Origin of the sequence: Shewanella colwelliana, assembly GCF_001735525.1 — a bacterium.
GTDB lineage: Bacteria > Pseudomonadota > Gammaproteobacteria > Enterobacterales > Shewanellaceae > Shewanella > Shewanella colwelliana.
The window spans coordinates 291,336-403,107 of the sequence record NZ_MCBT01000048.1 but is presented as its reverse complement, the minus strand read 5'-3'; the positions used below and the strand labels follow the sequence as shown (position 1 = coordinate 403,107).

Here is a 111,772-nt window from a genome sequence, read left to right as displayed (position 1 = left end):
CAATATAACGGCGGACTGACGCCCAATGAATCGGAACGATTGTTCTGGTTAAACTCTAAGATCGTGGCCAATATTAGTTGACCACTACATTATGGAAAAGGACTCTTCGTTAAATGTTAGAAACCCTGTTAAGTAAACTGTCTCTAATCGACTATAAATATGAAAAAATTCGTGAAGCCACTGAATGTGATTTCAACATTTTTTCACTTTTGCGCAGTGAATCTGACGAAGTCGCTTTGCACTCTCGCTTCATCGGCGAGCTACTCAATCCTAAAGGGTCACATAATAAAGGGGCCCTCTTTCAAGAGCTGCTCTTGAAGCAATTAGCTCTCAACAGCGAGATGTTTCTTGGAGAGTTTACACTAGAAGTTGAACGCTCCATGGGTAAGTATGGAAGGATTGATTTACTGCTTGTTGGTGAACACGACGTTATCGTAATCGAAAATAAGATATACGCACAAGACCAGCCGAAACAAATGGAGCGATATAGCCAAGCGATTGGTGAGAACTACGGCTCGAAAGCACATCACCTTTACTATTTGACACTGTCTGGAGAGCTCCCTTCAGTTGAAAGTCTAGGCAATTTAGAAGCTGGGAGCGTTCAATGTATCTCATATTCTATAGTAATTAAGGAGTGGATTGATTCCTGTGCCCGAACAGTTTATGACTCACCGCTACTTAGGGAAACCATAATCCAATATAAAAAACTAATTGAGAAGCTGACAGGCCAAACTCTTACAGAGACACATAAAATGGAAATAACTGACTTGCTTTTAGAAGGTAAAAATTTTAAGTACGCGCTTCAAATTGAAGAGGTAGTAAAAGATGTTAAAGCTGAGTTACAGAAAACAGTTTGGATAGGGCTGAGAGACTCACTTAGTAAGCATGGTTATTACTTCAATTTTGTAAATCACCTATTTGACGAAGTTGGCATGGATGTGTGCAAAGGCTTTTATCAAGCGAACAATCGCAGTCGCTATCACGGATTGGAGCAACGTGTTTTGACCTTTGGTGAGTATGGTGTTCACCTGTACTTAGAAGTAGAAGACCGATTCTACTATGGGTTTACAGTAAGTAAGAATAACCAACGAGGGCTATACAAGGATGAACTACTTAGTGCTGTCCCGAAACTCGATAATCATCTAAAAAAGTTAATCGGAAACAACGCTGAATCTAAGTGGTGGTTAGGGTGGAAATATAGTGACGACAAAATTAACTTTAGGAACTTCAATGAAGAGAATTCAGCTAAGCTTGCTGACGCTGTATACAGGCAAAACTGGATTGATAGCGTGACTAAAGACATCGTTAACTTAATAAAACAATGCAACGCTGACTGTAACGCACTAGCTCGGTGAGCTTGCATCTTGCAAAGCCTTGCATTCAGTACGAAGTGAAATCCACGTGGATGTAAAATTAATGAGAGTTGAAAATGAATAACTGTGAAAGTCTAGTCTTGGAGTATCTGCGTGCAGATAGAGCCATGTTCGTAAATACACAGTGTTGTATACAACTTATCGATGCTCTAAATCCAGATACCAGCGGACCCCATTGGTATTGTGATTTGTTGGCTGTGAATTTTAAAGAGAAGCAGGTCTATTTGTGCGAAGTAACTCATGCAAAGAACTTATCTAGCCTCATTAACAGGTTAAAAGACTGGGAGCTACACTGGTCAGAATTGAAAACCGCGTTGGTTAGGGATAGCAGCATACCGAATGATTGGGAAGTGAGGCCATGGGTGTTTATTCCAAGTGATTTATCTGGGGCATTTGACCTAAAAATAGCAAACCTTGGGCTAAAAAATATGCCAAAGCCTGAAGTGACTGCTTTGGAGGACGTAATGCCCTGGAAATATCGTTCGTGGAATCGGTTAGTATGAGCAAGTTACAAATAAAGAAGTGTTCGGGATGAAACTAAATTGAAGGGTTACCATAGCAACAAGGGAGATTGGAGTGGCATAGGAATTTGCTAACCTGATCGCAGTCGTTGAAGTTAATGGTATGCCTCGCTTAATGGTTCTGGAGTTCAAGCCAGAAACTGAGAGAAATAGAGTACAGACGAGTGTAGATATGATATTTGATGATTGGGATACCCCTTTTAATGAAGGAACTATATTTCTGGTTAGTGCGGCATGGGGAGGAGGTGAGTGGAGTGTCAGTTACCCCAATGGTAAAAGTTATCACCTCCAGATACCAACGGGCACCAAGGCAATATTAACCCTTACACTATTTCATCTTGAAACTGAATCAGTGTATGAGTTGAGATTCCCATCGGCATCAGCATTTAGAGTGTTAGATGAAGGAGGCTTACTTAATATCTGGAATGAAATACAGACAAATCATAACTGTTTTAAAGTGAAGGGGCATGCCTGGAGTGAAGAGAGTCCAGTGACTTTTGCAATGGGCAGTGATGATGGCTTCTCATTTCTTATCACCACTAGTGATGATTGTGTCGAAGTGGTGTGCCAACATCCTCCCGAGATTATTTTCATACAAAAACTTCAGCCAAACACCGGCTAATTAGCTGTTTCTAGTGCGAGCCTAATAAAGTATATAGAAAATTGATTGCCTTGTGATAAGCCTCTTGGACATAAGACTCGGGGCAGTCCACAATGAATTATTTTTCAGGTGCATTTCGATTTTCAAAGAATTAGACCTGTATGTATCATTCAACATGAATAAATCATTGAACAGCGATTGTTTTGATGTAGTCACTTGGTGTTAGTCCAAATTTGCCTTTAAAGCGTTGGCTAAATCGTCCTTCGGATTGATAGCCACATGAAAGGGCCAGCATTGCGACGTTATTGTGACCTTTTTGCATTAAATTTAACGCATGATTTAATCGGACTTCAGCTAGCACTTCTCTATACTGCATGTTTTCTTTCTTAAGTTTTCTAATCATTGTTGAACGGCTTATAGCAAAGTGCTGCGCAACGGTATCTAAAGAGTGTTCTTCACTTGGTTTTTTCGCCAGATAGCGGCTTAATTTCTGACTAAATCTAGTATTGTTATCAGTAAACAGACAATGTAATACGCCACGTTCTGCCAACTGTTGATAAAGCCCCTGTACCCAATGATATTGTGTCTCTTGACTCATACTTAGTTGGTTGAAAGAGAAAAGTGCGTTAAGGGTAACTTGTAACTCGTCACTAGCTTCTAGTATGGGAGTCTGTTCTGTACCACCGTTACTTTTACTTAGTTCAATTATTGAGCCATTCGGTAAGCCATAGAAACTGAACACTCTGGAACGAAAATTTCCCTTTTGTGGTAGGTTTTCAAAACTCAATGACTCGGAAGCCTCGCATAACAACAATTCAGAATGGGAAACATCTATGGTAGATTCCCTCCAAAATAGACGTTTACTGCCAGTCATAATTTGAATAATGCTTGGGGAATGAAGCCGTACGTTCCTGAGCTTCTGAAGTTGCTCTGCTCGGAATATCGTAACTTGATATTGTTGGTTCATCATTCCCCTCATTGTTATCTTGGTTTAACGAGTATAAGTAGCAGTTAACTTGGATTTGTCTAAAGCGATACTGTTCAACGTAAAGCCGACCACAGCTGCTGGAGTATTTTCGTTAAGTTCTAGTTTTTCTGTAGGCAATGCCCACACAGTAAATTGGTAACGGTGCATACCATTCCCTTTAGGAGGGCAAGCTCCACCAAAGCCAGCGGTACCATAATCTATACGAGACTCGATACCACCTAGACGTTTAATTTTTACACCTCGCGGTAGTTCGTTGACTGATGCTGGAATATTGAATGCAACCCAATGCCAAAATCCGCTGCCTGTGGGTGCATCGGGATCATAAACTGTGACTGCAAAGCTCTTAGTACCTGATGGCGCGTCTTTCCAGGTTAGCTGAGGTGACTGGTTATCACCACTACAACCCCAGCTATTATATTCAAAGGTCTTAGCCATAGGATAACCTTCTTGAATATCACTACTATTTAATTCAAAGGCTTGCACTGAGCCCAAAGTTGCCAAACTTAGTGCCAATAAAGACGTACTGATTACTTTCATTAAAGTGTTCCTTTTCTTGAGTTCGGGGCTAATTATATGCCTCTTATCAAGTTTCGACTGCTCAATAAGTATCATAAGTGGCTTTGGATGATGATTTATTGACACTTATAGTTTCCAGTAAACAGCCTATGCGAATGGTTGTTTGATTGATATCGCAGCATTACACAGCACAAGAGTGTCCTAAGACGTTGTTGTCCCAAAATAATTCAGAGTAAACACCCATACACTTCCTGTTAATCTGCGTTTGCCATACAAAAATCTAATTCGAACAAACTGAGTATTCATCATGCTGTACTAAACGGAGCAAGCCTCAAAGCCATCGTGGCGCCAAGAATCTATTAAAAAGTCCAGGAAGCATTGCGATGGAAATGGAGTCTTAGTAGTGGGGGGTGAACATATCCCTGAATAGAGCATTGAGTAACTCATCAGGCATATGATTGGGCATGCTGGTTGGTGAATTCGCATGCGAAATTTAGTGTTTCACTGCAAAGATCTGTTCGGTGTTAATTAACGCACATTTTTAGACATTTTCTTGTGTCGTGTGAATTTTGTTATGCAGTTGACAGAACATTTGTTGTATCTTCCGTGTTCACTAACCTTTTTATCAATATGAAACTTATGATAATAGAAGATGCCGAAGGATATTTTGATCATGGCAATAACCTTTTCGACAAACGTAATTACTCTGAAGCTATAGAGTCATTTCAAGAAGCCGCTAGCCAGAATCATGCAGGAGCACAGTACAGCATTGCCATGATCTACAAACATGGAATGAGCGTACAGCAGGACGAAGAATTAGCTGCAACTTGGTGCTTCAAATCAGCCGAACAAGGCCATGTGAATGCACAGTATGAGCTTTCTTCAATGTTCAGTTTTGGTCAGGGTGTACAACAAGATGATGAACTAGCCTTTTCCTGGGCACGAAAAGCAGCCGAACAAGGGCATGTAAAGGCTCAAGTCAGTATTGCTATGAGATACGAGAGCGGAGTGGGCGCGAGTCAAGATTTTCAACTAGCTTTTTTCTGGTATCAAAAAGCCGCCAAAAAAGGCAATGCCAGCGCACAACTGAATCTTGCCTTAATGTATATGTTGAGGCTGGACGTGCCATTAGACGGAAAACAGGCTTATGCCTGGTTATCTGTTTCCGCTGCAGCAGGCAATAAAACGGCCCGTAGACAACTAGAGTCAGCAGAACTCAAATTAGATGGAGAAGCCCTTGCTAAAGCTAAAATTTTAGCGTCTGAGTATATTGAGCTTTATAGTAAATAATTCAGATTTTTAAGATTAACAGGCCGCACCTCATCCCTATAAGTACTTAAATTAGCGGCCTTTTCATATCACCAAAGCTTTAACTACCGAAGCGTGTTCGGCTCAAGTCTTGAGCTTTGCTTGTAATGGCCATTGTGTGAACACGGACCGTTTTTATACAGATGTTCAGTTTGACCTGATTAAGGAAACAAAGGCACCCGCTACCTGTAGACTAGCATCTGGTCTAAATTCTAAGTTCCTCACACATTAAAGCTTTGAATAAGACGTATCTCTTTCAACGTAATAATATGCCCCCACTCATTGATGAACGTTGTAGGAAGCCCTTTGCCTTTAGTAAGCCAAGGTTTCCTTTTACTTTGAAAAATTTATGTCTGATACTCGAACACTGCGCCACATGGCGATACTGCGTTATATTCCTCAAGAGCCTCAATATACGACGACGCGAGAGCTAAGTGATAAGCTGAGTAATGATGGCTTTGATATTAATATGCGGATGCTACAGAGAGACATTGAAATATTATGTTGTCAGCACCCTTTGAGCTGCGATGATACTGTCAGGCCGCATCGTTGGTTTCGTATTCAAGGGGTTAGCGATGCATCGTTAGAAATGACGCCCAGCACGGCACTCGCTATTAATATGCTGAGTGAACAATCTCATTATTTGTTGCCTCGACAAGTACATGACAATCTAAAAGGCTTCTTCTTACAAGCAACTCAAAAGTTTGCTGTCGCACCAGAAAACCCGCTATACCATTGGCCATCACGTATCGCTAACCTGTCTCCTGGTTTTCAGCTTTGTAAGCCGATAATTGACGACAAAGTGATGCAAGTTGTTGAACGATCTTTGATCCAACAAACGCCATTAGAGATTGATTATCGGCCGCGGCCACCAAGGTATAGTAAGAAGTATCAAATAAACCCATTAGGTCTGGTTACTCGTGGGCCTGTTTATTATCTTATTGCGACATTACGTGAAAGTGGCGACTATCGACATTTTGTATTACATCGAATTCAAGATGCCGAATTGATGACCGTAGCACAACACCAGGTACAAGATTTCGACTTATCGACCTACATTAAAAACGGCAACCTGAGTTTCCCTAAAGACAACAAGATAACACTAGAGCTGAAAGTGTCTTATATCGAAGGTTACCACCTGCTTGAAACCCCAATCCATCCAGATCAGCAGGTCAGCTACCCAGATCCTCATCACTTCGTTTTAAAAGCAAAAGTTAACCATACCGAAGAACTTAAGTGGTGGTTAATGTCGCTTTCTGACATTAGTGAAGTCATAGGACCTAATTTTTTAAGAAGGGAACTCGCAGAAAGCTTAGAAAAAGCGGTACGCCAATATCAGTCAAACTAAGGCGTTATTCAAAACGCCTTTGTGTTGAAGGTTGAGGTCGTTATTCAATTTGTTCTGATTTGATCCAACCAATCTCGCTTTTTGGCGGCTCTTCATCGCGGATACGCTTATAAGCATCGCTCACATGGTAGGCCCATACTCGGCGTTTGGTTCGGCGACCGTTGAGAGTGAATGTGATCAGATATTCTTTCATTGCATAGTTCTCTTGATTGATAGTGTTGACGCCATTTTCCATATCATGGCGTCACTATTTGACTTGAGTTAAAACGACACTCCATGACGCGTTATCGTTTTACACTAAAGACCTTGAAATTAATAAGGACGATGAGTCATGCTACTTTGGATTACCGATACTCCAGAACAACAATACGAAAGCGATGAATTGATTATTCGTTCTCCAAGTCAAATAAGAGCGATCAGCCCGAATGGACCCGCTTTTGTCGTCATTGATATTCGAGTCCCTACTCCTGAAGTGATGGATTGGGCTTCAAAACGCCACCAAGCTACGTTGTGGTGGAAACCCACAACTGAAGTACCTAAGGCGCATTGTTATGTGGATATTGCCGAATGTTGTGCGACTGAGTTTATTCCATTAATCAGTGATATATACCATCGAAATGGTGTAATTAACGTATCACTTACAGAGTTAGAATCCATGGTTAAGTCTTATGATACGGCTCAGGTTTTTCACGCCCCAAGTGACACTGGCCCTTTACTCCATCATCAATGCTGGTCTTTTGGCTATCTGATACATCGAGATTGCAGTGCAAGTATTGATGACTTCCAACGTGTGACTGAACTGGGGCGAAGCCGCTTTAACATTGAAGAGATGATCAATCTTATCATTCCAGATGATGGACTCAATTTACTCCTTACGTTTTCGAAAGCGTGAAGCTAATTATTATGTGTAGAAAAGGTTAACCGACAGCAGTATGGCAACAGAAATAGAAAAGTTTATTCACCAGAATACGAAAACCAGCCACAAACGATGGGAGTCTATTGTTATGTATGCTCTTCATTTTTCCTTAAGGGATGTACAGCTGTGTTCACAATATAAAATTGGTCCGTACTTGGTGGATGGTTATTTCCCCGACCTAAATTTAGTGGTTGAGATTGATGAAGAGCATCATGACTCTCAAGTTGAAGATGATCGGATTCGCGAAGCTTACATTCAGAAAGAGTTAGGGTGTGAGTTTTATCGGATAGATGTGAAAGAACCTGTGTATGAGCAAGTCGATCAATTGATAGCAAAGGTAAGAAGTGGTTCGACAGCAGAGTGAGTGATTGAAGCGAAAGTAAGAAATGAGGGCGAATACTCTAAGCAAAAAAGAGAATATCTGGAAGAAGTTGGTGCATTCGATTTTCTTAATGGTTTACAAGAAGACCTTGAGCAATTGGATATAAAGATTGATCACAACCATATCGGCACCCCATTGACACCGCCTAATGGGGAAGTAGGGTTTATGGTGAACTTCGATGGTTTAACCCTATGCATGATCGTCACCAAGAGTTTAAAGCCTAAGCTTCTCGTGGCCGATTGCGCTGAAAATATACTGGTTTTTTAGCACTTGAGTTGTCAGATTGGAAAAATACAACCGGGAATAAATACAAAGTCATTGAAAATTTCAAAGGACAAAAGTCTCGTGATGACGTTTTTGAGTATTTGAAAATTACGTTTAATCAGCTTCTTAAACGCTAATGACCCGTGAGTGTAAAGCATTACTAAATGCTGACGGCTAAACGACCACAACCCATGACATATTGATTGAACAAGGCTCAAAATGACTCCATCATTTTTAAACAATAACCTTAAAAGCATTCAGAAAACTGAGCAACCGAGTTTTAAAATTGCTAATAATTACTTTAATTACCGTCATCATGAGGTTATCGATGACATTTTATCTGATTGTACCGATGGTTATATCGGTCGAGAGCAAGTGACAGCGTATTTTAAAAATCGCCATTATTATAAGGGTTTCTTTGCTGCAATGATTTGGGGAGGGGTTTCGACTGGAGGTGTGACTGGGGACAATCTAACCAAGTTACTAAATGTGACGCCAGAGCGGTTAGAAGCTATCGTATTGGTTATTAATCGTTTATTGGCGCAACAGGCATTCTCTCAAGCGTACAACTACATGGAAGGAGAGGGTAAGTTAAATGGCTTAGGAGATGCGTATTTTACCAAGCTATTTTTCTTCGTTGCTGCAGCGGATACCTTGACGATTATCCCACCTATTTTTGATAAATGGACCAAGCTTGCATACTGCGCATTGCTAATTGATGAAGGGAATGGGCAATTGGCCAAGCAGTATATTTCTCGAGTGGAAGGCGTTGATGTTATATTAAGAACGGCGTCGCGCAGTGCAGCTTTCAACGATTTTGTGCTACGAATGAATCGATGGGCGAATGCGTGCGGGGTAGAGGTGAATCAACTAGAAAGCTATATTTTTGGGACTCATCGATCTAAAGATAAAACCAGTCATAACCCACGTTTCTATTTTGAGTCGTTTGTTGCTGCTCAGCACGCAGAGGTATTCGATACTCAGGCCACAATACGCAGAAGTAAGTCAAGAGAAAAAGTGTCGCATTCATTAATAAACTTAAACAAGAATAAAACAATAATGTCACGTATTGTAGCGATATATCTGTCCCCAACGAATAAAACAGCCTATACCTCAACTAATATCGAATTACTAGATATTAGCAAGCCATACGGTAAGGATCCGCTAACACTTGTTAAAGGCGGACTAGGTGCTCAAGGATACCGTGTGTTTTCAGGTGAAGGTGGTGCAACTGTGACGGCTAACCATAAGGCAATGCGTAATGATCCAACCTTACAAGTGGTGTACTTAAATGGTGACGATTTGGTGAGTAGAAAGTCACAGGCTGAACAATTCACGGATAGTGAGTCATTAAAGGCCGCTAAAAAATTTGCGCAAGAACTAGCGAAGGGGCAAGGGTTTAAGCAGATAGGTCGGTAGGAACGAATGCTGGATACTCCGTTAAGCGACTTTTCCCATACCTAAGATAATTCAGTGGCATTGCTAAATCAGCAATATCGCTGACACAGTTTTGTCCATTTTCGAGTCAGCGAGTCTGCGCTGACTCACTTATGCCCCTTTGCGAGTTACAGGCGATAAGCTGCACAGATAAGTAACAAGCCAGTTGACCTACTTTTACTAATCGATAAATGACAGTTACTGATTACCTTCGATAAGACATCAATATCAATGCTCACTTTACAACTTTCTGTGCTCGTTTATTCAACATCACTCTGGTAGAGTGCTTATTAATCAATAGCTTTACTTTAGTAAGGCTTAAATAATAAGTTTATTGCATGTGCACTTACCAAATATGTGGTAACACACAAATACTAAGATATTGTGTGCACTTTACTGAGGAAACCGAATGAAGATTCGATATATTTTCATGATTTTACTAAGTGCTGTTGGTGTCGCTGCATGTCAAACAACGCCAACTGATAAGGAATTATCAAAAATATCATATGCTAATTTATCGCCTCAAGTTGTCAAGCTTTCTGAAAGTACAACTAAATGTGCTTTAGCTATGCTTGTACTGAATACTGAAAGCTATAGTTCGATAGATGAAGTTTACTTTAACAACGGTGATACATACGGTGAACTTATGTCTGCTTTGGATGACGAGGCAAAGCAGAAGTTGATACAGAGTGTTGGGCTAAGTGCAAATAAGTATGCGGCGTTACACTATGAAGGAGCTATTTTCCCTGTAATGCTTGAATATGTATTCGAGGGAGGTTGTAATCATTTGTACTTTTCAGATGGTTTCAGGTCTAAATATTCAGGCGTAATTGAATCCTTAGAAAATTTGTAGCAATGTTCTATAAATTTTCGCAAACAAAGCAAACTGAACCCAAGCGAGTCGAAACGATTGCTTTACACTTGCCTTGGCCAAGTAGGAGCATTGCCCACTTGCTGACTGGTGATATGGCGCTTAGAAAGCAGCCACTATTTTCAAAGGCACAATTTGGTTAGTAAGCCAACTGGTGGTTCACCAACAAATCAACACAGAGCAAGCCCGATCTGCCTACAGGCAAATGTAAGCTAATGGCAGACGTTTACCTTGGGCTAAGGCACAACAAGCTTTAGAAGATCTAGAACAAGCAAATAACTAAATTTATGATCTGCGCCTATTCGATCAGAACAAACAAGAATGACAAGTACCGAGTAACGCAAGGCCTATAACATCTAATTTGTAAAATCGCTAATGATGTGCGCGGCTCAGTCGATGTATAGTGGGCAGGTTTAAGGGAGTGAAATAGGCATGGATTTATCGAAAAAAGTATTAAATAGCAGCGCAATAGCATCTTGGAGTGGCTTTATATACCAGGGAAAAGTCGCCCTCTATCATTGCATTCAATTACTTATTGATGGTGAGCATAAGGCTCACCATTTGAAAGTTGAGACACTAGATGATTTTGTCATCTATGATTCAGAAGGTAAGGCGCTAAGTCTTCATCAAGTAAAGGCCAAGGCTGACAGTAACCGTAGTGGATACAATAAAGCAATCGTGCAGGCATCTGAGGTTTCGGCCAGTTATATTGATAGTAATACTAAGCGATGGTTTCACGTTGCTCGTGATTTAGGTGATTTTTCTCCATATACCGCGATGAACTTACAGCATTCTAGAGTCGAATTTTATAGTTACCGCAACGGGCGACAATACCTTCAGTTAAGTGATGTTGATACTGAACTTGAACAAGCTGTCTCTGACTATTTAACCGAAGCTGAACTAAGCTGCTCTTCTCTACAGATCCAATATAAGCTAGGGCTTCTATATACGTTACTTGATTCAAAAGTCATATCAGCTCATGCCAAAATCCACAATGGAGGCGAGCTAAAGTTCCATGCCGCAAACAAAACACCAATCACGTTAACTGAGATCCTGGAGTGCTTAACAGCCGAGGTGTTGGATGAAAACGATGAACGTATAGTCTTAAATCGCTTCAGGCGTAATTTGCTAGAAAGGACTGACAAGTTGATTGAAGCAAATGAGTCTACGCCAGATTTATCAATAGTCGACATACTTTCCTGTCGTGACGCTATTGCAAAGATGAACAGGCCTACGCTAAAGCGACTCTACTTTTCTAAAAAGCCAAACCTTGATGCCATCACTCTAGAAGGCTTTAGTCATGATAGTGTTGAAAGTTATATGGAAATCATTGCATTGATTGATAAGTTAATTGTCCATCAGGATCTCCCTCATTATCATCAGGCTCAATTTGGTACATATCTTCCAACTGCAATTCATTTAAAAAAAACTAATGAAAAGCTCTCCCTCACAGAGATACAAAATAATGTTGAGGCATTGCGTGAAAATGCTACCGTGCAGGATGTTTTGTATGAATACAACAACCTGATTGTTGATATGAAACACTCTCCTTTTCCGCTTAGTGAAGCGTCAAAATTGACTGGCAAGTTTATGGATATTTCTGAAGTTGATTTGGATAAAAGTCGTCTCACTAAAATTCATAATGTGAGGTTTATTTCAGCAGAAGATGCTCAGGAGGAACTAAGTGATTAAACAGATTATTCAGCAAGTAGCGGAGAACTCACCTTGTCAGTTCCGGAAATTTGAGATGCCATCGGACGAGATTAGATTCTATTACTCAGGCAATCCAGACTATCAACGCTTTCTTGTTGTATTAGATGTAGGGCAGCTAAGCTCACCCAGTGAACTAAATAACAAGGTGCAGGAAAGAACTCCACCGGAGCTTCTAAAGATTCCGTCTTTTTCAAAAAACACCGATTTAGTTGTCTTGTACAGATTAGACAGTCTAGCGGAACTTCATCAATATGAGCACAGCATCTTTGATATTGAAGAAAATGCTTATAGTCTTAAAAAGCATGTTCTCTATTACACAACTGCGGAGACTGAGCAGCTAGGGCAATATCTAGCGCTAGGTGAGGAAATTGAAACACTCGTAGTCGATTCTGAGCACTTTAATCGATATAAGACAAAACCCGCAGAAGAAACAGCCTTTAGCCTTGCTTGCCGCCTTTATGTAAAACTCCCGTTTTTAGCCGTGCCTGCAAAGGAGGCTACATTAACAAGTGCCAACCAACTAGCAAACCAATTATTAGATGGTCAGAATCTGCTTACATTTTTCAATGAAATAGAACAGCAACTAAGTGCCGGACAAACACATGAAATAGTTATGGAGGCATTGATTAATGAACAAATGGCGGATTGATAGGCTAAAAATTAATGGGTTTAAGGTTTTCTCTTCTTTTGAAGACCAATATAAAAATGATCTCATCATTTATGATGGTCCCAATGGATTCGGTAAAACGTCGCTATTTGATGCTAAACAACTACTTTTTCGTGGTCAATTACCGCGTATTGCTGCTCGATTAAAGCCAGTAACACCTAATAAGCACAGTTTTAAAACAAATCTTTACCGCCACAATGATCATCAAGGTGATATTTGTATCGTAGCTGAGTTGATAAAAGGCGATCAGTCGTTATGTATCATGCGTAAAGCTGATGCCGAGGATATGAAAGCAAAAAATAACAAGCCTAGTGACTTCTCTATTTTCAAATTATATCAGCTGTCGGATTTCAACGATTGGTCTACTGCGAAAGAAGTAAAAGATGAAGCGACTTTTTGGCGACAACATCTTGGTGATAACTTCCAAAAGAACTTCGACGTACTGAACTATCTACAACAAGATAGTAAAGCATTGATCATTCCTGACGGTTGCTGTGAAGAAACAACAAGGACCAAGCAAATTGAGCACCTTATTAATCTGGATGAGCTCAATGCAAGGTTGAACAATCTCATAAAAATGAAAGATGCTCAAAAAAAGGCTTGGAAACAAGAATCAGAAGTTCACAGTTCGTTAAAAAGTGAAATTGAAAGGCTTAAACAACAATTATCTGTTCCAGGTAAGGTTATCCAATATAGCCGACTGACAACTAGTGATTCTGTTCCTGTCTGGGATTCGGAAACACCGTTAACAGCACAACGCTTGGCTGACTACCCAAATCATATAGCCTCTGTTAATTTGATCAAAACGTTGGTGAACCAATCCGATGAAATTGCATTGCGTGATCGCAACAGGAAAAAAAGTGCTTTTCTGAATACTGACGAATTTGCTTTGGCTGTGCGTCTTGCCAATCATTTCGAAAAGCTAAAACCATTGAGAGATTTACGAGAGCAAAGGAAGCCGTTATTACAGGCCATTGCTGTAACAAAGAAGAATGCAACAGATCTCAAAGAAGTTGATTTACCACCATTAAAAAAAACGTTATCCAATGACTATGATGATTTTTCTACGCTAGTTAAACAAAAAAGCCAATTTCAAACTTATCAAAACACAATTGGTGATGCTAAGACTAAGATACTGGAGGTGCGGAATAAACTAATAAAATCAATAAGAAATAATGAAAGTAGCTGTTCGCTCTGTGGTTTCGATTATGATGACCATCAGTTGCTAATAGACGCAATAAACGTTCGGACCCAACAAATTGAAACCGAGTTGGATCAAAATGGGAAAAAGCTCTCAGAGCTTGTGCGAAAAATCAATTTAACATTACATGAAATATCGTTAAAACTTCAGCCGCAGCTTGAAAAAGTAGATGCGGAGTTCAACTTAAAGCTACTAGAAGAGCTAGAGACTCATGAACATCAAGCAAACCGATTACTAAAAATTGCAGAACGAGTTCGACAACTTAATATTTTGCTCCCCAAAGAATATGCAGAGACGATTGAGAAGCAAAATGAACAAATCGAATCCGTTCGACAGCAAATACAGCGTTCATTTGAACAAGAAAATGACACAGTGACAGAGAAAGCTTTAGCTTTGTACTATGGTGCCTTTAAAAGCCCTGAAGATTTAAAACTCATTACCTCTGAAACTATTGAGGACAAACTCAGCTATATAGGCAACGAATTTAATAATCTTATCAGTAGAGCTCATCAGAGTAAGCTAAAAGCTTTCAATAAATCTAATGCCAGGCTCCAAGTTATTAGTGAAATAGAAAGTAAGTTAAAAAATACAGAACAAAAACTTAACTTGGCTCGTAATACATACATCAATCAAACACTCGGCGAGATAGAGCTGCTCTTCCACATATACACAGGACGTTTATTGCAAAACATGCAATCTGGATTAGGGATCTTTTTGGTGCGAGCTGACGGGACTCAAAAAGATACTCCTTTGCAATTTAAAACGGCGAGAGGTAATGAGCATGATGCAGCGCTTTCTATGAGTAGCGGTCAAATAAGTGCTCTTGCACTGGCCTTATTTCTTGCATTAAATAAAAAATACGCAAAGACCGCTTTTGTATTTATTGATGATCCAACCCAGTGTATGGATGAAATCAATATTGCATCGCTAAGTGATTTACTTAGGGTAGAGCTCCGGGATCGACAAGTTATCATGTCAACACATGAACAAGACATCGCTAACTACTTAATCTATCGGTATAGCAAAGCAGGGCTTTCAAATCAGAAAATAAATCTTCTGGAGAAGCATAGAGCTAAGTCAATGGGCTAATACAATCTAGATAAGAGAAATGATTTTCTGAGACTGTAAATAATTTTCTTTGCTAACTTATAGGGTGCGGTGCTTCTCTGCACTTTTCAAAATAATCACTTTGATTATAGAACTCTTCAACACCTTTAACTTGTTATTCAAACATCTCCCGGAGACTTCACCGCCGGGAGAGCCTTGCTTTCCAGTAACATACAGCTGTAGCGGTTTGGGTGAAATTGGCTACTACTTTGTAGTCATTTGGTGTGTTCGATGTAGAATAAGTTATCAGAAAGTTTGGCTGCATTTGTTCATCGTAACTCGGAATTGTCCAAAAATGGGTTAGGGGGCTTAGCTCACTAATGCCAAAGTGTACTAGTGTCTATTCTTTGCGACAGGACTATAACTTCGTTTAGATACCAACCTGAACCCATTGGACCAAAAGTTGCGGCCAACTTTACTGTTCTAGATGCTTTCCATACCTTTCATTCTGGAATAATCACATATTTATAGGTAATCAGACCGCTGATATAGAAAACCAGTGCAGAAAAGTACATTCCCGCTGCATTTTTATCACTATCAACAATTCTATCCAAATTGAAATTGACGCATTTTCCAAAGAGGCTGTCATAACGCTGCGCACATTCTACTGGGCAATCGTATGGTATCAATGATTTCATGCACGTAGCGACGCCTAATCTTTAATCAATTCAATTGCCTTTCATCATTTAAACAATCTGGACTAAGGCAGAGAGGCTATTGACTGTCATAGCTTGAATTGCTTCTTGATTCAGATTCTGAAATTAAGTGAAACTTTACAAAATCTTGCAGAATCAATATCCTACATAAACCGTATTTAACATAATATACAGAGTGTGTTACAAAAAAGCGGATCATCAAGAGGCGAGGGCTTCATAAGCTGCTGATATTTCTTTATTTTCTATCTTTGCGGCCATTGTCGCAAAATGAGACTTTATTTTATCTTCACCCGCTAATTCGGCAATTTTAAACAGCACGTCATCTGACGGAAACTTACCAGTTTCACGCCATTTAACCAACTGTCCTAGGTAAGTATCCCTAACACCAATTTTAGCCGCAGCTTGTCTTATGCTGCCACGCTCTGATGCGCGTGCAATTGCACGAGATAAAAGCTCATCGTAATGCATTAATAAAAACCCATGTTTTGTAGTCACCTGCTTAGAATAGCACCTGTCTCAAAATGAGACAAATACGGTCAAAAAACCAACGCAGTGCACACTAAGCTGTGTGTACTGCACACTAAATTGTGTGTATCGTTTGTCTCGCTGATGTTTTGTAGTCACGCACTTAACAGCAGTAATCATCAAACAGGGTTGTCTCGGTGTGATGGGGGGTGTGCATACCCCCCTGAACATTTAGCCGAACAAGCCTAAACAAACGAGACGACAACCATGATTGCTATAAGTACCATTTCTAAGATGAACAAAGGCTTAACGCCTAATCGCTCAACCCGTCACTTTATTGCACTTCAAGTAGAACGATACCAAGAGATCGCCCAATGGCACCTAGAACACGACAAGCTTAATTCCGCTGTTGAAGCCTTTGGTGTTGTCTGCGCGTATCAGCGTCAAGCTGTTAAGCTTGGTGCGTGATCATGCGGTCATGGTCAGAATCCGAACTTTACGAACAAGCTAAGATCATGCTTAAGTTTGCCAGGCAGGACAGGCTAGCGGCTTGCCCACGTTCGGCAACATTCTGTTTGATCTGCGCTGGTGAGTACCGCCAACGTTTAGCCGCAATGAGGTTAAACAAAGCATGACTCAAGCAGCACCAACCAGTAAAACCAGAGCTGATCGCCCGTTTGCGGCGCTCAATCGGGCGCGTTGGTCGCAATACCTCGAAACCCCATCAGAGCAAGCCGCCTTGCTTAGTCAGTGTGGCCGCGCTACGCAAAAGCGCTTCCTTAAGGATATCGCCAAGTTAATGAGCTGTTTGGTCGATAATATGGAGCTACGCACGCGCAAAATCGGCATGACTACAAGTAATGGTTTCTTCCTCTATACGTGGGAAACTATCGCTAAAAAGTGCGATCTACCGCTTTGGAGAGTCAAACAGTGCGCTGCGCGTGTTATCGAAAACGGTTGGCTTGAGTCTACGCAGCCGCGAGGCATGAAGAACGGCCAAGGCGAATATGTATGCCTTGCCTCAATAAAGCGCGTCACAGAGAAATACTTTGATGTGTTTGGGCTGTTAGCCCCCTACGTAGAAGCCGCTAAAGCTACCACTAAAAAGCTCGTTCGTGAGTCGAAGCAGTGGGGCGTAGCAATCAAATACATATTAACCCCTATCACACTGTTAGATAAATTCAGACGCCGCAAACAAGCCCACAGCAAGACCCCACCACCAAACTGACCCTAAACCATCGTGTTAGCCGCTTAAGTGCGGATTTTAGCGATCACCTATCGCATAAATCGCCTATATATTGAGCGATTTTATCAGTTTAAATTAGATTATTCTTATGCTTGACCAGGAGCAATGCGACTTAATACGGTCAAAAATTGCGCTAACTGTGGATAAGTGTGTGCGTAAGCTGTGACTTGGGGCGAAAACTACTCCGTGTAATATGTCCGAACATTTAAACGCCATAGTTACCTAAGTGTTTTATCTAAAGATAAAAGGTAAGGATTGATTAATGCTTTACCCCTCGCAAGCTTGGGGATAAAGCATTAATCGGAGAATGCCTGACCACTTCCTAGCTGCGCTAGGGGTCAGTCGCGAGCGCGGTACCTGGTTTTGTCTACGACCGTCTAAGCGTGTTTGTAAGCAAGGCTTGGTGTCCCTGCGGGGCTGTTGCTGCGCAACTGTCTGGCAAGAAAGATAAGTCAAATTGAAATCAGCTAACAGCATTGCTACACTGCAAGCGAGACAACCCTCTAACAGAGGGTTAACAACGTGACAGTATCAACCGAACAAGCACAACAAACCGCACAAGCAGAGCCAAAATCGTTAAGAGCGCAATTTAGCGCCCTTATTAGCGGTATGGCTGAAATCGAAAAGATTCCCGTTTTTCGTCCAGACCTCAAAGCAGAGCAAGCCCAACAGCTCACTCAAGATGGTGTTAACCTCACAGGTCAACTCATTGTCACCGTTGAACACCAACAAGCCAGAATTGAAGCTATTGAGGCACGACTCGATCACATCGATCAGGTGGCCGATAAGTTGTTAGCCTGGTTAGACGGTCAAGAGGGTTGGAACCATGAAGAAAGCTAATCCTACGGTAGTAGGTAAGCTAGCTTGTGGTGCTTGTAGTGCCGTGATGGAGGTGCGCGAGCGCTCCAACGGCAAAAAGCTCCTGTATACCTATTGCCCCAATTGTAAAATCGATCAACGTAGCAGTGACCAGGTGCAAGCCTTTTGGCGCAACAATATGGTTGCGCCAAATGCGGAGATCACCACGCTACCCACATCTAACAATCTACCCGTAGCCAACAACCAACCAGAACAAGACACAGGCGTCGAATTAGACGAATGGTCACCAGAGAGTGAGCTTTTAGATAAAGACTCGTCACAGAGCGATTCAGGCGATTCTAGCTCTACAGGTTTATTCATCGGCGGGGCCGTTTTCCTCGTTCTACTTGTTTTAGGCATCAATTCAGCGTCAGGGGCGTCACAATGACCACTAAAAAATCAGTAAAAACACCGAAATCAACCGAAATTCAGACCGAAATGACCGAACTCGATACCGTTTTAGGTACCGAATCGATCACCGAAACAACCGAACTTAATACCGAATTAGGTACCGAATCAATAACCGAAACGGTCACCAAAAACACCGAATTAACGGCATTTATTACCGATTCACAGGCAAAGCCACAGGGCGAAGATAGCTCAACCCCAGCCGAAGAAATAGAGAAGATCACCGCCGCAGCTGCCCGTGTGATGGTGGCGAATGGATTAACGGGTTTGTTAGCGGGGTCATCGCAGTTATTAAAGCTTGATATGAACTTAACGCCGCTTGAAGTCGATAGCTTTGCTAAAGATATGGCCCCGTTGATTGTGAAGTACGGTAATCGAATCGAAGATATGCCGCCCTGGTTGAAAGCGTTGCTTAAACATAAAGTTGAGCTAATTGCTGTCAAAGGTGTGGTCATGCTGGGTGTGTCGCTTCACTTCAAGTACAAGCTTGAAAGAGAAAAACTCGAACTGCAAAAGCAGCAGATGGAGGAAGCTAAACGCGCCGCAGCTGCTAACGAAACACCAGCACAAGAGGCGGCGTAATGAGCGAATTCTATCAGGGCTTTTGGTGGTGTTTTCCGCTGTTTATCATCGGCTTTATCTGTGGTCGGCAGATGCGGCCTAAGAAAATAAAGCTATTTGATGAATCTTGGACGATGTCTTGGCTAATGGCTTGGGCGATATTAGGCATGGTTTCGCTATTTTCTGGTTTCCCAGCTTTAGGTGAATATCATGGCCATTAACAAAAATAACCAACTTAAGGCGCTGCATACTTGCTACACAGCAGGAACGGGCGGGGGTAAGTCGGTTGCTGTTCAATATGCGCGGATGATGCCAAAAAGCCCATGTTTGGCGATTTTCGACCCATACGGTGACTATGTTTATCAAACGGGTAGCGAACTCGATACAGGCTTTTCGGGTAAACGGGTATATCACTACCAAACCAGGGGCGAATTTGCCAAGGCGTTTATGAATGCCTGGGACTCGAAAAAACCGTTTCGGGTAGCCTACATGCCAGCTAAACCGAATCGGGCCGAAATGCTTTGGTTCTGTGAGCTAATGTGGTTGGCATCAGATGGTTTGCGCCGACTCGATATGGTTGTAGAGGAGGTCGCTAAATGGTGTGACACTACTGGTAAAGAGCAAAGCTCGCTGGGCGAATGTTTAACGGGGGGCCGTAAGTTTGGCTTGGTGGTGCATTCGGTATTTCAGCGTTCAACCGAAGTACCTAAAACCATTTTAAGCCAATCGCCGTTTAAGATAATCGGTATGCAAGAGACGATCGCCGATGCCGAACGCATGGCTAAGGAGTGCCGATTGACTATCGAAGATATGGCCGCGCTTGAGCCGCTGCGTTACATAAAAAAGCATCCAGGCTTAACGGGCCTTGTTGAGTCGTTAGATCTGCGCAATGTGTTCGATTAATTTTCACGTATAAGCTCATTCAACTCATCGATAAGCTCATTTTGATAAATGTGTATGTTAGCCAAAAAACAAAAAGCCAGCTTAATTGCTGGCTTTTTTATGCCCGTTCATACCGAAAATGACCGAATTTAACCGAATCGGTGACCGAATTGCGCTTGTTTGATAACCGAATCGCTCTATATGGTTTGGGTTCTCACGTTGAGAAACGTCAACCTTCCCTTGAGGATTTTACAGATGAAAAAGTATTTACCCATTTTCCTAATTGCTAGCGGTGTTGCTGCGTCATTTATTTGGGCGTCTAACAATGTGCGCTCTGTTAAAAAAGTCATCGGCTAAGGAGTATTACAAATGGCACGTACATTAAAAACAATCAGCACTATCTCAGCCGTTGTTGCAGGTGCTCTAGTTACCATTACCTTACCGCTTGGCGCAACGTATGATCAGGTATTGCTTGGTTATACAGGTGTCACCCTGGCACAGATTAAAAACATCCGTGTAAAAGTTAACAACGATGTGATCCAAGAGTTTGCAGACGGTCAAGCGTTAGCCGACTTTAACAAGTATTACAAACGCAACTCGGTAGCAGGTTTGCTTGATTTTTACTTCAAGCAGCCAGAAATGAAAACCCTAGCAGAGCAGCGCATGTTTGGCCTTGGTACTGCTAACGGTATGCCTAAAACCCCTGAACAAGTGCCGCTAATGCCAGCTGTGACCTCGGCAACTATCACATTTGAGATTGATGCTGGCGCAGCTGCACCAAATATCACTTGTTCGGCTATTCAGTCAGATCCTGCGCCGCTAGGTAACATCATTAAGTTTAAGCGTTTCCCGCTTTCGCTTAATGCGGGTACCAATGTCATCGACAATATCCCCAAAGGATTTGATGCACGTATCAAAGCGATCCATATCGTTACCGCTGCCACCGTTGAAAAGATTGTCACCAAGGTTGACGGCACTGAGATTGCTGAACTTAAGCAAACCATTGTCGAAAAGATTCAAGTTGATAATGGTCGTGCGCCACAAGCTGACATTTACACAACTGATTACGTGATGGAAGGGGACATGAAGCAGTCTATTTCACTGTTAAACGTTCGCGATCTACGTTTCCATGTTGAATGCGCAGCGGGTACAGGCGCGTCAACCTATGGCGAAGCCGTTGTTGAATACATCGACACGCTCAAGGGCGCGTAAGGGGGCAACATGGTACCAGTTTATAAGATGGACACCACACAGCCCGTTGTCGGTAGTAACTGGCTTGGAACGGTTCAAGATGGTTTAGATTTTGGCCTCAATACCTGGCTCAAGATTGAGCAAATGAACGCCATGAAAGACGCCAGCGGCGCAGGTCGCAAGGCTATGGATGACACGGTGCAAGTTGAGTCGCCTCAAGTTGTTGAAGTCGTGCAGGTTCCGCAGCCTAACCAAGACCTAGTGCAGCAAGCATTAAGCGGCTTAAAAATCGGCACAGGCTCAATGTTAGCTGTGTTTGGTGGTATCGCTTTCCTTTGGTGGCTATCTAAACGTTAGCTAAGGCGGTAATTGATGAAACATTTTATCTCGTCAATTGCCGCTGCTGTAATAGCAGGGCTAATTGTTAGAGCAATAGCAGGAACAAAAACATGACGATGCCATCTATGAGTAATTCATCTGCTGCCAGTTCTGGCACAGGTGATCAAGCTAACAACGCCGCTTTTCAAGGCGGTAATGTGAATTTTGGTGCAGGTAGCACAGCAAAAGGTATTCCAACATGGCCTTTATTAATCTTATGCGTGATAGCACTTGCAGTGCTGATGAAAAAACCCAAAAGATAATACAGGCCTGGACAACCCTTGCGCCCGCCTGTGGTCGCGACTTGCGCACCATTGAAAGCGAAGTCCGAACAGGTGTGGCGCACCTTTTATGCTTTGATAACGAGTTTTTCGCCGTATTAAGGCCCGAATGCGACATAGGCGAGTTAGTCATAGTGGCGGGGGCTGGTAAAAACTGCGTTAAGCACACCGAGACAATCCACCAAAAAGCGAAGTTAGACGGCTTTATAACAGTAAGGCTTCACACGTTAAAGCCCGATGCAATGCTCAGAATGGGCCGCGCATTGGGTTATCAACGCGCTGAAACCATTCTTAGAGCGGAGTTATAAAAATGGGCTCAAATTCTCGGTCTAACTCCAGTCAGACCACCAATAACACAAGCACCACTTTCGGCATCCAGGGCGATAACCTGGGCATTGTTCTCAATGGTGACGGCAACAACATCATAGACGGTGGCGCGTTTGAAATAGTCGGTCGTTTAGTCGATATACTTCCTGGCATATTTACCGATTCATTAGACACGGTAAATAATGGTTTTGGGACAGTTGAAGAACTCGCCATGATTGGCGCAGACCAAAACGAAAACTTTCTTAATGCAGGGTTAGATCTCTTTGGCGGCGTTGCTAACGCACAAAGCGAAATGATGCAACTCGGCATGAGTTCATTAACCGAAACAGGCTCAATCTTGTCTGATGGTTTTCATGAATTTACTGATGCTAGTCAACGCACCAATGCAGCCGCGCTTGATTTTAGTCAAAGCACGACTGAGACAGCTTTTGATTTTGGCCGTGATGCAATAGACGCCAATACGGGCCTCGCTGAATTGGTCGCCGACTCATTAACGGGTACTGCTGAAAACATGGCCGAGCTAGCCAATGATGCCATGATGCAAAATGCCGATTTATCAGCCGTGTCGATTGATGCGATTGAGAACGCGCATTCAACTAACGCGCAATTGGCCGAACGTGCGATCTCTTCTGCTGAAAATGTGACAGGTGACAGCCAAAAGCTACTCACTAGCGGTTTTAACGACATGCTAGGGCTAATGGAGCGCTTTAGCCGCAGTGACGGCGCAAACCTCGCAGACGGCAATAACAAAACCATTCTCATGCTATTTGGTGGCGTCAGCGTCACCGTGATCATCGTGGCCCTAATCGCTACCAGGAGTAAAAAATGATTTACAACACAGTCATTCATAACGGCTTTGCGCGTTTAGCCGCTGTAGGCAAGTTTTTTGGCTTGGTCAGCGCGGGTGGAATTGTTGAAGTAGAGCTGCTTAAGGTTGGCAAGCAGGTATTTAAATCAAAAATGTGGGTAGGGATGGATCTCAACCACCCTATCGACTTTGATGAAATTGTTATCCGTGGTGATAACGGCGCCATTGAAGTGTGGGCCGCTCAAATATCAATGAGTCAAAGCCGCTATTCAAATTCTGGCGCCAAGGCTCTTAGAACGAACAAGATGTTAGTTAATGGGAGTGTTCAATTAACGGGGGCAGATTTAACACGAACAGCCGTAAGAGTTCGCACTAATAAAGATATTTATATTGGTGGTGCTGCGGTGTCTGGGCTTGGGTGGCGTCTAGCTGCTGGCTCTGTTGAAGAGTTTCCCGTTGCGGGTGGCTTGTTCGCATTCAAAGAGCCGCCAGCGTTGAGCATTGCCAGCTCTAGCTATGTAGGCGAATTTAGCGATTTTGTTGTGGCTGGTGCTAAGTCTGAGTTTTTTTATGAGTCAGATGATGGGGCGGTGCGCTTGTCTCATGCTTTCAATACATTCCCAAAAATATCAATTGACGGCGGCGCATGGGAACCTCACCCAGCATTCACAACGCTTGCTTTAACGTCAGGGAACTCAATAAAAAGCCCTATTACTGATTCGTTTTTCTTTGTACGAATGACGGGCAGTAATGGCACGAGTTCATTTTCATATTGCCAATACACGATTTACGAGTCTAGAGATGGTGGCCGCACATTTAGTCAGTATGCGTTTATTGATGCAAATACCAAAGTAAGCCAAGACGTTATTAATAATTCAACAACGTCACTTAAATTAACGTTAATTGGAAATATTCTTAGCATTAGTCAAAGCGGTATTTGCATCGGTTTTAATGTTGTTACGAAAGAATGGGACGCAATCGGCGGCGGCGAGATTGAGGGCAGTGTGGCCAACGGTTCATTATTCAATGGCGCTGCATTCTTATCAGATGATTTTAGCCAAATTATCTATCTTTCTCAGTGGGATGCAAAGTTAAGGAGAAGCGGCGATCGCGGCAATAACTGGCAGGAGTTAGGCGGTCGAACATTCTCAGCTGTGCGGTTTGATTCAAACTTGCATTTTATGGCTATAAAAGACAGCTCAAGCAAAAGAATCATGCTTTCAAATGATGGGGGCTTGTCGTTTGTTGAAAGCACAGAAGCTGCGCCAAACGGCGCAGAAGATTACCCAAGTTACATAGGTGACGGGCTTTATCTTAAGTTCACTGCGCAATATTTAAAATCGCTAAAGCTAAATAGTGTTACGGCTCAAGTTGATATAGAAGTTGCGGCAGATACGCACGCGCCAAGCGAAGCTAGCGTTCAAGACGGCGGTTTCATTACTAATTCAGGTGTTGTTTACCGTTTTATGAATGTGGATGATGCAACATATCGCCGTGTTGATAAGTGGCAACTCGACTTAAAAGGCGATTTAACACCCGCAGTTGTCGAAGTCATGGAGCTTTTAAGCTAATGCGCGCCCTGGCATTCGCCTCAGTAGGAGCCGCCGCGCTAGCCTTGTTAGCGTGGCGCATTTGGCCGCTTAGTACAGGCCGCGCCACTGATGCAACAACTGTCACCCCCAAGCCCGTTAACCCTGTAACGAGCGGCCTAGACTACCTCAATTTTGACTTTAATAAACTACTGTCGGGAGACAGCAATATGACGCAGAAAAAACCAACCACAAAGCCTTATGAACAGGCTGGCGGTAGCCCGATCCCCCGTGGCATTGCCAACAATAACCCGCTTAATATTCGTGAAAATGCGCAAGTTGATTACGATTGGAACGGTGAACACGCACAAGATTTAGACGCAAGTTTTGAAGAGTTCACCACCCCGTTTTGGGGTATTCGTGCAGCTGCGCGGATCATGCGCAACTATGACCGTAAATATGGCTTCAATACTATTGAAACCATTATCAACCGATGGGCCCCCCCAGAAGATGACAATCACACTGAAAACTATATTGCATTTGTGGCGAATAAAGCAGGCGTTCACCCACAATCAACGCTATCTGCTGCCGATTATCCAAAAGTAGTCGCGGCTATGATTCATTTTGAAAACGGATATAACCCTTATGACCAAGCAACTATTGAACAAGCAGTCATTGCAGGGCTTGAGTAATGGCCTGATCGCCATAGCGGTGATCTATGGCGTCTACAAACTCAGCCAAGGGCTAAACCGAATGGACAAAGCCGCAGAGATAGCAACACAGCCGATTGGACAAGCCTGGTCTGATGCTAGTGCCTGGTTAGGAGGTTATCGGCCCGTTGAAGTCACCGACTTAGTTATTCAACCCTGGTACATGATAGGCAACCAAATAAGTGATGATGCGTATGAAGTGCTATTACGTAACTATCCTGATTTATTGCCACAGCTTTTCGATGGTCGGACACTCAAACGCGAGTACCGTCATTTAATCGGTAAACCGATAGGGGGGCTTTAACATGGGATGGTTAAAATCAGTTCTAAGCTTTCTGACTAACCCGATTGCCGACCTTACAGGCGGTTATCGCGAGCGTCAGCGTATTGCAGCCGAAATGACCGCAGATGTAGCCACCGCCGAGAACAACCTTAAGATAGCGAAGTTCAACGCCAAAGCGAAGCGATTAGAGAAACAAGAAGATAACGACTTCAATTATGACCAACAGGTACTTGAGAACGATGCTAACAGCGTGTTTCCTGAAATAGTTAAGCTCTATTTTATTGTGATCTTCTCACTTCACTTTATCCCCCAAATGCAGCCTTACATGGCCAAAGGGTGGGAAGCAGTCAGGGCCGCGCCCTGGTACTTTGAATTTATCATGATCGGGCTAGTTGTTAGCACGTTTGGCCTAATGCGTTTATTCCGCGCATTTTGGCGGCAAAAAGAGGAGAAAAAGCCTCATGAACGATAAAGCAGTAGAACTATTAAAAGCCAGCGGAGCAGGGGGGCTAGGCGTTGTGCTGTTCGTCATGATGCTAAACCTGCAAACAACCATGAATGAGCAATCGAACATGATGTCAGATCAAAAAGAAGCGCTAACCAAGCTAATCACCGACATTGATAAACGAGTCGTAGCGCTAGAAGTCAAAGAAAGAGAAGGGTATCGTTATGTTCGACAATCTTCCAACTAACTTTGCAGTCGATGTAAGAACGCCCGATCCCGTGGTTGTGAAAGTACAACCAAGCTCAGCGTTATTATTTATCCTGGGCGCACTGGTACTTGTTGCAGCTGGTTGGGTAAAGCGGCGTTAGCACGTTAAAACCAAGATAAAAAAGCCGTCCATAAGGGCGGTTTTTTTTCATCTAGCTAAACGCTATCAGTCTCTTTATAATAAAAGTAAGTAATAGAGAGGTAACCCCATGAAAAAACTTACACCAGAAGAAGCGTTAAAGGTAACAAAAGGCATTTCACTACAACGTGAACGGTCAGGGTTTTCTATTGCTGATATGGATAAAACATTTGTATTCGCCAGCAATCAAGAAGCCAATATCGCAGCGAGTAAGGTAAAGAAGAATTTTGATAAAACCATTAAAGAGCTAGCGAACCGGTGAAGTTACTCGATCACAATCAAATCGCCAAGATTCATGATGAAATCATGGATAGCGAACCCGGCTTGGTGTGTGAGTACTCATTAGATAAAATTGATTCTATCGTTGGGCGTATTCAAAACATTATTACCTACGATGAGACATTTAATCCTGATGTATTCAACATAGCGGCCCTGTATGCTGAAGCAATTGCGGTTGGCCATGCTTTTCCTGATGGTAATAAACGGACTGCCTTTGTCGTATCGATGACTATTTTGCAGCTAAACGATATATTTCCAAGCACAATTCAAACTGCATTAGATGCGTTAAAAGAGTCAGAATCTGTTCAGTACCCAACAGAATTGCTAGTACTGTTAGCAGAGAAAAAGATTAACAGAAAGCATTTAGCTAATGTTTACTCAATGCTTGTATTTATAGGGGCCGCAGGCTTTGGCGTATTTACAATAGTCGATATAATTAAAAAACTTATGAAATAGCCGCTAATCAGCGGCTTTTTTTATCACTTCCCAGAATGAAACCGCTTAACAAAATCGGGTTCTCTATCTCGCCAGGGTTTAAAATTGCGGGGCTTATTAATAAGCTTATCAGCAGTAGGCACGCGCTCTAATGTTTCGCACATTACATCAAGTTCCCATGCCTGGACCACATAGCCGCTAGGCGTAACCAGCGAACCACCAAAGATAAAAAAGCCGTCCCAATGGTTGTTACATGGCATAAAACCGCTAGCAGCGATATCCAGCAGCCGCAGCGCAGTGCTATTAGTCGGCTTTCCCTCATTGATCCATCTATAAGCAGTGGCTTTAGTGACACCAAAGTAATCACAAATTAAGCGGGGATCATCGTTAAACAACGTCTTAAACTTTACGGCATGGCTGTATGAGTACAGATAATTGTGCGCGTTCCTGAAATTAAACAGCATTATAACTTCCTTTTTTTATAATAATTTCAAATAACGAATGAAGATTCGTTATCAGGAGGTTATAACGGTGTTCATCAGAAAAACTTGATGTAATGGCTTTAATTTGGGTTTGGTGTGTTGAACGTTGAAAAAGTGTGACTAATGGTTTTAAATGCGCGTGGTGACTAGAGTTTTTGTTCTGCATTTGTAAGTTATTGAATGTCAACAACATAGAGTTACTGTATTTAACATAATATACATTGTGCGCAGTCCTATGTGTGAGGATAAAGAGGTGCCGATACAATGACAATATGGAATCTCGATGATGCCATCATTATGGCATGGCTGCTAATTCCAACGTCATCGTCCGCGTTGCAACTAACATTTTGTATAACACTGCTTTCAGCCGCTTTAGCAATTGCTTCTATCAAGATGCATTACATACCATCTGTCGCACCGAAAGCCCTTTTGTGATCCATTGGCATTGACCTGTAATGATCAACTAACTCTACCTTTTATAGCAACTCATCCAATAACACTAAGTATCCATCTGGTAATAGACTGAATGACGGCAAACTCTATATTTACAAACTCTAGATAGCATTATCTATTTACGCTCTCGAAATATGCTGATGCAAAACGCGATTTCTATCATTGTGGGCGCTTTATGCGCGTCGCTACGCGAAATCTGACAACTAACTACCCGACAACTTAAATTTCGTGAGCGTAGCGACGCCTAATATCTGTTACTTTTCATACTTCACTTAGTATCTTAGACAAATTATTATCCATAGTTATCCAGCTTAGGATGCTTCAGCGTCTTTGGCTTTTTAACATGGTGGTTAGGTAAACATGTTAGCTACCTAGTTGAGGACTTAATTGAGGAGTTTAATTACTCCTTTCTGTACAGAGTTAACGGTCGACCCCTAAATAATGTAACGCGTCTTAAGGTCAAAGCATTCGTCCTGATAGCTAGAAATCTACGTCAAAGCTGGCTTGCATTTATCTAATCGGGCGATGGTAATAGTCACTATGTAACAGTGCAAATGGCATTACAGTACTAAAACGATAACTTGTATGGTGTTATTGTGTCATCTAGATATATGCAAGAGCATTGCACTAATAGATGCTCATTACTTTGTGTTCAAATGCCGATAATGATACTTATCGGCATTTACTCATCATAGAATAAAAAATAGTCGCCCGGTCATCATAACCCGATAAAAGCTAGGTACGTGTAAGGGTTATTGTTAATAATATAGATCTTCAAACATTATGATTCCCTCACTGACTTCATTCGATTCCCGCTAGGTTATCTAATGGTTTGTTGGCTTTACTTTGATGGCGCTCGGCTTGCGTCGTGTGTAGGTATTGAGACGTCGTATCAATACTTTCATGCCCGGCATCGGCTTGAACATGTGATAATGGCCTCCCATGAAGATTGATATCATGGGTAATACCTGTGTGCCTAATACTGTGCGCGCTTAACTGCCTCATTGATATAGCATCTTGAATCATGCCATCTTGTTCAGCACTGTTTGCCGCCAGATCAATGATCTTTTGTACATCGTCGCGTACTTGCCTAATGCCAAGGTTTGCATTGACAAGACCAACTTCCCTTCCGCGACCAGCCGCTCTATGCCTTACAAATAGAGGTGTTTGCTCTTTATATGAAGGTAATTCACTCAAGTTAAGAAAACGTCGGTAATGTTTCAATGCATCAAGTATCGCATTAGATATAGGTATCACCCGACGCTTACCGCCTTTGCTTTTGGGAATATGGAAACTCCAAATTCCCGTTTGGACATTTTGAATAAACTGCCCCATTATTGGCGTGTACCCTGCTCTAGCGCTAACGTCAGAGATCCGCAAATAGCAGCCATACATAAGCTTAATTAAAAAAACACTGCGTTGAAATGATGCAGGTTCTTGCTTTGCTAACTTTTCAACCGTTTCCAAAACATAGGACCATTGCAATTCGGAAAATGCCTGGCTGGCGCTATCGTCTTCAGATACCTGGTACTTATGTTTATGCGCAAAGCGTGAATGATTCAGCCACGCTTGTGAAGGGTTTCGTTCGCAATAGTCCTCCGCCATCAAAAAACCATAAAAAGATGACAAGATAGCCATCTTTGTTTTCAAAGCATTATCACTTAACTGATAAGGCACCCTATCACCAAATTGTTTTTTGCCGACGAACGGTAGCCACTTTGGATTAGGAACTCGTTCGCCAAGCAACTTATCTAACTTAAATTGGGCAACATTATGATCACCGATAAGATTGGCTGGTGGAGATTGGCAATATGCGACAAATTTGTCGATATCTCGTCGAGACACGACTGATGGAGATAATTTTGCTACATCAAAACACCAATGCAAGAAGCAGGTTAACTCGCTTCGATAGCTTTTATAGCTGTTTTCATTATCACGCTGGGAAAATAGCAGATCGTTGGCTAATTCGTAGACTAACCCTGCATCTGTAACACGACTTATACTTATCTGAGTAATGTACTGGTTAACAATAGCATTGCCCTGCTCTACATATTCTCGAGCTTCAAATAACGGCATAACCACTGGTAAGTTTAACTGAACAGATTGAGCACTATTCTTCATCGGAGGCCTTATGTTTCTAACGGCTTTGTTCTGCGGAGGATACGCGTATGGGTCAAATCGGCTCTAGGCTTGGGTCACCGCTTATAAAGACCAAAAGGAAACCATTAATCAGTGTCACCGCACTGCGCGTCACTTTGTTTAGCGATAAACGTCACCATTAATTTAATTGGAATCATTAGCCAATAGTTGCGGCAACTAAATGATTATACCTATAAATGTTGTCATTACGTAATAGTGTTAATCGATGAAATAGACACCAACTAGTCTGTCCAAGTCCTTTTTAAACCCTCCATAACAACAGCCAAATATCCCATCCAGTGATCGATAATGGCAGCAATAGTTCAATGTGTACAAACCAGTTTATAACCCTTACATAAATATGGTCTTTAGGAAAAAGAATTAGATAAATCTGATGAATTTAGCGTTTGGCCAACAAAAATCAGATATTTCATCGACAAACGCCTGTTAAAATTTTTTGGTGTTCTACAATAATTGATAGGGATTTTATTTATTAAACCTGCTTGAGGAAGTCGAATGCTGATAGATATGGCAAAAAAGAGCCCACTTTTCGCTGGCCGTAAAAAAGAGCCAGAAAAAGACTCAGGTCCAGCTTGGCGCATACTGATAGTAGATGATGAACCCGATGTTCATACTGTGACTAAACTAGCGCTATCTCGTTTTCGATTAGACAACCGACCTATAGAATTTATAAACGCCTACAGCGGTGAGGAAGCTAAAACAATATTATCAAAAGAAAATAACGTAGCCATGGCCTTCGTTGATGTAGTAATGGAAAGCGATCATGCCGGCCTAGAGTTAGTGCGTTGGATAAGAGAGGAGAATAAAAACAAATCAATTCGATTGATTCTGCGTACTGGCCAACCAGGCCAAGCTCCAGAGGAAGATGTCATCGTTAATTACGATATCAATGATTACAAAGCAAAAGCCGAACTTGATTCGAGAAAGCTCATCACCAGCGTTTACTCAGCGCTGCGCTCATACCGAGATATTATGGAAATTGAGCAAGCGAAGGTTGCACAAATCAAATATCGCGAAGGACTAGAGCGAGTCGTCAAAGCCACCTCTGGCCTGTTTGAACTCAGAACCCTACATAATTTTGCAGACGGGCTGCTCACCCAGGTCGCAAACCTACTAAACCTTGACAATGAAACACTCATTTTAAGCTGCAATGCGATAGATGCAATGAGTGAGGTGGTTAATACTGATCGGCTACATATTTTAGCTGGTACCGGTCAGTTCGCAGGCCATCAAGATAAACCAATACCCAATGCGATAGAGAGATTGTTAAAACAGGCGTTAAACGAAAAACGTTGCCTCTATGAAGAGGATATTTTCGTGGGTTACTTTCCTGCCAAAAGTGGTTGGATAAACCTCCTCTATATGGATAACATCCACACCATTAGCGACCTTGATAAGAAACTTATCGACATATTTGCGGTGAATGTTGGCGTCGCTTTTGAGAACTTGCTGCTTAATAAGGAGTTAGAAGACACGCAATCAGAGCTGATTTTTCGTTTAGGTGATGTGGTAGAAAGCCGTTCAAAGGAAGCTGCTAACCATGTTAAACGGATGGCAGAATACAGCTACCAACTGGCGCTGCTTGCTGGTCTGGGCGAGCAACAGGCCGATTTAATCAAACACGCCTCTCCAATGCACGACATTGGTAAAATCGCTACACCTGATGCTGTGTTGCTTAAGCCTGGTAAGCTTAACGATGAAGAGTGGGCAATCATGCGTCAGCATCCTGCAATAGGTCATCAAATACTGGGCAATTCTGAACGACCCATTTTAAATGCCGCGGCGACGATATCACTGCAACACCATGAGAAGTTTGACGGTTCAGGTTACCCATCTGGCTTACGTGGTGAGCAGATCCATATCTTTGCTCGGATTGTTGCGATAGCAGATGTATTTGACGCACTTTCTCACGCTCGATGTTACAAACCAGCTTGGCCAATAGAAGATGTTGTTGAGGAGATCCGTCAAAGTTCGGGTAGCCATTTTGACCCAGCATTGGCTCAGCTATTTATCGACAATATCGATATATTCAATAAGGTGCGCGTTGAACTGTCAGACGATAGTTAAGTCGATAATGAGTCATTAACGATAACGCTAATGACTCAAATATTCTGACTAAATGTCATTATCGGCAAGAAAATCAAACATTGCAGTCTGTTCTACCCCCTTGTTTCTATAGGTAACGAACATCCGCCATACCATGTAATTGCTGCTACAAGAACCGTAAATTAGAGTTGCTTTATATTCGGTTTTGGCTGTTTGAGAAAGATTTAGTGGGATAATACCCATAAACATATCTCTCCCCTCTACTCTAGCGCTTATTAATTCGGCGGAATCAGGTAAGTTTACACTGACAGATAGCGGCTTTTCGCTTGGCGTATTAGCGGGGGTAATATTGAGAGTCAACGCATCTTCGCCGACGTTAACTATACAAATTCCTTCATAAAAATCACACAGGCTAACATCCTTAACAAATATTGGTTTAGCCTGTTGATCACCGTCATCGACGGGCGGTTTACAGCCATTCACGCCAATAATGACAGCAATACCGATAATAGCCTTGAATATACTTGATATTTTTTTTACTAGCACAAATTTTAACCTTCTGAATCAATCTGTTTACATTCTATATATCAACTTTGATCTGGATCAATATTACAGGCCGCATAATTCCTATCTTTTTTGATATTGCTCAAGTATCATTGCGTTGCTCAACATTAATTTGCGTTAACGTTGTGTAACACATTGACACGATCAACTTTGTTTCGTAGGGAAACAAGCCTTTGACGTCATTTTACCGGGTAAAGTGTTACTTTGCTCAAACAATAAGTATAAGTAATAAGCAGTGGAAGCAATATGATGAACCATTCCCAGCCTCAAGGCGCTGATTACAATTACACTGTTGTCCGCCAATTTGCATTAACCACAGTTTTGTGGGGAATCATTGGTATGACAGTTGGTGTATTGATCGCGGCCCAGTTAATCTGGCCACAACTAAACTTCGATACTCCATGGTTAACGTACAGTCGTCTTAGACCTCTGCACACTAATGCCGTGATTTTCGCGTTTGGTACTTCAGCACTTTTCGCAACATCCTACTATATCGTCCAGCGTACCTGTCAAACCCGTCTATTTGCACCTAGAATAGCTGCATTTACCTTCTGGGGTTGGCAAGCCATCATTCTTTCAGCAGTATTAACACTTCCACTAGGTATTACCAGTGGTAAAGAGTACGCTGAACTAGAATGGCCAATCGATATCGCCATTACTATCGTTTGGGTAGCCTATGCCGTGGTGTTTTTTGGCACCATAATTAAAAGAACAACGTCACATATCTATGTAGCGAACTGGTTCTTCGGCGCCTTTATTATTACGGTAGCAGTATTACACATCGTTAACTCTATGGCAGTTCCTGTCAGCTTATGGAAGTCTTACTCTCTATATGCTGGTGCAGTCGATGCCATGGTTCAATGGTGGTATGGCCATAATGCAGTAGGTTTCCTACTGACAGCAGGCTTCCTTGGTATGATGTACTACTTTGTACCTAAGCAAGCTGGTCGCCCTGTTTATTCTTACCGTTTGTCAATTGTCCACTTTTGGGCATTGATTGCGCTATACATCTGGGCTGGTCCTCACCATTTGCACTACACTGCACTACCTGATTGGACTCAATCTCTTGGTATGGTGATGTCGCTAATCCTATTCGCTCCTTCATGGGGTGGAATGATCAACGGTATTATGACCTTGTCTGGTGCTTGGCATAAGCTAAGAACCGACCCAGTACTTCGTTTCCTTGTTGTTTCATTGTCTTTCTACGGTATGTCTACCTTCGAAGGCCCAATGATGGCCATCAAAACTGTAAACGCCCTATCTCACTACACTGACTGGACAGTTGGTCACGTTCACTCTGGTGCACTAGGGTGGGTTGCTATGGTCTCTATCGGTTCGCTTTACCACTTGATCCCTGTTCTATACGGACATGGACGTATGTACAGCACTAACCTAGTTAACGTCCATTTCTGGTTGGCGACTATTGGTACAGTTTTGTATATCGTCTCTATGTGGATTTCTGGTGTTATGCAGGGCCTAATGTGGCGTGCAGTTAACTCTGACGGTACTTTGACCTACAGCTTTGTAGAAAGTATTGAAGCCTCATACCCATTCTACTTCGTCCGATTCCTTGGTGGCTGTTTCTTCGTAACTGGTATGCTGATCATGGCATTCAACGTTATCAAGACAGTTAAAGCACCAAAAGAGTCTTTGCCAGCACTTGCTGAAGCATAAGGGGTAGATTAGATGAAATTTAATCATGAGATAGTCGAGAAAAACATCGGTCTTCTAGGGATTTTTACCGTTATTGCCATCAGTTTTGGCGGTTTGGTACAGATCACACCTTTGCTTTTCCAAAAAGACACAACTGAACCAGTTGATGGCTTACGTCCGTATACAGCATTAGAGCTTGAAGGCCGTGACATCTATATCCGCGAAGGCTGCTACAACTGCCACAGCCAGATGATTCGTCCATTACGTGCTGAAACAGAACGTTATGGTCACTACTCTGTTGCTGGCGAGTCGGTTTGGGACCACCCTTTCCAGTGGGGTTCTAAGCGTACCGGCCCAGACCTTGCCCGTGTAGGTGGTCGCTATAGTGATAAGTGGCACGAAGTTCACCTTATTGACCCTCGTGCAGTGGTACCTCAGTCAAACATGCCAGGTTTCCCTTGGTTAGCTGAAAACGTACTTGACGGTAAGTTGACAGCGCAAAAGATTGAAGTATTCCGCGGTTTCGGTGTTCCTTACACTCAAGAAGATGTCGACAACGCTCAAAAAGCCGTTGAAGGCAAAACTGAGATGCAAGCACTGATCGCATACTTGCAGTCACTTGGTCACGCACTTAAGTAAATTGGAGGCATGAATATGGATTACGGCACAATACAAGGGATTATCACCATTGTTGTTATGTTGACGTTTGTCGGTATTTTTGCATGGGCTTATAGTGCTCGTCGTAAAAATCAATTCGACGAAGCAGCTAACCTTGTTTTCTCTGATGAAGAGTTAAGCAAGGACTCAGGAGAGCATAAGTGATGAGTAGCTTCTGGAGTATATGGATTACCGTACTCACTATTGTGGTAATCGCAGGATGTTTCATCCTACTGAAAATCGTCTCTAAAAACACGACAGGTGTTGAAGAAGGCGAATCAATGGGTCACAGCTTCGATGGTATTGAAGAACTCAATAACCCACTGCCTAAGTGGTGGAGTTACATGTTTTATCTCACTATCGTATTTGGTGTGATTTACCTGGCACTATATCCAGGCCTTGGTAACTTTAAAGGTTTCTTAGGTTGGTCTAGTGCAAACCAAAGCATTGGTACGGAAAACGGTATTAAAGCTGACTCTGAAGCTGCAGTAAGACTTGCAGAAAAAGAGGGCCGCTGGGTTCAGTATGACCAAGAAGTTAAGAAAGCCGATGAAAGATTTGGCCCTATCTTTGCTGCATACCTAGCGACTCCGCTAGAAGAGTTGGTTAAAGACCCTGAAGCGCTAAAAGTCGGCGGTCGTTTATTCCTACAAAACTGCGCTCAATGTCATGGTAGTGATGCGCGTGGCTCTAAAGGCTTCCCTAACCTAGCCGATGGTGCTTGGTTATACGGTGGCGATTTGGCTACGATCAAAACCACTATCATGAACGGTCGTCACGGTATGATGCCGCCTAAAGGTGGTTTACCTATCGAAGATAGCGAGTTGAAAGGGCTGACTGAGTATGTGGTTAAGCTATCAGGCCGAGACCATGACGAAGCGTTAGCTGCTCAAGGTCAAGGTTCGTTCATGAAAGGTTGTTTTGCTTGTCACGGTATGGACGGCACAGGCAACAAGTTTATGGGTGCACCTAACCTTACTGACAATGCGTGGTTATACGGCGGTAGCCGTGGCGTGATCGAACAAAGTATCAAGAACGGCCGTTCTGGTGTAATGCCAGCATGGAAAGACGTACTTGGTGAAGAAAAGGTTCACGTCATCTCTGCTTACGTTTATAGCTTGTCAAACAAGTAGTTACAAACAAGTAACATAAAGGCCTCGATATAATCGAGGCCTTTTTTTTAAGTGCTAAATTGCGCCAATAACGGTAAAATACGCCCAACAAAAATAGCAGGTAGTACCCATGAATACACCACAAGCTTGGTATAAACAGTTTTGGCCTTGGTTTCTGATCATTTTGCCTTTATGCGCAGTCGTTGCCAGCATCAATCTTCTTTTTCTAGCCATTGATAATAAAGACTCTTTAGTATCAGAAGATTATTACAAAGATGGTAAAGCCATTAATATGGATTTACGCAAAATTAAACAAGCCAAACAACTCGGTCTACAGTTTGAGCTTACCGTCGATGATAACGAAGTTACCCTCACCCAGCACGGCGGCGAACCATATCTTGCAGCGTTGAGTGTTGAGTTTTTCCATCCCACTATTGAAAAGCGTGATTTTGGCAAAGTGGCCACCGCTGATGGTAATAATGTCTACCGCATCAAGTTAGATCAACCTATTACTGGCGCTTGGGAAGTCAGGTTAGAAGGGTTTGACCGTACATGGCGTATCCAGCAACGTCTTGAATTAAAAGATGATGCACAGTACTGGTTGAACTAATTTACTAATGGCAAAACTAGACTGTTTTCATTGTGGCGAGCCAGTACTTACTGGTTCGCAGTTCACCACAATCATCAATAACAAAACACAACTCATGTGTTGTCCTGGTTGCCAAGCCGTATCGCAGGCAATTATTGACGCAGGTCTCACTAACTATTACAAGTATAGAACCGAGCCGGGCAGCAAACAAACCGCATTAGTTCCCGAAGAACTCGGTCACTTTTCTGCTTTCGATCTCAAAGAAGTGCAACAAGACTTTGTTCATAACGATGGGGCTTTCAATAGTATATCCTTAACCATCGATGGTATAACCTGTGCTGCTTGTGCATGGCTAATTGAACACAAATTAAAACATATTGAGGGCATTGAGCGGGTTGCCGTCAATACCACTACCGAACGCGCGTTGATCGTTTGGAATGATTCGCTCATTCAGCTCAGTGAGATCTTAACCCATATTAGCCGCATCGGTTATCAAGCAGCCCCTTATCAGGTTGATGATGTAGAGATACAAAGTAAAAAGAATAGTCGTAAATTCCTTCTTCGATTGGGTCTTGCTGGTTTTGCGACCATGCAGGTGATGATGTTTGCCCTCGCCCTTTATTCAGATTACTTTACCGATTTAGACGTAGAATTTCGTGACTACTTCCGTTGGGTCAGCATGATATTTGCGGCACCAGTGGTGTTCTACTCTGCTCAACCTTTCTATTTTAGTGCATTACGGTCCATGGTTTCTGGCCGTTTGAACATGGATGTGTCCGTTTCTATTGCTATTTGCGGTGCCTATATCGCAAGCTGTATTGCGACGATTAACGGCACTGGCGAGGTCTATTTTGAATCTGTCAGTATGTTTACCTTTTTCTTGTTACTTGGCAGATATTTCGAACAAAACGCGCGCCAAAAAGCATCCGTTAGCTCTAATAACTTGCATAAACTGATCCCCTTAACCGCCACTATCATTGAGGCCGATGGCCAACACAGTGAGATCTCAGCCAAACGCTTAACCCTAGGTGACATTATTTTAGTGAAACCTGGCGAAGTGATAGCGGCAGACGGACAGCTAAAGTCGGGGACGACTTCAATCAATGAAGCCATGCTAACGGGTGAACAGATGCCGGTAGCAAAAGTTATTGAGAGCCAAGTCTTTGCTGGCACGATTAACATAGATCACCCTATTGAAGTGACGGTTACCGCAGTAGGCCAAGATCAATTAGTCGCAGAGATAATCCGCCTGCAAGAAAGTGCTGCCAATAACAAGCCTAAAGTAGCGCTATATGTTGACTCGATTTCCAATTATTTTACTTGGACTATTTTAGTCATCGCCGCCCTTACTTACGTCATATGGAAAACCTATTGGCCGGAAGATGCCTTTTGGGTCACCTTATCCGTTTTGGTAGCGACTTGTCCGTGTGCACTAGCACTTGCTACCCCCACTGCCGTCACTTGCGCCACAGGTCTGTTTACCCGTATGGGTGTTGTGGCCTGTAAACCCGGTGTTTTTGAGAAACTGCCCCTCATTGATCATGTGGTGTTTGATAAAACAGGTACCCTCACCTGTGGCAGTTTAACGATAAGCCAAGTCACACTCGAATCAGATGTGAGCCAAGAACAGGTATTGGCGATAGGCGCTGCACTTGAGGCTCATTCATTACACCCCATTGCGAAGGCATTTGAAGGTTACCGGCTAGCACATCTGCAGGCACGGGAGTGCATGAACATCTCAGGTGCTGGCATAACCGGAGTAGTCGGGGACCAAGGCTACTATCTCGGCAGCGCTAAATACATCAAAGACACCTTAAATATTACTGTTAATACCTCTTCAGCCCAGCAGATCTATTTAGCCAATGATACAGCGCTCCTTGCTAGCTTTACCTTGGTGGATGAAATTCGTAGCGATGCAAACAAAACCGCTAAGGCGTTAACTCAGCTTGGTTGTACATTAAGTATTGCCAGTGGTGATAACTCCCCTCACGTTGATGAAGTCGCCCGAAACGTTGGCATTAGCGATGTCCATAAAGGGTTATCGCCCAGTGACAAATTAACGTTAATTCAGCAGTTACAGCAGCATAAACAGGTGGCAATGTTTGGCGATGGCATTAACGATGCACCAGTACTCGCTGGTGCCAATCTTTCCGTTGCTATGGGCAGTGGGGCAGCGATTACCAAAAACAGCGCAGATCTCATCTTACTTGGAGATCAACTATCTAGGATCACCGACGCGATTAACGTTGCTAAGTTGACAGGTACTATTATTCGACAGAATTTATGCTGGGCGCTGGGTTACAACCTGTTTATAATCCCTCTAGCGGTTACTGGACATGTTCTGCCATATATCGCCGCCATTGGAATGTCAGCCAGTTCCCTCATTGTAGTCGCCAACAGTTTACGCTTACTTAAGGTTCGAATATGAGTATTATTTACGTACTAATTCCCATTGCCATGCTATTTGTTCTCATTGCAGTCGGTATCTTTTTTTGGGCGGTTAAATCGGAACAGTTTGACGATCTGGATAGACAAAGCGTGTCCATTTTGTTTGATGATGACGTTAAACCCAATGCAGATGATAGCCAAACAGAGCAGAAACAAGATTGATAACCTTTTCTGTTAGCGGCGCTTTTTTAGTCGGCTTAATGGGCGCAGGTCATTGTATTGGCATGTGTGGCGGACTTGTGGGTGCCTTCTCACAACAGTTGCCGCAAACACGACAGCAAAACATTTTGCTCTCACAACTGCAATTCATTCTTAGTTACAACCTCGGACGCATATTGAGCTATACGCTTGCTGGGGCGTTAGTTGGTGGTTCAGCATCCCTGTTAGGTACGCTATTTAGTATCGATATTTACCTTATCAGTTTGCGTATTATTGCGGGCGCAATGATGATAGCGACCGGGCTTTACATTGCACAAATATGGTCCGGTGTGGTCCAGATAGAGCGTTTAGGTAAATTATTGTGGCGCATGCTCTCCCCGCTCGCCAAACGTTTATTACCCATAAAAAACCTAAGACAGGCTTTTATCGCTGGCACCCTTTGGGGCTGGTTACCCTGTGGACTGGTGTATAGCACGCTTACGTGGGCTGTCGCCGCCAACTCAGCCCAGCAAGGCGCTATGATTATGGCTGCATTTGGGCTCGGAACCCTGCCAGCATTAGTTAGTGTTGGTGTTGCCGCTGAGCTTTTTGCTCGCTTTGTCCAACAAAGAGCGGTGCGTTTAATCAGTGGATTGATACTCGTCAGCTTTGGCATACAGACTTTGTATATAGCATTTTCACAGCTAAACTAGCCCAGTTTACTAAATTGGTTTACCATAAGACTAATTGTTAAATTAGAGAGAGATTATGACAGATAATATTAAAAGTCGTCGTTCGGCAGTACCCGGATGCGCCATTCATTGTCATGACTGCAGCATGGGCACACTTTGTATCCCTTTTACCTTAAATAACAATGAACTCGATCAACTTGATGAGATCATTGAGCGTAAAAAGCCGATACAAAAAGGCGAACAAATTTTTAAGTCTGGTGACACGCTTAAATCTCTCTATGCGATACGTTCTGGTACCATTAAAAGTTATACCATTACCGAACAAGGCGATGAACAAATCACTGGTTTTCATTTGGCTGGCGACGTTATCGGTTTCGATGGCATTCATTCGCAAACTCACCAAAGTTTTGCCCAAGCGCTTGAAACATCTATGGTATGTGAAATCCCCTACGATACTCTCGATGATCTATCTGGCACTATGCCCAAACTACGACAGCAGATCATGCGCCTAATGAGTAATGAGATCCAAAGCGATCAAGAGATGATTTTATTACTCAGTAAGAAAAACGCTGAAGAACGTCTGGCTGCATTTATTAGTAATTTGGCCAATCGTTTTGGTAATCGTGGGTTTTCACCTAAAGAGTTTCGCTTGACGATGACCCGCGGTGATATTGGTAATTACCTAGGGCTAACAGTAGAAACCATTAGTCGTTTACTCGGTCGCTTCCAAAAATCAGCGTTAATAGAAGTAAAAGGGAAATACATTACTATCATTGACTTTGAGTCACTAAACAAACTGGCTGGAAACAATAAGATAGGCCGCTAACTATCCGAAATCACGGGTAAAATTGATCTAAAACAAGGCAATTTACCCGTGATCGACCATTATTAAATTACCGCATCAGATAAAGGAATCATCTATGAAGGACTATAACAAAATCCTCGTTGTAGTGGATCCAACCAACGACAAACAATCTGCACTCGCTAGAGCAATTGAACTTGCTTCTAAAAACCAAGCCGCTGTTACCGTCTTTTTGTCGATTTTTGATTTTTCCTATGAGATGACCTCTATTCTATCTGGTCAAGAGCGTGAAGCAATGCGTCAAGGCGTTATCGCACAACGTAAAGCTTGGCTAGAAGACATTTTAATGCAGTATCAAGATAGTGGTGTCGACATTCAAAGCGAAGTCATTTGGCATAACCGTCCATTTGAAAGCATTATTTTACATGCAATGGAAGGTGAATTTGACCTTATTGTCAAAGGTACCCATCAACACGACAAGCTGAAATCGGTTATTTTCACCCCAACCGACTGGCACTTAATGCGTAAGGCTCCCGTCCCCGTATTATTGGTTAAAGAGCACGATTGGCCAGTTGCGGGGAAAATTCTTTGTGCAATTAACGTTGCTTCTGAAGATGATGACCATCAAACGCTTAATGGTAAAATTATCGAACATGCGCAAGATTTAGCGAAAAAGTTTGATGCTCAGGTGCATTTAGTTAATGGCTATCCAGGGACTCCCGTTAACTTGGCGATTGAGTTGCCTGATTTTGATGCCCATACCTATAGCGAAACCATCCGTATGCAGCATGAGCAACGTGTGAACTACTTAGCAAGTAACTACGGCATATCAACTGACTATTGCCATATTAAAGAGGGATTGCCAGAAGATGTCATCCCAGAGCTTGCAGAGCAGCTTGACGCCGAATTGGTTATTCTTGGCACTGTTGGCCGTACAGGCTTTTCTGCTGCGCTAATCGGTAACACTGCAGAGCATGTTATCGACAGTATTAACTGCGATCTTCTCGCTATTAAGCCAGACGGCTACAAGTCTCCATTAGAAGAGGATTAAGCGATAACAGATCGCTTCTTTCAATCTTTTATTTAAGCTATACTACGCGCCCAGAATTTTACGATACTAGGCGCGTTTTTTATTATGTCTGAAGAAAGCCTCTCTAAAAAACAGATCACTCGATTAAACAAACTTCAAAAGCGCTTACGGCGTGAAGTTGGCAGTGCGATCGCAGATTATAATATGATTGAAGAAGGTGACACCGTGATGTGTTGCCTATCTGGTGGTAAAGACAGCTATGCAATGCTTGATATTCTTATCAACCTGCAGCAGCGCGCGCCGATTAACTTTAACTTGGTTGCAGTAAATCTTGATCAGAAGCAACCTGGCTTTCCTGAAGATATTTTGCCCGCCTATTTAGATACACTAAATGTGCCATACCATATCTTAGAAAAAGATACTTACTCTATTGTTAAAGACAAGATACCAGAAGGAAAAACCACTTGCTCCCTTTGCAGTCGCCTTCGTCGTGGTACCTTATATGGGTTTGCTCAACAAATTGGCGCGACTAAAATAGCATTGGGTCATCACCGCGATGATATTATCGAGACGCTATTTCTTAATATGTTTTTTGCCGGTAAGCAAAAAGCCATGCCACCAAAGTTATTGTCGGATGATGGTGCTAATGTAGTCATTCGTCCACTGGCTTATAGTCGCGAGAAAGACATTGCTGAATATGCTGAGTTAAAAGCGTTTCCAATCATACCTTGCAACTTGTGTGGTTCTCAGGAAAACCTTAAACGGGCAGCGGTAAAGGATATGCTAAAAAGCTGGGATAGAGATTTTCCTGGACGCATTGAGACAATTTTCACCGCAATGCAAAATACCAGCCCTTCTCAAGGGGTGGACAGAGAGCAGTTTGATTTTGTTTCGTTAACCCGTAACCCAAATGCGCCGATGAAAGGCGATGTCGCAGAGTCAAACTTACCCGCATTCGATTTTCTCGACTTAGCCAATAGTGGGCACATAGATCTTGATGAAGCGAAACGAAATACTGATGCGTTAAAAATTGAGGTCGTAAGCACTTATCAGCCCTAACGATAGTGATTCGTGATTAAAAAAGCCCTCAACTGAGGGCTTTTTTATGTGCGTAACCATTTAAATACTAGGGTTAATACTAGGGTTAATACTAATCACCATAAGCATTACTGACCGTTGGTCCAAGGACTAACAACATCAGGAGCACGACTAAAAGAGAGTTCTGTTATCTGTTCTAGCGCATGGCGAGACAATCTAAATACTCCCTCTACAGGTTGCGCATTACCATCGATAACAACGGATGCTGGGCGTTCAAACTCAAAGTTAACGCCAGTGATCTCATCGCTAAAGTACCGCATGGGAAAGCCCTGCATGGCGCTTAACAAAGCGTTCATTTGGTTTTGTATATCGACAATCTCTGCTTGCTGATATTGTTGCTTTGTTTGCTTAGCGCGGATCTGCATTGCAATCCCACATTGGCTAGCGTCACCCACCATGTCCAAATTAATCACCGCTCTATCAGACTTAAGACGGTCATCAAAGGGTAAGAATATACGTTGTTTATCGGTAATAGTGAGTGGAAATGATTCCTTTTCAGTAGTCAAACTACCCGATTTAACCACACAACCATTAGCTTTTGGAACGGAGAAAGCTACCTCAATCAAAGGGTAATGTCCTTTGTTGACCTGCTTTAATCTTTGATAAAACCCTTGATACTCCAGTGATATAGGAGCTGCTTGCACAACGGCTGAAGCAGTAATTAGGCAACTAAACAGCAGGCCTTTGTTCATTATTTTCCACCAAATATTGATTATTATGACGTAACATTTCAAGTAACTCATCGATGTAAGCTTCTTGTCGTTCAGAATAGTGCATTAAGCCGTAAACTAGATCTTCTGCTTTGACGGGTTTGCCTTGGGCACGCAGATCGGCACGTATGGAACGTAGCAAGCCATAGGCCGCATTAGAGTTGAGATTACGCATGTAAGCGCCAACTGAATCATCTACACTTTTAAATACGGCAACTTCATGGCTCAACCCCTTAGTGCGAGACTGTGGCACTAATCCACACCCTTTTTTAAAACACCATTGGCCGAAAAAATTCATTCCCTCTCTTGCAAAGCGGCTACTGCCCCACCCTGTTTCATTAGCGGCTTGAATGAGTACCATGTTCTCTGGAATCGTATCAACTCTCATTAATAACGTCTCCAGCGTGTCGTTGCTGACGCTTCGAAGCGAATATTGATACTTGCTGGCTATTTGCTGTACCCGAAATGACTCTGCCTCAGAAACCGATAACCCTTCATTAAGATGCGCTTGTGTTGCCAATAGAAATTTTCGCTCATCCTGAATTATCGCATTGTGATGTGTAATAGCAGGCCTTAGATAATCAAAAAATGCCTGTTTTTTTTCACCAATGTCAGGGATCGCCGCAAAGTCTGGTATAGCGCTGTATTGCGCCTTATTCTTCTTTAACTTACCTAAACTGTGTGATTGCTCTTGTTGAGCATCGATAAGAAACAGTTTAACCATTAGTATTAATAGTACGACAATGCCCAAAGACAAAATGACAGTATTTATACGACCTGTTTTCAAATTAATGACTCTTATGACTAAAATTATTCCGATTATATGTCATTAATGAGCTAGAACAAAACCTCGCTAATATTCAATAATATCAGATATAATATCCACGAAGTTGATTTGGGATTCAGGAAGGAAAGCCCTAATGCAAGACTATGCGCTAAATCGTTTTAACAATGTCGTCGCCATTGGTGGAGGCCATGGACTTGGCCGAGTCCTGTCCGCACTCAGCTTTATGGGGCCGCGCCTTACAGGCATCGTCGCGACAACCGACAATGGTGGCTCGACAGGTCGTTTACGAAGAGAGCAAGATTGTATTGCATGGGGAGATTTACGTAATTGCCTATCTCAACTCGCCAGCCGTCCATCAGTCGGCTCTCTGCTGTTTGAATACCGATTTGCTGGCGATAGCGAGCTGACTAATCATAACTTGGGCAATCTCATTCTTTTAGCACTCGATGAGCTATGTGTTCGTCCGCTTGATGCCGTCAACCTCATTCGTAAACTGCTCAATATCGATACAAAAGTTATCCCGATGTCGGAACAGCCCACCCATCTGGTTGCTATTCAATCTTGTGGCAATAAAATTTTTGGTGAAGTAGAAGTAGACGGTATGCATGAGGATCCTATTGCACTGTCACTCGAACCTATGGTTGAAGCCACAGATGAAGCGTGTGTAGCAATTGCCGCAGCAGACTTGATAATACTTGGACCTGGTAGTTTCCTCACCAGTATTATGCCGCCTTTGTTACTTCCGAAATTATCCGAGGCGATAGCCGACTCTAAAGCCAAGATTGTGCTGATCGAAAACCTAACGCAAGAGCCATCCAGTGCCCTAAACTTTTGTTTAGAAAAGCGATTACAGTGGTTAAGTCAAATCCTTGGCAATAAGCAAGTTGATCACGTGCTATGCCATGGCGAAGACTATCACTGCGCCGATAATGTCACCTACTATCCGTTACGTAGTAAACATCATCAAGGAATGCATGATAGAGGAGCGATTGCCGAGGCATTATCGTTAATCGTGTCCAAAGATAAACTTAGCGAATCCGCTTAAACCAAAAGCCCCTTACATTAATGTAAAGGGCTTTTATGATAAACAATAACAACAGTTAGACGACTTTAGCGATCGCCTTACAGATAATTGGCATATTATCCTTTGTCATCCCAGCCACACTAATGCGTCCAGAGCCAACAATATAGATACCAAATTCATCACGAAGACGACCGACTTGCGCTTTATTCAGCCCCGAAAAACTAAACATGCCATTTTGGGTTGAGATAAAACTGAAATCTTGCTCTACTCCTTCAGCCTTAAGCATTTCAACAAACAATACGCGCATTTGAGCAATGCGTTCTCGCATTTGTTGTAATTCGCTTTCCCATAAGGTGCGAAGTGTCCCATCGGCTAATATGGTGGCGACAATAAGTGCGCCATGTGCCGGTGGATTAGAGTAATTGCCTCGAATCGTACTCTTTACTTGGCTAAAGGCTATTTCAGCCGTTTCGCGGCACTTAGCCACAACAGTTACTGCACCGATTCGCTCGTTGTACAAACCAAAGTTTTTAGAAAAAGAGTTAGCCACAATCAGCTCTGGGACAACGTTGGCCACCACGCGTAACCCTTGTGCATCCTCTTCAACGCCGGCTCCAAATCCTTGATAGGCAAAATCAAATAAAGGAACTAATTCCTTTTCAAGGCAAAGCTGCGCTATCACTTCCCACTGAGCTAGGTTTAAATCGATACCTGTAGGGTTATGACAGCAGCCATGCAACAAGACAAGATCGCCAGCGACCGCACCATCTAGGTCAGCTAACATGGCATCGAAATCCATACCATGTGTCGCGGCATCATAGTAACGATACTGCTTAACCGATAACTTCGCAGACTCAAAAATATTATTATGATTTGCCCATGTAGGGTTACTGACCCAAATCGTACGAGAATCTGTGTTTCTGACCACAAACTCCGCAGCAACTCGTAGCGACCCAGTCCCACCTGGTGCTTGAGCCGTAACTGCTCTGCCCGCTTCTATTACGGTATGTTCTGCACCAAACAGTAATGTTTGTACTGCACTGTTATAAGCTTGGACACCATCAATACCCAAATAACTTTTGCTAGTTTCCGTATCAAGTAGTTTCCGCTCTGCTAACTTCACCGACTTTAAAATGGGTGTTTGACCCGACTCATCTTTATAGATGCCAACACCAAGATTTACCTTTTCGGCACGTGGGTCAGCTCTAAATGCATCAGTTAAACCTAAGATCGGATCGGCAGGGGCAAGTTCTACCTGGTTAAAAATCATGGCGGATTTCCTAAAAATATAGATAAAGTGTAGGGTTCGTCGCTAGTTATACCATTGTCGACTGAGCCTTAAAAGCGGATTTTTTGCAAGTTCAACATAAAACTAGAAAGAGAGAGATAACTGCAATATAAATAGTAAACATTGACGATCCTTCATCATAATTAGCTATTTAAAACAGAATGAATAAAATCTCGATGATATCAATATGCCGAGTGTTACCGCTCGATAAAAACAAAAAAGCCCCAACATGTGTTGAGGCTTTTTTGTCATCTTAAGATGGTACCCGTGGCCAGACTTGAACTGGCACGCTTATTCAGCGAGGGATTTTAAATCCCTTGTGTCTACCGATTCCACCACACGGGCAATGTGTGTTTTATCGCTACTGCGTTAAAACTTAAAGTGGAGGCGCGACCCGGAGTCGAACCGAGATCGACGGATTTGCAATCCGCAGCATAGCCATTCTGCCATCGCGCCATACATTGAATGTCTAAGTCCAATAATAATTGGAGCGACATATCGGGTTCGAACCGATGACCTATACCTTGGCAAGGTATCGCTCTACCAACTGAGCTAATGTCGCATATCTTAATACGTTCAATCTCAGCCAAAGGTATCCTGAAGAAGCTTTCCCCTGACTGCGGAATGGCATTCTACCGATTTAACTAAAAGAGTCAACGTGAAAAACAACAATAATTGAGTTTAATTAACTGTTTGCTGCAATAATCGCCTTTATGTTTTTTTGTTCGTCAAAATGGTGATTACATAAACAAAAACGCCTTGGCAATGGCCAAGGCGTTTTGTGAATTAAGCTAATTTACGCAACAGGTAGCGATTGGTAATGCAAACCAAGCATCTTTTGCATCACACCAACAACTTGGCAGCTATAACCAAATTCGTTGTCATACCAAACGTATAAAATCGTTCTATTGCCTTCAGCAATCGTTGCTTGGGAATCAACAACGCCGGCATAACGCGAGCCAACGAGATCCGATGACACTATCTCTGTTGATTCGGTGAAATCTACTTGATTTTGCAACTCAGAGCATAAGGCAACATTACGAAGATACTCATTCATATCTTGTTTGTTGGTTTCGCCATTCAAGTTAAGGCTGATAATCGCCATAGATACATTTGGCGTTGGTACACGAATCGCATTACCTGTTAGCTTACCCTCAAGCACTGGAAGCGCTTTAGATACAGCCTTAGCCGCGCCAGTTTCTGTGATAACCATGTTTAACGGTGCACTGCGGCCACGACGATCGGCACTATGGTAGTTATCAATAAGGTTTTGATCATTCGTATAAGAGTGAATAGTCTCAACATGACCATTTACAATACCGTATTTGTCATTAACCGCTTTTAATACTGGTGTGATGGCATTCGTCGTGCAGCTTGCTGCAGAGACGATAGTATCTTCATCAAGAATGTCATTCTCATTAACGCCGTATACGATATTCTTAATCGCACCTTTTGCCGGTGCAGTTAACAACACTTTTGTGGCACCGTTAGACTTCAAATGCAGCCCTAGACCGGCTTCATCTTTCCAGATACCTGTATTATCGACAACTAACGCATCATTGATACCATACTTGGTGTAGTCAATCTCATCTGGCGAATTCGCGTAGATGACCTGAATGTAAGTACCGTTTGCAATGATTGCATTATTTTCTTCATCAACTTCTACTGAACCATTAAATGGACCATGAACTGAATCACGACGTAATAAGCTGGCACGTTTTTCTAAATCGCCTTTACGACCACCGCGTAACACGATCGCCCGCAAACATAGTTTGTTACTTACGCCCGTTCTTTCAATTAGCAGGCGCGCAAGTAGACGACCAATGCGCCCAAAACCGTATAGTACGACATCACGTGCTTGCTGATTATCATCATGGTCGATAGCTGATGCCAATGCTTGGCTCATGTAGGCTTCAACTTGGCTTGCATCGCTATGTTCACGCCAGTAATTGATCGCCAGCTTACCGATATCAACTTTACATTGTTTTACGGCAAGTTTGCTTAATGCCTCGACAAACGGGAAGCTTTCACGCAATCTTAATTTATCACCAACATGACGACGAACTAAGCGGTGAGACTTAATGATTTCAATTGTTGAAGCATTAAGAAGGGGTTTACCGTATAGAACGACTTCTACACCCTGGTTACGATATAATTTTCCCAATAACGGCTGCATTGCCTCAGCCATTTCGAAACGTTCTTGCCAACTTTGTAGGTGTTTATCAGCGGTCATTTACAGATCCTTTATCTCACTTTAACTACTATATTTGTAGAAATGTTTGAGTAACAAAAAGAAAAGACCAATAATCTATTATTATCGGAATATAATTCCTCGTATTGGTCGGCGACATTGTAAAGAAAAGTCGCCTTTCGATCTAGTAAGATATTTTCTGTAACCGTGTAATAATATTAGAAAAAACCACGAAAGGATGTCCGATTGCGCAATTACTTTGTAATCATTACACCAATAATATCGATTTTAATGATTTCGATGCTATTTGGCTGCGATAATGGTGCTAATACAACCACGATATGTAAAAATAATCCTGAACTTTGTGACGATCTACATAGCGATAGTTGGTGCAGATTTGAAAAAGCGGACCTTATTAAAAAGCGTTTCCTGCTGAAAAATACCCCTAACCCAACAGGTAAACAGATATATCAGCAACTAATCAACCTCGAAAACTATAGCAAGTGCATCGAACTTGCTGCTGGCGTACAACATATTCTCCACCCTGAACGCACCAACGACAGAGTTCGGGCTTTTGGGATCAGTGCCCAAAACCTTGCTCAGCTGCAAGATTCAACTAAAGACAGCACAGATCTCTATCTGTCATTTTACCACTGGATAAGATTTGGCAATCTCAACGCCCAAGCCAGAGTGATCCATGCAGAGGTCAATAATGAGATAACCGACCCACTGATCCTTGCTCACCTAGCGGCCTACTATCAAAAATCCAATATTGAGCGAGCAAAGACGCTCTATTTGACGTTACTTGATTTGGTATCTCCAGAACAGGTCAACCCTGACTGGTTACTTGGTTTAGCCAGTATCTACCAACAGAAAAGTGATCTAGAGAAGACCTACCTGTTTTCTAAAGCCAATGTCTTGATGACTAAAAACACCGCATCAGACGCTAGAATGTCAGCCTTGATTAATGGTGATGTTCAGCTGCAATCATTTTTAGATAAACAAGCCGAAAGCTTAGTTGAACAACTTAAAAATGGTGACTACCCTTCTAGTGAACTTCGCCAGCAGCTTAATCGCCCATCAGAAAAATAGCTTGGGATAGAATGGCTCGTCTGGCCACTGAGCAAAATGTTTGCCACTAGTATTTTTTTTACAAAATAAACACCATTTTTTGTAAAAAACCTGATCTTTGTAAAGAAACCAGCAAAATTGTTAAGCTAATTGGCGCATAACGCGGGATATTACTTGACGATAGCTGTCAATTTGGTAATTTTACTACCAGATTATTTTTATACATTACCTGAGGGATATGAGATGACTATCCGCGTTGCAATTAACGGCTATGGCCGTATCGGAAGAAACGTACTTCGCGCACTTTATGAAAGTGAAAAAGGCTATCCAATTAAGATCGTTGCGATTAACGATCTTGGCGATGCTTCAATCAATGCTCACCTAACCAAGTACGATTCAGTACATGGTCGCTTCAATGCAAAAGTTGAACATGATGAAGAAGCTATCTACGTAAACGAAGACAAGATTAAGACGTTTTCTGAGCGTGATCCAGCTAAGCTTCCTTGGGCAGAGCTAAACGTTGACGTGGTGTTCGAATGTACCGGTATCTTCACTTCAAAAGAAGCTGTTCAACCTCACCTTAATGCAGGCGCTAAAAAAGTTATCATCTCTGCACCAGGTAAGAATGTTGATGCAACCGTTGTTTACGGTGTAAATAACAATGAAATCACTGCAGACATGACCGTTATCTCTAACGCATCATGTACTACAAACTGTTTGGCACCTTTTGCTAAGCCGTTAAATGACGAAATTGGTATTGAATCAGGTTTAATGACCACTATTCATGCATACACCAATGATCAACGTCTATCGGATGTGTACCACACCGATCTACGTCGTGCTCGTGCAGCGGCCATGTCAATGATCCCAACTAAAACAGGTGCAGCGGCTGCTGTCGGTTTGGTTGTACCTGAACTTGCAGGCAAGTTCGATGGTTTAGCGGTTCGTGTACCAACCGTAAACGTTTCACTGGTTGACCTATCATTTATCGCAGCTCGAGACACTACAGTTGAAGAGATCAACGCGATTATTGAAAAAGCGGCAAGCGTTGCGCCAATGAGCGAAGTATTAGCGGTAAACAAAGAGCCGTTAGTCTCTATCGACTTTAACCATAATCCATACTCATCAAACTTTGATGCGACACAAACCCGTGTTAACGGTCGTCTAGTTAAAGTTATGGCTTGGTACGATAACGAGTGGGGTTTCAGTAACCGCATGCTAGATAACGCAGTAGCGTTGATGACAGCTAAATAATTAGCCTCAACATAGAAAAAGGAGCCTTATGGCTCCTTTTTTATGCTAATGCTTTACCTCTACAATCACTTCATCTAATTGATGAATATTCGCATTCATGTAGCTCAATAGAATCTCTTTTTCGACGGGTATCAGCTTTGCAGTCAAGATATAGCGGTAGAGGTCTAAGCTTCGCTTCTTTTGCTGCAGTAACGACTTAATCGGTACTCTTGTATCGGCGAGGTAGTGAGCCAGTAAAAAATCTCTGACTAACATACATTCAGAATTAACCAACATCTTTACTATCTCCGCAGGGCGTCGACTCGCAAAATTCGCTTTCTCTCGCAAACTTAATGAGCCTACATACAACTCTCTCAATGAGTCTATTTGCTGTACTTGGGACATACCTGCTCCAACTGATCGCCTATATTGGTGGTGTCGAGTATTTTAATGGGCAAAAGCTGAACAGAGTCTTAATCGTAAGATGGAGCTAATGAACAAAAGGCTGATATTAGATCTGTATCACACTTATAATGACACCGAGAAAGTTTATATAGTCGCCTGGCACACATTAAGAGCAGCACATTTTTGGTTAGCGTTTAGAAACGATGATTTTTATGGCCTGAAAACAGGTACAAAAAAGGCCCATAATTTGAGCCTTTAAAAATTGGGGAGCAAGTGCAACACTAGTTAAGCACAACATAACCTCGGTTGGCCATACAGTTACGTAAGATGGTTTGTTTTTCATCTTGAAAGGACTTCTCAGCCGCCCTTTTACTGCTATTTCTATTCAAAAAACCACCCGCGACACCAACGCCAGCACCGGTTTTCGCACCACTGGAACCACTACCACCTGAAATGGCACCAACTGCCGCCCCAACAGCAGCCCCCTTAACGGCACCAGAGACCATACCGCCCTCAACTTTATCCTTTTGCGCTTGGTTCGATAGCTCAGTGCATTGATGCAGATCGTAGGTATAGTCTTTTTCATCTACACCTGATTTATCAATAACGACATTTGCACTGGCAGCGCCATGAAATAAAAATAGAGTGGCAATTAGTAGGGCTTTCTTCATCGTGTCACCTTTGTTTTATAAATTTACTGTGCTTCGCTCAGTAGTTCTAAAATAATAGAAAGATATTAACCGACAACAACTGTACAAATGCTTAATAAAGATTCGAGTAATTAAATCAGTAACGCTTTATGCGAACCACTTTCATGATTTCAAAATCAAAGCCTGCTACGGTTTCAGTTTCAGGATAATAGGTCATGTTGACTTTCTGGCCTTGTAAGCTGCGATACTTCTTGGTTCGTTTGAACTTAAACGGGGCGTCACAGCCCTCAATGGTGATGGTATGTTGTACCCATTCTTCAATTTCACGCTGAGTGTGAGACAGGATCTTAACCCCTTCTGAATGTACCAAACTCTGGTGGGTATCAAGCATTTTATCTACAACATGTTTCATAACGAAGCCTTAGAACGTAAGCGTTTCTATACCTAGGTGAATGTGAGAATAAAAAATTATAGAACATTCAGAAATTTTTGCGTTTAACGCTTCATCATAACAAAATTGGCAACTAAAAGTACCGATCCTTTAGCCAGGCATAGTGGTAATACCCTCGCTGGCCTAAACGCCTTAATCCTGCGTAAGGAAATTTAGGTATTTGCGTTTGATATAGCGGTAGATTGGGTACTGTTTCTCCCACTATACTCTGTGCTAACCGATAGGCAGCTTGTGCGCTATACGCGACACCTGAACCACAGTAGCCCAAACTGTATCCAACCCCATTTTTGCTAAACACATGAGGCATATCATCGAGAGCGGCCGCAATCCATCCGGTCCAATTATGTGTGACAGTACAATCAGATAATGCTGGAAAGCAGTCGGACAATGCAGATAATAAACGTTTTTGATAAATGGGGTCTTGAGCGTTTTTACCAGTGATAGCCCCTCGACCACCGAATAAAAGACGATTATCAGGTAAAAGGCGGTAGTAATATTTTAGCAGCCTTGTATCCATGGTAACTTGATGAGTCTTTAAGCCAGATAAGGCCAATTGTCGCTCGCTTAGCGGTGCAGTGACGATGATATTACTTAAAATAGGGAGAAATCGCTTGTCGATAATACCATTGAACTTTTTTGGGGTATAAGCATTACCAGCAGTGATCACCTTATTTGCTCTGACTTCACCATGCTCGGTTAATAGGCGATGTTGACCACCTTCTGTTAACCAATGTGACACGCAACTTGATTCGTAAACAGACACGCCACTAGCAATCACGGCCTCTTTATAGCCTAATACTAACTTGAGAGGATTTACCCCAAAACCATCATTCAGTCGCAGTGCGCCATAGGCCTGATAATTGTTCATGTATTGAGCCTGAAGATCTTCCTTGCTCAAAAACTCGCTACTGTCGCCTAGGTGTTGCTGCATAAACGCCGCAGTAGATTTGAGTTTTTCATAAGCTCGCTGATTATGAGCTACCTTGATATATCCATGTGCCTGCGTATCACAATTGATATTATGGGTAGTAATGAGCGACTCAACACGTTGTACCGCCTCAGAAAACTCTTGATATACGCCCTGGGTCGTCTCCAATCCCCAGCGCTTTGCCATCTGCTGGTAGCCTAAGCGTCCCGAGCCCTTTAAAACAAAACCTGCATTTCTTCCGCTCGCCCCAAAACCGATTTGATTTGCTTCAATAACACAACAGTCAACATTGAACTCACTAGCCAAATAATATGCGGTCAACAACCCTGTAAAGCCTCCTCCAACAATAGCAACGTCGGTTTGGCATATTCCATTTACGGCTGGCTGAACCTGTGGACACTCTACCGTAGATGCCCAATAGGAATCGGGCCAAGGCTGGTGATGTGGGGATCGGGTAATTAACGGATCATACGTCATGGCAATAACCTAAATTTCTAACACTAGGATGAGTTAATAAAGTAGCAACATCTCACAAGCGGTGCAGTGACATGATTCGCCGCACAATACGCAAACATAATCGGGATGATCCGGGTTATTATTCCATCGATTTGGATGCTCTTTTATTAATCGGCCACCAGCACGAGTAAAATATCCGACAGCTGAATTATCCGGGCTTTGTTTCCAGAGATGACTCAAACCTCCGACCGCTCCTTGCTTTTGAGTCGCAGTTATTGACGCCCTTAATAGTGAACCTCCAACACCTTGGCCTCGATATTCCGTCGCGACGGTATTGCATTTAAAATAGCAGAGCTGCTCGGTCGGTACATCCCACGAGGCAGGCGTACACCAACGGTCAATCGTCCACGAACCCGGTGCATAGGTGAGTCTGAAACCAATAAGGCGCTCATTGTCTAAGGCAACGAAGTTAGCGTTAATCCCGTCTTTGCTCCCTTTGCTCGCGATCTGCTGCATCATCTCAGCATCCAAATAACCATCACCATGGACATGGTTTCCCAGTGCGATCACTTGGCTAAAATATGGAGTTGTGAGTGGTATTATTCTAATCGGCATATTATAAAGTAATCATTTGCTGCATTTACTGTCGATTAACACTACAGTAACATATAGGCGATAATCAATCATAAGCACCTATCTAAGACAAAATGACACCGCGAGTAAGGGAATATAGTGCAACCAAATTTTGCCCAGTTAAATATCCAAAAGAGACTCAAATTACTTGCCTCGCACCCCAAATCAACATGGCAATCTATTAAGCTGATTTGGGCTAATTTAACCTTGCCGCAGCGATTCTATTTGATCGCTATCGTATTATTTTTTGCCGATAGCCAATTAGGCACCATTGCCGTTATTACAACCATTGCGTTAATGCTAGAGTTCTGGCCGCTATTTACTCGACTGTGGCACTCACTAGCCGGTAAAGCCATACTGTTGCTGTTTTACGCGATCGTGGCAAATTTTGCTTTAGTCATGACAAGTAGCACTGTTAACGAAATTGTCGGTGTGCCAGCAAGCCATTTTAGTTACACCCATAACTTTGCAATCTTGCTTTTTCTTCCAGCTTGGGTCATTGCCATCAGTGCTATAGCATTACTGATGGCACAGATAATTGTGCCTTTTTATATCATAATTTTGTTGATACTGCGGCCTTTGGGTGTTAAGAACTGGCGTTTGACCGATAATAAGCACTATCGCTTTATCACGATGATCGTACGCTTTATTCTCTCATCAATTGTGCTCTACCATGTGTTTATGTTGGTGGGCAATGTGGAACAGAATGTCGAGGATACCTTTAATAACTTAGCAATCATTGAACAACCTCAATCAAATAATGCCATAGACGAGATGGGCCAAACGATAGCCAGCAAAACTCCAACTGTTGAGGTATGGGCTGAAGAAACTAAGTCCGAAACGAAGCCTAAAGCACTTGAAGAAACAAATAGTATTAAGTCATTAACTGCTGACGAACCACTTCCAGACGAAGCGACCTATGCCCGTATTAGACAAACCTATCAAACTCAAGTTAGGCAGTTAATAGCCCATTTTGCATTCAAATTAGAAAGCGACAAACGTTCACGCTGTTACAAGCAGCCAGGCTCCTCCGTGGTTGAACTCAATGATTATGAGATTCTAGAGATCATTCCCGATAAAACCGTAAAATATCAATATCGTTTTGAAGTGAAAAAATGTATTTCGCCAGCTTTTCCTGAATAATCCTCTTACTTTGAAAAGCTTGCATTAGGGGTAGGTCTTAACTGATATGCTTTAACAGATCATTGAGTGAGTTGAGCCCCTCCAAAGCCTTATTAACTGCGACTTAATAAGATTTTGGAGGACTTATCTCACAATGAATCACATTGAATCGCAATCGAATTATGCTAGTTACGAGTGCTACCAAGGAATGGTTTCACCATTATAATTAAAAAACTGCCCGGTTTGAGCAAGGGTCAACTTAGCGATAGTTTGTGCCATCCCGTGAACCGATTCTTCTACCGTTATCAATGCATTGGGGCCTCCCATCTCTGTTTGCACCCAACCGGGATGCAAGACGACACACAAAGTATTTTGCGGTAGTAGATCGATAGAGAGGCTCTTAACGACAGCGTTAAGGGCCGATTTTGAAGACCGATATAAGTAACTTCCTCCACTCGTGTTATCTGTCATACTCCCCATTTTAGAAGAGAGACAAACCAGCTTAGAATTTTCACACTTTGCCAGCAGCGGCGCTAAGTGCTGCGCGACCAATAATGGTCCCATCGCATTAATAGCAAACACCTTATGCCACTCCGTGATGTCTACTTGACCAAAAGCATAGCCTTTTGGACCGTAATAACCTGCATTATTTATCACTAGGTCTACCTCGGCATCCCCTAATGCAGTGACAAAGTCGCTAATTGATGCCTCACTCTCCACATCAAGAGAATAAACAGAAAGTGTGGTACATTGCTCTGCTAACTCATTCAGTTCATCGGCATGATTCGGTTGGCGGCAGCACGCAGCAACAGTATAGTCCTTGTCTAAATAGTACTTAACAAGTCCTAAGCCAATACCTCGGTTAGCACCAGTGATCACAACATGTTTTGTCATACATTACTTCCTGAATTAGCGCTGAAATAAATCGATAAATACATACTGGCGGACCTACCCTACTTTTTAGCTAAGTAAATATCGATGAGCTCAGTTAAGGTGTCATGGAAATGTTCTTCAAACTCTTCCAATGATTTATCAAACACGGCCAAGTATTGTGCTGCTTGAGGACGGGTGAGCCCTTTTCCTGCAATGGAATATTCAATTTCATCTAAAGATTTGTCATATCTAGGCAGTGGTCGCCATTTAATAAACTCAGCATCAACACGCTTTAATGCCCCATTAGCAAAGCGGCAGAAATTAGCGATGTGGTCGATCCCATCAGGTCCTAAGCAGCCAGGTTCTATTCGGCATAAGAGCACTAACTTTTTGTTATCAGATAACCCTGTCATGAAACCTCCTACTCAACTCTTGCTATTAATTATAACCTCGAAGGCTGGATACGCTCGAAAGCTATTTAATCTAACTCTAACTAGCCTTTAAATCTGACGCTATTTTTGTCACAATCACGTCAATCTTAAATCCAATTATGACTCTCATTTGAATTTAGCAAACTACCTATGCCAAACACTTAATGCAAGTGAAGCCATTAAACTTGGAACATTACAGCGCCTTTGGAGCGGTTACGGTGAAATTGCAAGGTATAAACTACTACATAATGGCAAACCACAACGCTACATCGTTAAACTAATAACACCGCCTAAGAACGCGTTACATCCCTACCAGTGGAATAGCGACATAGGACACCAACGCAAGTTACATTCTTATCAAGTTGAAAGACAGTGGTATCAGCACTGGTCTAAACGTTGTCACAAAGACACTTTAATACCTGTTTATTATCAAAGCCTTGACGATACAACCTCAAACCAGACCATTATCATTCTCAGCGACCTGGATCAAGCTGGTTTCACTAAACGTTACGAAAAACTGGACGGCATACAGGCTCTCGCCGTCATTAAGTGGCTAGCGATTTTCCACGCAAGCTTTATTAAGGTTAATCCAACCCCACAATGGCCCGAAGGTTTATGGACAACAGGAACCTATTGGCACCTTGAAACACGGCAAGAAGAGTACAATGCGATGCCAGATAGCCAACTAAAACGGCTAGCAGCTCACATTGACGCAAAATTAACTCAATGCCCTTTTCAGACCATTGTGCATGGTGATGCCAAAGTGGCGAACTTCTGCTTTTCTGAACAGCCGGCCCCCACTTGTCCCCCTAAGGTGGCAGCCGTGGACTTTCAATACGTAGGCGGTGGCGTTGGCATTAAAGATTTAATCTATTTTTTGGGCAGCGCGTTATCAGAACACCAATTAGAGAATGGCTATGAATCTTTCATTAACGCTTATTTTTCAATACTGTGTGCTGAGCTACAAACCAAACTTTTAACATCTGAAATCGTAAAAATAGAACAATCTTGGCGTGAATTACTGCCCTTTGCGTGGGCAGATTTTCACCGCTTCCTGGTTGGTTGGCAGCCTCAACATCACAAGCTGAATAATTTTAGCCAATCAATGACACAAATCGCATTAGATCAAGACAACTTATGAGGTAGGATGAGACATGCGCTCGGTAGTAAAATAGCGCAAAGCAGCTAAACTGAAAGCAAGAGAGTTGTCGGTATACGTAAACGGGTGCGTACCCACGAACAACATTTTGTTCACTAATTCGGCATCGCAACTCTCTTTCAAACACTAATCACTCCCATCTACGCATGCTGTAACAATTTTCACACACCTATTTACATAATAGACCTTTCACATTCACCTCATTTCGTTAACATCTACACTTTATATCTCTATATCGTCAGATCTGCGTTTGTTAATTACTTCGTGGATTAGAGTAACTTAGCTTCAACAAGAGGAAGTGTTTGTGGCTACCAAAAAGCAAATTATATTACCTATCATCGTTTTAGCCGCGGGTATTGGCGGTTTTTTGGCAATATCATCGATGAAAAAACCACCAGAAGAAAAAGCGATTGTTGATAATACGCCCGTAGTCTCAGTCGATATTATTAAAATGGACCCCATGGTATTTACCGTTAACTCCTACGGTATTGTTAATGCCAAATATGAAACCGAACTCGTCTCTCAAGTTAATGGCGAAATAGTTTATCTGTCAGAAGCTTTTGTTAGAGGCGGTTTTATTAAAAAAGGGGAAGTGCTCGCGAAAATAGATCCGAGTGACTATGAAGCCGCATTGACCGATGCCGAAGCAAGCCTAGCCTCTGCTCGCGCGACCCTAGTGCAAGAAAAAGCCTATGGAAAAGTAGCTGAAGAAGAGTGGAAACGCATTAAAGACGGTGTCCCCACCGAACTAAGCCTACGTAAGCCACAATTAGCACAAGAGTTAGCCAAGCTGAACTCATCAGAAGCGGGGTTAAAGCGTGCTAAGCGTAATTTAGAGCGAACTATTATCAAAGCCCCTTATGATGCACTAATCGAAAACCGTACCATTGGATTGGGCTCGTACGTAAGCATGGGTACGCCGCTTGGTAAGCTCCTTAGTACAGCTCAGGCAGAAATTCGTCTCCCCCTTGCAGATAAAGACATACGTTACCTTGATAATAAAGGACTCGGTGCCTCAGTCACCATTCAGGGGCAATTCGCCGGATTGCAACAACAATGGCAAGGTAAGATTGTACGTAGCGAAGGTGTGATCGATAACCGCAGCCGTATGACCTATCTCGTCGCCCAAATAGACGATCCCTACGGACTGCATGACAACAAAAATCAATTACGGTTTGGCAGTTACGTTACGGCGCATATTGATGGTACTAGAGCGGAGAATGTCACCACCTTAGCTCGCCATCTGATTGTCGCAGACAAAGTCGCCATATTAGATGACGAGAAAAAATTGAAATATCAAACCGTTAATGTTGTCCGCCAACAAGGCGCACTGGCTGTGATCAGTGATGGCCTAGAAGATGGCATGCAGGTGATCACATCAGCATTAGACTACCCCATTGAAGGGATGCAACTAGCTTTACCTGGTGACAAAAAAGCGATCGATGATCCTAGCGCAGAGCCTACGCAATTAGCGATGGAAGAAAAGGAATAATCTGATGGCTGATACAAACAGAGGTATCATCGCTTGGTTTGCGCGAAATAGTGTTGCGGCTAACCTGCTGATGATTATTATTATTTTAGGCGGATTACTGACGGCTAATACAATCCGCAAGCAGTTTTTTCCTCAAGTAGAAATTAACTGGGTTGAATTTAGCGCCTTTTATCCGGGTGCTGCCCCTCAAGAAGTCGAAGAAGGGATCACCATTAAGGTTGAAGAAGCGCTCGAGCGAGTGCAAGGACTGAAACGTGTGATCACCTACTCTAATCGAAATTCAGCATCTGGCTACTTTCGAATAGAAGACTCTTACGATCCGCAAGTGGTACTCGATGAAATAAAGTCTGAAATTGATTCTATATCCAGCTTTCCTGATGGCATGGAGCGCCCAAGAGTCGAGCGAATCAAATTACGGCAAGAGGTGTTTTACATTAGCCTTTATGGTGATGTAGGGCCAAAGCAGTTAAAAGAGCTTGGAGAAAAAATCCACGACGAATTAATGCAACTGCCCTTGGTGAATATTACCGAGTTCTACGGCGGTCTGGGTTATGAAGTCGCCATCGAGGTGAGTAAAGATAAGTTAAGGGAGTTTAACCTGTCCTTTAACGATGTCGCCAAAGCGGTTCGTGGCTATTCACGCAATATGTCAGCTGGACAAATCCGCGCGGAGAATGGCTACATCAACTTAAGGGTTCAAAATCAGGCCTACGTGGGTTATGAGTTTGAAAACCTCCCACTCATTACCTTAGAGGATGGCACTAAGCTACTACTTGGAGACGTCGCGACCGTCATTGACGGTTTTGAAGAAGGCATTCAATACTCTAAGTTTAATGGTAAAAACTCGGTGACCTTTTTTGTTGGCGCGTCCAACGATCAAAGCATGACCGATGTCGCCAAAGTTGTTAATCAATATGTCGCCGATAAACAGGATGTATTGCCCCAGGGGCTAAAATTAGAGACTTGGGTAGATATGACCTACTACCTAGAGGGACGACTTAACCTCATGTTGGACAGCATGAAGAGTGGTGCGGTGTTAGTGTTCTTTATGCTGGCGCTTTTCCTGCGCGTTAGGCTGGCATTTTGGGTCATGATGGGACTGCCAGTTTGTTTCCTAGGTACCCTACTCTTTATGCCAATGGCGATGATTGATGTCACTATTAATGTCATCAGTTTGTTTGCCTTTATTCTGGTACTTGGGATAGTTGTCGACGATGCCATTGTGATGGGTGAAAGCGCCCATACTGAATGTGAAGAACATGGGCAAAATATTGAAAATGTTATTCGAGGTGTCCAAAAGGTCGCGATGCCAGCAACATTTGGGGTGCTAACGACCATAGCAGCGTTTTTACCTATTACACTCGATGAAGGTCCCTCTTCAGCCTTTGGCCAAGCGATTGGTTTTGTGGTGATCCTCTGTTTACTATTTTCGTTGGTAGAATCAAAACTTATTTTACCCGCTCACCTTGCGCGCATGAAGAAAAAAACAGTGATCAAACCTGGCACCAAAAATCCTATCGATTTTCTTCGTATGGGAGTGAATTTCCTTCAAGCGAAAGTCGATAAAGGGTTACAGTTTGTGATAAAGGACTTATATCACCCATCGTTGACCTTAGCCGTAAAATACCGCTATGCGGTGATCACCCTGTTTATCGCCTTTATCATGGTGTGTGCTGGTCTCTATACCGGCGGTATTATCCGTTACGTGGGTCAACCCAAAATCCCTCATGACTTTCCACGGATCAGCGTAGAGATGAATGTCGACGCATCTGAAAATGCTACCCTATCTGCTGCGTTAGCAATTGAAAAAGCGCTATATAATGTAGATAAAAAACTTGAGGCGCAGTATGGTCAGAAGATGATTTCTGACATGCAAGTTGACCTAGAGGGTCGCACTCGTGCACAAATCATGACTAAACTTGTCGACCCAGAGTTACGCCCTATCGATACATTCGCATTGGCTGAACTGTGGCGTCAAGCCATGCCCCTTATCCCAGGAGTTAAATCATTTAAGATCCAAGATAACCTCTTTGGGGGCGGCCGAGATGATGGTGATATTAGTTTCCGTCTTGAAGGTAAAGACGACGCTCAGCTAATTGCCGCAGCTCAAGAGCTTAAAGACAAGCTTAATACCCTTAAGGGGGTTGGTGATGTTAACGACAGTCGACAATCAAGCGCTAAAGAAGTGCAATTTAAACTCAAACCGTTAGCAAACAGCGTTGGGCTGACCCTTGCCGATGTGGCTTCTCAAGTCAGTGCTAGCTTCTATGGTATGGAAGCACAACGTATTTTACGAAACGGTGAAGAGATTAAAGTCATGCTTCGCTACCCTGAAGAGCAGCGCAACTCTATCGCACATGTCACTGAGGTGATGATCCAAACCCAACAAGGTGCTGAGATCCCGCTATCTGAGATTGCTGACATTGAAGTTACTCAAGGTGTTAGTGGAATACGTCGTGAAAATGGCAATAGAACCATTAATGTATGGGGCTCTGTTGATGCCGCGCAAGCTGAGCCGTTTAAGTTAGCTCAAGATATTCGCGACAATTTTATGCCTGAGTTATTAAAGAAGTATCCACGGGTAAAAACCGAGGTGTCAGGAAATATTCAAGAGCAGCTAGATAGTGCCAATACCCAAATGAGAGATTTCATCATCTCTCTATTGGTAATTTATAGTTTGCTTGCTATCCCGTTAAAATCGTATCTACAGCCAGTAATGATCATGTCAGTGATCCCATTTGGAGTGATTGGCTCGGTGCTGGGACACATGATACTTGGTATTGACTTAAGTGCCCTATCGCTATTTGGCATCATTGCTGCGGCGGGTGTAGTCGTCAACGACTCCCTCGTCATGGTTGATTATGTTAACCGTGCAAGGCTTGCCGGTGTGGCAATGAAAGTCGCTGTGATTCAGGCTGGCTGTCGACGATTTAGAGCAATTTTGTTGACGTCTCTTACCACGTTTATTGGTCTGGTACCCATAATGACTGAGACAAGTATGCAGGCTCAAATGGTTATCCCTATGGCTGTGTCACTGGCCTTTGGCGTCCTGTTTGCTACCGTCGTGACACTTGTACTCATCCCTTGTCTCTATGTAATGATCGAGGATATGAAACAGATTGTGAGCCGAATTGGCCACAACTTCTTTGGTAGTAGTACAAACCAAGATGCAGCCCAACAGCACTAACGTATAACGTAGGATAAAAGCCCGCTAAAACTAGCGGGCTTTTTTTGGATCGTCAATGGCACGAACTTTTACCATTTAAGCAAACGAGGTGACGATAACAGGAGAGCATTTTTTTGCTCTAACCTTGAGGTTGCAAACTTTAAACAGTAGGAACACTCTGGTTAAAACTGCCCACTCAAATATCGATGAAACTCATATAGCGAAAGCCCGCTATGTTTTGATCACGGCCAGTTTAAAGCTGTGCAGAGATTACTGGTTTTAACTAACAGGAACCCAAGAGTTCAAATCGTTTTTATGAGCCTTTTAAAAAGGACATTACTTAAACGAAAAAAGGCTACTCTTTCGAGTAGCCTTTTTTCTAATGTGGCGGAGAGATAGGGATTTGAACCCTAGACGGGCTATAAACCCGTGCCGGTTTTCAAGACCGGTGCATTCGACCACTCTGCCATCTCTCCGAACGCCGCGAATCATATAGCGATGTATGGGAGTTGTAAAGTAAAAAATACCCTCTTCCCACCAAGCGCCTAACTATACATCAATCCTCATCTTTGACCTTATGGACCGCAATGCGAGCAGGATCGGGAAACGTCAACTTTTTGCTCATTCCGTCCCAGGTATCCAATTGGCGAACCTTATAGCCCAAGAAGACGCCAACCGCACTGACTAGAATACCAATAGCTATCGCAACTTCGCCAGCCGATGCCCATAACGCAACAATGGATGATGCACCAAAGGCTAAGCTGATTTGTAAAAAGTTTTGTAATCCAGCCGCTTTAGCTGAACACTGCTTAAAGACCTGTAGTGCGCAATTGACGACTATTGGATAGCTAGCACCATTGGCAGCAGCTAACACAGAAAAGATAGTTAACAGTGGCCAAATACTCTTGGCTTGAATAATTAGTACGCTGAATGAAATGGCTGCAACACACGTCCCAAATAACATGAGTAATACCGACAGCGTACGTTCAGCCCCTACCTTTCTTATTAGCACTTTACTTAAGTAGCCACCCACGATAAACATAATAGTTTGTGGAATAAAACTTAATCCTATCTCCGTCGCCTCATAGCCGTGCATCTCCATAACAATCGGCCATAACGTTAAGTAGGAAAAAAAGGCTGCAGAACACGCACCGAATATCAGTACATTCCCTACATATTTGGGCGCTTTTAACATCGTTAAATAGCCAATAGATGATTGACTTGAATCAGCGCTGGTGGCTTTAGTCAGTTCAGGTTTAACCCAAAACCTCGTCGCTATCATTAGCCCAGCTGCTAGCGCCGTTAAAATGAGGAAAATATTACGCCACTCTCCGTGCTCTAATATAAAGGCACCTAGAATCGGCGCTAAAGCAGGCGATAGCGCCACTAAAGGCATAATATTAGTAAACACCTTTTGAGCTTCATCAGCCTCATACTTATCAATCACGATCGCCTGCCAAATGACTGCTGCACTGCATGCTCCAATCGCTTGTATAAAGCGGCAGATATTGAACATCAACATCGACTCGCTAGTGGCAATACCGTAACTGGATAGCCCAAATAGAAACAAACCCACTAACAAGCTATTACGCTTGCCAATACGCTGTACTAATGGCCCATAAAGTAACTGACCAATTGCTAAACCAGCCAGAAAGAACGTTAGTGAACTTGCTACCTGAGATGCGCTAGTACTAAAAGTTGTTTCAATTGCTTTGAAAGCAGGTAAATACATATCAGTTGCAACAAAACCCAGCATACTTAATAACGCTAAGTAAGATAAGAATAGCAAATTAGTGCTTTTATTAATAAATTTCATACAAACATACAGCCGTAAAGAATAAAGAAGCGCAGTCTATTGTCTTGATTATTGGTTGTGAAACGTTTATTTTTGTACATAGCCATCAAAAAATATCACAGCAAAGGAATGAAGGTATGCTTTCAGAACAATCGATGCTTCTTATAGATATGGTCGCTCGCGTAGGTAGCTTTACCGCTGCTGCCAATAAACTTCATAAAGTCCCTTCTGCTGTAAGCTACGCGGTAAAACAGGTAGAAGAAGAGCTCGGGGTAACGCTTTTTGAACGCCACCATCGCAGCGTCAGCTTAACCGCTGCCGGTGAGCATTTTGTCAAACAGATACGTTTAGTGCTCACCAATATAGAATCCTTAAAAGATGATACTAAGCGAGTCGCAAATGGCTGGCAGCCTACTCTATCCATTGCATTAGACAATATCGTCCGCGCCGACAAAATTAGCGTTTTAATTGCGGATTTCTATCGCCACTTTCATAATGTCGAATTGATTATTCGCATTGAAGTGTTCAATGGAGTGTGGGAATCAATAGCAACTGGCAGGAGTGATATCGCTATCGGTGCAACCACCGCTATCCCAGTGGGTGGCGATTACCACTTTAAAGATATGGGTGATATTGAATGGACCTTCTTAGTCAGCAAGCACCACCCGCTGGCAGCGGTTGATAGACCATTAAAAGATGAAGAGTTAAGGGTTTTTCCTGCCATTTGTCTCGAAGATACCTCCAGAGAGATCCCAAAACGCATGACCTGGTTACTCGAGAATCAGCGACGTTTGGTGGTCCCAGATTGGATCCGTGCCATCAACTGTTTCCGAGAGGGATTAGGCATAGGCTATATGCCAAAGCATTTTGCTATGCCTTTTGTTAATAGTGGCTCGTTAGTAGAAAAACAGCTTGAAAGACCTAAATCACCAAGTCCGTGTTGCTTGGCATGGAATGGGGCCAATATGTCGCCAGCTATGGCCTGGGTGTTAGATTACTTAGGTGACAGCGCTCAATTGCAAAAAGATTGGTTCAATTAACCTTAAGTCGTGTTTTTGCTAATAATGCCTTTTACCTATACCGCAGCTCAGGTATGATTTATTAAATTTTTTCGTTCTAATGTTAATCTCTATTCATGAAATGGAACTCATGAGTCAATTAACACTCAAATGAGATAACACTCACTGAGGTCAACGCTAAACTGGTGGCGATCTTATTGAAATAAAGGATCTTTGGAGATAAAGATGACCCAACAAACACTGTACGCTGGACAAGCTTCCACACAGGAAGTGAATAAACTACTAAAAAACACCTATATGTTGCTGTCGATGACATTGGCATTTTCTGCATTATGCGCCGGCATTGCCATGATGATGCAAATAGGTCCAATGATGTCGATTGGCCTGTCATTGGGTGGTTTAGTCTTGCTATTTGTTACCTTACGTAAAGCCGAATCCGCCGCAGGTCTATTGTGGGTATTTGCATTTACGGGGATGGAAGGCGCCTCACTAGGTTATATGCTAAATCATTATGCGGGCATGGCTAATGGCCCACAGCTTATTATGCAAGCACTTGGCTTAACGGCTGTAGTGTTTGTTACCCTATCGGGTTATGCACTAACGACCAAAAAAGACTTCTCGTTTATGCGCGGCTTTCTATTAGCTGGCCTAGTTATTGCCATTGTAGCCGGTATAGCCAATATATTTATTGGTAGCGGCACCGTGTTTATGGCACTCAACGCCGGTATCGCCCTACTGATGACAGGTTTTATCCTGTTTGATACCAGTCGCATCGTCAACGGCGGTGAAACCAACTATATCCGTGCGACTGTTTCACTTTATTTGGACTTCTTAAACCTGTTCATCTCTATCCTACATTTAATGGGAATGGGTAACGACGACTAAACCGTTTACTTTCCCCCATTAATCGCTATTGGATATTTGGGAATAGAACGCTTTTTAAGATAGAATAGCCCCACATTGTAGGGGCTATTTTTTTGCCTCAATTTTTGTTTAGGCAGTCAATGAGTAAAATCTTAATTCAAGTGAATCAGCCCGCATACGGCAAAAGCAGCAGTTATCATGCATTATGCTATGCAAAAGCCGCTGTCACTGAAGGTCACCAAATTGTGCGCGTGTTTTTTTACCAAGACGGCGTGTTATCGACCAATAGCCTCAATAGTCCGGCCTCGGATGAATATCATCTCACTCAGGCGTGGCAAGCATTTGCACAGACTCATCACATTCCACTGATAAACTGTGTATCTGCCGCATTACGCCGCGGTGTGTTGTCACCTGTTGAAGCTAAAGAGAATCGCGTAGCACAATGGAACCTTTTGCCGCCATTTGAGATGGGTGGTTTAGGTGAGTTAGTTACAGGTATTGAGCATGCTGATCGTGTTATCAGCTTTTAGGTGCCGTTAATGAAAAATATTACTATCGTATTTCGTCACCCACCTCATGGCAACGCCAGTAGCCGTGAGGGGCTTGATTTTGCCTTGTTGAGCGCCAGTTTCGAGCAGCAAGTGACACTGATTTTTATCGATGATGGTGTGCTAAACCTATTGCCCCATCAGCAACCTAGCCAGATAGGCTGTCGTGACTATATCTCTACATTCAAGGCCCTGCCTCTCTATGACATTGAAGAGGTATGGGTGGCTAGTGAAGCGATGGACACCTATAATGTTGCACTCACTGACTGCGTGATTGACGTAAAACGGGTGGATAACCCGATGATAACCGAACAACTTAACACCGCTGATGAGGTATTTGTGTACTAATGATTCTCCATCTTATTCAGCAATCACCAAATCAAGACCGCGCGTTAGCGTGTTGCCTTCCATTTGTGCAAAACCACGACACGATTATGTTACTGGGTGACAGCATCAATGCCCTACTGCTGGCCGAATGGCAAAATAGGCTTCAGCCATTAAACGTTCGGATGCTAACCGTTGATGTCCAAGCCAGAGGACTAACACAACGTTTAAGTCATTGTACTCAAATTAGTTATCAAGAATTTGTATCACTTTCACTCAATCATTCTAAGGTTATAAGTTGGTAAACTCTATTCAATATCAATCAAAGCAGATTGAAACTGACCCCCAAGGTTACTTGCTCAATGTGGGCGATTGGAACGAAGAGGTCGCGATGATTATCGCAAGTAAAGAGAATATCGAACTTAGCGATGCACACTGGGAAGTCATTCACTTTGTAAGAAATTTCTATCTTGAATTCAATACTAGCCCAGCGATCAGGGTGTTAGTTAAAGCTATCAGCCAAAGTTTAGGCGCAGAAAAAGGTAACTCTAAGTACCTGTATACACTCTTTCCTACGGGGCCAGCAAAGCAAGCAACAAAAGTTGCAGGTTTACCCAAGCCAGCTAAATGTATATAAACAACAAATGTTAAAATTAAAAAAGCCTAGCATTCGCTAGGCTTTTTTATTACAGATTTTTTAGCACTAACAGAGCAGCTTTACCAAACGTAGATAACATCACACCACCAAAAATAGCGATAATTACTACATAGGTCAGCCACTGAAAATAGCGTCCGCCCTTGTCCATCTAGTACTCTCTATAACGTCAACCGATTTGGGTTAAACCACCCATATAAGGGCGCAACACTTCAGGTATCGTAATCGTGCCATCAGCGTTTTGATAGTTCTCCAACACAGCAACTAAGGTACGTCCTACAGCAAGACCAGAACCATTTAGTGTATGTAATAGTGCGGGCTTTTTAGCCGACTTAGCTTTGTAACGAGCTTGCATACGACGGGCTTGGAAGTCCTGCATGTTACTGCAAGAAGAGATCTCTCTGTAGGTATTTTGAGCGGGTAACCATACTTCAATATCGAAGGTTTTTGCCGCGCCAAAGCCCATATCTCCAGTACAAAGTACTACTGTGCGGTATGGAAGGCCTAATTTCTGCAAAACGGTTTCAGCATGTTGCGTTAAACTTTCGAGCGCTGCCATAGACTCTTCAGGTTTCACAAGTTGAACGAGTTCTACCTTGTCAAACTGGTGCTGGCGGATAAGTCCACGAGTATCACGGCCATAAGATCCTGCTTCACTTCGAAAACAAGCGGTATGGGCAGTCATCTTAACGGGTAACTCTTCTTCATCGATGATCGTATCGCGAGCAAGGTTAGTTAAAGGCACTTCAGCGGTAGGGATTAAGCTAAGCCCTTGGCCCTCTTCCGTTGCAGGCTTAGTATGAAATAGGTCTTCACCAAATTTAGGTAGCTGGCCTGTTCCTAATAAACTGTCTTCATTAACTAATAACGGCACATATGCTTCAGTGTAGCCATGTTCTGTTGTATGAAGATCTAGCATAAATTGTGACAGTGCACGATGCATGCGAGCAATTTGGCCTTTCATTACGATGAATCTAGAGCCAGTGATTTTTACAGCATTTTTAAAATCTAAGCCTTTCAGATTTTCGCCAAGATCAACATGGTCCTTCACGTCAAAATCAAACGTTCTAGGTTCACCCCAACGACGAATTTCAACATTCTCATTTTCATCAGCACCAATTGGCGCCGACTCATCTGGCAAGTTGGGGACGCTCATGGCAATGTTGTTCAGCTCATCAAGCAACACTGCAAGCTCTGCCTTTTTACTATCTAGCTCGGTACCTAAATCACCGACCTGAGCCATAATTGGCGCGACATCTTCGCCTTTTGCTTTAGCCTGACCAATAGATTTGGATATCGCATTTCTCGATGCTTGTAACTCTTCGGTAGCCACTTGAAGTGACTTACGCTTTTCCTCTAACTTACTTAGACGATCAACGTCTAGGATAAATCCGCGAGTAGCTAGGCGCTCAGCAGTCGCCTCTAATTCTGTACGTAAAAATTTGGGATCTAACATGTTTTTAGTTTCTTAATAGTTAAATGCGAGAAAAAACCAACTGCTGTCCTAAATAGACCATGAAAATACATAGACAAAGGTTCAGAGCGATATTCAAAAATGCTTTCAGCCAATCCCCTTCTTGGATTAACAACAAGGTTTCATTTGAGAAGGTTGAAAACGTTGTCAGTGCGCCTAAAAGACCAACACCAACTAAAGCTTTTAATTCTGGGCTAACTTCACTGACTTGACCAAGGGCATAAATAACTCCCATCAGAAAAGAACCAAGGATATTGACGACCAGTGTACCAAAAGGAAATGAAGAGCCAAATACCTGAATCATGAATAATGAGATCAGATAGCGAAAAACCGCACCAATAGAGCCACCTAATGCTACAAACAGTAAATTAGTCATAACGTTTGAACTCACTTTGATGGTCTAGCTCCGCCAAAAGCTCAAGTTTCGATTTAATTCTTTTTTCAAATCCGTGCTCAGTCGGATAATAGAAACGACTATCGGCTAGTTCTGGCGGGAAATAGCACTCGCCACTCGCATAAGCATTGGGTTCGTCATGGGCATAGCGATACCCTTGCCCTAATCCAATATCAGCCATCAATTGTGTTGGCGCATTACGTAAATGGTTAGGCACACTGACTTGCCCCGTTTCTCTAGCCAGCTGACGGGCTGCTTTAAAAGCAGTATAAACAGCATTACTTTTGGGAGCGCAAGCAAGATAGACAATCGCTTGCGCTATCGCTCTTTCACCTTCAGCAGGGCCGACACGGTGGAAGCACTCCCACGCATTCACTGCGACCGTCATTGCCACAGGGTCGGCATTACCAATATCCTCTGAAGCTATCGCCAATAATCGCCTCGCGATATAAAGTGGATCACACCCACCTTCTAGCATTCGGCAAAACCAGTACAATGCCGCATCTGGCGCAGAGCCACGAATTGACTTATGCACGGCCGAAATAAGATCGTAGTACTGATCACCATTCTTATCAAAACCCGCTAACTGCTGACCAGCGACATCTATGAGTAACTGCTCTGTAAACGACTGACCATCTGCCAACATATCACTCATCAGCTCAATCAGATTAAGCGCCTTGCGAGCATCACCTTCACAGACATTAGCCAACTTATTGGCCACGCTATCTGGCATTTGCAATTGACGCTTCCCCAAGCCCCGCTCTTCATCAGTAATGGCCTGCTTAACAATGGCGACGATCTCACTATTCTCAAGTCGTTTAATCACATAAACGCGAGCACGAGATAGCAGTGCATTATTAATTTCAAATGAGGGGTTCTCTGTTGTCGCACCGATAAAGATGACAGTGCCATCTTCAATAAAGGGTAAAAAAGCATCTTGCTGACTTTTGTTAAACCGGTGCACCTCATCGACAAACAGCAAGGTTCTCTGACCCCGACTCTGGGCCACACTTTTTGCATGCTCAATAGCCGCACGTATCTCTTTTACACCCGAAGTGACCGCCGAAATTCGTTCTACATGAGCATTGGTATGTTTTGCTATCAGTTCAGCTAACGTTGTTTTGCCTGTACCTGGCGGGCCCCAAAACATCATCGAATGGGCGCGGCCAGCCTCTAAGGCCTGCCTTAAGGGCTTACCCTCCCCCAGCAAATGTCCCTGTCCCATATATTGTTCTAGGGTTTCAGGACGCATGCGGGCAGCAAGCGGTCTAAAATCTGGAGCGAAATCGAAACTTAAACTAGACACTGTGCACCTAATTAATTGTTTTTAAGCGTTGATCATCAATATCAACCCCTTCAGGTACAACAAACTTAAATAGACTGCTTTGGCTATCAGAGACTGGTCCCTGCTCGGTTAAATTAAACTCACTGATATTGCCTTGCTGATCTTCGAGCGTCATCATGCTAAGACTATTGTCATCGAAACATACAGCCACTTTGGTCACGCCAGCGTCAATATCCTTGGGGACAATTTGGTAACAACGGTTTTCCAGCGTGACACTATATTGTTGCCAGGTCTTCTCGTCTCGATGCACTAAAAGTGCGATAGGTGATGCATCGATGGCCTGATTTAAATCAAGAACGGATACTTCCTCAGCAAAAGGGTTATAGATCCAAACATCATTGCCATCAGCAACAATTAATGATTCATCTGGCGAGGTTAGATGCCAATAGAATTGATTTGGAACTGACAACGCAAATGTACCGCTACCTTGCTGAATAACTTTGCCATTAATATCAGTAACAGTTTGACTAAACTCTGCATGCAGACTGTTTAGCTCTTCCAGTTTCTGCTTTAAAGAAGCCGAATCATCCGCCATCGCATTACTTACAACCATTAGTGGTAAGCTTAATGCGAGCATAGAAATTGGTTTTAACATCTATCTTCCTTAGTGAACATTACTATGACGTTCAAACTTAATAGTCTTTAGGTGGAGGTGGCGCTAACACTTCACGATTGCCGTTATGCCCTTGGGCACTCACGACACCTTGTGCCTCCATCTGTTCGATAATACGTGCTGCTCGGTTGTAGCCTATCTTAAACTTGCGCTGCACACTTGAAATTGAGCCTCGACGGGTTTCCGTCACAAATGCAACCGCTTCATCGTATAACGCATCCGTGTCCTCATCGAGTTCAGGCGTCTCACCGGGTAACAGCACTTGCTCACCCTCAGTGGAGCCTTGCAGAATTTCATCGATATATTGCGGCTTGCCTCTACTATGCCAATCAGCAACGACAGCATGTACCTCATGATCGTCAATAAAAGCCCCATGGACACGAATTGGAACACTGGTTCCCGGTGGCAAATAGAGCATATCCCCCATGCCCAGCAAAGTCTCGGCACCTTGTTGATCCAAAATAGTCCGCGAGTCAATTCTAGAGGAAACTTGGAACGCCATACGAGTGGGAATGTTGGCTTTAATGAGTCCAGTAATCACATCTACCGATGGACGCTGGGTTGCCAAAATCAGGTGAATACCCGCAGCGCGTGCTTTCTGTGCAATACGGGCTATTAACTCTTCCACTTTTTTACCAACAATCATCATCATGTCAGCAAATTCGTCAACGACGACAACGATAGAAGGCAGCTTATCCAACTCTGGCGCTTCTTCTTCCATGCTATCTTGTGAGCGCCAAAGCGGATCGGTGATCACTTCGCCACGCTCTTTGGCGTCTTTTATCTTAACGTTGTAGCCCTTTAGATTACGGACCCCAAGTGCTGACATCAATTTATAGCGACGCTCCATCTCCCCTACACACCAACGTAGTGCATTAGCCGCTTCTTTCATGTCGGTCACCACTTCACATAGAAGATGTGGGATGCCTTCGTAGACAGAAAGCTCTAACATCTTAGGATCAATCATGATAAAGCGCACATCGTCAGGACCGGATTTGTACAGCAAACTGGTGATCATCACATTCACACCCACCGATTTACCCGAACCTGTCGTACCGGCAACCAATAGGTGCGGCATCTTGCCTAAATCGACGACAACAGGTTCACCAGCGATATCTTGGCCTAGCACCATACTCAAATGAGATGGGCTTTTCTCGAATGCTTCACTCCCTAACACATCTCGCATGTAAACCGTTTCACGGAACTTATTGGGTAGCTCGATACCGACGTAAGCTTTACCCGGAATCACCTCAACAACTCGGACACTCTCTGCTAACAAAGATCGCGCTAAATCCTTAGAAAGATTTGTTATTTTTGAAGCTTTCACCCCAGGAGCCAACTCTAACTCAAATCGCGTCACCACAGGACCAGGAAACACTCCTACGACATTAGCTACAATATTAAAATCAGCAAGCTTAACTTCGACTAAACGGGCAACCTGTTCGAGTTCTTCTTCACTTATCGGGTTTGCTTTGCGATTTGGTACATCCAATAATGATATGTCCGGTAGGGGCGTCATGGGTTTGGTTGGCTGCGCAGCCTCGCCTCCAGGTAGTACAACAATGCCATCGACTATTTTAGCTTTTTCTTGTGCGCGCTTGGCGGACGTTATAGCCCCCGTAGAATGTTTAGCATTGAAATCAATCTGGGTGTCGTCTGCAACGGCAAGATTTTCATCAGCAGTCACCGACAAAACGACTGAGTCATCGTCAAGATGGTCCTCATCAATCGCAGCCGCATTGATGCTTGGCATCGCAAATGTTCGTTTTGCTTGCTTTGTGGGAGCATCGATTTCACTCGCATCGTCGTCCAATAAATCGTCTTCATGTTGACGTTGAATACGCTTCTCTTTAAAACGATCAACAACAGACATAAAGCCCTTCGTATCGTCCGTCTCTGGGGCACTGGAAAACTTTTCTGGTAAGGTTTTTAACCATTTAAACAACCACAGAGTTGCATAACCAACAGCATCAACGACCGTTAGCCAACTAATGCCTGTTAACAGCGTAAAACCCGCACCGACAAAGCACAGTAATAACAGGGTTGTTCCAAGTTGATTAAAATAGGGCAACATAGCACCAGCAATAACATCACCCGAGACACCGCCAGCTGAAAACTCATAGATATCCTGAGCGTTCATGCTCGCCAACGCAGCAAGACTAAACATGATCAGCAAAAAGCCAATGAGTCTAAGGCCAACTGAAAAGTAATCAATTTCTAACAGTTTATGAATGCGCTTAAAGAGCAGCCAACCCGTCAGCGCCACAATGATTGGGATAATATAAGCGGTATAACCAAAAAAATAGAACAGCACATCAGCGACCCATGCCCCTACAGCACCAGTAACATTATTTATTTGCCCTTCAAAGTTTGACTGGCTCCACCCCGGATCCGACGAGTGAAAACTACTTAAGGCCAGTAATATAAATGTAGCAACCATACAGCAAAGGATAAGCCCACCTTCAAGCAGACGCTGCAAACCACTAAGTGTTTTGACACTATTTCCCTTAGACAAACGAAAACCCACAATGAAGAAATGACAGGTGAAACTAAGATATCAAAATAATTGAACTGATGCAGCGTTTTCCCTAAGGATACAGATGAATAGCTGTTAATCTAATGTTTGTTGCGCAAATAATATTCAGCATAAAAAAAAGGAGCTATAAAAGCTCCTTTTTACCGACATAAATCGATTTATGACTCAAGCGTTACATTGATAGCAACTCTATTGGTTTGCTTAACTTCTTCCATAACTACGTATGTACGAGTATCAGAAACAGAAGGCAACTTCAGTAAAGTTTCTCCTAACAAGCGACGGTATGCAGACATATCTGATACGCGAGTCTTCAATAAATAGTCGAAATCACCAGACACCAAATGACATTCTTGAATATCATCTAATAACTGTACAGCCCGATTAAATTTATCAAATACTTCCGCGGTATCACGATTGAGCGTGATCTCCACAAACACTAACAAAGACGCCCCTAAATAATGAGGGTTTACTAATGCTGTATATCCATTGATGTAACCTTGCTTTTCGAGTCTTTTAACTCTCTCTAAACAGGGTGTGGGACTCAGCCCAACACGCTTTGAAAGTTCAACATTAGAAATGCGACCATCAATTTGCAACTCGTTAAGTATGTTACGATCGATCCGATCTAAGTCTTTTATAGGACTCTTTTTATTATTAACCATATTTTTAACCTTGCTTTATCACTAAAACAACATTTACAACTGCGTATGTCTAAACTTCAGCAGCATTAACTGCTGAAGTGATACTATACTAGATTTCCCTGAAACAATCACGTTCAGGACATATAAAATAACAATTCAACCCACAAAAAATGGGTTTTTATGCATTTTGAGGCTCGAAGATGATAATTGGTGTACCTAAAGAAATCAAAAACCACGAGTATCGTGTTGGTATGGTTCCGTCAAGTGTCCGCGAATTGACCAGCAAAGGTCATGACGTTTACGTTGAGACAAATGCCGGTTCAGGAATTGGATTTAGCGATCAGGACTATGTAGATGTAGGCGCTTCAATCTTAAGTACTGCTGCCGAAGTATTTGCCACAGCAGAGATGATTGTAAAGGTAAAAGAGCCTCAAGCAGTTGAGCGTGCAATGTTACGTGAAGACCAATTGCTATTTACCTATCTTCACCTTGCTCCAGACTTACCACAAACAGAAGATCTGGTTAAAAGTGGTGCTGTTTGTATTGCCTACGAAACAGTAACCGACAATCGCGGTGGATTACCCCTTCTCGCGCCTATGTCAGAAGTTGCTGGCCGCATGTCTATTCAAGCCGGTGCAATGGCCTTAGAGAAATCTAAAGGTGGTCGCGGTATGTTACTCGGCGGCGTACCCGGTGTTGAGCCTGCCAAAGTCGTTATTATTGGCGGCGGTATGGTTGGTACAAATGCGGCACAAATGGCAGTAGGTCTAGGTGCAGATGTGGTTATTTTAGACCGCAGCATTGATGCACTACGCCGATTGAATGCGCAGTTCGATAATCGCGTTAAAGCGATTTATTCGACAGCTGATGCAATTGAAAAGCATGTCCTTGAAGCTGATCTTGTGATCGGTGGTGTACTGGTACCAGGAGCCGCGGCGCCTAAACTTGTCACTAAAGAACATATCAAGCAGATGAAACCTGGTAGTGCAATCGTTGATGTTGCCATTGACCAAGGCGGTTGTGTTGAAACTTCGCATGCGACAACTCACCAAGATCCGACTTATATCGTCGATGATGTCGTCCATTACTGTGTAGCAAATATGCCAGGAGCGGTTGCCCGCACCTCAACATTTGCGCTAAATAACGCAACACTACCATACATAATGAAGTTAGCTGACCTAGGTTACCGCAAAGCACTGCTTCAAGATCAGCACTTGCTAAACGGTCTAAACGTTATGCACGGCAAGATCACTTGTAAAGAAGTGGCAGAGGCGTTAAACCTTGAGTTTGTTAATCCAAGTGTTTTACTTGGCTAATCGGTTTTAGCGGTAAAACAAGGGAGCCAGATGGCTCCCTTTTTCGATTAGAACAATCTAAAAGATTGGCTTTACCCTAAGGCGTAAATTTCCTACAATCGCTTCAATTCGCTAAAGGCACGGAGAAAAAGATGAGCCAAGCTAGACACTGTAACTTACTAATCCTGGGTTCTGGCCCTGCAGGCTACACGGCAGCAGTATATGCTGCTAGAGCTAACTTAAAGCCTGTGATGATCACAGGGCTGCAGCAAGGTGGTCAATTGACCACAACAACAGAGGTCGAAAACTGGCCAGGTGATGCAGATGATTTAACCGGTCCTGCATTAATGGAACGGATGCAGAAACATGCTGAAAAATTTGATACCGAAATCATTTTCGACCATATCAATGAAGTCAACCTTGAAGTTCGTCCCTTCCAACTAAAAGGCGACAGTGGAGAATATACCTGCGATGCGTTGATCATCTCAACGGGTGCTTCAGCCATGTATTTGGGCTTAGATTCTGAAGAGGCTTTCAAAGGTAAAGGTGTATCAGCCTGTGCAACCTGTGACGGATTTTTCTACCGTAACCAGAAAGTAGCTGTGATTGGTGGTGGTAATACCGCTGTTGAAGAAGCGCTTTATTTAAGCAATATCGCTTCAGAAGTACACCTAGTTCACCGTCGTGATACTTTTCGCTCAGAGAAAATATTAACTAAGCGTCTCATGGATAAGGTCGAAAATGGAAATATTATTCTGCACTTAGACAACACGTTGGACGAGGTTGTTGGTGACAAGATGGGTGTTACAGGCCTCAAAATGAAGAGCACTAAAGATGGCGCTATTAAAGAAATAGATGTCATGGGTGTATTTGTAGCGATAGGTCACAAACCTAATACGGAAATGTTTGCTGGTCAATTAGAAATGAACCACGGTTACATCAAGGTACAAAGTGGTCTGGACGGTAACGCGACACAAACGAGCATTGAAGGTGTATTTGCTGCAGGTGATGTGATGGATCAACACTATCGCCAAGCGATCACCTCAGCTGGCACTGGTTGTATGGCTGCGCTAGATGCTGAGCGCTACCTAGACGCGAAGTAAACAGCTAAATTGTCTATTAAAAAACAGGCTCAGGCCTGTTTTTTTTTGCATTTCTCTCATAAAAAAAGGGACCCTAAGGTCCCTTTTAAAGCAATACATACTAATTACTTAGCTAATGCTTCTTTTGCTTTTTCAACTAAAGTTGCAAATACAACTTTGTCGAATACAGCGATGTCTGCCAAAATCTTACGATCGATTTCAATAGACGCTTTCTTAAGACCGTTGATGAAACGGCTATAAGACAGACCATTTTGACGAGAAGCCGCATTGATACGTGCAATCCATAGTTGACGGAATTGACGTTTCTTTTGGCGACGGTCACGGTAAGCATATTGACCAGCTTTAGTTACTGCTTGCTTAGCAACACGGTATGTACGTGAGCGAGCTCCGTAATAACCTTTAGCTAGTTTAAGTACTTTCTTGTGACGAGCACGAGCGGTTACACCACGCTTAACTCTAGGCATTGTTCTTTACTCCTTTAATTAAGCGTATGGTAGTTGACGTGCGATTGCTGGCACATCAGACTTTGCAACTAAACATTTTGCACGTAAGTGACGTTTACGCTTAGTGCTCTTCTTTGTCAAAATATGACGTAAATGGGCTTGCTTGCGCTTAAAACCGTTAGCGGTTTTCTTAAAACGCTTTTGTACACCCTTGTCTGTTTTCATTTTAGGCATTGCTAAAACTCCGCATTGGGACATTAATAAAACGCAAGGCGAGCAGAGACCTTAACAGACCCCTGCTACTTTTCTGGTTGCCTTACTATTTCTTTTTCGGCGCAAGAACCATCACAGCTTGACGACCTTCCATTTTTGGAAAAGCCTCCACAACTGCGATCTCAGCCAAATCATCTTTAATACGATTCAAAAGATTCATACCAAGACTTTGGTGAGCCATCTCGCGACCACGGAAACGAAGCGTTACTTTCGCTTTGTCGCCGTCATCAAGAAAACGCTTCAGGTTGCGTAGTTTTACCTGATAGTCGTTTTCATCAGTACCGGGACGGAATTTAATTTCCTTCACCTGTACGATTTTCTGCTTCTTCTTTTGTTCTTTTTGAGATTTAGCTTTATCAAAAAGGAACTTTCCGTAGTCCATAATGCGACATACAGGCGGCTCGGCATTTGGGCTAATCTCTACGAGATCAACACCAGCTTCATCAGCAAGCTCTTGCGCTTCTCTGAGGCTAACAATGCCTATTACTTCACCATCTAACCCACTAAGACGTACCTCAGGTACACCAACAATGAGTTCATTAATTCTGTTTGCCGCTGCTTTGCGCGCATCTGTTTTTTTGATCTTTATGACCTATTCCTCCAACATATTTAGACTACGGAGCGAAATCTGTTCTTTAACTTTGGCTGCAAAATCTTCGATTCGCATTTTACCAAGGTCAACACCATCTCTGGTTCGCACCGCTACTTCCCTATTTTCCATTTCTTGATCACCAATGACCAACAAATAGGGAACACGCCTTAGGGTGTGTTCGCGTATTTTAAAGCCTATCTTCTCATTCCTCAAGTCTTTCGAGGCACGAATTCCCTGATCTTTAAATAAATTGACTACTTCGTCAACATATTCTGACTGTTTATCAGTAATATTCATTACTACAGCTTGCACTGGTGCCAACCAAGTTGGGAATTTACCAGCATACTCTTCGATAAGAATACCAAGAAAACGTTCAAGTGAACCCAAAATTGCACGGTGGATCATCACTGGTGTTTGTCTACTGTTATCTTCTGCAACATATGTCGCACCAAGACGACCAGGTAATGCGTAATCCAATTGAACCGTTCCACACTGCCATGCTCTGTCTAAACAGTCATGCAGTGTAAATTCAATTTTAGGCCCATAGAAAGCACCCTCGCCTGGTAAGATCTCGTATTCAATCTCATTAGCAGTTAATGCGTCCATGAGCGCTTGTTCCGCCCTGTCCCACATTTCGTCTTCACCAATCCGCTTTTCTGGACGCGTCGACAGTTTTACCACGATATCTTTAAAACCAAAAGTTTCGTAAGTGTCGTAAACCATCTTAATACAAGCACTGACTTCCTGCTGTACTTGATCTTCGGTACAGAACACATGAGCGTCATCTTGAGTAAAGCCGCGGACGCGCATCAAGCCATGGAGCGATCCTGATGGTTCATTACGATGGCAACAACCAAACTCGGCCATACGTAATGGCAGATCGCGATAAGATTTCAAACCTTGATTAAAGATCTGCACATGACCTGGGCAGTTCATTGGTTTTACTGCGTATTCGCGGTTTTCAGAGTGAGTGGTGAACATGGCTTCTGAATATTTATCCCAGTGACCAGAACGTTCCCACAACACGCGATCCATCATCAACGGACCTTTTACCTCTTGATAGGTATATTGACCAAGCTTTTGGCGAATAAACTTCTCAAGTTCTAGGAATAGGCTCCAACCATCGTTGTGCCAAAACACCATTCCTGGTGCTTCCTCTTGCATATGATAAAGATCAAGCTGCTTACCAATCTTACGATGGTCACGCTTCGCAGCTTCTTCTAGGCGATTTAGGTGAGCCTTAAGCGCTTTTTTATCTGCCCAAGCCGTACCATATACGCGTTGTAGCATCTTATTGTCTGAATTACCCCGCCAGTAGGCACCGGCAACGCTCATCAGCTTAAAGTGGTGGCAGAACTTCATGTTTGGTACATGAGGTCCGCGGCACATATCCACATATTCTTCATGATGATATAACGCTGGCGAGTCATCCTTGCTGATGTTTTCATCAAGAATCGCCATTTTGTATGTTTCACCACGAGCCTCAAATGCATCCCGGGCTTCTTGCCAACTCACCACGTTCTTAACAACGGCATAATCGGTCTTTGCTAGCTTAAGCATGCGCTTCTCTAGCTCGGCTACATCTTCCTCGGTCAACTTGTGATCTAAATCGATGTCGTAATAAAAGCCATTATCGATAACTGGACCAATTGCCATTTTAGTTTCTGGCCACATCTGCTTGATTGCATGTCCAAGCAAGTGAGCACAAGAGTGACGCAAAATTTCTACGCCTTCCGCATCTTTTGCGGTAATGATCGACAGTTCTGCGTCGTTTTCAATTAAATCGCAAGCATCTTTTAGCTCACCATTTACACGACCAGCAATACATGCTTTGGCCAAGCCAGGTCCGATATCGGCTGCGACGTCTAAAGTTGAAACAGCGTGAGCAAACTCGCGTTTACTGCCGTCAGGAAGAGTGATTACAGGCATGAAAATTCCTTATCCAGTGGTGACCCCCACGTAGGGCCACTTGGTCATTTTAATAAAAGAGGTAGGTAGCTTAAGAGCAAAACATTACTGGAGTTTTGGTGGTCTCAGATACCAGGCTGCCATTCTAGGTGTCCTATAGATAAATCGCAAGCGCTTAGCCCTCCAGTTATACAGGAAGCGCAAAGAATATACGCGATCGGTAACAAACCACCACACAATGGTAATTTTGTCATCGTTTTTCCATTGAACTGTCATCAATTTACCATCTATGTTCCCTATTATTCGTCACACCTAGCCACACCAATCGGAACTGGATTAATCCTATGCTTAAACTTTTATTGTTAACGGCTTCACTTTTCTCTGCTGACACTGAGGCAAATGGGAAATTAGAGCAAAATAACTACAGTTTGATAGTCAAGGCGCAGTCAAAAGGTGTTAACCCGCCAAACTTCAACACCCAGGCATTAGCACTAGAGATTGAAAAGTCACTTACTGAGCAATTGCTACAGATAAAAAATGCAGACACCATTGAAACAACCACCTTATCTTGGCAAAGAGAGACAAAAATCACAGCCTCTTTTATTGCAGATTAGTTCAGGCGGAGGCACTCTGGCATAGATCATTACCAAATTATTTAGCCAATATTAAGTGATAATCGTAATCGCACTAAACCATTAATTATTCTGATGGTTAATGCCTAAGGCATAGGGTTCAGCCTTGTCGCCATTAGCCGTCTCCAATGGCTCACCTTAAACTCAATGAATAATTTTCATCAATTAATTGCATAAATAACAATGCATAATCAATATTAAATGAGATACCGCTCCATAAAAATTAAAATTTTTCACTACACTCATTATCCCTTCGCTTCTAATCCTATGGACTATAATCAGACAAAGCATGTGGCAGTGAATGTGCACCCACTTTTCAGGTTAGCGACTTTTTGATTGACGCCTAGCACTATTTCCCGCGCTCAAACCTCAATAACGTCGTGATAAAAAACATGTGATTTGCTATCGGCAATGGAGCATCAAGATGAAAGTCATTCAACAAGTGATCTATTGCCCACATTGTGGGCATCATCAACACATCAGTTTGGACATCAGCGGCGGCGATCAAGACTACTACGATGATTGCCGGGTATGTTGTAACCCTATCCATATGCGGACACATATCGACGCAGCAAGTCACAAAGTAGAACTGTTTATCGACTCTGATGACGAACAGTTCTACTAACTTGGAATCTTAATATCAACCCAGCCTTTGCGCTAACACACGTTCGACCGTATCCACAATAGCTTGAGTTTGACTATCAATCTCAATGTTGATCTCATCACCTTCGGCATAGCTATCTAGATTAGTTAATTTTAACGTCTCAGGGATAAGATGAAGCATAAAGCTATTTTCTGTTACCTTGCCAACCGTCAAACTGCAACCATTTACACCAACAAAACCTTTGTAAAGTATGTATTTCATCCAATCAGGAGCGACGGTTAAACACAGGTCATAATGTTCATCGGTAACACTCACCGACTTCACTTTGGCAACAGTATGGATATGGCCCGAAAGAATATGGCCACCAATCTCACTACCAAAGGTTAATGATCTTTCTATATTAACCTGTGATCCAACGCTCAATTTACAGAGGTTGGTCACATGAAGCGTCTCTTCCATTACATCGAAAAACACCCTATCATCATCGACTCGAGTAACTGTTAAACAAACACCGTTATTTGCGACACTTGCCCCTAACAAAAGTCCCTCGCGCAAATCCGGACCCATTGCGATCGCTAGCGTATTTAAACCCGGCTTTTTATCTATCGCCAACACTTCGCATGTTGCTTGAACTATACCTGTAAACATTTTATCTCTCGCTAGTATTAAGGGCTGTATTCATGAATCATTCTGGCTTTCAGGCCAAACGTTTAATCCAATTAGCATTACCCGTGCTAATTGCTCAAGTTACCCAAACCATGATGGGCTTCATTGATACGGTCATGGCCGGACGAGTCAGTGCCGTTGACATGGCAGCTGTAGCCATAGGCGGAAGCTTATGGCTACCCGCTTTGCTATTTGTGCAAGGGTTATTGCTGGCCTTTACGCCTGTATTCGCTCACCACCACGGCGCGGATGACCAAAAAGCAATCCAACCCATCGCCTTTCAAGCTGCCTATATTGCCATAATTGGCAGCGTCTTAGTGATCTCGTTTCTCTATTTTGCACCAGAGATCTTTAAACTAATGGGATTGGAGACACAGTTAGCAGCATTAAGTGTGCAATATCTATATGGCTTCGCCTGGGGAGTCCCCGCATTTGTGCTTTATCAGGTACTTCGTGGCTGTAGCGAAGGGATCTCATATACCTTACCCACCATGATAATAGGGTTTGTTGGCTTGGCGGTGAATATTCCTGCAAACTACATATTCATCTATGGTCATTTTGGTGTACCTGCAATGGGTGGTGCCGGCTGTGGTATCGCTACTGCTCTAGTTTTTTGGGCGATGTTTATCGCTATGGCGGTTTATATGCAGGCGCATTCGCGGTTCAAAGCCCTCGCTCCCTTCAGTGCATTTCATAAGCCTCAATGGACAACGATTTGGCAAATGACTAAACATGGTATGCCTATCGCTTTAGCACTCTTTTTTGAAGTCAGCTTATTTGCCATCATTGCACTGCTATTGGCCCCGCTTGGCGCAAACGTTGTTGCAGGGCATCAAATAGCCTTAAACTTCTCCTCTATTGTATTTATGTTGCCACTGTCTATTGGGATCGCGGTTTCAATAAGGGTCGGATACTATCTTGGCCAGGAGAAAGAACAAGTGGCTAAGTTAGTGACTAAAGTCGGCCTTACGATCGCTTTCAGTCTGGCACTGGTTACCGCCGTTATCACCGTGTTATTTAAAACGCAAATAGCCCTACTCTATAACAACAACCCTGAAGTAGTGACTTTAGCCGGCAGTCTTATGTTCTTAGCCGCGCTGTATCAGCTTTCAGACTCAGTACAAGTTGTTGCTGCTGGAGCACTTCGTGGTTATAAAGATACCAGAAGTGCTTTCTACATCACCTTGGTCTCCTATTGGGGAATAGGCATGCTTCTAGGTTATCTACTAGCACAAACCAATATCATTGTTCCCGCCATGGGAGCTCATGGTTTTTGGATTGGCCTAATTGCAGGTCTCACCAGCGCAGCACTGCTCTTTGCACTGAGACTTAAATATATACAAGGTAACCGTAATGCTGTTGTTAACCTTAGTTAACCTTAGTTAACCTTAGTTAACCTTAGTTAACCTACGATCCTCCAAGGTGACAATTTGTGCATCTTGGAGGATTAAACCTCAAGTTGTGCAGCAAATCGCCGTTTGAACAACAAAATCTGTTTTTTTACTTGCAACGAATACTAGAACCCTCGTAATATAGCGCTCGTTCGATGGCAACTGCCAACGTTCAGATAGAAATAAGACAATACAACCGTAGCTCAGTTGGTTAGAGCACTACCTTGACATGGTAGGGGTCGGTGGTTCGAATCCACTCGGTTGTACCAATCTTACATATCTCAATACAACCGTAGCTCAGTTGGTTAGAGCACTACCTTGACATGGTAGGGGTCGGTGGTTCGAATCCACTCGGTTGTACCACTTCTTTTATAGCAGAAGTTAAACAGTTATTAAGACTTAAAAATACGGACGCGGGATGGAGCAGTATGGTAGCTCGTCGGGCTCATAACCCGAAGGTCGTCGGTTCAAATCCGGCTCCCGCAACCAATTTTTAAGTAATAAGCCAGCGAAAGCTGGTTTTTTTATGCAAAAAATTTACCAACAATCTCTCCAGCCATATTATAGCAATCCCCCTGCGCCTCAACTCGGCTATTTGGCGGATACCCGAATCAGCATCATTATGTGCATAGATATCTTTAATGGTAACGCTCTGGCGGACACCGTTTTTTTATAGAAGTAAAACGATTAAAAAAATCAAAAGATTTCAGTGCAGCATACTTATATGAAAACTGGGCAAGGCTAATGCGATTTCAGTTAAGCAGATTGGTTGATAGTCGAACATTATAACTATAATTTTCGAGCTTTCGTCTGAGCACCCGACGTTGAGCGTTACCTAGCGCAACGCAGAGCTTAGACTCAACACTCTTATCAACAGCGATAAATTGGTATGTTACAGCTGCCAGATTAGGGGCTACACAGAGCAATAAACACGCTCCAAGTATCAATAATGCTTTCATCTTTGCTCTTTAGTGACCTTGCTTCTTACCAAGTAAACACTAATGATTCATCACCAAATTTTTTAACTCACACTGAATACGTTAAATTAAGGCGTGCTCATCGAATTTAAGCTCGACACCTTAACTCCTAATTAAAGGCGTTCAATCTAAAAGTGCTGTAACGCAAGCATGACCAAATGTACAAACCGTCAAACCGTCAAACCGTCAAACCGGCAAACCGTCAAACCAGATTTCAGTATGTTTCTCCCAATACATGAATATATCAGGCTTTAGCACAGTAAGTAGATAACAAAACACTATAAGGAGTTGTTAACTAACGTTTGTTATCTAGTTAGGTTTACAAACAACAAATTGTCGCTTTATCCTACTAAAATCTTAGAGAAAGTTATTTAAACTAGGTTACACTGCTAATGTCGATAGATGCTTGGAGCCGTGGATGAGTCAACGTACCTTAAACTCGATGTTCAAACCTAAATCAGTGGCCATTATTGGAGCCTCTAACGGTAAGAACCGAGCGGGAAATGTGGTAATGAAAAACCTCCTATCAGGTGGTTTTTCCGGCCCTATTATGCCAGTGACCCCCAAATATGAAGCGGTACTTGGTGTCCTTGCCTACCCAAACATCGAATCACTGCCTCTAAAGCCTGATTTAGCGATAATCTGTACTGCAGCACCTAAAGTCCCGGCCATTGTTGAGCGACTAGCGCAATTTGGTTGTAAAGTTGCCATTATTAACGCCTCTGGTATGGGTAATCAAACCGACGCTGACGGTAACAATTTATTGGAACTCACTCAGCAGCACGCTAAACGCTACGGTATGCGTATTTTAGGGCCCAATAGTCTGGGCATGATGCTACCCAACCTAGGGCTTAATGCAAGTTTGGCCCACACCAGCGCCCTACCCGGAAAGATTGCTTTTGTTTCCCAATCTGCCGCCATTTGTACTACCGTGCTCGACTGGGCAAATAACAAGGGGATCGGCTTTTCATCGTTCATATCATTGGGCGATGCCACTGATATCGAGTTCGATGAACTCCTCGACTTTTTGGGGAGAGATTCACGAACTACCGCCATTTTGCTGTATATCGACTCTATTAACGAAAAACGCCATTTCCTATCCGCCGCGCGCGCTGCTGCACGAAATAAACCTATTTTAGTGATTAAGTCAGGCCGTAGTTTAGAAGGCACAACAGCAGCAAAACTTCATACTGGCGGGATCGGCGGTAATGATGCGGTTTATGAAGCCGCCTTTCGCCGTGCAGGTATGCTAAGGGTGAACGACCTTATCGAACTCTTTGCAGCGGTTGAAACCTTAGCGCATTCGTCTCCTTTGCTTGGCGAACGTCTAGCCATTATGACTAACGGTGGAGGACCAGCCGTACTGGCGTTAGATCAATTGATGTTGGGCGGAGGCAAAGCTGCAACGCTGGACCGTGAGACTTTCCAAGCGCTCGATAGTTTTCTGCCTAACACTTGGTCAGGGCAAAACCCCGTGGATATAGGAGGTGATGCCGATGCGACTCGATATGCCCAAGTACTCGAAAAGTTAATGGACTCAAATATTGCCGACGCTATCTTGGTACTGCACTCCCCATCAGCGTTAGGAGATAGTGTTGAAATTGCCAATCAGCTCAGCAAATTAATCGCAAACCACCCCAATCGTAACCGAGTCAATGTACTCACCAACTGGAGTGGTGAGGACTCAGCGTATCAGGCACGAAAGCAGTTTAATCGTGCCGGCATTCCAACCTATCGAACCCCTGAGGGAGCGGTAGGTGCATTTATGCACATGGTAGAGTATCGTCGCAATCAGAAATTACTGCAGGAAGTGCCGCAATCGATTCCCGATAACCTGCCGACTAATGTCGAGTTGGCCAGGCAAACACTGCAAGCTGCATTAGAAAAGAAAAAGCGCGTGCTTGAAACTCACGAGTCCACACAAATTCTCAAAGCCTATGGGCTCAATACCATAGAAACCTTTTTCGCTAACAATGCGGCAGAGGCTGGCGAGATAGCCCAAGAGCTTGGCTTTCCTGTTGCCCTAAAAGTTCAGTCACCAGATATCCATCATAAATCAGATGTTCATGGCGTAATGCTGAATTTAACGTCAAAACAGGAGGTGGTGCACGCAGCTGACGCAATTATGTCTCGCGTACACAGTCTAAATGAACAAGCACGTATTGAAGGCATTATCGTGCAAAAAATGGCGTTAACGGCTGGCGCACAAGAGATACGTGTAGCAGTGATCAACGATCCAGTGTTTGGCCCAGCCATTTTGCTTGGCGAAGGAGGTTCTGAATGGCAACCAGCAACCGATGCTGCGGTAGCACTACCGCCACTGAATATGACATTAGCGCGTTATATGGTGATCCAAGCGCTTAAAACCCACAAACTTAAAGACAGGCATCTGCCACTTGGGTTAAATATGCATGCCCTATGTGTGCTGCTCACTCAAATTTCACACCTAATCATCGATTGCCCAGAGATACAGGGACTCGATCTTAACCCTGTACTCTGTGCTGGTGAAAAAATCACCTTGCTTGATGTTAACATCCAGCTACAAGAAAGCCCTCAAGACAATTCGACTCGATTGGCTATCTGTCCCTACCCTAAAGAGCTCGAACAGCGGGCTCAACTGAAAAATGGCCGCGACATCATGCTACGCCCAATTTTGCCAGAAGATGAACCTAAACATCTCGCATTTGACAACTCTCTGTCAGATGAAGACAGGTATAAGCGCTATTTTGGTGTGCGCTCGAAAATGACACATGAAGAGATGGCAGTCTTAACCCAAATTGACTACGCACGGGAAATGGCTTTTATCGCCACCGCCAAGGGAGACGATGGTGAAGAGATAACCTTAGGTGCGATCCGTGCTTCGATTGATCCAGATAATACAGAAGCTGAGTTTGCCATGGCAGTTCGAAGCGACCATCAAGGCCAAGGTTTGGGGAAATTATTGCTGGAAAAACTGATCGACTATTACAAAGCTAATGATACCGAAGTATTGACGGGATTTACCATGTTTGAAAACCGTTCGATGGCTAATCTGGCAAAGCGCTTAGGTTTTACCGTGACGTTTGATATGGAAGAGCATTTAATAAAAATGGATATGGCATTGAAGCCTACGCCAAATAAATAGTCGTTTTAAAAAATAAAATAAAGCGAGGTTTTAGCCTCGCTTTATTTTATTTCAATCAACCTTTAACGCAGTTTCGCCCTGATGACTTCGCACGATAAAGCGCTTCATCAGCACGCACAAAATAGGTTTCTCTGTCATCATCATGCCCTAACGTTGCAATACCGATCGAAACGGTGATCGCACCCAATGACAGCTTCTTATCTTTACCGACCGTGAGTTTTTTCTCTGCTATACGGCTACGTAACTGCTCAGCAACCACTAATGCACCGGTATGATCGGTATCAGGCAGTAAAACAACAAATTCCTCGCCCCCATAGCGAGCCACAAAATCTTCGCCCCGCACTCCCTGTTTTAACGCTAGCGCAATATAAGCTAATACTTTGTCACCAATCACATGGCCGTGGGTGTCATTAAAATTCTTAAACTTATCAATATCGATAATTAGCAAACTACTATTAACAGCATCCGTTTTATAGCGTTGTAAATGCTCTAAAACTTCTTCGTCAAACGCACGTCTATTGTGTAGCGATGTCAGTTGATCAGTCATGGCAACTAAGTTTAAGTTCTCCATTTCTGACTTCAGAGATTGCACCTCATCACTCATGACTATGAGGCTTTTTTCCATCTCTTGATTACTATTGACTACTTCGCTGACTTCGTCGGCCAGCGTATCAATTAGCCGTGTTAATGTCTCCGGATCTGGCGCACTTTTAATGTCGGTCTGAAACTCATTAAGTGTTTGGCTAAAACGTTCTGTGCCATGGCTCATTTTAGACAACTTACTCATTAAGCCATTAATTAATAGCTGAGTTTCCACCTGTACATTTTCAATGATTTCTGGCGATTTTTCTTGAATAAAATTACTATGTAGTCCTGCATTAACTTCTGCGGTAAACGCCACCTTATTCGATAGTAATCCGTCTATCGCTCTTTTTAGGTCTAAGTTAACACCACGAAAATACTCGTACCAAACTGAGTAGTTATCTGGTGTTACAGGAATATTTAACTCAGACATCTTAGGCACCGCATGCCTAAGGATTTTCGCCGAAAGTTCCGTATCTGTCAGGTGCTTAGCTAAATTCATAGATAATCGCCATGTTATTATTCAATATCCAATTCACACATAGTGCTAAAAGTGAAAGCCGAGGAGGTTTAAAGAACTTAAAAACCACTTTGCTACCACTACAATAACGAAAAAACAACAAGTTGCCACTAATTTGTCATTATTTATTTTCTACAGAAGTACGGCATTGTGCGAATATGTCCAATTGAGCCTTGTAGATGTCACTTTGTACGTTCATTAACCCTAAAAGGCTCGAAAATAGGTTATCGTGAGAATAAGTACCACTTGCAGCTTGTTGCTTTAGGCAATTTAGATCGATGCCGTTCTCTTGACTAAACTGTGGCGATAACCAAGACAATAACGGAATCTCAATTTGCTCACTTGGAGCGATTGAGTACGGAGCACCGTGAAGATACATGCCACTCTCTCCTAATGACTCACCATGATCGGAGACATAAACTAGGGCCGTATCTGCGACAGTCTGCTGCGCTTGTAACCGCTGAATCACTTGGCTAATTATATAATCTGAGTACAAAATCGTATTATCATAGGTATTAACCAGCTCTTCATCTAAACAGTTTTGTATATCGCTGCGCTGGCAATCTGGCGTGAATTTTCGATGTTCATCAGGATATCGTAAATAATAGGTAGGGCCGTGAGAGCCAATAATGTGCAACACTATCATGGTATCGTGCTCAACAGGCGTCGCCAGTGCTTTGTCTAGCTCGTTAAGCAAAACTTGGTCATAACAGTAATGGCCGTCACATAACTGCGGGTCACTATTTAAATCTATATTGATGTGCTTAACACGATCGCAAACCCCTTTACATCCGCTGTCGTTATCGAGCCACAATAGATCAATCCCCCCATGATCGAGTACGTCAATCAAGGTATCTTGGGCCCGAGCTCTTCGGGGTTCATACTCTTTGCGTGTCATACTGGAAAACATACAAGGCAGTGATACCGCCGTTGCTGTACCACATGAAGTGGTATTTTGAAACGCTACCATGTCGTACTGACTAGTATGAGCGTTTGTGGCTTTAGCATAACCGTAATATTGATAGTTTTTGGCGCGAGCCGTCTCCCCCACAACCAGTACGACTAAATTTGGTTTACCATTACTGTCTACCGTGACATTTTTAGCATCTAGGCCTTGTTGCAGGTAAACCAAAGGTGTTTGAAAATAGTTGATATTTACGTACTTGATCATGGAACCTACGGCGTAGGTTGGCACGATATAACGTTTCATTTGGTCATTATTACGGCCAAATGAGACATAGTTTTGATAGAAGAAAAAACCGATAACCGCTATACCAACCAGCATTGCCACCATAAATAAAATTTTGTGTAATAACTCTTTAACCAATGGTTTGTAATCAATATTAACCTTATAGATTAACAACGCAGGTAATAGGCCAGTGGCGATAAAATTAACGACAGAAGAGAAGTTTAAGTAGGTCAGAGCCTCTCCCGTATTGGTCTGTACGGTGTTTTCAATCATGCCGTAGTCGAAAACAACACCGTATTGCAAGGCTGCAAAAAAGACACTAGATGACAACAGCGTTAAGGTAATAAAAAAGCCTTTGGTGATGTATTTAACTGAAAAAATAGAAAAAATAAAACTCAGTGCAAAGACAAGAAATAGCGGAATAGTCGCGATAAAAATGTAATTGACGTCAGCTTGCTTTTCAATCCCCTGTTTAACAATACCAAAAAGAGGAATATTAAAAACACAGACATAAAACAAAGCGAGTAAAAAAGTAAACTGATTTGTCGATAGGGTTTTGATACGTGATAGCACTAAGTATTCTCTCTTGTCGATAGTGGCTGCGTCAAAAGGGGCTAGGTCTCTTACAACGGCGATTGATTCAGGCAAGGATATTACCAAGCATCAACCACAGCTACAAATGCTACATAAAAGTAATGACTAAAACTGTCGCCCCACACGCATGGATAACTTTGTTAAAAGCCTTGATTGATACGCTGAAAAAACGTTAACAACTGAGAACGCTCGATATCAGAGAAAGCTTCTGTAATTTGATGTGTTAGCTGATGATGTAGTTGGTCATGTTCATGATACACCTCATACCCTTTTGTCGTTAACTGCACCAAAATAGACCGTTTATCCTGCTCATGGGCCATCCGTTCAACCAAGCCTAAGTTAACCATTTTATTGATCTGTACTGTCAGGGTCCCTGTGGTGATCCCAAGCTTTTCGGCTAGCTCCTTCATACGCATAGTTCCATGGGCACCTAAGATTTCGACCGTATGGATTTGCGCTAACGAATGACCCTTCCCCCTAACAACTGACGCTTCCCAAGAAGAAAGCTTCTCGTAAAACTCTACAATCTCATGGCTTAGCTGATCATCAACTTGTTTCATCAAGCCTCCACAGTGTGACGGCGACAGTTTGAGTCATCACATGAGTGAACTTCTATGGTTAAATGGTTAATGCGCTCAAAGCGAGATAGCTGTTCAGTGAAATAGCGCGCATCTTTATTTTCATGGGTAACCACAGAGATAATCGCCGCGTAGTGATCCGCACTGACTGGCCAGACGTGAATATCGGCAACATGATCAGTTCCAGCTTGTTCAATACACTTAACCACTTGCTCTACATAGCCTTGCTCAATACTTGCATCGAGTAAAATAGGCCCTGTTTGCTTAACCAACCCCCACGCCCAACTGGTAATGATTACGGCACCAACAACCCCCATCACTGGGTCAAGCCAATTGAGTCCTAAATACTTACCAAATAGTAAAGCAGCAATGGCAAGTAGCGAGGTCAACGCATCAGCCATCACGTGAAAATAGGCTGCTCTCAAGTTATGGTCATGGGTCTTTTTAGCCTTATTGCCACTCGTTTCTTCGTGGCAATGTTCAGGGTCATGTTTATGTGAAACATGGTGATGATGCTTATGGTTATGATGATGACCGTGACTATGGCCGTGACTATGGCCGTGGTCATGGCTATGGTGATCTTTGAGTAAAAACACCGATAGGACATTAACTGTTAAGCCAATAAACGCCACAAAAATAGCCTCGTTAAAATGGATGTTTTCAGGATTAAGCAGTCGGTTGACTGACTCCACTATCATCAGCAATGCAACTAAACCTAACGCAATTGCACTGGTAAACCCTCCCAGCACACTGACCTTACCCGCCCCAAATGCAAATTTAGGATCCTTGGCGTATTTCTTTGCATAGGAGTAAGCAAACAATGTGATTAAAAACGCAGCAGCGTGGGTTCCCATATGCCAACCATCAGCCAATAAGGCCATGGAACCATAAATGGTACCGGCGACAATCTCTGCCACCATAGTTATAAGGGTCAAATACAGAACGTAACGGGTATTTCGCTCTCCTTGTGTATTGACAGTGGCAAAATTATGTTCGTGTTGCCATGGTGCGTTGTTGTGAGCTGTCTTTTCCATGTTTTGGCCTATATCTATTAGCAATTACTTTGACTATCAAACAATATGGAGAGATTATTTAGTTTGATAGTCAAAGTAAAGATCTAAATAGAGTAGATTGATCGATTTGGGTCCTAGCTCAAAAATATTTTAAATCTAATAACCCTTTTCCATTATGCTAGCGTTAATACCCACAAAGCAGTCGAACATTATCATTTTATCAGGAGCTTTAATGAACACATTTTCACTTAACAAACAGATCCAGTCTCTCATCTTAACCAGTGTTATAGCATTCACGGCTGCAGGCAATTCTGCCTTTGCAACCAGTCCGGTCCATCCAAGTGGGTTAAACCAAATGAATATTCACAGCAGCAGCTACACAGCCGTGACTTACCAAGCCGAGGAAACAAGCAAAATGTTTCCACAACCCACCGAGGGCATGGTGCAGCATATCCTCAACTTGCCAGCACTTGAGAATGAAGCACAATACAGAATTGAGATTCTTATTGGTCGAACTGAATTAGTTGACTGCAATAAACATGGTTTGCGTGGTGAACTGAAACAGATGAATTTAGACGGATGGGGCTACAACTACTACCAAGTAGACACTATCAGTGACGGACCGAGCACAATGATGGCCTGTTTTGATAAGGCAAAAAAAGAACAGTTCCTGACCATTCCAGGAGAGTTAATGCTCAAATATGACAGTCGACTGCCAAAAGTATTTTACTTACCAGAAGGCGCCCAACTTAAGTATCGTGTTTGGACAGCTGAGATGGAGTATCAATTTACCTCATCCAACTAAATGATTCAGGTGCAAGATACTTTGTCATTTTTTCCCTATGGATACCCTATATAGCAGGCATAAAAAAACCTCTGTTTACACAGAGGTTTTTTATGCCTAATAAACGCTTAGGTTAGATACCGCTAATTGCATCTTTACACAATTGAGTAATACGCGCCCAATCACCTTGCTCCATGGCATCAGTGGGTGCTATCCAGCTACCGCCGATGCAATCGACATTGCTCAGTGCTAGGTAATCTTTATAACTACTTGGAGTGATACCACCCGTTGGACAAAAACGAATATTCGCTAACGGACCAGAAAAAGCTTTCAATGCGTTAACGCCACCAGAGGCTTCAGCAGGGAAAAACTTAAAATTAGTATAGCCAAGCTCCATACCCGCCATCACTTCAGAAATACTCGCCACACCAGGAATTAATGGAACTGTCCCTGCCATCGCCGCTTTCAATAGATCTGTCGTTGCACCTGGCGTGATCACAAACTGCGCACCAGCATCAATGGCTTGCTTTAGCTGAGCTTCGTTTAAAATCGTACCCGCGCCAACCAGTGCTTCAGGCACCTCTTTTGCAATCTTAGTAATCGCTTCGAGCGCACAAGGTGTTCGTAACGTCACCTCCAGCACACTTATTCCGCCGGCGACCAAAGCTCGTGCCAAAGGCACCGCATCTTCAATCTTATTAATCACCATTACAGGAACGATTGGGCTGCGTTTAAAAATATCTTGTGGTTGTATAGACCAGTTATTCTGAGCCATGTTAATACTCTTCCTCAGTGATTAATAATTTTCATCGATGGTCGTGGTACAACGAGCGCCCGTCTCTGGGCTACTCAAATTAGAACGTAAGGCCGCAAATAACTCACGCCCCATTCCATAACTTGTACTGCGTAAGTCAACTTTCTCAGCTTCTCTTGCTGCCAAAGTTGATTCATCAATCAACAGCGACAACTCACCGGTCGTGGCATTAACGCGGATAAGATCACCGTTTTGGATCTTAGCAATTAATCCACCGTCCAATGCTTCAGGTGTCAAATGAATTGCCGCAGGCACTTTACCCGATGCACCAGACATGCGCCCATCAGTTAGCAAGGCAACTTTGAAACCTTTATCCTGAAGGGTACCTAAAATTGGCGTAAGTTTGTGTAGTTCAGGCATACCAACCGCTTTAGGCCCTTGCCCTTTCACAACCACGACACAATCTTTGTCTAACTCACCAGCTTGAAACAGCGCCTCAAGTTTGTTTTGGTCGTCAATAACCACTGCAGGAGCTTCGACCAGACGATGTTGCTCAGCGACCGCCGAAACTTTAATCACAGCCCGTCCTAAATTACCTTTGAGTAACTTCAGACCACCATTTTCTTGGAACGGCGCCGACGCAGTGGTCAACACTTCGCTATCTAACGACGTTGCTGGGCCATCAACCCAAACCAATTCATTATCAATGAGTCTTGGTTCTTGGGTATAACGTCTTAGGCCAAAGCCTGCCACGGTATTGACATCTTCATGTAAAAGGCCGGCATCTAGCAGCTCTTTTACCAGCAGTGCCATCCCGCCAGCAGCATGGAAATGGTTAATATCGGCGTGACCGTTTGGATAAACCCTCGCGAGCAACGGCACTGCATCTGATAGTTCAGAGAAATCATCCCAATTAATGATGATACCCGCAGCTCTCGCCGCAGCAACAATATGCATGGTTAAATTAGTCGAGCCGCCAGTTGCCAATAATCCAACAATACCGTTAACAACCGATTTTTCGTTAACCACTTCACCGATAGGCGAATATTGCGTGCCCATTTCAGTCAGGCGACACACCTGCTTTGCAGCCATTTTGTTCAGTGCTTCACGGAGCGGGTCATCTGGGTTAACAAATGATGAACCTGGTAGCTGTAGCCCCATAATTTCCAGCATCAACTGATTACTGTTTGCGGTACCGTAAAAAGTACAAGTGCCCGCGCTGTGGTAAGAACTTGATTCAGCCTCTAACAAAGCAGCTCTATCGACTAAGCCTTGAGCAAACTTCTGACGAATACGCGCTTTCTCTTTATTGGGAATGCCTGACTTCATTGGTCCTGCAGGGACGAACAACATTGGCAGATGACCAAAGCTTAATGCGCCAATAAGTAAACCTGGGACAATTTTGTCACAAATTCCTAAGAGCAAGGCACCGTCAAACATATTATGAGATAAACCAACTGCAGTGCTCATTGCAATCACTTCACGGCTCAGGAGGCTGAGCTCCATCCCTGGTTGCCCTTGGGTAACGCCGTCACACATTGCAGGAACACCACCGGCTACTTGAGCAACACTGCCGACTTCTTGGCACGCTTGCTTGAGCAGTTTCGGGTAATCTTCATAGGGTTGATGTGCAGATAACATATCGTTAAAGGCCGTGACGATACCAATGTTGGCTTTCGTCAACGCCTTGATGGTATTTTTATCCGCTGGACTACAAGCTGCGAAGCCGTGTGCAAGGTTACCGCAGCTTAGGCTGCTGCGATGGACACCTTTACTCTTAGCTTCATCTAATGCTTTAAGGTATTGGGCGCGCGAATGCTTGCTCCGCTCAATGATTCTATCTGTTACGGACTGTACTACTGCGTGCATAATCGCTCCTTAAGCGCTCCAATAAACATCGACGGGTGTGCTATGTTGTGCCAATACTGCGCGTATAGGCATCGCTTTCTCATCTTCATTTTCAAGCGCTTGGCGGTAAACAGACAACTTCTGCTCACCGACAATGTGTAAATAAATCTGACGACTGGCCAAAATCCCCTGTTTGGATATTGTGATACGACCATGAGGCGCATTGCCCGGATTCACGGCTAAGCAAAGTGAATCGGTTGACAGTGCTTGTTCAATCTCTAATGAACAGGGAAACCATGAACAGGTGTGTCCATCGTTACCCATACCCAACACAACCACATCAAAAGGTTTTGGGAAATTGGCCAATTGTTCAATCGTCATATCAGCGCCCGCTTCTGCGGAGGCAAACATATTTTTAAGTCCACGAAACTTAGCTGCCGCGGCTCGGTTTTGCAGTAGATGCGCTTTGACTAACTTTTCATTGGAATCGTCACTATCAACATCAACCCAACGCTCATCAGCGAGCGTGATGTAAACTTCACTCCACTCTATCGCCTTTTTACTGAGCTGTTGAAAAAGCGCCACGGGTGTCGACCCTCCTGACACCACTAAGCTTGCTTTTCCGCGCGCATCAATAGCCGTTTGTAGCTGATTGGCGATACGCTCCGCAAGCTGTGTTTCAAGAGCGGTTTTGTCATCAAATGATTTGAATACAGAGTCTTTAATCATAATCAATGTCTCCTATTCGTCCCACGAGCGGCCGTCTTTAGCTATCAATGCAACTGAGGCCACAGGCCCCCAACTGCCAGCAGGATATGGCTTAGGCTTTTCGTTGCTGTCTTCCCAAGCCTCAATGATACCGTCAACCCAACTCCACGCCTGCTCAACTTCATCGCGACGAACAAATAATGCTTGGTTGCCCAGCATAGCTTCAAGTAATAGACGCTCATAGGCATCAGCAATACGGTCATTCTTAAAGGTGTCAGAGAAACTTAAATCTAACTTAGTTGTTTGCAGACGTTGCTTCTGCTCTAGACCTGGCACCTTATTCATCATTTGAATTTCAACACCTTCGTGAGGCTGAAGACGAATGGTCAACTTGTTCGCTGGCAAATTACGATAGCTAGAACGATATAGGTTATGAGGTGGGTTTTTGAAATACACGACAATTTCAGAGCTCTTGGTCGGCATACGCTTGCCACTTCTCAAGTAGAATGGCACGCCAGCCCAACGCCAGTTGTCGATATCAACGCGTAATGCCACAAATGTCTCTGCATGGGATTGGGTATTAGCCCCCTCCTCTTCGAGATACCCTGGCACAGGTGCACCTTTTAAGAAGCCAGCAGAGTACTGACCTCTAACCGTGTTCTCATAGATATTGTCAGCATCGATTTTACGCAGTGATTTAAGAACTTTAACTTTTTCATCGCGGATGCTGTCTGCATCGAGGTTAACCGGTGGATCCATCGCCACAAGCGTCAGCACTTGCAAAAGGTGGTTTTGGATCATATCTCGCATTTGGCCTGCTTTATCAAAATAGCCCCAACGTCCTTCGATGCCCACTTCTTCAGCAACCGTGATCTGCACATGGTCAATCGTTCGGTTATCCCACTTAGAGGCAAACAGTGAATTAGCAAAACGCAAGGCGATCAGGTTTTGAACCGTTTCTTTACCCAGGTAGTGATCAATACGATACACCTGATTTTCATTAAAATAGGCGCTGACTTGGTCGTTAATCACTTTTGAGGAGGCTAAATCAGAACCAATAGGCTTTTCGAGGACGACACGTGTATCAGGATAGATAAGGTTTTGTTCGTGTAAACAGCGACAAATATCACCGAATATAGATGGCGGTGTCGCGAAGTAACTTACCATGACACGCTTTTGGGGCTCTAATACGTCATGAAACGCCTGATAGCCTGCCGAGTCAGTGAAGTTTGTGCCTACATAATGACAACGGCTTAAGAAACGGTTTAATGTCTCTTTACAAAGGTCTTCTTTTACAAAGCTATTAAGTGCAGTAACAACAAGCTCTTGATACTGTTCTTGGGTAAACTCATCTTTAGCAACCCCGAGCACTTTGGTCTCTTCATTAAGTAAACCGGCTTTATCAAGTTGGTACAGAGAAGGAAGCAATTTGCGTCTTGCTAAGTCCCCTTTGGTACCAAACAGTACAAAATCGCAAGCTTTGGCTTCTGGTGATGTCATGCCCATAGCTTATAAATCTCCTTTGTCGCTGTGTGCCATCATTCCGATGGGAAATTCACATGTTTGTCGTAATATAACAACAGAAATTGTTAATTGCATCTAAATTTTGCAAAAAATGCATGATTAGTAAACTAGCAACAAGACTACAAAATCTGATATGCTTTTCGTGATTAAATTACTATATATAGTAGAAAGTTTGTTGAATAGTTAGATCATAATTCGTTATATAGTCCAAACTTTAGCACTTTTTGTTTGCTTCTATAATGACATAAAAGAATAAATATAATTACATTACTATCGAGTGGATGTACGCATATGAATACCCTAGAAAAGGTTCAAAAAAGCCTAACGCATTTCAGTAAGTCAGAACGCAAAGTCGCTGAAGTCATTTTAGCGTCACCACAAACTGCCATTCACTCTAGCATTGCTACGTTAGCAAAAATGGCCGATGTCAGTGAGCCAACCGTTAACCGCTTTTGCCGCAGATTAGATACCAAAGGATTTCCAGACTTTAAACTGCATTTGGCGCAGAGCCTGGCTAACGGAACCCCTTATGTGAGCCGCCATGTAGAGGAAGATGACAGCCCTGATTCATACACTACAAAAATCTTTGAGTCATCTATGGCAGCCCTTGATACTGCTAGACAAAGCATGGATACGGCAGCGATAAATAAAGCAGTAGATATCCTCACACAAGCGAAGAAGATTTCGTTTTTTGGCTTAGGCGCATCGGCGTCAGTTGCCCATGATGCTCAGAATAAATTTTTCCGCTTTAATGTACCCGTGATCTGTTTTGATGATGTATTAATGCAACGTATGAGTTGTATTAATAGTTCTGAAGGCGACGTGGTGGTATTGATTTCCCATACAGGACGGACGAAATCACTCATCGATATCGCTCGTTTAGCCAGAGAAAATGGTGCTGCCGTGATTGCGATTACCTCACGTAACTCTCCACTATCAAGTGAATGTACTTTGCCAGTTACGATGGAAGTGCCAGAAGATACCGATATGTATCTGCCTATGGCCTCTCGTCTTGCGCAGCTGGTCATTGTTGACGTACTCGCCACAGGCTTTACACTTCGCCGAGGCCCACGTTTTAGGGAAAGTTTAAAACGGGTTAAAGAGGTGTTAAAAGAGTCTCGTATCGAAAAAGACCCGATACTATAGTCCAGTTTTGTAAGGATTTTAGGCGGCTTGGTTTACCCAATCCGCCTTTTTTTTACCTTTAAGTCGTAGTACTTCACAAAATTAATAACTTGAGGTAGATCATTTTGTTTGTAATTTTCCTACAAAAGTCGGTTTTGTCTGTTAATATAGAGTAAGATTTTTTAAACTTAACGGAGTATCTCATGTTCCGCAGAACCAAAATTGTAACGACTCTAGGCCCAGCAACTGATCGTGACGACAATCTACGTCGTATTATCAAAGCTGGCGCAAACGTTGTTCGCCTTAACTTTTCTCACGGCTCACCTGAAGATCACCTAAAACGTGCGACTGACACACGTAACATAGCAAAAGAACTTGGTGTTCATGTTGCTATCTTAGGCGACCTACAAGGTCCAAAGATCCGTGTATCAACTTTTAAGGACAATAAAAAAGTCCAACTTGACCTAGGTCAAGCATTCATCTTGGATGCCGACCTAGAAAAAGGTCAAGGTGATGAGCATCAAGTTGGTATCGACTATAAAGAGCTACCTAAAGATGTTGTCATTGGCGATATCCTTATGCTGGACGATGGCCGTGTTCAACTTCGTGTAGAGAAAGTTGAAGGCAATAAGGTTCATACCTCAGTAACGGTTGCAGGTCCCCTTTCAAACAATAAAGGGATCAACAAAAAAGGCGGTGGCCTTTCAGCTGCAGCACTTACTGAAAAAGACAAGCGTGATATTGTTACGGCAGCAGCAATTAAAGTTGACTATCTAGCCGTTTCTTTCCCACGTAGTGGCGCTGACCTTAACTATGCACGTGAACTAGCTCAAAAAGCAGGTAGCAATGCATTAATCGTTTCTAAAGTTGAGCGCGCAGAAGCCGTTGTTTCTGATGAAGCAATGGATGATGTTATCTTAGCCTCTGATGCTGTCATGGTTGCTCGTGGTGACCTTGGTGTTGAAATTGGTGATGCAGCACTTGTTGCTGTACAGAAGAAGCTTATCAGTCGTTCTCGCCAACTTAACAAGAGCGTGATCACTGCGACCCAGATGATGGAGTCGATGATCACTAGCCCAATGCCAACACGTGCTGAAGTGATGGATGTGGCTAACGCTGTACTAGATGGCACTGATGCCGTCATGCTATCGGCTGAAACTGCAGCGGGTGACTTCCCTGAAGAAACCGTTATGGCAATGGCCAATGTTTGTTTAGGCGCTGAAGGACATCCAAGTGTTCAAGTCTCTAAGCACCGTCTAGATGAGCGCTTTACTTCGGTCGAAGAAACCATCGCGCTGTCTACCATGTATGCAGCTAACCACTTAGAAGGCGTTAAAGCAATTGTCGCCTTAACTGAGTCGGGTGCAACACCGCAGTTGATGTCACGCATCAGTTCATCACTGCCTATCTTCGCTTTGTCTCGTCATGACGTGACACTTGCAAAAATGGCATTGTATCGTGGTGTGCAGCCTTTCTTCTTCGACTCAACAGCACATAGTGCCGAAGAGTTAGCGAAGAAAGCGTTAGAAGCACTTCAAGCAGCTGGTTACCTTAACAGCGGTGACATGGTGCTGATGACTAAAGGTGACGCGATGGAAACCATCGGTGGCACCAATACCAGTAAAGTGTTAATTGTTGCCTAAGGCAAATTAATTACTGATAAAAAAGGTACGCAATGCGTACCTTTTTTGTATCTGAGATTAACTGTCTCTACAAAACATCAAAATCGTCGACGTTAATTGCCGCCAGTCTTAGTTTGTCTGCATCAACTAACTGCTGATATTCACTATCAGATAACAAGGCTTGCTCTTTAGCTAACTTAAACAGTGTCAGAGGCGGTAATTTTCTAGGTAAATCACCATTACGCTGTGCTTTTTTCAACGTGCGGTAAAGGTTTTGGCACTTATATTGTGCGATAAATGCTTGTTCCACTTCGGCTATACCACCTTGGTCACCGTCAAAATCAGGACATAAGAAGGTCAATCGATCTCGAGCAGGTCCAGGCTTTAACATGCCACTACACAGGTTTACGGCCATTTTATCTGATGGTCCATTAAAGTGGTTACCCATTGGGAATACGATCGCCCTCATCAACCAAGCCACCGGGCGATTAGGGAAGTTCCTCAGCGCTCCCTGCAAAGCCAACGCCGCTTTTTGTAAACGCATCTGCATCACATAATGAACCGCAGGTAGATCATCTTGTTGACGCCCATTATCTTCAAACAGCTTAAGGGTGGCGGAACCAAGATAAAGCTCACTTAATACGTCGCCTAATCTCGCCGACAACATCTCTTTACGCTTCAGATCGCCGCCCATAATCAACATAGAGAGGTCAGTGATAAATGCCAATGCTGCAGACAGTCGTGTCATATCTTTATAATACTGCTTAGTGCAGCCACTCACGGGCGCACTATTAAAATAGCTGCCGCTTAACGCACTAAATAAAGCACTGAACGCATTGCGACTTGCGTAACCAATATGACCCAGTAGTAGGTTATCAAAGCGCTCTAAGGCTTCACTTTGATCGTCCATGGCGGCCGCTTCCATTTCAGCAAGCACATAGGGGTGGCAACGCGTTGCACCTTGGCCAAAAATCATCAGACTACGGGTTAAAATGTTAGCCCCTTCAACTGTAATCGAGATAGGATTTGCCATATACGCATGACCAAGATAGTTCTTTGGTCCAAGCTGTATCCCTTTACCAGATTGAATGTCCATAGCATCATTTAGCACATCACGGCTCATCTCAGTCATGTGATATTTCGCTATAGCCGTTACCACTGAGGGCTTAACTTTTAAATCAATGCCTGTGGTGGTCAAACGACGCGCCGCTTCTAATTGATAAGTGTTAGCAATAATTCTCGCCATCGCTTCTTGCACACCTTCAAATTGACCGATAGCGAGACCAAATTGATGACGAACATAACTATAAGCCGTAGTGGTTTTGGTCGTGACATGACCCGATGCCGTCGCTAATGCGGGCAGTGAAATCCCCCGTCCTGCCGACAGACACTCCACTAACATGCGCCAGCCTCGACCCGCATACTGTGGTCCACCGATGATCCAATCGAGTGGAATAAACACATCGCGGCCATGCGTTGTCCCATTCATAAAGGCCATACTGAGTGGGTTATGTCGACGACCAATTTCAACCCCTTGATGATCTGTTGGAATAAGGGCGCAGGTAATACCAAGATCCTCAACATCTCCTAGCAAACCATCTGGGTCACGCATTTGGAACGCTAAGCCTAATACGGTCGCAACAGGTGCCAGAGTAATGTAGCGCTTGTTCCAGTTAAGTTTGAGCCCCAAAACTTGTTCGCCATTAAACTCACCACGGCAAACGATGCCCTCATCTGGAATTGCGCCAGCATCGGAGCCAGCTTCTGGGCCAGTTAATGCAAAACATGGAACCGCCTCTCCGGTTGACAATTTAGGTAACCAATATTCACGCTGCTCCTTAGTGCCGTAATGAGTTAATAGCTCACCTGGACCCAAAGAGTTTGGCACCATGACACTTACGGCCGCACTCACGCTGCGGCTGGCAAGCTTGGCCACAATCGTTGAGTTTGCGTAAGCAGAAAATGCTTTACCGCCATATTCTTTGGGGATAATTAGCGCAAAGAAGCCCTCTTTTTTGAAGAAGTCCCATAACTCTGGCGGCAGATCCTTACGGTTTTGAACGATATCAAAGTCATCAATCATCGTCAGCGCAGTCATTACTTGATTGTCTATGAAGGCCTTTTCTTCATCAGACAGCGTTGGTTTGCCATAGCTATGCAGCGTATCCCAATTAGGCTTACCTCTAAACAGTTCACCCTCCCACCATACATCGCCCGCTTCCATCGCCTCTTTCTCTGTACTCGATAGCGGCGGTAGTACCTTTTTAAAGAATGCAAACACTGGGCGAGTGATTAACTGCATACGAATATTTTTAACGGCAAAAAGCACTATTATGATTAATAGTGCCAAGATTAAGAGTGTCATAACGCCCCCTATTGGGAAGTAACGGGTACTGCTACACCAGCAGCAAGATATGGGATCACCTTTCGGATCACAGCTTCAATATCATTGTGTTCATTAAAGTCAGCGGCAGCGATCTCTGTTAACGCATCGGCTGATGCCATCGTAAATACCACAGTGCCTAAGGTAAAGTGTAAACGCCAAAACATCTCGGCGGGAGGAATATGTGGTGCACTTTCTGCAACAGCTTTAACAAACTCGTTCAAATGCGCACCGTAGTGGGTAGTAATAAACCATCTAAGGTGACCTTGGCTTTCAATATAGCCGCGGCCTAACAGTTGTAAAAATGTACGTGTTCCTTCGGCTTTGAATTTATTAAGCTCAAGTAAAGGCTTTACTAAAGAGGAAAATATTTCATTTAATGACGGTTCACTCGACGCTTTAAGCTGAACAAGCTCATCTGAAGCCGCAGGCATAAAACGATCAAGGTATCGCGCCAAAACAGCTCTAATTAACTCTTTCTTCGAACCAAAATGATAATTTACCGATGCAAGATTTACTTCGGCTTTGCTGGTAATTAACCGTAGTGACGTTTCTGAAAATCCACGTTCAGCAAACAGCTTTTCTGCAGCATCCAGTATTCTTGTTTTAGTGTCGGATCGATTTGCCATTCCGTGACCTTAACTCTGATTTAAACATGCGTTTAAATTAAACACTGGTTCACTTTTTGTCAAATTAAATTCTGTCGCTAAGGTTAAGTCACGCTCGTTATCGGTCAGGGATTCTAAAAACTCCCGCTGCAAATTGCCACAAAACTGCGTAAACTATGCCACAGAAAAATAACAAAGGAAGGTAAGATGATCACCGCACGCACAAAACTGTCGCACTTATCGTTAGCCATAGCACTTTCAATAACCACTAGTGGCTGTAATACACAGGCTGAGTCACCAGCGATTAGCCAACCTATAGATGCCGTGGCAGAAGCTAATGACTTTTTAGCAAAAGCTGAAACTGATTTGGCGGCATTATCGATAGAACAAAATAGAGCCGAATGGATCTACAGTAATTTTATCACCGAAGATACAGCTGCCCTCGCAGCATCGGTTGCTGAGCGCCAAACGGCGACATCGGTACAATTAGCCACTCAAGCGGCTAATTATGTCAACCTCGATTTAGACTCAGCAAGTCAGCGTAAGCTTAATATCTTGCGCAGTTCACTGGTCCTACCCGCCCCCTTAGATCCCGCCAAAAATGCCGAGCTTGCAAACATCAGTGCTGAATTAAATGGCTTATACGGTAAAGGGAAATACTGCTTCGAAGATGGTCGTTGCCTCACCCAACCACAGCTATCAGGCATCATGGGTGAGTCAAAAGATCCAGCCCAGTTATTAGAAGTCTGGAAAGGATGGCGTGATATCGCAAAACCTATGCGTCCATTGTTTGAGCGAGAAGTTGAGCTCGCGAATGAAGGCGCAAAAGATCTTGGCTACGCCAACCTGTCTGAACTGTGGCGTAGCCAATATGATATGAAGCCAGATGAATTTTCGGCTGAACTCGATCGCCTCTGGGGTCAAGTTGAACCTTTATATGAATCGCTTCATTGCTATGTTCGCGGCGAGTTAAACGAACAATATGGCGATGATGTTGCACCGAATAATGGTCCAATACCGGCCCATTTACTTGGTAATATGTGGGCACAACAATGGGGTAATATCTACGATTCCGTTGCACCAGATAACGCAGATCCCGGATATGACGTCACCGAACTATTGGCTAAACAGGGTTATGATGAACATAAGATGGTTAAGCAAGCCGAAAGCTTCTTTACATCATTAGGGTTCGAGCCACTGCCAGACACCTTTTGGAGTCGCTCACTATTTGTTCAGCCAGAAGATAGAGATGTTGTTTGCCACGCCTCGGCGTGGGATCTAGATAATCTCGACGATATACGCATTAAGATGTGTATCCAAAAAACCGCTGAAGACTTTACCGTTATCCATCACGAACTGGGTCACAACTTTTATCAGCGCGCGTATAAAGAGCAACCTTTTATCTTTAAAAATAGCGCAAACGATGGATTCCACGAAGCCATTGGCGATACCGTTGCACTTTCCATCACACCCAACTATTTAAAACAGATTGGCTTACTTGATGAAGTCCCTGATGCATCTAAAGATATCGGCCTACTGTTAAAGCAGGCACTTGATAAAGTCGCATTCCTTCCCTTCGGTTTAATGATTGACCAATGGCGCTGGAAAGTCTTTAGTGGCGAAATTACACCAGAACAATACAACCAGGCATGGTGGGAGCTCAGAGAAAAGTATCAAGGAGTCAAATCGCCGATTACACGGGATGAATCGGACTTCGACCCTGGAGCTAAATACCATGTACCAGGCAATGTGCCCTACACGCGCTACTTCTTAGCGCATATATTACAGTTCCAATTCCATAAAGCATTATGCGATGTTGCAGGGGATAAAGGACCTGTCCATCGTTGCAGCATCTACGGCAATAAGGAAGCTGGGGCTAAACTTAACACCATGTTAGAGATGGGCCAAAGCCAACCATGGCCAGAAGCTTTAGCCGTTGTCACCGGCAATAAAGGCATGGATGCAACAGCCGTACTCGATTACTTTGCTCCGTTAAAAGTATGGCTAGATGACCAAAACAAATCAGCCAATAGACAATGTGGCTGGTAGTGGTTACCCAGTAAACTGTAACCACCTTAAAAGAAGCCCCGCATTGCGGGGCTTCTTAATTTAGTGCAGGTTAACGAATCTTGACTCCTTTGTGATTGGTTTCACGGCTCACTAATCTTGCCTCGTCAGACTTGACCAACATCACTAGTGTGACACCGACTCCGCCTAAAAACTGTGGTGCACTGTGATAAGCAAGAACCCCATCCAAGGACTTCAGCCACTGGGCCACACTCGATTTTACCAATGCTGGAAAGGGCTTATTATTTATGCCAGTGCCGTGTACCACACTGACATTACGAAACCCCATTCCTTTAGCATTTTCAATAAAATCATATAGCCGCTCCTTAGCTAACGGCAACCCAACACCTTTTAGCGATAGTTGAGCGTCAACAGGGTATTTTCCTTGGCGAAACAACTTAAAAACCTGTCCCTGAATTCCAGGCTTTCGAAAACTTAGCTCTGCCTGCGAGTCAACAGGTGTAATGCACGACACGTCGTGATTGAGTAAATCGATCGCTTGCAGACGTTTCGCAGCTTGATACCGGCGTACTTCCTCTTCGCGATCGACACTAGTAGGCACACGCCGCTCTCCTTTTAAGGGAACGACATCTTCCATTGATGCGAGAAAAAGCGCAGACTCTGTGCTATCCATAACATGGACTCCTAAGTTAACGCGTGGGCAATAAGCAAAATCTAGCTGAAATTATCCATAGGCTCAACGCATATCCAACCTATTAAATACAGATGATGACTAATTAGCCAATATGCTTGCCCTCACTAAGCGCTCCTCTTGATGATATTTTATTCATATTGCCGCCGATACACACTTTGTAAAGAACTAACACTTTCGAATAATAAGTCCATCAATTATAGTGACGTCAGTATTAGCAGAAATGAATGGCTAAATGAATTTTATTAGAATAGCTTTACTCACCTTGATAACGCTCTGTGCTGTTCAAGTTCAGGCACAGAGTCAGGCCAGTGATAATGAAGCCCTTAATCGGTTTTACACCCAATTTAGTAGTGCTTTTGACCAGCTTGATGCGTCTGTTATCGAAGATATGTACGCTGAGAATGCCTGTTACATACCCGAGCAGCAAGGCAAAGAGATCACTATAGGTCGAGAGAATATTGTTGATCTATACCGAACCTTTTTTGGCAAAATCAAACATAAAAATGCTCGTATTGAGGTGGACTTTCGCGTGGTAGAGCGTCAAATGGAAGTTGAGAATGCCACCGATATTGGTTATTACTTGATCCGGTTCCACCCGCCAAAAGAAACCGAAGAGCCCGTCAGTGAATTCGCTGGCAAGTTCGTTACCGTGTCCAAGAAGAAAGCTGATGGGAAATGGTACCTAACCGTTGATACCAATAACCGCTCAGATCCCTCATTTTATTTTAATGCGAAGCCCTCACCAAATTTGTATTATGGCAGCCAGTTTACTGAAGTAGTGTCAGACAACAAACAATGAATCAGCCCATTAACTTATGTCCTTGTGGACAAGACATACTAGGACAGCGTCTTTCCTATGCTGAATGCTGTCACCGCTTTCATCAAGGCGATCTTCCTAGCCACCCTGAATTGTTGATGCGCAGCCGCTACAGTGCCTTTGTATTAAGGCGCCATGATTACCTTATCGCAACCCATCATCCTGACTTTCTCAATGGCTTGACCCGAGCCATATTAGATAGTGATAATCAAACCCGTTGGCACGGTCTACAGATCATAAACGCTAAAAAGAATGGGCAAACAGGGCTAGTAACATTTCAAGCTTGGTATCTTGAAAATGGAAAGCTCGATGCTATCCATGAAGTTTCACAGTTTAAATGGGTAAATGGCAAATGGCTTTATACCGAAGGCCAGCAGTTTAACGCTATTTTACCTAAGCGAAATGAGCCTTGTTTGTGTCACAGTGGTAAAAAGTTCAAACAGTGTTGCATCGCACTAGCAAATTAATCCATCGAAAATGAGTAAAACAAGCCCTTTGTTGACACCTATCAGCGTAAGGCGCTGCAATGCACTAATGCAATTTCTGTAATAACGACTCTTCTAAAAACGCACTAAATTCAGCTTCTCTTAATGCTGGACTATAGAGAAACCCTTGGGCTTGATGACAATTGAGTCCAGATAAGAACTGCTCTTGCTCAGTGGTTTCTACCCCTTCGGCAGTCAATGAAATGTTAAGCGCCGAAGCCATAGCGATAATGGCGCTAACAATTTCGCGGCTTTCATGGCTCACACCTAAATCAGAGATAAAAGAGCGATCTATTTTTAATTTAGAGATTGGAAACTGCTTTAGGTAACGCATTGAACTGTAACCGGTACCAAAATCATCTATCGCCAACCCAACACCTAGTTCAGCAAGCTCTTTGCACAGGTTGGTCGCATAAACCACATCTTCCATCAACTCGGTTTCGGTGATCTCTAAAATTAGCGTATTTGGTTTAAGTCGATATCGCGTAACTAGCTGCCACACCTGATCATATAAGCTCGCACTAAAAAACTGTTTAGCCGAGACGTTAACGTGCATGGAGAGATTCAGGTTATGGTGCTGCCATAAATTGAGTTGTTTACAAGCCGCTTCTAACACCCACTCACCGATTGCGGTAATCATACCTGTTTGTTCAGCGATATCGATAAAGGCGCCTGGATATAACACACCACTCTTGGGGTGGTGCCAGCGAATAAGCGCTTCAGCCCCGATATACTTACGCTGTTTTAAATCTTTAAGTGGCTGATAATACAACTCAAACTCACGACCTTTCAGTGCAGTTTGCAGATCACGTTCAATTTTAGCATCTGTCTTAAATGTATTTAGCAAGGCATTATTGAATAGCTGTATCGCGTCACCTTGTTTCTTTTTCGCAAATTGAATGGCGATGTCGGCACAGGTCATCGGAGGAAAATACGGCTCAAGGGTGTCAATATGTACCACAGATAATGCAGGTTTTGCCTCAAAGTGCTCATGGCCGATTTTTACTGGCAAATTGAGCTGATGATATAAGCGCTTGATGGCGTATTGCAACTCGTCTTGGTTTTTAATACTTTCAACAACCACGGCAAACTCATCGCTGCCCACCCGCGCAACTAATTCTGTATCGTTACAACTGGCAAAATGCTTAATACGCCGGGCCATTTCAATCAACATCCTATCGCCCTTCTGATGGCCATTGGTATCATTGAAACGTTTAAACCCCCTCAGATCAATAAGCATTAAATGACCCGATACAATTCGTTCTAATTCACGATTAAAATAACTTCGATTGTAGAGTGAAGTTAATCCACATTGCCAAGCTAGCCGCTCTAACTCTTGCTGGTATTGACGCTCCTCAGAGCAATCTTCGGCCGTGATTAAAGCATAATGATTACCGCGTGGCGTGGTAAATGGTTTTACCGAATACCTTAGCCAATAGCTCAGACCATCAGACCTTACAATTTTCGCATTGCCTTTTGCTGGACTGCCCATCTTGGCGTTAGCCAACGCCTGATTCGCCTGTATTGGAGATTGCTTAAAGAAGTCGAGGTGATCTAAGGTTTTACCAACAATTTTATGCTTCGGTATACCCGAGACGGCATGGTGTGCACCATTCAGATATTCGACCACATTGGTGGTCAAATTTACCACCATATTAATCTGTTCAGACTGCTCTACAGCAGTAAAGAAGAGCGCTAGGCGTTCATCTGTCGCATACGCCCGCTGCGTGGCCAACGTGAGTGCTAGTTGATCGGCGACCTGCGCCACGATGTGAACCTCAGCATCGCTCCACTCATTGTTTTCTATACATTCTAGATAAAGTACGCCTTCTAAATGGCCATTAATACGAATGGCAACATCAAGTGTCCTCGCAACGGGAGTGTTGTCAAAATACGCGGTAGTGAGCTCTGTAAGTCTTTGCTCATGCTTAACATCAATGGCATCGATTACCCGTTCAGACTTTAATAGCGAGAGATAATGGGGACAAAGGCTGGGACGCGGACGTATCAACGAATGGGTATCGATAAGACCTGTATTGGCAACCATAACAGTCTCATCACGATCGATTGAAAATAGGCAAACACCGACACCGCCAATAGGAAGCGCGTCAGTGAGCAGACTAACGGCTAACTGAGCGGTTTCTTCAAATTGTCCTTCCTGTTTTTCTACCGAGTTCACGATCGACTCTAACAGGTATTGGTATTGGCGTTTGCTCATATCATCCTAAAGCCAGCAGCGGAAAAATGGTTGCTGCTGAGGTAAAGCCGTCAAATGACAGCCAAAAGTTTCACTGATGTTATTTTTTTGCTATTCGACGGTAGACTACACCATGCGCCATAGGCTTTTCAATACTAATATCTTGATAATAATCAAAGGTTATTTTCAAGTTGGAAGATCATTTTTTCTGCACTGTAGTTAAACGTGATAGTGAGACTTACGCCCCCTTCAGTTTCGGAAACTAAGCACTGAAGGTCACCAAATCGTTTACAAGCCAGATCAATTAATTGCTGTGCTTGTTCCTTGGCATCGTCTCCAACTCTTTCAATGACTAATTGCGTATCATACTCGTCAATCACTGCACCAATATCGGCGTAACTACCGCAATCTGTACAGGTGTCATTCACTAAATTTGACTGTGCTTTTTGAATGTTTTTCATCGCTAACTTCTATGTGGTGTTAATAGGCATAATTATAGTATCAACTGGCCTATGAGTTCGAGACGCAGTTCATAACTAAACAATTATTTCTGCAAGTAAGCGCTGTTGAACGAGCTGGTCAACAAAGTGCGGCGTATTAATCGACAGATCCTCATCTGTCAGATCACCCGTATATTTAGCCTTGCTAACCAATGAACAGTTTGCCAATACTTGGCTCACCTCTATCGGGACAGCCCCCCTTGTTACGACGGCCTCTGGTTGCAAACATTGCGATAAGTGAAATGCGGCGAGCCCCTGCTGCTGAAATACTAGGCTATGATCTATCACCTGTTCTTTAGACATATCACTTAATAGCGGCTGCGATTTAGGCAGTTCAAACTGTTCATGTAAACGTTGCTCAATCTCTCTGTCCGAACCTTTAAGATGGAACTGTGCCATGTCACGCGCATCGGCCGACAACATTGCCAACAGCAAACCGAACTCTCCTCTACGCTCACCAGAGATGGCGTGATTGAGTTTGGTGCCTAAATGAGCTTCTGAAAGTAATACTTGCGTTGTTTGCATAAAAAAACATCGATTAAACAGCCTGTTGCTATTTAATCGACCGCTTGAACAGAAACTTTAGAAATAATTTCAATTATGGCCTTTACACTGCGGCTGTTTCTGACTACTATTGCCGCCGCAATT

112 protein-coding genes and 7 tRNA genes are annotated in these 111,772 nt (G+C 43.2%); 71 read left to right on the top strand and 48 right to left on the bottom strand.

Annotation, left to right across the window (positions count from 1 at the left end):
- Positions 1-113: 113 nt before the first annotated feature.
- The gene (locus BEL05_RS19705; RefSeq protein ID WP_069672154.1) at positions 114-1,355 is read left to right on the top strand and encodes a PDDEXK-like family protein; all 1,242 of its coding nucleotides are present in this window, start codon (positions 114-116) and stop codon (positions 1,353-1,355) included.
- Positions 1,356-2,066: 711 nt separating this feature from the next.
- A complete protein-coding gene (locus tag BEL05_RS19695; RefSeq protein WP_069672267.1) occupies positions 2,067-2,516 on the top strand; it encodes a hypothetical protein in 450 nt (149 codons plus the stop codon).
- Between the two features lie 163 nt (positions 2,517-2,679).
- Here BEL05_RS19695 and BEL05_RS19690 read toward each other — a convergent pair whose 3' ends face one another.
- Together BEL05_RS19690 and BEL05_RS19685 are read right to left on the bottom strand one after the other, a co-directional pair.
- The gene (locus BEL05_RS19690) at positions 2,680-3,465 is read right to left on the bottom strand and encodes a helix-turn-helix transcriptional regulator (protein ID WP_217629874.1); all 786 of its coding nucleotides are present in this window, start codon (positions 3,463-3,465) and stop codon (positions 2,680-2,682) included.
- A 21-nt stretch (positions 3,466-3,486) separates the two neighbouring features.
- A complete protein-coding gene (locus BEL05_RS19685; protein ID WP_069672151.1) occupies positions 3,487-4,020 on the bottom strand; it encodes a YbhB/YbcL family Raf kinase inhibitor-like protein in 534 nt (177 codons plus the stop codon).
- 618 nt (positions 4,021-4,638) lie between these two features.
- Between BEL05_RS19685 and BEL05_RS19680 the strand changes: the two genes are divergently transcribed.
- Positions 4,639-5,289, top strand: a complete 651-nt coding sequence (locus BEL05_RS19680) for a tetratricopeptide repeat protein (protein WP_069672150.1) — start codon at positions 4,639-4,641, stop codon at positions 5,287-5,289.
- A gap of 367 nt (positions 5,290-5,656) precedes the next feature.
- On the top strand, positions 5,657-6,655 hold the full coding sequence (locus tag BEL05_RS19675; protein WP_069672149.1) for a helix-turn-helix transcriptional regulator: 999 nt from the start codon (positions 5,657-5,659) through the stop codon (positions 6,653-6,655).
- Positions 6,656-6,695: 40 nt separating this feature from the next.
- On the opposite strand, the gene BEL05_RS19670 is transcribed toward BEL05_RS19675, so the two are convergent.
- Positions 6,696-6,890, bottom strand: coding sequence for a hypothetical protein (locus BEL05_RS19670; RefSeq protein ID WP_069672148.1), 195 nt, complete (start codon positions 6,888-6,890; stop codon positions 6,696-6,698).
- Between the two features lie 96 nt (positions 6,891-6,986).
- Between BEL05_RS19670 and BEL05_RS19665 the strand changes: the two genes are divergently transcribed.
- The 8 genes from BEL05_RS19665 (at position 6,987) to BEL05_RS19630 (ending at position 15,195) form a co-directional block, all read left to right on the top strand.
- The gene (locus BEL05_RS19665) at positions 6,987-7,547 is read left to right on the top strand and encodes a hypothetical protein (RefSeq protein WP_069672147.1); all 561 of its coding nucleotides are present in this window, start codon (positions 6,987-6,989) and stop codon (positions 7,545-7,547) included.
- A gap of 40 nt (positions 7,548-7,587) precedes the next feature.
- Complete coding sequence (locus BEL05_RS19660) at positions 7,588-7,935, top strand: AbaSI family restriction endonuclease (RefSeq protein WP_069672146.1); 348 nt, start codon at positions 7,588-7,590, stop codon at positions 7,933-7,935.
- The gene (locus BEL05_RS19655; RefSeq protein WP_069672145.1) at positions 7,936-8,220 is read left to right on the top strand and encodes a hypothetical protein; all 285 of its coding nucleotides are present in this window, start codon (positions 7,936-7,938) and stop codon (positions 8,218-8,220) included.
- 216 nt (positions 8,221-8,436) lie between these two features.
- Complete coding sequence (locus tag BEL05_RS21110; RefSeq protein WP_069672144.1) at positions 8,437-9,636, top strand: 8-oxoguanine DNA glycosylase OGG fold protein; 1,200 nt, start codon at positions 8,437-8,439, stop codon at positions 9,634-9,636.
- Between the two features lie 427 nt (positions 9,637-10,063).
- On the top strand, positions 10,064-10,507 hold the full coding sequence (locus BEL05_RS19645) for a hypothetical protein (RefSeq protein ID WP_069672143.1): 444 nt from the start codon (positions 10,064-10,066) through the stop codon (positions 10,505-10,507).
- A gap of 450 nt (positions 10,508-10,957) precedes the next feature.
- A complete protein-coding gene (locus BEL05_RS19640) occupies positions 10,958-12,217 on the top strand; it encodes an ABC-three component system protein (protein ID WP_069672142.1) in 1,260 nt (419 codons plus the stop codon).
- A complete protein-coding gene (locus BEL05_RS19635) occupies positions 12,210-12,887 on the top strand; it encodes an ABC-three component system middle component 1 (protein ID WP_069672141.1) in 678 nt (225 codons plus the stop codon). The genes BEL05_RS19640 and BEL05_RS19635 overlap by 8 nt, the downstream gene beginning before the upstream one ends.
- A complete protein-coding gene (locus BEL05_RS19630) occupies positions 12,868-15,195 on the top strand; it encodes an AAA family ATPase (RefSeq protein ID WP_069672140.1) in 2,328 nt (775 codons plus the stop codon). Before BEL05_RS19635 ends, BEL05_RS19630 begins: the two co-directional genes overlap by 20 nt.
- An 872-nt stretch (positions 15,196-16,067) precedes the next feature.
- On the opposite strand, the gene BEL05_RS19620 is transcribed toward BEL05_RS19630, so the two are convergent.
- A complete protein-coding gene (locus BEL05_RS19620) occupies positions 16,068-16,337 on the bottom strand; it encodes a hypothetical protein (RefSeq protein ID WP_069672139.1) in 270 nt (89 codons plus the stop codon).
- A gap of 264 nt (positions 16,338-16,601) precedes the next feature.
- On the opposite strand from BEL05_RS19620, the gene BEL05_RS19615 reads away from it, so the two are divergent.
- The 19 genes from BEL05_RS19615 (at position 16,602) to BEL05_RS19530 (ending at position 27,382) form a co-directional block, all read left to right on the top strand.
- Complete coding sequence (locus tag BEL05_RS19615) at positions 16,602-16,802, top strand: hypothetical protein (RefSeq protein ID WP_069672138.1); 201 nt, start codon at positions 16,602-16,604, stop codon at positions 16,800-16,802.
- A gap of 163 nt (positions 16,803-16,965) precedes the next feature.
- The gene (locus BEL05_RS19610; protein WP_069672137.1) at positions 16,966-17,562 is read left to right on the top strand and encodes a hypothetical protein; all 597 of its coding nucleotides are present in this window, start codon (positions 16,966-16,968) and stop codon (positions 17,560-17,562) included.
- Positions 17,563-18,102: 540 nt separating this feature from the next.
- A complete protein-coding gene (locus tag BEL05_RS19605; RefSeq protein WP_069672136.1) occupies positions 18,103-18,420 on the top strand; it encodes a hypothetical protein in 318 nt (105 codons plus the stop codon).
- Positions 18,407-18,826: a hypothetical protein gene (locus BEL05_RS19600; protein ID WP_069672135.1), complete on the top strand. Its 420-nt coding sequence runs from the start codon at positions 18,407-18,409 to the stop codon at positions 18,824-18,826. The genes BEL05_RS19605 and BEL05_RS19600 overlap by 14 nt, the downstream gene beginning before the upstream one ends.
- Positions 18,823-19,428, top strand: coding sequence for a hypothetical protein (locus tag BEL05_RS19595; protein ID WP_069672134.1), 606 nt, complete (start codon positions 18,823-18,825; stop codon positions 19,426-19,428). Before BEL05_RS19600 ends, BEL05_RS19595 begins: the two co-directional genes overlap by 4 nt.
- Entirely contained in the window at positions 19,428-19,628 is a 201-nt protein-coding gene (locus BEL05_RS19590; protein ID WP_069672133.1) for a hypothetical protein, read from the top strand. Before BEL05_RS19595 ends, BEL05_RS19590 begins: the two co-directional genes overlap by 1 nt.
- Positions 19,618-20,310, top strand: coding sequence for a hypothetical protein (locus BEL05_RS19585; RefSeq protein WP_069672132.1), 693 nt, complete (start codon positions 19,618-19,620; stop codon positions 20,308-20,310). The genes BEL05_RS19590 and BEL05_RS19585 overlap by 11 nt, the downstream gene beginning before the upstream one ends.
- 348 nt (positions 20,311-20,658) lie before the next feature.
- Positions 20,659-21,501, top strand: a complete 843-nt coding sequence (locus BEL05_RS19580) for a major capsid protein P2 (RefSeq protein WP_069672131.1) — start codon at positions 20,659-20,661, stop codon at positions 21,499-21,501.
- 9 nt (positions 21,502-21,510) lie between these two features.
- Entirely contained in the window at positions 21,511-21,837 is a 327-nt protein-coding gene (locus BEL05_RS19575; RefSeq protein WP_069672130.1) for a hypothetical protein, read from the top strand.
- A gap of 92 nt (positions 21,838-21,929) precedes the next feature.
- Positions 21,930-22,121, top strand: coding sequence for a hypothetical protein (locus BEL05_RS21105; protein ID WP_175427355.1), 192 nt, complete (start codon positions 21,930-21,932; stop codon positions 22,119-22,121).
- Entirely contained in the window at positions 22,058-22,447 is a 390-nt protein-coding gene (locus tag BEL05_RS19570; protein ID WP_245687033.1) for a hypothetical protein, read from the top strand. The genes BEL05_RS21105 and BEL05_RS19570 overlap by 64 nt, the downstream gene beginning before the upstream one ends.
- A 2-nt stretch (positions 22,448-22,449) precedes the next feature.
- Positions 22,450-23,295: a hypothetical protein gene (locus tag BEL05_RS19565; RefSeq protein WP_069672129.1), complete on the top strand. Its 846-nt coding sequence runs from the start codon at positions 22,450-22,452 to the stop codon at positions 23,293-23,295.
- Positions 23,292-24,845: a hypothetical protein gene (locus BEL05_RS19560; protein ID WP_069672128.1), complete on the top strand. Its 1,554-nt coding sequence runs from the start codon at positions 23,292-23,294 to the stop codon at positions 24,843-24,845. The genes BEL05_RS19565 and BEL05_RS19560 overlap by 4 nt, the downstream gene beginning before the upstream one ends.
- The gene (locus BEL05_RS19555; protein WP_083250399.1) at positions 24,845-25,495 is read left to right on the top strand and encodes a hypothetical protein; all 651 of its coding nucleotides are present in this window, start codon (positions 24,845-24,847) and stop codon (positions 25,493-25,495) included. The genes BEL05_RS19560 and BEL05_RS19555 overlap by 1 nt, the downstream gene beginning before the upstream one ends.
- On the top strand, positions 25,449-25,817 hold the full coding sequence (locus BEL05_RS19550; protein WP_069672127.1) for a hypothetical protein: 369 nt from the start codon (positions 25,449-25,451) through the stop codon (positions 25,815-25,817). Before BEL05_RS19555 ends, BEL05_RS19550 begins: the two co-directional genes overlap by 47 nt.
- Before the next feature lies 1 nt (position 25,818).
- Positions 25,819-26,268, top strand: coding sequence for a hypothetical protein (locus BEL05_RS19545; RefSeq protein WP_069672126.1), 450 nt, complete (start codon positions 25,819-25,821; stop codon positions 26,266-26,268).
- Entirely contained in the window at positions 26,258-26,488 is a 231-nt protein-coding gene (locus tag BEL05_RS19540) for a hypothetical protein (protein WP_069672125.1), read from the top strand. Before BEL05_RS19545 ends, BEL05_RS19540 begins: the two co-directional genes overlap by 11 nt.
- A gap of 229 nt (positions 26,489-26,717) precedes the next feature.
- Positions 26,718-26,909: a hypothetical protein gene (locus tag BEL05_RS19535; RefSeq protein ID WP_069672124.1), complete on the top strand. Its 192-nt coding sequence runs from the start codon at positions 26,718-26,720 to the stop codon at positions 26,907-26,909.
- Positions 26,906-27,382 (top strand): type II toxin-antitoxin system death-on-curing family toxin, encoded by a 477-nt coding sequence (locus tag BEL05_RS19530; RefSeq protein WP_069672123.1) that lies wholly within the window; start codon positions 26,906-26,908, stop codon positions 27,380-27,382. Before BEL05_RS19535 ends, BEL05_RS19530 begins: the two co-directional genes overlap by 4 nt.
- A gap of 23 nt (positions 27,383-27,405) precedes the next feature.
- On the opposite strand, the gene BEL05_RS19525 is transcribed toward BEL05_RS19530, so the two are convergent.
- Together BEL05_RS19525 and BEL05_RS19520 are read right to left on the bottom strand one after the other, a co-directional pair.
- Entirely contained in the window at positions 27,406-27,825 is a 420-nt protein-coding gene (locus BEL05_RS19525; RefSeq protein ID WP_069672122.1) for a DNA-binding protein, read from the bottom strand.
- A 1,272-nt stretch (positions 27,826-29,097) separates the two neighbouring features.
- The gene (locus tag BEL05_RS19520) at positions 29,098-30,417 is read right to left on the bottom strand and encodes a tyrosine-type recombinase/integrase (protein WP_069672121.1); all 1,320 of its coding nucleotides are present in this window, start codon (positions 30,415-30,417) and stop codon (positions 29,098-29,100) included.
- A gap of 534 nt (positions 30,418-30,951) precedes the next feature.
- Between BEL05_RS19520 and BEL05_RS19515 the strand changes: the two genes are divergently transcribed.
- Positions 30,952-32,523 (top strand): DUF3369 domain-containing protein, encoded by a 1,572-nt coding sequence (locus BEL05_RS19515; RefSeq protein ID WP_028765108.1) that lies wholly within the window; start codon positions 30,952-30,954, stop codon positions 32,521-32,523.
- Positions 32,524-32,571: 48 nt separating this feature from the next.
- On the opposite strand, the gene BEL05_RS19510 is transcribed toward BEL05_RS19515, so the two are convergent.
- Positions 32,572-33,048 carry a hypothetical protein gene (locus tag BEL05_RS19510; RefSeq protein WP_083250398.1) on the bottom strand — a complete coding sequence of 159 codons (477 nt, stop codon included), beginning with the start codon at positions 33,046-33,048 and terminating at the stop codon, positions 32,572-32,574.
- A gap of 264 nt (positions 33,049-33,312) precedes the next feature.
- Between BEL05_RS19510 and ccoN the strand changes: the two genes are divergently transcribed.
- The 11 genes from ccoN to ttcA all read left to right on the top strand — a co-directional run bounded on the left by ccoN (position 33,313) and on the right by ttcA (position 43,246).
- Positions 33,313-34,740, top strand: a complete 1,428-nt coding sequence (gene ccoN / locus BEL05_RS19505; RefSeq protein ID WP_028765106.1) for a cytochrome-c oxidase, cbb3-type subunit I — start codon at positions 33,313-33,315, stop codon at positions 34,738-34,740.
- Between the two features lie 12 nt (positions 34,741-34,752).
- The gene (ccoO, locus tag BEL05_RS19500) at positions 34,753-35,358 is read left to right on the top strand and encodes a cytochrome-c oxidase, cbb3-type subunit II (protein WP_028765105.1); all 606 of its coding nucleotides are present in this window, start codon (positions 34,753-34,755) and stop codon (positions 35,356-35,358) included.
- A gap of 15 nt (positions 35,359-35,373) precedes the next feature.
- Positions 35,374-35,541, top strand: coding sequence for a CcoQ/FixQ family Cbb3-type cytochrome c oxidase assembly chaperone (locus BEL05_RS19495; protein WP_028765104.1), 168 nt, complete (start codon positions 35,374-35,376; stop codon positions 35,539-35,541).
- The gene (ccoP, locus tag BEL05_RS19490) at positions 35,541-36,509 is read left to right on the top strand and encodes a cytochrome-c oxidase, cbb3-type subunit III (RefSeq protein ID WP_069672120.1); all 969 of its coding nucleotides are present in this window, start codon (positions 35,541-35,543) and stop codon (positions 36,507-36,509) included. The genes BEL05_RS19495 and ccoP overlap by 1 nt, the downstream gene beginning before the upstream one ends.
- 109 nt (positions 36,510-36,618) lie before the next feature.
- Positions 36,619-37,098 carry a FixH family protein gene (locus BEL05_RS19485; protein ID WP_028765102.1) on the top strand — a complete coding sequence of 160 codons (480 nt, stop codon included), beginning with the start codon at positions 36,619-36,621 and terminating at the stop codon, positions 37,096-37,098.
- A 7-nt stretch (positions 37,099-37,105) separates the two neighbouring features.
- Positions 37,106-39,505 carry a heavy metal translocating P-type ATPase gene (locus tag BEL05_RS19480; RefSeq protein WP_069672119.1) on the top strand — a complete coding sequence of 800 codons (2,400 nt, stop codon included), beginning with the start codon at positions 37,106-37,108 and terminating at the stop codon, positions 39,503-39,505.
- On the top strand, positions 39,502-39,687 hold the full coding sequence (ccoS, locus tag BEL05_RS19475) for a cbb3-type cytochrome oxidase assembly protein CcoS (RefSeq protein ID WP_069672118.1): 186 nt from the start codon (positions 39,502-39,504) through the stop codon (positions 39,685-39,687). The genes BEL05_RS19480 and ccoS overlap by 4 nt, the downstream gene beginning before the upstream one ends.
- Positions 39,684-40,376, top strand: a complete 693-nt coding sequence (locus BEL05_RS19470) for a sulfite exporter TauE/SafE family protein (protein ID WP_028765099.1) — start codon at positions 39,684-39,686, stop codon at positions 40,374-40,376. The genes ccoS and BEL05_RS19470 overlap by 4 nt, the downstream gene beginning before the upstream one ends.
- A 55-nt stretch (positions 40,377-40,431) precedes the next feature.
- A complete protein-coding gene (gene etrA, locus BEL05_RS19465; protein WP_028765098.1) occupies positions 40,432-41,181 on the top strand; it encodes an electron transport transcriptional regulator EtrA in 750 nt (249 codons plus the stop codon).
- A 94-nt stretch (positions 41,182-41,275) separates the two neighbouring features.
- Complete coding sequence (uspE, locus tag BEL05_RS19460) at positions 41,276-42,208, top strand: universal stress protein UspE (RefSeq protein ID WP_028765097.1); 933 nt, start codon at positions 41,276-41,278, stop codon at positions 42,206-42,208.
- 84 nt (positions 42,209-42,292) lie between these two features.
- Positions 42,293-43,246: a tRNA 2-thiocytidine(32) synthetase TtcA gene (gene ttcA / locus BEL05_RS19455; RefSeq protein ID WP_028765096.1), complete on the top strand. Its 954-nt coding sequence runs from the start codon at positions 42,293-42,295 to the stop codon at positions 43,244-43,246.
- Between the two features lie 107 nt (positions 43,247-43,353).
- On the opposite strand, the gene BEL05_RS19450 is transcribed toward ttcA, so the two are convergent.
- On the bottom strand, positions 43,354-43,977 hold the full coding sequence (locus BEL05_RS19450) for a DUF2987 domain-containing protein (RefSeq protein WP_069672117.1): 624 nt from the start codon (positions 43,975-43,977) through the stop codon (positions 43,354-43,356).
- Positions 43,955-44,782 carry a glucosaminidase domain-containing protein gene (locus BEL05_RS19445; protein WP_069672116.1) on the bottom strand — a complete coding sequence of 276 codons (828 nt, stop codon included), beginning with the start codon at positions 44,780-44,782 and terminating at the stop codon, positions 43,955-43,957. Before BEL05_RS19445 ends, BEL05_RS19450 begins: the two co-directional genes overlap by 23 nt.
- 133 nt (positions 44,783-44,915) lie before the next feature.
- Between BEL05_RS19445 and yvcK the strand changes: the two genes are divergently transcribed.
- The gene (gene yvcK, locus BEL05_RS19440; protein ID WP_069672115.1) at positions 44,916-45,827 is read left to right on the top strand and encodes a uridine diphosphate-N-acetylglucosamine-binding protein YvcK; all 912 of its coding nucleotides are present in this window, start codon (positions 44,916-44,918) and stop codon (positions 45,825-45,827) included.
- 55 nt (positions 45,828-45,882) lie between these two features.
- Here yvcK and BEL05_RS19435 read toward each other — a convergent pair whose 3' ends face one another.
- The 5 genes from BEL05_RS19435 to BEL05_RS19415 all read right to left on the bottom strand — a co-directional run bounded on the left by BEL05_RS19435 (position 45,883) and on the right by BEL05_RS19415 (position 49,327).
- A complete protein-coding gene (locus BEL05_RS19435) occupies positions 45,883-47,076 on the bottom strand; it encodes an amino acid aminotransferase (protein WP_069672114.1) in 1,194 nt (397 codons plus the stop codon).
- 277 nt (positions 47,077-47,353) lie between these two features.
- A tRNA-Leu gene (locus BEL05_RS19430) sits at positions 47,354-47,439 on the bottom strand.
- A gap of 37 nt (positions 47,440-47,476) precedes the next feature.
- Positions 47,477-47,550: transfer RNA gene (locus BEL05_RS19425), tRNA-Cys, on the bottom strand.
- Between the two features lie 30 nt (positions 47,551-47,580).
- Positions 47,581-47,656 (bottom strand) — tRNA-Gly (locus tag BEL05_RS19420).
- Between the two features lie 234 nt (positions 47,657-47,890).
- Entirely contained in the window at positions 47,891-49,327 is a 1,437-nt protein-coding gene (locus BEL05_RS19415) for a glyceraldehyde-3-phosphate dehydrogenase (RefSeq protein WP_028765091.1), read from the bottom strand.
- 258 nt (positions 49,328-49,585) lie between these two features.
- Between BEL05_RS19415 and BEL05_RS19410 the strand changes: the two genes are divergently transcribed.
- Both BEL05_RS19410 and gap read left to right on the top strand, forming a co-directional pair.
- Positions 49,586-50,377 carry a DUF2989 domain-containing protein gene (locus tag BEL05_RS19410; RefSeq protein WP_245686910.1) on the top strand — a complete coding sequence of 264 codons (792 nt, stop codon included), beginning with the start codon at positions 49,586-49,588 and terminating at the stop codon, positions 50,375-50,377.
- A 222-nt stretch (positions 50,378-50,599) separates the two neighbouring features.
- A complete protein-coding gene (gap, locus tag BEL05_RS19405) occupies positions 50,600-51,610 on the top strand; it encodes a type I glyceraldehyde-3-phosphate dehydrogenase (protein WP_028765089.1) in 1,011 nt (336 codons plus the stop codon).
- Between the two features lie 45 nt (positions 51,611-51,655).
- Here the strand turns inward: gap and BEL05_RS19400 are convergent, their stop codons facing one another.
- From BEL05_RS19400 to BEL05_RS19380, 5 genes are all read right to left on the bottom strand, one after another.
- Positions 51,656-51,994 carry a hypothetical protein gene (locus BEL05_RS19400; RefSeq protein ID WP_028765088.1) on the bottom strand — a complete coding sequence of 113 codons (339 nt, stop codon included), beginning with the start codon at positions 51,992-51,994 and terminating at the stop codon, positions 51,656-51,658.
- A gap of 281 nt (positions 51,995-52,275) precedes the next feature.
- Complete coding sequence (locus BEL05_RS19395; RefSeq protein ID WP_069669909.1) at positions 52,276-52,665, bottom strand: glycine zipper family protein; 390 nt, start codon at positions 52,663-52,665, stop codon at positions 52,276-52,278.
- 115 nt (positions 52,666-52,780) lie between these two features.
- Positions 52,781-53,056, bottom strand: a complete 276-nt coding sequence (locus BEL05_RS19390; protein WP_028765086.1) for a hypothetical protein — start codon at positions 53,054-53,056, stop codon at positions 52,781-52,783.
- 112 nt (positions 53,057-53,168) lie between these two features.
- Positions 53,169-54,500, bottom strand: coding sequence for an NAD(P)/FAD-dependent oxidoreductase (locus tag BEL05_RS19385; RefSeq protein WP_069669910.1), 1,332 nt, complete (start codon positions 54,498-54,500; stop codon positions 53,169-53,171).
- 33 nt (positions 54,501-54,533) lie between these two features.
- Positions 54,534-55,094, bottom strand: coding sequence for a GNAT family N-acetyltransferase (locus tag BEL05_RS19380; protein ID WP_069669911.1), 561 nt, complete (start codon positions 55,092-55,094; stop codon positions 54,534-54,536).
- 117 nt (positions 55,095-55,211) lie between these two features.
- Between BEL05_RS19380 and BEL05_RS19375 the strand changes: the two genes are divergently transcribed.
- A complete protein-coding gene (locus BEL05_RS19375; protein ID WP_083250266.1) occupies positions 55,212-56,255 on the top strand; it encodes a hypothetical protein in 1,044 nt (347 codons plus the stop codon).
- Between the two features lie 177 nt (positions 56,256-56,432).
- Here BEL05_RS19375 and BEL05_RS19370 read toward each other — a convergent pair whose 3' ends face one another.
- Together BEL05_RS19370 and BEL05_RS19365 are read right to left on the bottom strand one after the other, a co-directional pair.
- Entirely contained in the window at positions 56,433-57,128 is a 696-nt protein-coding gene (locus tag BEL05_RS19370; RefSeq protein ID WP_069669913.1) for an SDR family oxidoreductase, read from the bottom strand.
- A gap of 59 nt (positions 57,129-57,187) precedes the next feature.
- On the bottom strand, positions 57,188-57,520 hold the full coding sequence (locus tag BEL05_RS19365) for a hypothetical protein (protein ID WP_069669914.1): 333 nt from the start codon (positions 57,518-57,520) through the stop codon (positions 57,188-57,190).
- Between the two features lie 148 nt (positions 57,521-57,668).
- Here BEL05_RS19365 and BEL05_RS19360 point away from each other — a divergent pair, with 148 nt between their 5' ends.
- From BEL05_RS19360 to BEL05_RS19350, 3 genes are all read left to right on the top strand, one after another.
- Complete coding sequence (locus BEL05_RS19360; protein WP_069669915.1) at positions 57,669-58,679, top strand: phosphotransferase; 1,011 nt, start codon at positions 57,669-57,671, stop codon at positions 58,677-58,679.
- Between the two features lie 322 nt (positions 58,680-59,001).
- Positions 59,002-60,189 carry an efflux RND transporter periplasmic adaptor subunit gene (locus BEL05_RS19355; RefSeq protein WP_069669916.1) on the top strand — a complete coding sequence of 396 codons (1,188 nt, stop codon included), beginning with the start codon at positions 59,002-59,004 and terminating at the stop codon, positions 60,187-60,189.
- A 4-nt stretch (positions 60,190-60,193) separates the two neighbouring features.
- Positions 60,194-63,376: an efflux RND transporter permease subunit gene (locus BEL05_RS19350; RefSeq protein ID WP_069669917.1), complete on the top strand. Its 3,183-nt coding sequence runs from the start codon at positions 60,194-60,196 to the stop codon at positions 63,374-63,376.
- Positions 63,377-63,740: 364 nt separating this feature from the next.
- Here the strand turns inward: BEL05_RS19350 and BEL05_RS19345 are convergent.
- Both BEL05_RS19345 and punC read right to left on the bottom strand, forming a co-directional pair.
- A tRNA-Ser gene (locus tag BEL05_RS19345) sits at positions 63,741-63,831 on the bottom strand.
- A gap of 80 nt (positions 63,832-63,911) precedes the next feature.
- Positions 63,912-65,171 (bottom strand): purine nucleoside transporter PunC, encoded by a 1,260-nt coding sequence (gene punC, locus BEL05_RS19340; protein ID WP_028765077.1) that lies wholly within the window; start codon positions 65,169-65,171, stop codon positions 63,912-63,914.
- 116 nt (positions 65,172-65,287) lie between these two features.
- Between punC and punR the strand changes: the two genes are divergently transcribed.
- The 6 genes from punR to BEL05_RS19310 all read left to right on the top strand — a co-directional run bounded on the left by punR (position 65,288) and on the right by BEL05_RS19310 (position 68,542).
- A complete protein-coding gene (punR, locus tag BEL05_RS19335) occupies positions 65,288-66,190 on the top strand; it encodes a DNA-binding transcriptional activator PunR (RefSeq protein WP_028765076.1) in 903 nt (300 codons plus the stop codon).
- A 204-nt stretch (positions 66,191-66,394) separates the two neighbouring features.
- Entirely contained in the window at positions 66,395-67,054 is a 660-nt protein-coding gene (locus BEL05_RS19330) for a Bax inhibitor-1/YccA family protein (RefSeq protein ID WP_028765075.1), read from the top strand.
- 119 nt (positions 67,055-67,173) lie between these two features.
- Entirely contained in the window at positions 67,174-67,563 is a 390-nt protein-coding gene (gene tusD, locus BEL05_RS19325; RefSeq protein ID WP_069669918.1) for a sulfurtransferase complex subunit TusD, read from the top strand.
- A gap of 9 nt (positions 67,564-67,572) precedes the next feature.
- Complete coding sequence (tusC, locus tag BEL05_RS19320) at positions 67,573-67,929, top strand: sulfurtransferase complex subunit TusC (RefSeq protein WP_028765073.1); 357 nt, start codon at positions 67,573-67,575, stop codon at positions 67,927-67,929.
- Complete coding sequence (gene tusB / locus BEL05_RS19315) at positions 67,929-68,210, top strand: sulfurtransferase complex subunit TusB (protein WP_069669919.1); 282 nt, start codon at positions 67,929-67,931, stop codon at positions 68,208-68,210. The genes tusC and tusB overlap by 1 nt, the downstream gene beginning before the upstream one ends.
- Entirely contained in the window at positions 68,204-68,542 is a 339-nt protein-coding gene (locus BEL05_RS19310) for a TusE/DsrC/DsvC family sulfur relay protein (RefSeq protein ID WP_069669920.1), read from the top strand. The genes tusB and BEL05_RS19310 overlap by 7 nt, the downstream gene beginning before the upstream one ends.
- A 187-nt stretch (positions 68,543-68,729) precedes the next feature.
- Here the strand turns inward: BEL05_RS19310 and serS are convergent, their stop codons facing one another.
- The 6 genes from serS to lrp all read right to left on the bottom strand — a co-directional run bounded on the left by serS (position 68,730) and on the right by lrp (position 75,584).
- A complete protein-coding gene (gene serS, locus BEL05_RS19305; protein WP_069669921.1) occupies positions 68,730-70,016 on the bottom strand; it encodes a serine--tRNA ligase in 1,287 nt (428 codons plus the stop codon).
- Positions 70,017-70,035: 19 nt separating this feature from the next.
- Positions 70,036-70,410: a fluoride efflux transporter CrcB gene (gene crcB / locus BEL05_RS19300; protein ID WP_028765068.1), complete on the bottom strand. Its 375-nt coding sequence runs from the start codon at positions 70,408-70,410 to the stop codon at positions 70,036-70,038.
- A complete protein-coding gene (locus tag BEL05_RS19295; RefSeq protein WP_069669922.1) occupies positions 70,403-71,734 on the bottom strand; it encodes a replication-associated recombination protein A in 1,332 nt (443 codons plus the stop codon). The genes crcB and BEL05_RS19295 overlap by 8 nt, the downstream gene beginning before the upstream one ends.
- Before the next feature lie 7 nt (positions 71,735-71,741).
- A complete protein-coding gene (lolA, locus tag BEL05_RS19290) occupies positions 71,742-72,368 on the bottom strand; it encodes an outer membrane lipoprotein periplasmic chaperone LolA (RefSeq protein WP_069669923.1) in 627 nt (208 codons plus the stop codon).
- A 37-nt stretch (positions 72,369-72,405) separates the two neighbouring features.
- Complete coding sequence (locus BEL05_RS19285; RefSeq protein WP_069670037.1) at positions 72,406-74,901, bottom strand: DNA translocase FtsK; 2,496 nt, start codon at positions 74,899-74,901, stop codon at positions 72,406-72,408.
- 179 nt (positions 74,902-75,080) lie between these two features.
- Positions 75,081-75,584, bottom strand: coding sequence for a leucine-responsive transcriptional regulator Lrp (lrp, locus tag BEL05_RS19280; protein WP_028765064.1), 504 nt, complete (start codon positions 75,582-75,584; stop codon positions 75,081-75,083).
- A gap of 179 nt (positions 75,585-75,763) precedes the next feature.
- On the opposite strand from lrp, the gene ald reads away from it, so the two are divergent.
- Together ald and trxB are read left to right on the top strand one after the other, a co-directional pair.
- Positions 75,764-76,879, top strand: a complete 1,116-nt coding sequence (gene ald, locus BEL05_RS19275; RefSeq protein WP_028765063.1) for an alanine dehydrogenase — start codon at positions 75,764-75,766, stop codon at positions 76,877-76,879.
- Between the two features lie 131 nt (positions 76,880-77,010).
- Positions 77,011-77,961 carry a thioredoxin-disulfide reductase gene (trxB, locus tag BEL05_RS19270; protein WP_028765062.1) on the top strand — a complete coding sequence of 317 codons (951 nt, stop codon included), beginning with the start codon at positions 77,011-77,013 and terminating at the stop codon, positions 77,959-77,961.
- Between the two features lie 104 nt (positions 77,962-78,065).
- Here trxB and rplT read toward each other — a convergent pair whose 3' ends face one another.
- The 4 genes from rplT to thrS all read right to left on the bottom strand — a co-directional run bounded on the left by rplT (position 78,066) and on the right by thrS (position 81,198).
- Positions 78,066-78,425, bottom strand: coding sequence for a 50S ribosomal protein L20 (gene rplT / locus BEL05_RS19265; protein ID WP_011865827.1), 360 nt, complete (start codon positions 78,423-78,425; stop codon positions 78,066-78,068).
- Between the two features lie 18 nt (positions 78,426-78,443).
- The gene (gene rpmI / locus BEL05_RS19260) at positions 78,444-78,638 is read right to left on the bottom strand and encodes a 50S ribosomal protein L35 (RefSeq protein WP_011865828.1); all 195 of its coding nucleotides are present in this window, start codon (positions 78,636-78,638) and stop codon (positions 78,444-78,446) included.
- 85 nt (positions 78,639-78,723) lie between these two features.
- Positions 78,724-79,266, bottom strand: coding sequence for a translation initiation factor IF-3 (gene infC, locus BEL05_RS20820; protein WP_081730742.1), 543 nt, complete (start codon positions 79,264-79,266; stop codon positions 78,724-78,726).
- Positions 79,267-79,269: 3 nt separating this feature from the next.
- Positions 79,270-81,198: a threonine--tRNA ligase gene (thrS, locus tag BEL05_RS19250; protein ID WP_028765060.1), complete on the bottom strand. Its 1,929-nt coding sequence runs from the start codon at positions 81,196-81,198 to the stop codon at positions 79,270-79,272.
- Between the two features lie 323 nt (positions 81,199-81,521).
- Here thrS and BEL05_RS19245 point away from each other — a divergent pair, with 323 nt between their 5' ends.
- Both BEL05_RS19245 and BEL05_RS19240 read left to right on the top strand, forming a co-directional pair.
- Positions 81,522-81,791, top strand: a complete 270-nt coding sequence (locus tag BEL05_RS19245) for a hypothetical protein (RefSeq protein WP_028765059.1) — start codon at positions 81,522-81,524, stop codon at positions 81,789-81,791.
- A gap of 442 nt (positions 81,792-82,233) precedes the next feature.
- Positions 82,234-82,434 (top strand): CPXCG motif-containing cysteine-rich protein, encoded by a 201-nt coding sequence (locus tag BEL05_RS19240; protein ID WP_028765058.1) that lies wholly within the window; start codon positions 82,234-82,236, stop codon positions 82,432-82,434.
- Between the two features lie 15 nt (positions 82,435-82,449).
- On the opposite strand, the gene BEL05_RS19235 is transcribed toward BEL05_RS19240, so the two are convergent.
- Complete coding sequence (locus BEL05_RS19235) at positions 82,450-83,061, bottom strand: riboflavin synthase (protein WP_069669924.1); 612 nt, start codon at positions 83,059-83,061, stop codon at positions 82,450-82,452.
- Positions 83,062-83,093: 32 nt separating this feature from the next.
- Here BEL05_RS19235 and BEL05_RS19230 point away from each other — a divergent pair, with 32 nt between their 5' ends.
- From BEL05_RS19230 to BEL05_RS19205, 5 genes are all read left to right on the top strand, one after another.
- On the top strand, positions 83,094-84,455 hold the full coding sequence (locus BEL05_RS19230; RefSeq protein ID WP_028765056.1) for an MATE family efflux transporter: 1,362 nt from the start codon (positions 83,094-83,096) through the stop codon (positions 84,453-84,455).
- Positions 84,456-84,662: 207 nt separating this feature from the next.
- Positions 84,663-84,739 (top strand) — tRNA-Val (locus tag BEL05_RS19225).
- A gap of 17 nt (positions 84,740-84,756) precedes the next feature.
- Positions 84,757-84,833, top strand: a tRNA-Val gene (locus BEL05_RS19220).
- A 49-nt stretch (positions 84,834-84,882) separates the two neighbouring features.
- A tRNA-Met gene (locus BEL05_RS19215) sits at positions 84,883-84,959 on the top strand.
- 906 nt (positions 84,960-85,865) lie between these two features.
- Positions 85,866-88,571 (top strand): bifunctional acetate--CoA ligase family protein/GNAT family N-acetyltransferase, encoded by a 2,706-nt coding sequence (locus tag BEL05_RS19205; protein ID WP_069669926.1) that lies wholly within the window; start codon positions 85,866-85,868, stop codon positions 88,569-88,571.
- Between the two features lie 55 nt (positions 88,572-88,626).
- On the opposite strand, the gene BEL05_RS19200 is transcribed toward BEL05_RS19205, so the two are convergent.
- From BEL05_RS19200 to dmeF, 4 genes are all read right to left on the bottom strand, one after another.
- On the bottom strand, positions 88,627-89,655 hold the full coding sequence (locus BEL05_RS19200; RefSeq protein WP_069669927.1) for a GGDEF domain-containing protein: 1,029 nt from the start codon (positions 89,653-89,655) through the stop codon (positions 88,627-88,629).
- Between the two features lie 139 nt (positions 89,656-89,794).
- Positions 89,795-91,435, bottom strand: a complete 1,641-nt coding sequence (locus BEL05_RS19195) for a phosphoethanolamine transferase (RefSeq protein WP_069670038.1) — start codon at positions 91,433-91,435, stop codon at positions 89,795-89,797.
- Between the two features lie 161 nt (positions 91,436-91,596).
- The gene (locus BEL05_RS19190; RefSeq protein ID WP_069669928.1) at positions 91,597-92,016 is read right to left on the bottom strand and encodes a MarR family winged helix-turn-helix transcriptional regulator; all 420 of its coding nucleotides are present in this window, start codon (positions 92,014-92,016) and stop codon (positions 91,597-91,599) included.
- Positions 92,016-93,068 (bottom strand): CDF family Co(II)/Ni(II) efflux transporter DmeF, encoded by a 1,053-nt coding sequence (dmeF, locus tag BEL05_RS19185; protein ID WP_069669929.1) that lies wholly within the window; start codon positions 93,066-93,068, stop codon positions 92,016-92,018. Before dmeF ends, BEL05_RS19190 begins: the two co-directional genes overlap by 1 nt.
- Positions 93,069-93,279: 211 nt before the next feature.
- On the opposite strand from dmeF, the gene eco reads away from it, so the two are divergent.
- Entirely contained in the window at positions 93,280-93,852 is a 573-nt protein-coding gene (gene eco / locus BEL05_RS19180) for a serine protease inhibitor ecotin (protein ID WP_069669930.1), read from the top strand.
- A 112-nt stretch (positions 93,853-93,964) separates the two neighbouring features.
- On the opposite strand, the gene BEL05_RS19175 is transcribed toward eco, so the two are convergent.
- From BEL05_RS19175 to zwf, 4 genes are read right to left on the bottom strand one after another with little or no spacing between them, the layout of a single operon-like run.
- Positions 93,965-94,606: a bifunctional 4-hydroxy-2-oxoglutarate aldolase/2-dehydro-3-deoxy-phosphogluconate aldolase gene (locus BEL05_RS19175; protein WP_069669931.1), complete on the bottom strand. Its 642-nt coding sequence runs from the start codon at positions 94,604-94,606 to the stop codon at positions 93,965-93,967.
- 21 nt (positions 94,607-94,627) lie between these two features.
- Positions 94,628-96,454 (bottom strand): phosphogluconate dehydratase, encoded by a 1,827-nt coding sequence (edd, locus tag BEL05_RS19170; protein WP_028765048.1) that lies wholly within the window; start codon positions 96,452-96,454, stop codon positions 94,628-94,630.
- A gap of 9 nt (positions 96,455-96,463) precedes the next feature.
- Positions 96,464-97,162 (bottom strand): 6-phosphogluconolactonase, encoded by a 699-nt coding sequence (gene pgl, locus BEL05_RS19165; RefSeq protein ID WP_028765047.1) that lies wholly within the window; start codon positions 97,160-97,162, stop codon positions 96,464-96,466.
- A gap of 12 nt (positions 97,163-97,174) precedes the next feature.
- On the bottom strand, positions 97,175-98,647 hold the full coding sequence (gene zwf / locus BEL05_RS19160; RefSeq protein ID WP_028765046.1) for a glucose-6-phosphate dehydrogenase: 1,473 nt from the start codon (positions 98,645-98,647) through the stop codon (positions 97,175-97,177).
- Between the two features lie 309 nt (positions 98,648-98,956).
- Between zwf and BEL05_RS19155 the strand changes: the two genes are divergently transcribed.
- Both BEL05_RS19155 and pyk read left to right on the top strand, forming a co-directional pair.
- Positions 98,957-99,811 (top strand): MurR/RpiR family transcriptional regulator, encoded by an 855-nt coding sequence (locus BEL05_RS19155; protein WP_028765045.1) that lies wholly within the window; start codon positions 98,957-98,959, stop codon positions 99,809-99,811.
- A 182-nt stretch (positions 99,812-99,993) separates the two neighbouring features.
- Positions 99,994-101,433 carry a pyruvate kinase gene (gene pyk, locus BEL05_RS19150; protein WP_028765044.1) on the top strand — a complete coding sequence of 480 codons (1,440 nt, stop codon included), beginning with the start codon at positions 99,994-99,996 and terminating at the stop codon, positions 101,431-101,433.
- 67 nt (positions 101,434-101,500) lie between these two features.
- Here pyk and BEL05_RS19145 read toward each other — a convergent pair whose 3' ends face one another.
- Together BEL05_RS19145 and psrA are read right to left on the bottom strand one after the other, a co-directional pair.
- Positions 101,501-103,777 carry an acyl-CoA dehydrogenase gene (locus BEL05_RS19145; RefSeq protein ID WP_069669932.1) on the bottom strand — a complete coding sequence of 759 codons (2,277 nt, stop codon included), beginning with the start codon at positions 103,775-103,777 and terminating at the stop codon, positions 101,501-101,503.
- Between the two features lie 8 nt (positions 103,778-103,785).
- The gene (psrA, locus tag BEL05_RS19140) at positions 103,786-104,424 is read right to left on the bottom strand and encodes a TetR family transcriptional repressor PsrA (RefSeq protein ID WP_069669933.1); all 639 of its coding nucleotides are present in this window, start codon (positions 104,422-104,424) and stop codon (positions 103,786-103,788) included.
- Positions 104,425-104,610: 186 nt separating this feature from the next.
- Here psrA and BEL05_RS19135 point away from each other — a divergent pair, with 186 nt between their 5' ends.
- Positions 104,611-106,452 (top strand): M2 family metallopeptidase, encoded by a 1,842-nt coding sequence (locus BEL05_RS19135; RefSeq protein ID WP_069669934.1) that lies wholly within the window; start codon positions 104,611-104,613, stop codon positions 106,450-106,452.
- Positions 106,453-106,522: 70 nt separating this feature from the next.
- Here the strand turns inward: BEL05_RS19135 and BEL05_RS19130 are convergent, their stop codons facing one another.
- Complete coding sequence (locus BEL05_RS19130) at positions 106,523-107,104, bottom strand: Smr/MutS family protein (RefSeq protein WP_069669935.1); 582 nt, start codon at positions 107,102-107,104, stop codon at positions 106,523-106,525.
- Between the two features lie 253 nt (positions 107,105-107,357).
- Here BEL05_RS19130 and BEL05_RS19125 point away from each other — a divergent pair, with 253 nt between their 5' ends.
- Positions 107,358-107,924, top strand: coding sequence for a YybH family protein (locus tag BEL05_RS19125; RefSeq protein WP_028765040.1), 567 nt, complete (start codon positions 107,358-107,360; stop codon positions 107,922-107,924).
- A complete protein-coding gene (locus BEL05_RS19120; RefSeq protein WP_028765039.1) occupies positions 107,921-108,409 on the top strand; it encodes a YchJ family protein in 489 nt (162 codons plus the stop codon). The genes BEL05_RS19125 and BEL05_RS19120 overlap by 4 nt, the downstream gene beginning before the upstream one ends.
- Positions 108,410-108,473: 64 nt before the next feature.
- On the opposite strand, the gene BEL05_RS19115 is transcribed toward BEL05_RS19120, so the two are convergent.
- The 3 genes from BEL05_RS19115 to BEL05_RS19105 form a co-directional block, all read right to left on the bottom strand.
- Positions 108,474-110,645 (bottom strand): sensor domain-containing phosphodiesterase, encoded by a 2,172-nt coding sequence (locus BEL05_RS19115; protein ID WP_028765038.1) that lies wholly within the window; start codon positions 110,643-110,645, stop codon positions 108,474-108,476.
- 152 nt (positions 110,646-110,797) lie between these two features.
- Positions 110,798-111,085 carry a DUF406 family protein gene (locus tag BEL05_RS19110; protein ID WP_028765037.1) on the bottom strand — a complete coding sequence of 96 codons (288 nt, stop codon included), beginning with the start codon at positions 111,083-111,085 and terminating at the stop codon, positions 110,798-110,800.
- 75 nt (positions 111,086-111,160) lie between these two features.
- A complete protein-coding gene (locus BEL05_RS19105; protein ID WP_028765036.1) occupies positions 111,161-111,649 on the bottom strand; it encodes a VC2046/SO_2500 family protein in 489 nt (162 codons plus the stop codon).
- Positions 111,650-111,772: the final 123 nt, after the last annotated feature.

What these genes read in the sequence shown, in the direction of transcription:
- BEL05_RS19705 (WP_069672154.1), top strand. Translation starts at nt 114, where the DNA reads ATGTTAGAAACCCTGTTAAGTAAACTGTCTCTAATCGACTATAAATAT.
- BEL05_RS19695 (WP_069672267.1), top strand. Translation starts at nt 2,067, where the DNA reads ATGATATTTGATGATTGGGATACCCCTTTTAATGAAGGAACTATATTT.
- BEL05_RS19690 (WP_217629874.1), bottom strand. Translation starts at nt 3,465, where the DNA reads ATGATGAACCAACAATATCAAGTTACGATATTCCGAGCAGAGCAACTT.
- BEL05_RS19685 (WP_069672151.1), bottom strand. Translation starts at nt 4,020, where the DNA reads ATGAAAGTAATCAGTACGTCTTTATTGGCACTAAGTTTGGCAACTTTG.
- BEL05_RS19680 (WP_069672150.1), top strand. Translation starts at nt 4,639, where the DNA reads ATGATAATAGAAGATGCCGAAGGATATTTTGATCATGGCAATAACCTT.
- BEL05_RS19675 (WP_069672149.1), top strand. Translation starts at nt 5,657, where the DNA reads ATGTCTGATACTCGAACACTGCGCCACATGGCGATACTGCGTTATATT.
- BEL05_RS19670 (WP_069672148.1), bottom strand. Translation starts at nt 6,890, where the DNA reads ATGGAAAATGGCGTCAACACTATCAATCAAGAGAACTATGCAATGAAA.
- BEL05_RS19665 (WP_069672147.1), top strand. Translation starts at nt 6,987, where the DNA reads ATGCTACTTTGGATTACCGATACTCCAGAACAACAATACGAAAGCGAT.
- BEL05_RS19660 (WP_069672146.1), top strand. Translation starts at nt 7,588, where the DNA reads ATGGCAACAGAAATAGAAAAGTTTATTCACCAGAATACGAAAACCAGC.
- BEL05_RS21110 (WP_069672144.1), top strand. Translation starts at nt 8,437, where the DNA reads ATGACTCCATCATTTTTAAACAATAACCTTAAAAGCATTCAGAAAACT.
- BEL05_RS19645 (WP_069672143.1), top strand. Translation starts at nt 10,064, where the DNA reads ATGAAGATTCGATATATTTTCATGATTTTACTAAGTGCTGTTGGTGTC.
- BEL05_RS19640 (WP_069672142.1), top strand. Translation starts at nt 10,958, where the DNA reads ATGGATTTATCGAAAAAAGTATTAAATAGCAGCGCAATAGCATCTTGG.
- BEL05_RS19630 (WP_069672140.1), top strand. Translation starts at nt 12,868, where the DNA reads ATGAACAAATGGCGGATTGATAGGCTAAAAATTAATGGGTTTAAGGTT.
- BEL05_RS19620 (WP_069672139.1), bottom strand. Translation starts at nt 16,337, where the DNA reads ATGCATTACGATGAGCTTTTATCTCGTGCAATTGCACGCGCATCAGAG.
- BEL05_RS19615 (WP_069672138.1), top strand. Translation starts at nt 16,602, where the DNA reads ATGATTGCTATAAGTACCATTTCTAAGATGAACAAAGGCTTAACGCCT.
- BEL05_RS19610 (WP_069672137.1), top strand. Translation starts at nt 16,966, where the DNA reads ATGACTCAAGCAGCACCAACCAGTAAAACCAGAGCTGATCGCCCGTTT.
- BEL05_RS19600 (WP_069672135.1), top strand. Translation starts at nt 18,407, where the DNA reads ATGAAGAAAGCTAATCCTACGGTAGTAGGTAAGCTAGCTTGTGGTGCT.
- BEL05_RS19595 (WP_069672134.1), top strand. Translation starts at nt 18,823, where the DNA reads ATGACCACTAAAAAATCAGTAAAAACACCGAAATCAACCGAAATTCAG.
- BEL05_RS19590 (WP_069672133.1), top strand. Translation starts at nt 19,428, where the DNA reads ATGAGCGAATTCTATCAGGGCTTTTGGTGGTGTTTTCCGCTGTTTATC.
- BEL05_RS19585 (WP_069672132.1), top strand. Translation starts at nt 19,618, where the DNA reads ATGGCCATTAACAAAAATAACCAACTTAAGGCGCTGCATACTTGCTAC.
- BEL05_RS19580 (WP_069672131.1), top strand. Translation starts at nt 20,659, where the DNA reads ATGGCACGTACATTAAAAACAATCAGCACTATCTCAGCCGTTGTTGCA.
- BEL05_RS19575 (WP_069672130.1), top strand. Translation starts at nt 21,511, where the DNA reads ATGGTACCAGTTTATAAGATGGACACCACACAGCCCGTTGTCGGTAGT.
- BEL05_RS21105 (WP_175427355.1), top strand. Translation starts at nt 21,930, where the DNA reads ATGACGATGCCATCTATGAGTAATTCATCTGCTGCCAGTTCTGGCACA.
- BEL05_RS19570 (WP_245687033.1), top strand. Translation starts at nt 22,058, where the DNA reads ATGGCCTTTATTAATCTTATGCGTGATAGCACTTGCAGTGCTGATGAA.
- BEL05_RS19565 (WP_069672129.1), top strand. Translation starts at nt 22,450, where the DNA reads ATGGGCTCAAATTCTCGGTCTAACTCCAGTCAGACCACCAATAACACA.
- BEL05_RS19560 (WP_069672128.1), top strand. Translation starts at nt 23,292, where the DNA reads ATGATTTACAACACAGTCATTCATAACGGCTTTGCGCGTTTAGCCGCT.
- BEL05_RS19555 (WP_083250399.1), top strand. Translation starts at nt 24,845, where the DNA reads ATGCGCGCCCTGGCATTCGCCTCAGTAGGAGCCGCCGCGCTAGCCTTG.
- BEL05_RS19550 (WP_069672127.1), top strand. Translation starts at nt 25,449, where the DNA reads ATGACCAAGCAACTATTGAACAAGCAGTCATTGCAGGGCTTGAGTAAT.
- BEL05_RS19545 (WP_069672126.1), top strand. Translation starts at nt 25,819, where the DNA reads ATGGGATGGTTAAAATCAGTTCTAAGCTTTCTGACTAACCCGATTGCC.
- BEL05_RS19540 (WP_069672125.1), top strand. Translation starts at nt 26,258, where the DNA reads ATGAACGATAAAGCAGTAGAACTATTAAAAGCCAGCGGAGCAGGGGGG.
- BEL05_RS19535 (WP_069672124.1), top strand. Translation starts at nt 26,718, where the DNA reads ATGAAAAAACTTACACCAGAAGAAGCGTTAAAGGTAACAAAAGGCATT.
- BEL05_RS19525 (WP_069672122.1), bottom strand. Translation starts at nt 27,825, where the DNA reads ATGCTGTTTAATTTCAGGAACGCGCACAATTATCTGTACTCATACAGC.
- BEL05_RS19520 (WP_069672121.1), bottom strand. Translation starts at nt 30,417, where the DNA reads ATGAAGAATAGTGCTCAATCTGTTCAGTTAAACTTACCAGTGGTTATG.
- BEL05_RS19515 (WP_028765108.1), top strand. Translation starts at nt 30,952, where the DNA reads ATGCTGATAGATATGGCAAAAAAGAGCCCACTTTTCGCTGGCCGTAAA.
- ccoN (WP_028765106.1), top strand. Translation starts at nt 33,313, where the DNA reads ATGATGAACCATTCCCAGCCTCAAGGCGCTGATTACAATTACACTGTT.
- ccoO (WP_028765105.1), top strand. Translation starts at nt 34,753, where the DNA reads ATGAAATTTAATCATGAGATAGTCGAGAAAAACATCGGTCTTCTAGGG.
- BEL05_RS19495 (WP_028765104.1), top strand. Translation starts at nt 35,374, where the DNA reads ATGGATTACGGCACAATACAAGGGATTATCACCATTGTTGTTATGTTG.
- ccoP (WP_069672120.1), top strand. Translation starts at nt 35,541, where the DNA reads ATGAGTAGCTTCTGGAGTATATGGATTACCGTACTCACTATTGTGGTA.
- BEL05_RS19485 (WP_028765102.1), top strand. Translation starts at nt 36,619, where the DNA reads ATGAATACACCACAAGCTTGGTATAAACAGTTTTGGCCTTGGTTTCTG.
- BEL05_RS19480 (WP_069672119.1), top strand. Translation starts at nt 37,106, where the DNA reads ATGGCAAAACTAGACTGTTTTCATTGTGGCGAGCCAGTACTTACTGGT.
- ccoS (WP_069672118.1), top strand. Translation starts at nt 39,502, where the DNA reads ATGAGTATTATTTACGTACTAATTCCCATTGCCATGCTATTTGTTCTC.
- etrA (WP_028765098.1), top strand. Translation starts at nt 40,432, where the DNA reads ATGACAGATAATATTAAAAGTCGTCGTTCGGCAGTACCCGGATGCGCC.
- uspE (WP_028765097.1), top strand. Translation starts at nt 41,276, where the DNA reads ATGAAGGACTATAACAAAATCCTCGTTGTAGTGGATCCAACCAACGAC.
- ttcA (WP_028765096.1), top strand. Translation starts at nt 42,293, where the DNA reads ATGTCTGAAGAAAGCCTCTCTAAAAAACAGATCACTCGATTAAACAAA.
- BEL05_RS19450 (WP_069672117.1), bottom strand. Translation starts at nt 43,977, where the DNA reads ATGAACAAAGGCCTGCTGTTTAGTTGCCTAATTACTGCTTCAGCCGTT.
- yvcK (WP_069672115.1), top strand. Translation starts at nt 44,916, where the DNA reads ATGCAAGACTATGCGCTAAATCGTTTTAACAATGTCGTCGCCATTGGT.
- BEL05_RS19435 (WP_069672114.1), bottom strand. Translation starts at nt 47,076, where the DNA reads ATGATTTTTAACCAGGTAGAACTTGCCCCTGCCGATCCGATCTTAGGT.
- BEL05_RS19415 (WP_028765091.1), bottom strand. Translation starts at nt 49,327, where the DNA reads ATGACCGCTGATAAACACCTACAAAGTTGGCAAGAACGTTTCGAAATG.
- BEL05_RS19410 (WP_245686910.1), top strand. Translation starts at nt 49,586, where the DNA reads ATGCTATTTGGCTGCGATAATGGTGCTAATACAACCACGATATGTAAA.
- gap (WP_028765089.1), top strand. Translation starts at nt 50,600, where the DNA reads ATGACTATCCGCGTTGCAATTAACGGCTATGGCCGTATCGGAAGAAAC.
- BEL05_RS19400 (WP_028765088.1), bottom strand. Translation starts at nt 51,994, where the DNA reads ATGTCCCAAGTACAGCAAATAGACTCATTGAGAGAGTTGTATGTAGGC.
- BEL05_RS19395 (WP_069669909.1), bottom strand. Translation starts at nt 52,665, where the DNA reads ATGAAGAAAGCCCTACTAATTGCCACTCTATTTTTATTTCATGGCGCT.
- BEL05_RS19390 (WP_028765086.1), bottom strand. Translation starts at nt 53,056, where the DNA reads ATGAAACATGTTGTAGATAAAATGCTTGATACCCACCAGAGTTTGGTA.
- BEL05_RS19385 (WP_069669910.1), bottom strand. Translation starts at nt 54,500, where the DNA reads ATGACGTATGATCCGTTAATTACCCGATCCCCACATCACCAGCCTTGG.
- BEL05_RS19380 (WP_069669911.1), bottom strand. Translation starts at nt 55,094, where the DNA reads ATGCCGATTAGAATAATACCACTCACAACTCCATATTTTAGCCAAGTG.
- BEL05_RS19370 (WP_069669913.1), bottom strand. Translation starts at nt 57,128, where the DNA reads ATGACAAAACATGTTGTGATCACTGGTGCTAACCGAGGTATTGGCTTA.
- BEL05_RS19365 (WP_069669914.1), bottom strand. Translation starts at nt 57,520, where the DNA reads ATGACAGGGTTATCTGATAACAAAAAGTTAGTGCTCTTATGCCGAATA.
- BEL05_RS19350 (WP_069669917.1), top strand. Translation starts at nt 60,194, where the DNA reads ATGGCTGATACAAACAGAGGTATCATCGCTTGGTTTGCGCGAAATAGT.
- punC (WP_028765077.1), bottom strand. Translation starts at nt 65,171, where the DNA reads ATGAAATTTATTAATAAAAGCACTAATTTGCTATTCTTATCTTACTTA.
- punR (WP_028765076.1), top strand. Translation starts at nt 65,288, where the DNA reads ATGCTTTCAGAACAATCGATGCTTCTTATAGATATGGTCGCTCGCGTA.
- BEL05_RS19330 (WP_028765075.1), top strand. Translation starts at nt 66,395, where the DNA reads ATGACCCAACAAACACTGTACGCTGGACAAGCTTCCACACAGGAAGTG.
- tusD (WP_069669918.1), top strand. Translation starts at nt 67,174, where the DNA reads ATGAGTAAAATCTTAATTCAAGTGAATCAGCCCGCATACGGCAAAAGC.
- tusC (WP_028765073.1), top strand. Translation starts at nt 67,573, where the DNA reads ATGAAAAATATTACTATCGTATTTCGTCACCCACCTCATGGCAACGCC.
- tusB (WP_069669919.1), top strand. Translation starts at nt 67,929, where the DNA reads ATGATTCTCCATCTTATTCAGCAATCACCAAATCAAGACCGCGCGTTA.
- serS (WP_069669921.1), bottom strand. Translation starts at nt 70,016, where the DNA reads ATGTTAGATCCCAAATTTTTACGTACAGAATTAGAGGCGACTGCTGAG.
- crcB (WP_028765068.1), bottom strand. Translation starts at nt 70,410, where the DNA reads ATGACTAATTTACTGTTTGTAGCATTAGGTGGCTCTATTGGTGCGGTT.
- lolA (WP_069669923.1), bottom strand. Translation starts at nt 72,368, where the DNA reads ATGTTAAAACCAATTTCTATGCTCGCATTAAGCTTACCACTAATGGTT.
- lrp (WP_028765064.1), bottom strand. Translation starts at nt 75,584, where the DNA reads ATGGTTAATAATAAAAAGAGTCCTATAAAAGACTTAGATCGGATCGAT.
- ald (WP_028765063.1), top strand. Translation starts at nt 75,764, where the DNA reads ATGATAATTGGTGTACCTAAAGAAATCAAAAACCACGAGTATCGTGTT.
- trxB (WP_028765062.1), top strand. Translation starts at nt 77,011, where the DNA reads ATGAGCCAAGCTAGACACTGTAACTTACTAATCCTGGGTTCTGGCCCT.
- rplT (WP_011865827.1), bottom strand. Translation starts at nt 78,425, where the DNA reads ATGCCTAGAGTTAAGCGTGGTGTAACCGCTCGTGCTCGTCACAAGAAA.
- rpmI (WP_011865828.1), bottom strand. Translation starts at nt 78,638, where the DNA reads ATGCCTAAAATGAAAACAGACAAGGGTGTACAAAAGCGTTTTAAGAAA.
- thrS (WP_028765060.1), bottom strand. Translation starts at nt 81,198, where the DNA reads ATGCCTGTAATCACTCTTCCTGACGGCAGTAAACGCGAGTTTGCTCAC.
- BEL05_RS19245 (WP_028765059.1), top strand. Translation starts at nt 81,522, where the DNA reads ATGCTTAAACTTTTATTGTTAACGGCTTCACTTTTCTCTGCTGACACT.
- BEL05_RS19240 (WP_028765058.1), top strand. Translation starts at nt 82,234, where the DNA reads ATGAAAGTCATTCAACAAGTGATCTATTGCCCACATTGTGGGCATCAT.
- BEL05_RS19235 (WP_069669924.1), bottom strand. Translation starts at nt 83,061, where the DNA reads ATGTTTACAGGTATAGTTCAAGCAACATGCGAAGTGTTGGCGATAGAT.
- BEL05_RS19230 (WP_028765056.1), top strand. Translation starts at nt 83,094, where the DNA reads ATGAATCATTCTGGCTTTCAGGCCAAACGTTTAATCCAATTAGCATTA.
- BEL05_RS19205 (WP_069669926.1), top strand. Translation starts at nt 85,866, where the DNA reads ATGAGTCAACGTACCTTAAACTCGATGTTCAAACCTAAATCAGTGGCC.
- BEL05_RS19200 (WP_069669927.1), bottom strand. Translation starts at nt 89,655, where the DNA reads ATGAATTTAGCTAAGCACCTGACAGATACGGAACTTTCGGCGAAAATC.
- BEL05_RS19190 (WP_069669928.1), bottom strand. Translation starts at nt 92,016, where the DNA reads ATGAAACAAGTTGATGATCAGCTAAGCCATGAGATTGTAGAGTTTTAC.
- dmeF (WP_069669929.1), bottom strand. Translation starts at nt 93,068, where the DNA reads ATGGAAAAGACAGCTCACAACAACGCACCATGGCAACACGAACATAAT.
- eco (WP_069669930.1), top strand. Translation starts at nt 93,280, where the DNA reads ATGAACACATTTTCACTTAACAAACAGATCCAGTCTCTCATCTTAACC.
- BEL05_RS19175 (WP_069669931.1), bottom strand. Translation starts at nt 94,606, where the DNA reads ATGGCTCAGAATAACTGGTCTATACAACCACAAGATATTTTTAAACGC.
- edd (WP_028765048.1), bottom strand. Translation starts at nt 96,454, where the DNA reads ATGCACGCAGTAGTACAGTCCGTAACAGATAGAATCATTGAGCGGAGC.
- pgl (WP_028765047.1), bottom strand. Translation starts at nt 97,162, where the DNA reads ATGATTAAAGACTCTGTATTCAAATCATTTGATGACAAAACCGCTCTT.
- zwf (WP_028765046.1), bottom strand. Translation starts at nt 98,647, where the DNA reads ATGGGCATGACATCACCAGAAGCCAAAGCTTGCGATTTTGTACTGTTT.
- BEL05_RS19155 (WP_028765045.1), top strand. Translation starts at nt 98,957, where the DNA reads ATGAATACCCTAGAAAAGGTTCAAAAAAGCCTAACGCATTTCAGTAAG.
- pyk (WP_028765044.1), top strand. Translation starts at nt 99,994, where the DNA reads ATGTTCCGCAGAACCAAAATTGTAACGACTCTAGGCCCAGCAACTGAT.
- BEL05_RS19145 (WP_069669932.1), bottom strand. Translation starts at nt 103,777, where the DNA reads ATGACACTCTTAATCTTGGCACTATTAATCATAATAGTGCTTTTTGCC.
- psrA (WP_069669933.1), bottom strand. Translation starts at nt 104,424, where the DNA reads ATGGCAAATCGATCCGACACTAAAACAAGAATACTGGATGCTGCAGAA.
- BEL05_RS19135 (WP_069669934.1), top strand. Translation starts at nt 104,611, where the DNA reads ATGATCACCGCACGCACAAAACTGTCGCACTTATCGTTAGCCATAGCA.
- BEL05_RS19130 (WP_069669935.1), bottom strand. Translation starts at nt 107,104, where the DNA reads ATGGATAGCACAGAGTCTGCGCTTTTTCTCGCATCAATGGAAGATGTC.
- BEL05_RS19125 (WP_028765040.1), top strand. Translation starts at nt 107,358, where the DNA reads ATGAATTTTATTAGAATAGCTTTACTCACCTTGATAACGCTCTGTGCT.
- BEL05_RS19120 (WP_028765039.1), top strand. Translation starts at nt 107,921, where the DNA reads ATGAATCAGCCCATTAACTTATGTCCTTGTGGACAAGACATACTAGGA.
- BEL05_RS19115 (WP_028765038.1), bottom strand. Translation starts at nt 110,645, where the DNA reads ATGAGCAAACGCCAATACCAATACCTGTTAGAGTCGATCGTGAACTCG.
- BEL05_RS19110 (WP_028765037.1), bottom strand. Translation starts at nt 111,085, where the DNA reads ATGAAAAACATTCAAAAAGCACAGTCAAATTTAGTGAATGACACCTGT.
- BEL05_RS19105 (WP_028765036.1), bottom strand. Translation starts at nt 111,649, where the DNA reads ATGCAAACAACGCAAGTATTACTTTCAGAAGCTCATTTAGGCACCAAA.